Source organism: Xanthomonas campestris pv. badrii (assembly GCF_012848175.1).
Lineage (GTDB): Bacteria > Pseudomonadota > Gammaproteobacteria > Xanthomonadales > Xanthomonadaceae > Xanthomonas > Xanthomonas campestris_C.
The window spans coordinates 3794358-3909700 of record NZ_CP051651.1; the positions used below are offsets into that span (position 1 = coordinate 3794358).

The 115343-nt window shown below is 66.8% G+C and carries 97 protein-coding genes and 1 CRISPR repeat array (2 of these 98 cut by a window edge); of the genes, 45 read left to right on the forward strand and 52 right to left on the reverse strand.

From position 1 onward, the window contains the following. On the forward strand, window positions 1–1005 hold the 3' portion of the coding sequence (locus HG421_RS16100) for a PH domain-containing protein (protein ID WP_169707237.1). The gene continues 504 nt to the left of window position 1, outside the view; only the last 1005 of its 1509 coding nucleotides appear in the window; its start codon lies off the left edge, out of view; the stop codon is at window positions 1003–1005. A gap of 122 nt (window positions 1006–1127) precedes the next feature. Here HG421_RS16100 and HG421_RS16105 read toward each other — a convergent pair whose 3' ends face one another. Beyond that, entirely contained in the window at window positions 1128–2186 is a 1059-nt protein-coding gene (locus HG421_RS16105) for a CDP-glycerol glycerophosphotransferase family protein (protein ID WP_211161740.1), read from the reverse strand. Between HG421_RS16105 and HG421_RS16110 the strand changes: the two genes are divergently transcribed. Next, window positions 2187–2996 (forward strand): glycosyltransferase family 2 protein, encoded by an 810-nt coding sequence (locus HG421_RS16110; protein WP_169707239.1) that lies wholly within the window; start codon window positions 2187–2189, stop codon window positions 2994–2996. 29 nt (window positions 2997–3025) lie between these two features. Here the strand turns inward: HG421_RS16110 and HG421_RS16115 are convergent, their stop codons facing one another. The 5 genes from HG421_RS16115 to def form a co-directional block, all read right to left on the reverse strand. Further along, window positions 3026–4303 (reverse strand): O-antigen ligase family protein, encoded by a 1278-nt coding sequence (locus HG421_RS16115; protein ID WP_169707240.1) that lies wholly within the window; start codon window positions 4301–4303, stop codon window positions 3026–3028. Window positions 4304–4450: 147 nt separating this feature from the next. Next, the gene (locus HG421_RS16120) at window positions 4451–6172 is read right to left on the reverse strand and encodes an ArnT family glycosyltransferase (protein WP_169707241.1); all 1722 of its coding nucleotides are present in this window, start codon (window positions 6170–6172) and stop codon (window positions 4451–4453) included. A gap of 47 nt (window positions 6173–6219) precedes the next feature. Continuing rightward, window positions 6220–7530, reverse strand: coding sequence for a 16S rRNA (cytosine(967)-C(5))-methyltransferase RsmB (gene rsmB, locus HG421_RS16125; protein ID WP_169707242.1), 1311 nt, complete (start codon window positions 7528–7530; stop codon window positions 6220–6222). Next, on the reverse strand, window positions 7530–8453 hold the full coding sequence (gene fmt / locus HG421_RS16130; RefSeq protein WP_169707243.1) for a methionyl-tRNA formyltransferase: 924 nt from the start codon (window positions 8451–8453) through the stop codon (window positions 7530–7532). The genes rsmB and fmt overlap by 1 nt, the downstream gene beginning before the upstream one ends. Before the next feature lie 382 nt (window positions 8454–8835). Continuing rightward, window positions 8836–9348, reverse strand: coding sequence for a peptide deformylase (gene def / locus HG421_RS16135; RefSeq protein WP_064508131.1), 513 nt, complete (start codon window positions 9346–9348; stop codon window positions 8836–8838). A 131-nt stretch (window positions 9349–9479) separates the two neighbouring features. Here def and HG421_RS16140 point away from each other — a divergent pair, with 131 nt between their 5' ends. From HG421_RS16140 to HG421_RS16180, 9 genes are all read left to right on the forward strand, one after another. After that, on the forward strand, window positions 9480–10616 hold the full coding sequence (locus HG421_RS16140; RefSeq protein ID WP_169707244.1) for a LysM peptidoglycan-binding domain-containing protein: 1137 nt from the start codon (window positions 9480–9482) through the stop codon (window positions 10614–10616). 71 nt (window positions 10617–10687) lie between these two features. Beyond that, window positions 10688–11824, forward strand: a complete 1137-nt coding sequence (gene dprA, locus HG421_RS16145; protein ID WP_169707245.1) for a DNA-processing protein DprA — start codon at window positions 10688–10690, stop codon at window positions 11822–11824. A 42-nt stretch (window positions 11825–11866) separates the two neighbouring features. After that, entirely contained in the window at window positions 11867–12340 is a 474-nt protein-coding gene (locus HG421_RS16150; RefSeq protein WP_169707246.1) for a DUF494 family protein, read from the forward strand. Window positions 12341–12380: 40 nt separating this feature from the next. After that, entirely contained in the window at window positions 12381–13100 is a 720-nt protein-coding gene (locus HG421_RS16155) for a pilin (protein WP_169707247.1), read from the forward strand. Window positions 13101–13148: 48 nt separating this feature from the next. Next, window positions 13149–14426 (forward strand): RDD family protein, encoded by a 1278-nt coding sequence (locus tag HG421_RS16160; RefSeq protein WP_169707248.1) that lies wholly within the window; start codon window positions 13149–13151, stop codon window positions 14424–14426. Window positions 14427–14609: 183 nt separating this feature from the next. Further along, entirely contained in the window at window positions 14610–17102 is a 2493-nt protein-coding gene (locus HG421_RS16165; protein WP_169707249.1) for a DNA topoisomerase I, read from the forward strand. Window positions 17103–17110: 8 nt separating this feature from the next. Then, window positions 17111–17674 (forward strand): Sua5/YciO/YrdC/YwlC family protein, encoded by a 564-nt coding sequence (locus HG421_RS16170; RefSeq protein WP_169707250.1) that lies wholly within the window; start codon window positions 17111–17113, stop codon window positions 17672–17674. A gap of 231 nt (window positions 17675–17905) precedes the next feature. Then, window positions 17906–18682 carry a DUF4124 domain-containing protein gene (locus HG421_RS16175; RefSeq protein ID WP_169707251.1) on the forward strand — a complete coding sequence of 259 codons (777 nt, stop codon included), beginning with the start codon at window positions 17906–17908 and terminating at the stop codon, window positions 18680–18682. Between the two features lie 14 nt (window positions 18683–18696). Further along, window positions 18697–19314, forward strand: a complete 618-nt coding sequence (locus HG421_RS16180) for a DUF4124 domain-containing protein (RefSeq protein ID WP_425533312.1) — start codon at window positions 18697–18699, stop codon at window positions 19312–19314. Between the two features lie 242 nt (window positions 19315–19556). Here HG421_RS16180 and HG421_RS16185 read toward each other — a convergent pair whose 3' ends face one another. Then, window positions 19557–20333 (reverse strand): SDR family oxidoreductase, encoded by a 777-nt coding sequence (locus HG421_RS16185; RefSeq protein ID WP_169707252.1) that lies wholly within the window; start codon window positions 20331–20333, stop codon window positions 19557–19559. A 106-nt stretch (window positions 20334–20439) separates the two neighbouring features. On the opposite strand from HG421_RS16185, the gene HG421_RS16190 reads away from it, so the two are divergent. Continuing rightward, complete coding sequence (locus tag HG421_RS16190) at window positions 20440–20655, forward strand: hypothetical protein (RefSeq protein ID WP_169707253.1); 216 nt, start codon at window positions 20440–20442, stop codon at window positions 20653–20655. Between the two features lie 149 nt (window positions 20656–20804). Here the strand turns inward: HG421_RS16190 and sppA are convergent, their stop codons facing one another. Then, window positions 20805–22706, reverse strand: coding sequence for a signal peptide peptidase SppA (sppA, locus tag HG421_RS16195; RefSeq protein ID WP_169707254.1), 1902 nt, complete (start codon window positions 22704–22706; stop codon window positions 20805–20807). A gap of 83 nt (window positions 22707–22789) precedes the next feature. Further along, window positions 22790–24166 (reverse strand): MATE family efflux transporter, encoded by a 1377-nt coding sequence (locus HG421_RS16200; RefSeq protein WP_169707255.1) that lies wholly within the window; start codon window positions 24164–24166, stop codon window positions 22790–22792. Window positions 24167–24451: 285 nt separating this feature from the next. Between HG421_RS16200 and HG421_RS16205 the strand changes: the two genes are divergently transcribed. Next, a complete protein-coding gene (locus HG421_RS16205) occupies window positions 24452–25615 on the forward strand; it encodes a DUF3667 domain-containing protein (RefSeq protein ID WP_169707256.1) in 1164 nt (387 codons plus the stop codon). Between the two features lie 272 nt (window positions 25616–25887). Here the strand turns inward: HG421_RS16205 and HG421_RS16210 are convergent, their stop codons facing one another. Together HG421_RS16210 and HG421_RS16215 are read right to left on the reverse strand one after the other, a co-directional pair. Continuing rightward, on the reverse strand, window positions 25888–26478 hold the full coding sequence (locus HG421_RS16210) for a DUF3106 domain-containing protein (RefSeq protein ID WP_169707257.1): 591 nt from the start codon (window positions 26476–26478) through the stop codon (window positions 25888–25890). After that, window positions 26465–27490 (reverse strand): hypothetical protein, encoded by a 1026-nt coding sequence (locus HG421_RS16215; protein ID WP_169707258.1) that lies wholly within the window; start codon window positions 27488–27490, stop codon window positions 26465–26467. The genes HG421_RS16210 and HG421_RS16215 overlap by 14 nt, the downstream gene beginning before the upstream one ends. A gap of 460 nt (window positions 27491–27950) precedes the next feature. Between HG421_RS16215 and HG421_RS16220 the strand changes: the two genes are divergently transcribed. Then, window positions 27951–30173, forward strand: a complete 2223-nt coding sequence (locus HG421_RS16220; protein WP_169707259.1) for a primosomal protein N' — start codon at window positions 27951–27953, stop codon at window positions 30171–30173. Window positions 30174–30320: 147 nt separating this feature from the next. Here the strand turns inward: HG421_RS16220 and HG421_RS16225 are convergent, their stop codons facing one another. The 3 genes from HG421_RS16225 to HG421_RS16235 are packed head-to-tail and all read right to left on the reverse strand — an operon-like array spanning window position 30321 to window position 32364. After that, window positions 30321–30977, reverse strand: coding sequence for a glutathione S-transferase family protein (locus tag HG421_RS16225; RefSeq protein ID WP_169707260.1), 657 nt, complete (start codon window positions 30975–30977; stop codon window positions 30321–30323). Then, entirely contained in the window at window positions 30974–31810 is an 837-nt protein-coding gene (locus tag HG421_RS16230) for an NYN domain-containing protein (RefSeq protein WP_169707261.1), read from the reverse strand. Before HG421_RS16230 ends, HG421_RS16225 begins: the two co-directional genes overlap by 4 nt. Then, entirely contained in the window at window positions 31807–32364 is a 558-nt protein-coding gene (locus tag HG421_RS16235) for a hypothetical protein (RefSeq protein ID WP_169707262.1), read from the reverse strand. The genes HG421_RS16230 and HG421_RS16235 overlap by 4 nt, the downstream gene beginning before the upstream one ends. 119 nt (window positions 32365–32483) lie before the next feature. On the opposite strand from HG421_RS16235, the gene HG421_RS16240 reads away from it, so the two are divergent. Both HG421_RS16240 and HG421_RS16245 read left to right on the forward strand, forming a co-directional pair. Next, window positions 32484–33776 carry an NAD(P)/FAD-dependent oxidoreductase gene (locus HG421_RS16240; RefSeq protein ID WP_169707263.1) on the forward strand — a complete coding sequence of 431 codons (1293 nt, stop codon included), beginning with the start codon at window positions 32484–32486 and terminating at the stop codon, window positions 33774–33776. Window positions 33777–33828: 52 nt separating this feature from the next. Beyond that, entirely contained in the window at window positions 33829–34443 is a 615-nt protein-coding gene (locus tag HG421_RS16245; protein WP_169707264.1) for a trimeric intracellular cation channel family protein, read from the forward strand. A gap of 105 nt (window positions 34444–34548) precedes the next feature. Here the strand turns inward: HG421_RS16245 and rpoH are convergent, their stop codons facing one another. From rpoH to rhlB, 6 genes are all read right to left on the reverse strand, one after another. Continuing rightward, on the reverse strand, window positions 34549–35424 hold the full coding sequence (gene rpoH, locus HG421_RS16250; RefSeq protein ID WP_169707265.1) for an RNA polymerase sigma factor RpoH: 876 nt from the start codon (window positions 35422–35424) through the stop codon (window positions 34549–34551). Window positions 35425–35622: 198 nt separating this feature from the next. Then, window positions 35623–36348 (reverse strand): uracil-DNA glycosylase, encoded by a 726-nt coding sequence (gene ung, locus HG421_RS16255; RefSeq protein WP_169707266.1) that lies wholly within the window; start codon window positions 36346–36348, stop codon window positions 35623–35625. Then, the gene (locus HG421_RS16260) at window positions 36345–37187 is read right to left on the reverse strand and encodes a response regulator (protein WP_169707267.1); all 843 of its coding nucleotides are present in this window, start codon (window positions 37185–37187) and stop codon (window positions 36345–36347) included. Before HG421_RS16260 ends, ung begins: the two co-directional genes overlap by 4 nt. Window positions 37188–37195: 8 nt before the next feature. After that, on the reverse strand, window positions 37196–38146 hold the full coding sequence (gene ftsX / locus HG421_RS16265) for a permease-like cell division protein FtsX (RefSeq protein WP_169707268.1): 951 nt from the start codon (window positions 38144–38146) through the stop codon (window positions 37196–37198). Beyond that, window positions 38143–38829 (reverse strand): cell division ATP-binding protein FtsE, encoded by a 687-nt coding sequence (ftsE, locus tag HG421_RS16270; protein ID WP_003484499.1) that lies wholly within the window; start codon window positions 38827–38829, stop codon window positions 38143–38145. Before ftsE ends, ftsX begins: the two co-directional genes overlap by 4 nt. Window positions 38830–38904: 75 nt before the next feature. Beyond that, window positions 38905–40623 carry an ATP-dependent RNA helicase RhlB gene (gene rhlB / locus HG421_RS16275; protein WP_169707269.1) on the reverse strand — a complete coding sequence of 573 codons (1719 nt, stop codon included), beginning with the start codon at window positions 40621–40623 and terminating at the stop codon, window positions 38905–38907. A gap of 197 nt (window positions 40624–40820) precedes the next feature. Here rhlB and trxA point away from each other — a divergent pair, with 197 nt between their 5' ends. Further along, window positions 40821–41162 carry a thioredoxin TrxA gene (gene trxA / locus HG421_RS16280; protein ID WP_039405310.1) on the forward strand — a complete coding sequence of 114 codons (342 nt, stop codon included), beginning with the start codon at window positions 40821–40823 and terminating at the stop codon, window positions 41160–41162. A 216-nt stretch (window positions 41163–41378) separates the two neighbouring features. Next, the gene (rho, locus tag HG421_RS16285) at window positions 41379–43229 is read left to right on the forward strand and encodes a transcription termination factor Rho (RefSeq protein ID WP_169707270.1); all 1851 of its coding nucleotides are present in this window, start codon (window positions 41379–41381) and stop codon (window positions 43227–43229) included. A 217-nt stretch (window positions 43230–43446) separates the two neighbouring features. On the opposite strand, the gene aceK is transcribed toward rho, so the two are convergent. Then, complete coding sequence (gene aceK, locus HG421_RS16290) at window positions 43447–45186, reverse strand: bifunctional isocitrate dehydrogenase kinase/phosphatase (RefSeq protein ID WP_169707271.1); 1740 nt, start codon at window positions 45184–45186, stop codon at window positions 43447–43449. After that, window positions 45183–46142, reverse strand: coding sequence for a LysR substrate-binding domain-containing protein (locus HG421_RS16295; RefSeq protein WP_169707272.1), 960 nt, complete (start codon window positions 46140–46142; stop codon window positions 45183–45185). Before HG421_RS16295 ends, aceK begins: the two co-directional genes overlap by 4 nt. A gap of 104 nt (window positions 46143–46246) precedes the next feature. Here HG421_RS16295 and HG421_RS16300 point away from each other — a divergent pair, with 104 nt between their 5' ends. Continuing rightward, entirely contained in the window at window positions 46247–46486 is a 240-nt protein-coding gene (locus HG421_RS16300) for a hypothetical protein (protein WP_169707273.1), read from the forward strand. Between the two features lie 78 nt (window positions 46487–46564). On the opposite strand, the gene HG421_RS16305 is transcribed toward HG421_RS16300, so the two are convergent. Beyond that, the gene (locus tag HG421_RS16305; protein WP_169707274.1) at window positions 46565–48796 is read right to left on the reverse strand and encodes an NADP-dependent isocitrate dehydrogenase; all 2232 of its coding nucleotides are present in this window, start codon (window positions 48794–48796) and stop codon (window positions 46565–46567) included. A 201-nt stretch (window positions 48797–48997) separates the two neighbouring features. Between HG421_RS16305 and HG421_RS16310 the strand changes: the two genes are divergently transcribed. The 8 genes from HG421_RS16310 to cas2 all read left to right on the forward strand — a co-directional run bounded on the left by HG421_RS16310 (window position 48998) and on the right by cas2 (window position 58620). After that, window positions 48998–50707 (forward strand): SWIM zinc finger family protein, encoded by a 1710-nt coding sequence (locus HG421_RS16310; RefSeq protein ID WP_169707275.1) that lies wholly within the window; start codon window positions 48998–49000, stop codon window positions 50705–50707. Window positions 50708–50870: 163 nt separating this feature from the next. Next, window positions 50871–53162, forward strand: coding sequence for a CRISPR-associated helicase Cas3' (gene cas3 / locus HG421_RS16315; protein WP_169707276.1), 2292 nt, complete (start codon window positions 50871–50873; stop codon window positions 53160–53162). Between the two features lie 84 nt (window positions 53163–53246). After that, complete coding sequence (cas5c, locus tag HG421_RS16320; protein WP_169707277.1) at window positions 53247–53921, forward strand: type I-C CRISPR-associated protein Cas5c; 675 nt, start codon at window positions 53247–53249, stop codon at window positions 53919–53921. Further along, a complete protein-coding gene (cas8c, locus tag HG421_RS16325) occupies window positions 53918–55762 on the forward strand; it encodes a type I-C CRISPR-associated protein Cas8c/Csd1 (RefSeq protein ID WP_169707278.1) in 1845 nt (614 codons plus the stop codon). The genes cas5c and cas8c overlap by 4 nt, the downstream gene beginning before the upstream one ends. Next, window positions 55759–56625: a type I-C CRISPR-associated protein Cas7/Csd2 gene (gene cas7c / locus HG421_RS16330; protein WP_169707279.1), complete on the forward strand. Its 867-nt coding sequence runs from the start codon at window positions 55759–55761 to the stop codon at window positions 56623–56625. The genes cas8c and cas7c overlap by 4 nt, the downstream gene beginning before the upstream one ends. A gap of 19 nt (window positions 56626–56644) precedes the next feature. Continuing rightward, the gene (gene cas4, locus HG421_RS16335; RefSeq protein WP_169707280.1) at window positions 56645–57277 is read left to right on the forward strand and encodes a CRISPR-associated protein Cas4; all 633 of its coding nucleotides are present in this window, start codon (window positions 56645–56647) and stop codon (window positions 57275–57277) included. A 2-nt stretch (window positions 57278–57279) separates the two neighbouring features. Then, window positions 57280–58314 (forward strand): type I-C CRISPR-associated endonuclease Cas1c, encoded by a 1035-nt coding sequence (cas1c, locus tag HG421_RS16340; RefSeq protein ID WP_169707281.1) that lies wholly within the window; start codon window positions 57280–57282, stop codon window positions 58312–58314. Between the two features lie 15 nt (window positions 58315–58329). Then, a complete protein-coding gene (gene cas2, locus HG421_RS16345) occupies window positions 58330–58620 on the forward strand; it encodes a CRISPR-associated endonuclease Cas2 (RefSeq protein WP_065468751.1) in 291 nt (96 codons plus the stop codon). 187 nt (window positions 58621–58807) lie between these two features. After that, window positions 58808–62239: direct repeats of the CRISPR family, unit length 31 nt; unit sequence GTCGCGCCCTCACGGGCGCGTGGATTGAAAC. A gap of 408 nt (window positions 62240–62647) precedes the next feature. On the opposite strand, the gene HG421_RS16350 is transcribed toward cas2, so the two are convergent. The 4 genes from HG421_RS16350 to HG421_RS16365 all read right to left on the reverse strand — a co-directional run bounded on the left by HG421_RS16350 (window position 62648) and on the right by HG421_RS16365 (window position 65983). After that, window positions 62648–63208, reverse strand: a complete 561-nt coding sequence (locus HG421_RS16350) for a hypothetical protein (RefSeq protein ID WP_169707282.1) — start codon at window positions 63206–63208, stop codon at window positions 62648–62650. Between the two features lie 95 nt (window positions 63209–63303). Further along, window positions 63304–63597, reverse strand: coding sequence for a LysM peptidoglycan-binding domain-containing protein (locus tag HG421_RS16355; protein ID WP_169707283.1), 294 nt, complete (start codon window positions 63595–63597; stop codon window positions 63304–63306). Between the two features lie 98 nt (window positions 63598–63695). Next, entirely contained in the window at window positions 63696–64511 is an 816-nt protein-coding gene (queF, locus tag HG421_RS16360; protein ID WP_169707284.1) for an NADPH-dependent 7-cyano-7-deazaguanine reductase QueF, read from the reverse strand. 164 nt (window positions 64512–64675) lie between these two features. Continuing rightward, window positions 64676–65983 (reverse strand): M20 family metallopeptidase, encoded by a 1308-nt coding sequence (locus tag HG421_RS16365; protein ID WP_169707285.1) that lies wholly within the window; start codon window positions 65981–65983, stop codon window positions 64676–64678. Window positions 65984–66456: 473 nt separating this feature from the next. On the opposite strand from HG421_RS16365, the gene HG421_RS16370 reads away from it, so the two are divergent. The 3 genes from HG421_RS16370 to HG421_RS16380 all read left to right on the forward strand — a co-directional run bounded on the left by HG421_RS16370 (window position 66457) and on the right by HG421_RS16380 (window position 74348). Further along, a complete protein-coding gene (locus tag HG421_RS16370; protein WP_169707286.1) occupies window positions 66457–67695 on the forward strand; it encodes an efflux RND transporter periplasmic adaptor subunit in 1239 nt (412 codons plus the stop codon). A gap of 94 nt (window positions 67696–67789) precedes the next feature. Further along, window positions 67790–71023, forward strand: coding sequence for an efflux RND transporter permease subunit (locus tag HG421_RS16375; RefSeq protein ID WP_169707287.1), 3234 nt, complete (start codon window positions 67790–67792; stop codon window positions 71021–71023). 184 nt (window positions 71024–71207) lie between these two features. After that, complete coding sequence (locus HG421_RS16380; RefSeq protein ID WP_169707288.1) at window positions 71208–74348, forward strand: efflux RND transporter permease subunit; 3141 nt, start codon at window positions 71208–71210, stop codon at window positions 74346–74348. A 369-nt stretch (window positions 74349–74717) separates the two neighbouring features. On the opposite strand, the gene hglS is transcribed toward HG421_RS16380, so the two are convergent. The 10 genes from hglS to HG421_RS21340 form a co-directional block, all read right to left on the reverse strand. Next, window positions 74718–76085: a 2-oxoadipate dioxygenase/decarboxylase HglS gene (gene hglS / locus HG421_RS16385; protein ID WP_169707289.1), complete on the reverse strand. Its 1368-nt coding sequence runs from the start codon at window positions 76083–76085 to the stop codon at window positions 74718–74720. A gap of 146 nt (window positions 76086–76231) precedes the next feature. After that, window positions 76232–76831 (reverse strand): hypothetical protein, encoded by a 600-nt coding sequence (locus HG421_RS16390; protein ID WP_169707290.1) that lies wholly within the window; start codon window positions 76829–76831, stop codon window positions 76232–76234. Window positions 76832–76879: 48 nt separating this feature from the next. Further along, the gene (locus HG421_RS16395; RefSeq protein ID WP_169707291.1) at window positions 76880–77464 is read right to left on the reverse strand and encodes a hypothetical protein; all 585 of its coding nucleotides are present in this window, start codon (window positions 77462–77464) and stop codon (window positions 76880–76882) included. Between the two features lie 250 nt (window positions 77465–77714). Next, window positions 77715–78473 carry an HAD family hydrolase gene (locus tag HG421_RS16400; RefSeq protein WP_169707292.1) on the reverse strand — a complete coding sequence of 253 codons (759 nt, stop codon included), beginning with the start codon at window positions 78471–78473 and terminating at the stop codon, window positions 77715–77717. Between the two features lie 26 nt (window positions 78474–78499). Next, window positions 78500–78937, reverse strand: a complete 438-nt coding sequence (locus HG421_RS16405) for an EF-hand domain-containing protein (RefSeq protein WP_169707293.1) — start codon at window positions 78935–78937, stop codon at window positions 78500–78502. A 194-nt stretch (window positions 78938–79131) separates the two neighbouring features. Continuing rightward, window positions 79132–79500, reverse strand: coding sequence for an EF-hand domain-containing protein (locus HG421_RS16410; RefSeq protein WP_169707294.1), 369 nt, complete (start codon window positions 79498–79500; stop codon window positions 79132–79134). 224 nt (window positions 79501–79724) lie between these two features. Then, a complete protein-coding gene (locus tag HG421_RS16415) occupies window positions 79725–80102 on the reverse strand; it encodes a hypothetical protein (protein WP_169707295.1) in 378 nt (125 codons plus the stop codon). A gap of 158 nt (window positions 80103–80260) precedes the next feature. Beyond that, complete coding sequence (locus HG421_RS16420; RefSeq protein ID WP_064508178.1) at window positions 80261–80455, reverse strand: CPXCG motif-containing cysteine-rich protein; 195 nt, start codon at window positions 80453–80455, stop codon at window positions 80261–80263. Between the two features lie 114 nt (window positions 80456–80569). Next, complete coding sequence (locus tag HG421_RS21335) at window positions 80570–81304, reverse strand: M15 family metallopeptidase (protein WP_169707296.1); 735 nt, start codon at window positions 81302–81304, stop codon at window positions 80570–80572. A 105-nt stretch (window positions 81305–81409) separates the two neighbouring features. Continuing rightward, window positions 81410–82228, reverse strand: coding sequence for an N-acetylmuramoyl-L-alanine amidase (locus HG421_RS21340; RefSeq protein ID WP_169707297.1), 819 nt, complete (start codon window positions 82226–82228; stop codon window positions 81410–81412). Window positions 82229–82609: 381 nt separating this feature from the next. On the opposite strand from HG421_RS21340, the gene HG421_RS16435 reads away from it, so the two are divergent. The 6 genes from HG421_RS16435 to HG421_RS16460 all read left to right on the forward strand — a co-directional run bounded on the left by HG421_RS16435 (window position 82610) and on the right by HG421_RS16460 (window position 88489). Beyond that, on the forward strand, window positions 82610–84022 hold the full coding sequence (locus tag HG421_RS16435; RefSeq protein ID WP_169707298.1) for an SH3 domain-containing protein: 1413 nt from the start codon (window positions 82610–82612) through the stop codon (window positions 84020–84022). Then, window positions 84019–85116, forward strand: a complete 1098-nt coding sequence (locus tag HG421_RS16440; protein WP_169707299.1) for a dipeptide epimerase — start codon at window positions 84019–84021, stop codon at window positions 85114–85116. The genes HG421_RS16435 and HG421_RS16440 overlap by 4 nt, the downstream gene beginning before the upstream one ends. Before the next feature lie 241 nt (window positions 85117–85357). Then, window positions 85358–86134 carry a L,D-transpeptidase family protein gene (locus tag HG421_RS16445; RefSeq protein WP_169707300.1) on the forward strand — a complete coding sequence of 259 codons (777 nt, stop codon included), beginning with the start codon at window positions 85358–85360 and terminating at the stop codon, window positions 86132–86134. Then, entirely contained in the window at window positions 86131–87438 is a 1308-nt protein-coding gene (locus HG421_RS16450; RefSeq protein WP_169707301.1) for an APC family permease, read from the forward strand. Before HG421_RS16445 ends, HG421_RS16450 begins: the two co-directional genes overlap by 4 nt. Window positions 87439–87523: 85 nt before the next feature. Then, complete coding sequence (locus HG421_RS16455; RefSeq protein ID WP_169707302.1) at window positions 87524–88021, forward strand: hypothetical protein; 498 nt, start codon at window positions 87524–87526, stop codon at window positions 88019–88021. 135 nt (window positions 88022–88156) lie between these two features. Next, window positions 88157–88489, forward strand: a complete 333-nt coding sequence (locus tag HG421_RS16460) for a hypothetical protein (RefSeq protein ID WP_169707303.1) — start codon at window positions 88157–88159, stop codon at window positions 88487–88489. A gap of 55 nt (window positions 88490–88544) precedes the next feature. On the opposite strand, the gene yiaA is transcribed toward HG421_RS16460, so the two are convergent. Then, window positions 88545–88979, reverse strand: a complete 435-nt coding sequence (yiaA, locus tag HG421_RS16465; protein ID WP_169707304.1) for an inner membrane protein YiaA — start codon at window positions 88977–88979, stop codon at window positions 88545–88547. Between the two features lie 182 nt (window positions 88980–89161). On the opposite strand from yiaA, the gene HG421_RS16470 reads away from it, so the two are divergent. After that, window positions 89162–90370: a PQQ-dependent sugar dehydrogenase gene (locus HG421_RS16470; RefSeq protein ID WP_169707305.1), complete on the forward strand. Its 1209-nt coding sequence runs from the start codon at window positions 89162–89164 to the stop codon at window positions 90368–90370. A gap of 170 nt (window positions 90371–90540) precedes the next feature. Here the strand turns inward: HG421_RS16470 and HG421_RS16475 are convergent, their stop codons facing one another. The 3 genes from HG421_RS16475 to tsaD all read right to left on the reverse strand — a co-directional run bounded on the left by HG421_RS16475 (window position 90541) and on the right by tsaD (window position 94420). Continuing rightward, window positions 90541–92712 (reverse strand): glycoside hydrolase family 3 N-terminal domain-containing protein, encoded by a 2172-nt coding sequence (locus HG421_RS16475; protein WP_169707306.1) that lies wholly within the window; start codon window positions 92710–92712, stop codon window positions 90541–90543. A gap of 218 nt (window positions 92713–92930) precedes the next feature. Further along, on the reverse strand, window positions 92931–93287 hold the full coding sequence (gene folB, locus HG421_RS16480; RefSeq protein ID WP_169707307.1) for a dihydroneopterin aldolase: 357 nt from the start codon (window positions 93285–93287) through the stop codon (window positions 92931–92933). Beyond that, the gene (gene tsaD / locus HG421_RS16485) at window positions 93245–94420 is read right to left on the reverse strand and encodes a tRNA (adenosine(37)-N6)-threonylcarbamoyltransferase complex transferase subunit TsaD (RefSeq protein WP_169707308.1); all 1176 of its coding nucleotides are present in this window, start codon (window positions 94418–94420) and stop codon (window positions 93245–93247) included. Before tsaD ends, folB begins: the two co-directional genes overlap by 43 nt. A 280-nt stretch (window positions 94421–94700) precedes the next feature. On the opposite strand from tsaD, the gene rpsU reads away from it, so the two are divergent. From rpsU to dnaG, 4 genes are all read left to right on the forward strand, one after another. Next, window positions 94701–94916 (forward strand): 30S ribosomal protein S21, encoded by a 216-nt coding sequence (gene rpsU / locus HG421_RS16490; protein ID WP_002808376.1) that lies wholly within the window; start codon window positions 94701–94703, stop codon window positions 94914–94916. A 237-nt stretch (window positions 94917–95153) separates the two neighbouring features. After that, window positions 95154–95600 carry a GatB/YqeY domain-containing protein gene (locus HG421_RS16495; RefSeq protein ID WP_169707309.1) on the forward strand — a complete coding sequence of 149 codons (447 nt, stop codon included), beginning with the start codon at window positions 95154–95156 and terminating at the stop codon, window positions 95598–95600. Between the two features lie 649 nt (window positions 95601–96249). Continuing rightward, window positions 96250–97206, forward strand: coding sequence for a YihY/virulence factor BrkB family protein (locus HG421_RS16500; protein WP_169707310.1), 957 nt, complete (start codon window positions 96250–96252; stop codon window positions 97204–97206). Between the two features lie 76 nt (window positions 97207–97282). Continuing rightward, a complete protein-coding gene (gene dnaG, locus HG421_RS16505) occupies window positions 97283–99040 on the forward strand; it encodes a DNA primase (RefSeq protein WP_169707311.1) in 1758 nt (585 codons plus the stop codon). A 44-nt stretch (window positions 99041–99084) separates the two neighbouring features. Here the strand turns inward: dnaG and HG421_RS16510 are convergent, their stop codons facing one another. After that, window positions 99085–100365: a lipase family protein gene (locus tag HG421_RS16510; protein ID WP_248279403.1), complete on the reverse strand. Its 1281-nt coding sequence runs from the start codon at window positions 100363–100365 to the stop codon at window positions 99085–99087. A gap of 237 nt (window positions 100366–100602) precedes the next feature. On the opposite strand from HG421_RS16510, the gene HG421_RS16515 reads away from it, so the two are divergent. Together HG421_RS16515 and HG421_RS16520 are read left to right on the forward strand one after the other, a co-directional pair. Beyond that, a complete protein-coding gene (locus HG421_RS16515; protein WP_169707312.1) occupies window positions 100603–101607 on the forward strand; it encodes a bile acid:sodium symporter family protein in 1005 nt (334 codons plus the stop codon). Window positions 101608–101840: 233 nt separating this feature from the next. Then, a complete protein-coding gene (locus tag HG421_RS16520; RefSeq protein WP_169707313.1) occupies window positions 101841–103412 on the forward strand; it encodes a thioredoxin family protein in 1572 nt (523 codons plus the stop codon). A 55-nt stretch (window positions 103413–103467) separates the two neighbouring features. On the opposite strand, the gene cyoE is transcribed toward HG421_RS16520, so the two are convergent. From cyoE to HG421_RS16540, 4 genes are read right to left on the reverse strand one after another with little or no spacing between them, the layout of a single operon-like run. Further along, window positions 103468–104364, reverse strand: coding sequence for a heme o synthase (cyoE, locus tag HG421_RS16525; RefSeq protein WP_169707314.1), 897 nt, complete (start codon window positions 104362–104364; stop codon window positions 103468–103470). 2 nt (window positions 104365–104366) lie between these two features. After that, complete coding sequence (locus HG421_RS16530) at window positions 104367–105530, reverse strand: COX15/CtaA family protein (protein ID WP_169707315.1); 1164 nt, start codon at window positions 105528–105530, stop codon at window positions 104367–104369. Window positions 105531–105540: 10 nt separating this feature from the next. Next, window positions 105541–106116 (reverse strand): hypothetical protein, encoded by a 576-nt coding sequence (locus HG421_RS16535; protein ID WP_169707316.1) that lies wholly within the window; start codon window positions 106114–106116, stop codon window positions 105541–105543. 27 nt (window positions 106117–106143) lie between these two features. Further along, window positions 106144–106866, reverse strand: coding sequence for an SURF1 family protein (locus HG421_RS16540; protein ID WP_169707317.1), 723 nt, complete (start codon window positions 106864–106866; stop codon window positions 106144–106146). Window positions 106867–106926: 60 nt separating this feature from the next. Between HG421_RS16540 and HG421_RS16545 the strand changes: the two genes are divergently transcribed. Then, the gene (locus tag HG421_RS16545) at window positions 106927–107145 is read left to right on the forward strand and encodes a twin transmembrane helix small protein (RefSeq protein WP_104543860.1); all 219 of its coding nucleotides are present in this window, start codon (window positions 106927–106929) and stop codon (window positions 107143–107145) included. Between the two features lie 93 nt (window positions 107146–107238). On the opposite strand, the gene HG421_RS16550 is transcribed toward HG421_RS16545, so the two are convergent. Genes HG421_RS16550 through HG421_RS16570 form a run of 6 tightly spaced genes read right to left on the reverse strand, consistent with a single transcriptional unit; the run spans window position 107239 to window position 111997 of the window. After that, window positions 107239–108114: a cytochrome c oxidase subunit 3 gene (locus HG421_RS16550; RefSeq protein WP_029221429.1), complete on the reverse strand. Its 876-nt coding sequence runs from the start codon at window positions 108112–108114 to the stop codon at window positions 107239–107241. Window positions 108115–108150: 36 nt separating this feature from the next. Further along, a complete protein-coding gene (locus tag HG421_RS16555; protein ID WP_169707318.1) occupies window positions 108151–108747 on the reverse strand; it encodes a cytochrome c oxidase assembly protein in 597 nt (198 codons plus the stop codon). Beyond that, window positions 108744–108878, reverse strand: coding sequence for a hypothetical protein (locus HG421_RS21445; protein WP_008577456.1), 135 nt, complete (start codon window positions 108876–108878; stop codon window positions 108744–108746). The genes HG421_RS16555 and HG421_RS21445 overlap by 4 nt, the downstream gene beginning before the upstream one ends. Window positions 108879–108897: 19 nt before the next feature. Next, window positions 108898–110502, reverse strand: coding sequence for a cytochrome c oxidase subunit I (ctaD, locus tag HG421_RS16560; protein ID WP_029221431.1), 1605 nt, complete (start codon window positions 110500–110502; stop codon window positions 108898–108900). Window positions 110503–110541: 39 nt separating this feature from the next. Beyond that, the gene (gene coxB, locus HG421_RS16565; RefSeq protein ID WP_169707319.1) at window positions 110542–111504 is read right to left on the reverse strand and encodes a cytochrome c oxidase subunit II; all 963 of its coding nucleotides are present in this window, start codon (window positions 111502–111504) and stop codon (window positions 110542–110544) included. 16 nt (window positions 111505–111520) lie between these two features. Further along, window positions 111521–111997: a DUF2244 domain-containing protein gene (locus HG421_RS16570; RefSeq protein ID WP_169707320.1), complete on the reverse strand. Its 477-nt coding sequence runs from the start codon at window positions 111995–111997 to the stop codon at window positions 111521–111523. 278 nt (window positions 111998–112275) lie between these two features. Here HG421_RS16570 and putA point away from each other — a divergent pair, with 278 nt between their 5' ends. Further along, a protein-coding gene (gene putA, locus HG421_RS16575; protein WP_169707321.1) for a bifunctional proline dehydrogenase/L-glutamate gamma-semialdehyde dehydrogenase PutA crosses the window boundary here: on the forward strand, window positions 112276–115343 show its 5' portion. Its footprint extends 133 nt past the window's final position; 3068 of the gene's 3201 nt are visible here — the first part of the coding sequence; its start codon is at window positions 112276–112278; its stop codon lies off the right edge, out of view.

Sequence of the window (115343 nt, forward strand, 5' to 3'; positions counted from 1 at the left end):
AATACCTTGCTGCGCCTGCCGGTGGGCGAAGTGATCCGGCTCGGTCTGATCTCCAACCGCGGCATGGTGGTGGTGGCCGCCAGCTTTGGCGTGATCTACCAGATGATTCCGCGCCGCGTGGCCTCCGACTTCATCGAGACCAACGGTGAAATCGCGTACCGCTACGTCAGCCAGGTCCATCCCGGTGCCGCAGTGGCCGCCACGCTGGCGGTGCTCGCCACCTTGGCGGTGCTGCTGGCGATGCGCGCGCTCTCGGTGGCGCTGGCGCTGGCGCAATACCACCGCTTCCATCTCAGCGAATCGGAACGCCGCCTCACCGTGGAGCGCGGCCTGCTGACGCGTATCCGCAGCAGCGTCGCACGACGGCGCATCCAGTCGTGGACGCTGTACGAAGGCCGCCTGCACCGCCTGTTCGGCCGTCGCCAGTTGCGCGTGGACACCGCCGTGGCCGGCACCGGCGACACCCACGGCAGCGCACTGAAGGAGCTGGCGCCGATCGCCGCGCCGCAGCGCTGCGATGCCCTGTTGCAACGCCTGCTGCCCGGTATCGCCTGGCCGCCGCCACACTGGCAGGGCATTGCCACGCACTGCTGGTGGCGCCTGAGCCTGCCGACGGTCCTGCTGGTGCTGCCGCTGGTGGCCGGGCTGGCATGGCAGATCGGAAGTCAGGCCGCATGGCTGCTGCTCTGGCTGCCGTGGAGCGCGTTCAAGGCGCATCGGCAGGTACGGCGCATGGGTTACGCGGTGGATGCGCGCTACGTGGCGGTGCGCGGCGGCTGGTGGACGCGCTGGTGGCGGCTGGCCGAACTGGACAAGCTGCAGGCACTGCAGTTGCAACGCTCGCCACTGGATCGCCTGACCGGCACCGCCACGCTGTGGCTGGATACCGCCGGTGCCAGCGCCACCGGCCCCGCGTTGCGGCTGCGCTTCGTGCCGCTGGCACAGGCGCAGCTACTGCAGGCGCAACTCGGCGCGGCGCTGGCACGTCGCACGCTGCGTTGGTGATTGGGAATCGGGGAATCGGGGAATCGGGGAATCGGGGAATCGGGGAATCGGGATTCGGGATTCGGGATTGGGTGGACGTTGCTGTTGGCAGCGCTATCTGGTCAGCGATCGACCAGCGGCCATCAATGCTGCGCCGGGCCCCAGTAGCCAAGTTCGCGCCGGATCTGAAGGCCCCGCCACAATGCGCCCAGCGGTTTGCGCCGTAGCGTGCCGAGCCTGCCGGCGATGAAGTCCTCGGTGGCGGCAATCGCCCGCTCCGACGAATGCCCGTCGCGATACGGGTGGATCGCATCGGCATAGGCGGCCAATGCGCTGCGCAACTCGGCATCCGGCGCCAGCGCGCGCGCCAGCTGTTGCGGCAGCTGCCCGGGCTGCTCGAAGTTGAGCATATGCGGCTGCGGCACGCGGTTGCGAAAGGTCACCACCGGTTTGTGCTGCACCACGAACTCGGACACGATCGACGAGGTGTCCGACACCAGCACATCGGCCGCACGCTGCGCGGCCATCACCTCTTCCGGTTCGACGAAGCGTGCATTGGCGCCGGCCAGCGCGCGATAACGATCGAACAATTCCGGCGCGCACTTGGGGTGCAGCGTGAGCAGCCAGTAATGCGCTCCGCGCGCGATGTCGGCGGCAATCTCATCAAAGAGCACCGGTGCCGCGCTCAGCCGCTCGGTGAAGGTGGAACCGAACAGGATCACCGGGCGTCCGTTGGCCGGCGCGCGCAGTGCGGCACTGTGCCCGCCATCGTCGCGGAACACCGGATCGAGCTTGGGCCAGCCGGTTTCGGCCACCGCAAAATGTCCTTCGCGCGCGGCCAGCGCACGGAACGGTGCGGTGGTGGCCGGGCCCTGCGTGCAGTACAGATCGAACAGCCCACGCACGCGGAAATGGCCGCGGTTGTCTTCGCGCTTTTGCACGTTGAATCCGTGGAACAGCTGCACCTTGGCGCCGGACACGAACGGCGCCACCCAGTTGGCCGCGCTGAACACCGCACGCGGGCGCAAGGCCAGCGCCTCGCGCAGGCCGACTTCGCGCACGCCCGGCAGCACCAGGCCGCGCGCGCCGCCTTCGTACCAGGCGGCCACCGCATCGCCGCGGGCCTGTAATGCCTGCGCCAATGGCGCCAGAATAGGCAAGGCGTAACGTTCCGTTGCGAACAGCAGGTAATCGGCCATCACATGTCCTCTTCGACCGCACCCGACCAACGGCCGCGCATCAGCGCCTGCATTATCGCGTTCAACGAGGCCGATCGCCTACGCGACTGCCTGACCTCGCTGGCATTCTGCGACGAGATCGTGGTGGTGGACTCCGGCTCCACCGACGCCACCGCAGCGATCGCCGGCGCGCATGGCGCGCGCGTGCTGCAACGCGCCTTCGACGGTTACCGCAGCCAGAAGGCGTACTGCGTCGCACAGGCCAGCCACGACTGGGTGCTGTGCCTGGATGCGGACGAACGCATCAGCGACCCCTTGCGCGATGCCATCCTCGCTGCGCGCGATGCCGGTTTTGCCGGTGCGGCCGGCTACCGGTTCGCGCGGCTGTCGGACTATTTCGGTCGCTTCCTGCGTCACGGCAATGCCTATCCCGACCGCGTGCTACGCCTGTTCGACCGACGCCGTGGCGGCTGGCGCGGCAAGCGCGAGATCCACGAGGCGGCCAGTGTCGATGGCACTGTGATCACCCTGTCCGGCGACCTGATCCACTATCCCTACCGCTCGCTGGCACAACAACTGGCCAAGACCCAGCGCTATGCGCAGATGATGGCCGAACACGATCACGCACGCGGCAAGCGCGCCACCTGGAGCAAGCTGGTGCTGGCGCCGGCCTGGCGCTTCTGGCGCGGCTATCTGCTGCGTGGCGGGTTTCGCGATGGCTGGCACGGGCTGATCTACGCCTACGTGCGCGCCAATTACGTACGCCAGAAGACCATCATGCTGTGGCTGTTGCAGCACGACCAGCCCGTGCAGGACCCACCGCGCGGCGACTGAGTGCGCAGACGCAACCGGATCACGCCCCGTTACGGGTGATCTGCACTCCCAGGCGTTGCCTGCGGCGCCTGCCGCGCCGCCAGCCCCACCAGCACGCCCACCATCGCGGTATAGAAACTCGCCGCCACCTGGTGCGCGAACATGGACTGGGTCAGCCCGCACAAGGCGTAGCTGATGACGAACATCACTCCGGCTGCGGCCGGGCCGCGAAACTGCGCATGCCCGCTGCGCCGGTGCAGGCGCACGAAGATCCATAGCGGCACACCGTACACCGCGATCAGCAGGAGCAAGCCGGGAACGCCCTGGGTGGCACCCCACTCGGCCAGGTCGTTGTGCGCATGGCCCAGGTGACAACGAAACAAGGCGTTGTCGGCCGCGCACGCCGGCAACTCGTGCATCGCATCGTCGAAACGGCCGACGCCGACACCGGTCAGCGGATACGTCCGCAGGGTGTCCCAGGCCACGTGCAGCCGTTCGATACGCGCACCAGCCGACGAATCGCTATCGCCGACCTCATAGCGTTGCAGATCGCTCTGCAATTCGCCCAGGCGCATCTGGTCGGTCAGCGCGGGCACGCTGGCAATCACCCCCACGGCCACCACCGCGCCACCAACGAAGGTCAGCAGGCGCATGCGCGCGCTGCGCCAGGGCGCGCCCCAGATCAGCACACCCACGGTTGCCAGCAAGGCCAGCCAGACCCCACGGCTACCGCTGAGCACGATCACCACCACCGTGGCGATGGCCGCGCCCACCAGCCAGCGCACGGCACCGGCGGGGCGGCAGAACGCCACCACCACCAGCAGCATCATCGCGATATCGGCAAAGACAATGGCATTGGTAAAGCCTTCGGCGCGGTCGGCGCCACGCACCACCTGCACGATCGCGATCACCATCGCCGCCGCCACGCCCACCAGCGCGCCGCGCCACAACCAGATCTGGCGCGGGTGCAATGTGTAGGCCCACAACGCCGCCCAGGGCAGCACCAGAAAGCGCGAGCGATTGCCGACATCGCGCAGGCCGTGCTCGAACAGGGCGATCGACAGCAAGGACATGGCGATCACCGCCGCCGTCAACCAGCCCAGCGTCCGCAGCGACCAGCTGCGCCGCGCAATGCCCGCGCGCAGGCTGCGCCAGCCGACCAGCGAACCAAGCAGCAGGCACAGGCCAAACGGCAGCAGCCCGCTGGGCATGCTCACCACCAGCGCCGTCAGCGCGAACACCCCCAGTTCGGCAATGCCCACGCCTGCCCGCGATGCCACGGGGGCGGAGTGAGGAAGCGAAGCGGGCTGGGTGCGCAGGGAATTCATCGAGACATCGGTCAAGGGGTGAAGAAACGAACGGGTCGGGTTCAAACGCCGGCCAAGCTAACGATGCCGGGCATGAATCCTTGTTAGACGAGGGGCTGGGGGCACCGAGGGTGGCCGGCGCACACCAGCAGTGGATGGTCGACTGGCTCATTCGACATCCAGGTTGCCCTGCTCCTTTTCCTCCACCGCCTTCTCGGTGGAACTGGCCACACAGTTGCCCTGGACGGCATCGGCCGGCACCAGCCACCAGCGCCGCCGGTTGGCCACGCCCACCAACTGGCTGCGGCTGCGGTCCACGCAGCCCAGCAGTGCCGTCTCCTGCACCATCAGCCAACGCTGCCATGGCTGCGCGGCCTGCCAGGCCACGCCACGACGCAGCTGTTCTTCCCACGGCACCTTGAAGCCGAAGGTCTGCGCAGGCCGGTCGGCCATCAGCAGGTTCTGCTCCTTCCAGGCCACCAGGCCGAGCTGGGCATCCGGGCCGATGCGGCGCCCGGCTTCGCGCATCACCGCACCGGCCGAGCTGGAATCGTTGAAGACCGGGTAGCAGATCAGGCCGAACGCCACCCACCACGCGCCCAGTAGCGAGACCACAGCCAGCGGCGAGCGCCGGACCCGCAGCCACAACAGGCTGGCCACCCCCCAGCTGCCCACCGCCAGCAGCACCCAGCCCAGCGGGTCGGTTGCCTCGCTGCCAACCCCGCGGCTGTCCATGATCTTCTGCTCGAAGCCCGGATGTCCGGCCAGCATCGCCGCCCCGCCGGCCACGAAGGCCACGGTCAGCAGCAGCACGAAGCCGAACAGCAGCCGCTGCACCCCGGCCCGGCGCAGCAGACCCGCGGCCAGCGGCGCCAACGCCAGGCAAAACATCGGCAACGCCGGCAGGATGTAGACATCGCGCTTGCCGCTGGGAATGGTGAAGAACACCAGCACCAGCAGCCACCAAGCCAGCGGCAGCAGGTAGCGTGCATCGCGCCGTCGCAGCCGCCGACGCCACGCCGGAATCGCCCACGGCAGCAGCAGGATGGTCGGCAACCACATCGTCGCCATGCTCTGCAGGTGGTACCACACCGGCTGCGCGTGATCCCACGAGCTGGCATAGCGCTTGGCGGTCTGCCGCAGCAGGATGTCGTTGAGGTAGACGCGGTATTCGGGCTGGCCGGCCGTCAGCGCCGTCGCCACCATCGGCACGAACCACAACGCGATCGCCACGAAGAACACCAGCGGCCCCAGCCAGAAGCGCCGGTCGCGCACATGCACGCGCACGCCCGGCCAGCCGCGCGCCGCGGCAATGCCGGCCGGGATCAGCATCAACAACGCGATGATGCCCACGCCCTTGGTGATCACGCCCAGCCCGGCAGCGAACCAGCCCAGCGTCCACCAGCGCCAGGCCGGCCCCAGTAACAGGTGACGCAGTAGCCCGTAATTGGCCAGGGTGATCCAGAACACCACCAGCGGGTCGATCTGCGCCTTCTTGGCCTGGAAGGTGAAGTGCAGCGTGAACAGCAGCATCCACGCCGCATAGGCACCAACGCGCCGGGTCCACAGCCGCCGTCCCAGGTCGTAGACGCAGGCCAGCGTCCCCAGCGCTGCCAGCAGCGACGGCAGCAGGAACGCCACCCGCCAGTTGCCCAAGACCGTGTAGAACAGCGCCTGCAGCCACATCAGCATCGGCGGCTTGTCCGAATACAGCTCGTTGCCGCGATGCGGGAACAGCCAATCCCCGCTCAGCACCATCTGCTTGGCCACCAGCGCAAAGCGCGGCTCGTCAGACGGCCACGGGTCGCGCAAGCCCAGCCCGGCACCGATCACCAGTACCGCGGTGATGGCCAGCAACCAGACATCGGTGGAAGCGCGGGGCTTGGGCATGGTGGGCGGCACGGGACGCAGAGGTTGGAGCGCTGGGCTGAGCGCGGTCAGGAGGCTTTTAGCAAACGCGCGTAGAAGAACCCGTCGCAGTGCTGCTCACCGGGGAAGCGCTGCCGCCCCGACCCCGCCACATGGCCGAACTGCGCACCCAGCGGTTGCGCCCGGGCATCGGGCGTGCGCTGCAGGAATGCGGCGATCTGCGCCTGGTTTTCGCGCGCCAGCAGCGAGCAGGTGGTGTAGAGCAACTGCCCGCCGGGCCGCAGGGTACGCCAGGTCGCGTCCAGCAGGCGCGCCTGCAGCGCACACAGCGCATCGATGTCGTCGGCCCGGCGATGCAGCAGCACGTCCGGTTGCCGCCGCACCACGCCGGTGGCCGAGCACGGTGCATCCAGCAGCACTGCGTCGAAGGGCGCACCGTCCCACCACGCCGCCGGGTCGGCGGCATCGGCCGCATGCAGGCTGACCTGCGCCGTCGGCACGGTGCGCTGCAGGGTCTGCTGCACGCGCTCCAGGCGGCGCGCATCCACATCCAGCGCGGTGAGCTGCACGGCGGGGTGACGTTCCAGCAGATGCGCCGCCTTGCCGCCGGGCGCGGCGCAGGCATCGAGCACGCGGGCCGAGGGGTCCAGCACCAGTGCATCGGCCACCTGCTGCGCAGCGCCGTCCTGCACCGACACCATGCCGTTGGCGAAGCCAGGCAGCTGGCTCACCGGCACGGCGCCCGCCAGCCGCAGCGCATCCGGCAACACCGGGTCGGTGTGCGCAGCGATACCGGCCTCGGCCAGCCGCGCCGCATAGGCCGCCGGATCGGTCTGCCCGCGATGCACGCGCAACCACATCGGCGCCATCTGCGCGCTCGCCACGAAGATGGCCTCGGCACGCTCGCCCCAGTCCGCGCGCAGCTGCTTGCGCAACCACGACGGCCAGCCGGCATCGTCGGCCACCGCAGGGAACCCTTCGCGCTGCGCACGTCGCAGGAGTGCGTTGACCATGCCGGCCTGGCGCGGCCGGCCCAGCGCACGGCAGGCGTCCACGGTGGCCGACAACGCCGCGTGCGCGGGCAGTTGCACTACATCGAGCTGGGCGAAGCCGGCCATCAGCAAGGCCTTGAGTTCGGCGTCGCGCGGCGGCAGCGGGCGCTCCAGCCATTGCCGCAGCGCCACGTCGTAGGCAGGCCGGCGCCGCAGCACGGCGAAACAGATCGCCTCCACCAACGCGCGGTCGCGCGGATCGGCCAGGCCGGGCAGCGCCGTGGCCAGCTCGGCCTTCAGCGAACGCCCCTGATCGAACACGGCCGTCAGCACCCGCGCCGCCACCAGGCGCGAGGCGACGCCGGCCGCCACGGTGTCGGTCGCCATCAGCGCAGCGCCGGCAGGTCGCGGCGCGCGTTGAGGTAGTCGGCAGCGGTGATCGCCTTGCCGCCCTCACGCTGCAACACGCGCACCCGCAATGCGCCCTGGCCGCAGGCGATGTCGATGCCCTGCTTGCTGGCGGCCAGCAGCGTGCCCGGCGGCTGTTGATGCGCCAGCTCCAGCGCCACGGCACCATGCAGGCGCACGCGCTCGCCGGCCAGGATCGCTTCGGCCACCGGCCACGGATTGAACGCCCGCACGCGCCGCGCCAGCTCCTGCGCCGGCTGCGCCCAGTCCAGCCGTGCCTGCGCCTTGTCCAGCTTGTGCGCGTAGGTCACCCCTTCGGCCGGCTGCGGTTGCGCCACCGGGCGAATGCCGGCGCGCAGCAGGCCCAGGCCGTCGGACAGCACCTGCGCGCCCAGCGCGGCCAGGCGGTCGTGCAGCTGGCCGCCGGTTTCCTGCTCGCCGATCTCGATACGCTGCGACAGCAGCACCGGGCCGGTATCCAGGCCCGCTTCCATCTGCATCAGGCACACGCCGGTTTCGCGGTCGCCGGCCTCGATCGCGCGCTGGATCGGCGCGGCGCCACGCCAGCGCGGCAGCAGCGAGGCATGCACATTCCAGCAGCCGTGGGTGGGCGCGGCCAGCACCGCCTTGGGCAGGATCAGCCCGTAGGCCACCACCACCATCAGGTCGGCATCGAGACCGCGCAGCGTGGCCAGCGCCTCGGGCGAACGCAGGGTCTGCGGCTGGTAGACCGGAATGCCGCGTGCGATCGCTTCCAGCTTGACCGGCGACGGCGTCAGCCCGCGCCCGCGCCCGGCCGGGCGATCGGGCTGGGTGTAGACCGCCACCACTTCATGCCGCTGCGCGGCGGCGCGCAACGAGGCGACGGCGAACTCCGGCGTACCGGCGAAGACGATTCTCATAAGGGCATTCGGGAGTCGGGAGTGGGGATTGGCAACGGCGTTGGTCGCGGACGGAGGCCGGGCCGGGGTGCCGGTGCGGATTGGATACGGACGTCGGGATCACGGGCGGAAAACGGGTGCGGCCATGGGCGGACGCGCGGCCTGGATACCGGTGCGGCGGGAAACCGCCCTGGCGCACGCGGGGAGGCCAGTGCCGCGTCTGAGTGCCTGCCGGCGAACGCCGCTGCACGCGGGCACGTGACCAGGAAAGCATTGCGGCACCACTGCGCGCGCATCCGCCGCTGCCGCACCGCAGACAAGCTCGGAGCCAGGTTCAGGCATTCAACAGCGCAAGCGGAGCCGCTTCTGCCAATCCCCAATCCCGACTCCCCAATCCCCGCCCTCAAGCCACATGCTTGCGCATCTTGGCCAGCTTCTTGCGCACCATCTCGCGCTTGAGCGGCGACAGGTAATCCACGAACAGCTTGCCGTCCAGGTGATCCATCTCGTGCTGGATGCAGACCGCCAGCAGGCCGTCGGTGTTCAGCTCCTGGGCCTGCCCCTGGCGGTCGAGATAGCGCACGGTGATCGCGTCGGCGCGGCTGACGTCTGCAAAGATGCCCGGCACCGACAGGCAGCCTTCCTGGTAGACCTGCTCGCCCTGCCTGGCGACGATTTCGGGGTTGACGAACACCTGCGGGGCGTTCTTTTCCTCGCTGACGTCGATCACCATGAAGCGCTTGTGCACGTCCACCTGACTGGCGGCCAGGCCGATGCCGGGCGCCTCGTACATGGTCTGGAACATGTCATCGAGCAGCGTCTGGAACGCCGGGCTGACCACGTCGGCGGCGTCGACCGGCACGGCCTTGGTGCGCAGCCGCGGGTCGGGAAATTCGAGAATAGGGAGCAAAGCCATGCGATTACCCGTCTGGGAATACCGGCGCTGCGCCGGCAAGACGGTGTCATTCTAGCGCAATGCTTGCGTGGCGCCCCGGTTTCTGGACTATAGTGCGCGGACCTGTTGGGGAATCAGGCAAGAAGGCACTCATGTTGAACCGACTTCGTACGGTCGTCGCTGCGGCGATGCTGACCGTCGCGACCTACGCTGCCGCGCAAGCGGTGGGCGAGCATCCAGACACCTATGTGGTCCGCAAGGGGGATACCTTGTGGGACATCGCTGGGCGTTTCCTGCAAAAACCGTGGCTGTGGCCGGAAATCTGGCAAGCCAATCCACAGATCCAGAATCCGCACCTGATCTACCCGGGTGACGTGATCAGCCTGGCCTACCTGGACCGCGTCGGCAAAGGCACGATCCAGCCCGGCCCGCGCCAGGAAGCGCCGATCAACGCCATTCCGCTGGCCGACGTCGAGCCGTTCCTGAAGAACCTGCGCGTGGTCGAGGACTTCGACCAGCTGCCTTACGTGGTTGGGCTGGAAGGCGGTCGCTCGCGCGCCACCACCGGTCAGGTGGCCTACGTGGTGGGCCTGGAAGACGCACAGCCGGGCCAGCGCTTTGCGGTGGTCCGCCCGACCGTGAAGTTCAGCCTGCCCAAGCACAACGAAGACCTGGACATGGCGGGCAACATCACCGCCGGTGCCGGCAACATCTGGAAGAACTTCATCGCGCCGAGCACGCGCCGTGAATCGCTGGGCTACGAACTGGCGCAGGTCAACGTCGGCACCATCACCCGAAGCGCGGCGGGCGGCAACTCCAAGGCGGCGACCCTGCTGTTGCAGGACAGCGGCCGCGAGGTACGCGCCGGCGACCGGATCGTGGCGGTGGAAGCGCAGCCCTACGACCTGCAGTTCATTCCGCACCCGCCATCCGAACAGGCGCTGCAGACCGAACTGCGCGTGCTGGCCATCTCCGACGCCTTCATCGTTGGCGGTACCCGCGATGTGATCGCCATTTCCGGCGGCGCCCGCGAAGGCATCAACAACGGCACGGTGTTCTCGATCTGGCGCAAGGGCCGCACGGTCAGCGACCGCGTCAAGCACTCGCGCTTCTCGCGCACCGATGACGATTTCAGCGGCCCGGCCGGCTCCACCGTCGGCCTGCCGGACGAGTACGCCTCGCACGCGATGGTGTTCCGCACCTATGACAAGGTCAGCTATGCGCTGGTGATGGAAAGCGTCAAGCCGACCGGCCTGGGGTATTTCGTCAAGCATCCCGACGCGCAGTAGGCGTCAATTCCGATGCGGTGACGCGACGGCGCCTGAGGGCGCCGTCGTCGTTTGCGGCCCAGGCTGTGCGCATGACCTCTACCGATTCCGACCTGCGCGCATTGCTGATCCTGCTGCTGGCGGGCGGCCGCAGCCCACCCCGTCGCGCATTGATGAGCACCCACGCCAGCCCGTCCGATATCCTGGCTGCCGGGCCCGGCGCCTGGCGCGCGGCCGGCTGCGACGCGCTGCAATCGGAACGGCTGCAGTCGCCTGACCTGCATGCGCTGGATGCCGCGCTGCGCTGGTGCGAACACGCAGATCACCATCTGATCGGCTGGCACGAACCGGACTACCCGGCGCTGCTGCGCCACATCGTCAACCCGCCGCTGGCGCTGTTCGTGGACGGCGATCCCAATGCGCTGTGGCATCCAGGCGTGGCCGTGGTCGGCAGCCGCTCGGCCACCGCCGGCGGGCGCGATCACACCCGCGCCTTCGCATCGCACCTGGCGGCTGCAGGGCTGGGCATCGTCAGCGGCATGGCCGCCGGCGTCGATGCGATCGCCCATGAAGCCGCACTTGCGCAGCCGGACGGCATCACGGTGGCGGTGGTGGGCACCGGGGCCGACGTGGCCTACCCCGCGCATCACCGGGCATTGCGCGAGCGCATCGCTGCACGCGGCGCAGTGGTCAGCGAATACCTGCCGGGCACCGGCGCGGTGGCGGCGCACTTCCCGGCCCGCAACCGCATCATTGCCGGGCTGGCGCTGGGTACCCTGGTGGTCGAGGCAGCGATGCGCTCGGGCGCGCTGATCACCGCGCGGCTGGCCGCCGAGGCCGGGCGCGAGGTGTTCGCCCTGCCCGGCTCGCTGCACAATCCGCTCGCGCGCGGCTGCCATCATCTGATCCGCCAGGGCGCCACGCTGGCGCAGGACCCGGCCCAGGTCATCGAGGGCCTGCAACTGCTGTCGGGCGAATTGGCCACCGCCTTGCGCGAGCGCCTGGCCGCCCCCACTCAATGGTCCAGCACGACATGTCGCGCCACGCCCACCCGTCCGGATCCCGACTACCAGCGCTTGTGGCAGGCGCTGGGCCACGACCCAACCCCTATGGATTGCCTGGTTGAACGCACCGGATTGACGGCCGCCGCGCTGTCCTCCATGCTGCTCATCATGGAACTGGAGGGAAATGTGGTCACCGAGCACGGTCGCTATACCCGCAATCCCTAGTTTCTTCACCTCCACAGCGTCGCGCGACGCAGGCCGAGGGCAATGAAAGAGAGCATTCTCGATGTACTGCTGTACCTGTTCGAACATTATTTCAGCGAAGACGCGGACCTGGTCCGTGACCGTGACTCGCTTCAGAATGGCCTGATCCAGGCCGGTTTCAGCCCCGCAGAAATCAGCAAGGCCTTCGACTGGCTGGACGCGCTCTCCGAGCAGCGGCCGAGCGTCGCGCGCCCGCATGTCGATGGGCCGGTGCGGATCTACCATGGCCCGGAGCTGGACAAGCTCGATCTGGATTGCCGGGGATTCCTGTTGTTCCTCGAACAACACCGCATCCTCGACGCCGACCAGCGCGAACTGGTGCTGGACCGTGCCATGGCGCTGGACCAGGACGAGCTGGACCTGGACGACCTCAAGTGGGTGGTGCTGATGGTGTTGTTCAACCAGCCGGGCGCAGAAGCGGCCTATGCCTGGATGGAAACCCAGATGTTCCTGGACGAGCCTGAACCCGTACACTGAAGGCTGAAGCCGCCACGGACGTGCGCGCGAGGGGACGGGGATGAGCAGTTGGTATTACGCCGAGGGCAACCGCCAGCGGCGTGGCCCGGTGACCGATGAGGTCCTGCGCGGCCTGTATCGCGATCGCCAGATCGCCCTGGATACGCTGGCCTGGCGCGAAGGGCTGGACCAATGGCGGCCGCTCTCCGCCTGCGCCGACGAACTCGGCCCACCGGTGTCCACCGATCTGCACGCTGCACCAATGCCACCGCCACTACCGGTGGCGACACCTGATGCCTGGCATGCCCGCCCTGCTGCTCCGACACCCCAACAGTCGAGAGCCTCAGGCTGGCCGCTGGTGTTGACGCTGATCGCAATCATTGGCGGCTTTGTTGTCGTGGCCGTGGCCGGCATGCTGGCCGCGATCGCCGTGCCCGCCTACAAGGACTACCTGAGCCGCGCCAAGGTCACCGAGGCGGTGACCGCACTGGCACCGCTGAAGCCGCAGATTGCCGAATTTCTCGCCCGCGAAGGCCGCTGCCCGGTCAATGGCGACACCGGCTTCCAGGCCCCGGAGCATTACGCGACCGATGTGCTGGCCAGCGTGCAGATCGGCCGCTTCGATACCAGCGATTGCGGTGTCGAAGCGCTGCTGCGCTCGCCGGATTCGCCCAGGATCGACGGCAAGGCGCTGTGGCTGGACTTCGATGCCGATGCCGGCCGCTGGCACTGCAGTTCCGAGATCGACGACCAGCAACTTCCGCAGCAGTGCCGCGGCTGAGCGGCCGCTGCACGCAAACGCGCTTCGCACTACCCAAGGGGAACATCAATGACGCAGTGGTATTACGCCGACGCACAGCGGCAACGCCAGGGGCCGGTGGACACGGACACGCTGGTCGCGCGCCTGTCGCAGGGGCTGATCGACCGTAGCAGCCTGGTCTGGCGCGAGGGTCTGCCGCAGTGGGTGGCGCTGGGCGAGGTCACGGCCGAACTGGGCCTGGATACGCCGCTACCGGCGCCAGTAGCGCCAGCCGCCGATGCGCCGGCGGTCGCGGCGACGAAGGAAGTCTCGCCGGCGGCGGGCGCATCGGCTGCCGATGCCCCAGCGCAGGAGTGGTCGCGGCCGCCCGCCCCTGCCGTCGCCGATCCGGAGGCGCCGGTCGAGCCCGCTCAAGCTGCCGCCAGCACGCCGCCGACGCCGGCAACCGCGTCGGCGCTATCCGGCGCGTCGGCGCAAGGCCCAATGCAGTCGGGTCCGCACCCGGCAGCGGCGCAGCCTTACCCGTCCGCCAGCGAGCCGGTCGCGCCAGACGGCGACGCGTCGCGGTCCACTTCACCGGGCGCAGCGGACGCCGCCGTGCAGCCACCTGCCGCAGCAGGAGCGGCAGCGGCACTTCATCCGCCACCGCCCGCCACGCCATTACCGACCGCCTGGGACACCCCGGCCGGGCCCGCACCGGCCGCCGGCATCGCAGCGCCCGACGCGCCGGTCGTCTACGCCGGTCTGTGGCGCCGCGTGGCGGCCAGCATCCTGGACAGCCTGGTCACCACCTTCGCGGTCTACCTGATCGTGATCCCGCTGGTGTTCGTGCTTGCCTTCGGCGCCGGGCTGAGCGATGCCGGCTCCGCGCTGGACGATGGCAGCGCGCTCGGCATTGCGCTGCTGGTGCTGTCCTACGGCATCGGGCTGGCCATCCCCACCCTGTATTTCGCCTGGATGCAGTCCAGCCGGCTCCAGGCCAGCCTGGGCAAGCTCGCCTGCGGGATCAAGGTGGTCCGCGCCGACAGCCAGGGCGCACGCGTCGGCTTCTGGCGCAACCTGCTGCGCTACCTGGCTTACATGCTGATCAGCGTGCTCACCCTGGGCATCGGTGTGATCGTGGCCGCCTTCATGGCCGGCATGAGCGCGCGCAAGCAGGCCCCGCACGACAAGGTCTGCGACACCCTGGTGGTGGACCGCTGGGCCTTCACCGACCACCCGGAGCTGCAGTCCAAGGGTCTGGATACGGTTTCGATCGTGGTCCTGGCCATCTACGGGCTGCTGCTGGTGGTCTCGATCGTGGTGGTGGGCTTCATGCTGGCGGCGATCGGGATGAGCCAGCGCTAGCACTTCGCGGCGCTGGCCGCTTGACACGGCGGCGTCCGCCGTGATCTTTCTAATAAGAGAACTGAACGCCCGGGCTACTTCCCGGGCGTTAACGTGTGGGAAACGGCCGATCTGCTTCCCTCGACCGGCCAATTAGGCCACGCTACCCGCCCCCCGGGCCCTGCGCCCCAAGAAGTCGCCACCATGCCCAAGCACCTGCTCATCGTCGAATCGCCCGCCAAGGCCAAGACGATCAATAAATACCTCGGCAAGGACTTCACCGTCCTGGCCTCGTATGGGCACGTGCGCGACCTCGTCCCCAAGGAGGGCGCGGTCGATCCGGACAACGGCTTTGCGATGCGCTACGACCTGATCGAGAAGAACGAGAAGCATGTCGAAGCCATCGCGCGCGCCGCCAAGGGCGCCGACGACATCTTTCTGGCGACCGACCCGGACCGCGAGGGCGAGGCGATCAGCTGGCACATCGCCGAGATCCTGAAAGAGCGCGGCCTGCTCAAGGACAAGCCGATGCAGCGGGTGGTGTTCACCGAGATCACCCCGCGCGCGATCAAGGAGGCGATGGCCAAGCCACGCATGATCGCCGGCGACCTGGTGGACGCGCAGCAGGCGCGCCGCGCGCTCGATTACCTGGTCGGCTTCAACCTGTCGCCAGTGCTGTGGCGCAAGGTGCAGCGCGGGCTCTCTGCCGGCCGCGTGCAGTCGCCGGCATTGCGCATGATCGTCGAGCGCGAGGAAGAGATCGAAGCCTTCATCGCGCGCGAATACTGGTCCATCGATGCGCATTGCCGGCATCCCTCGCAAGCCTTCACTGCACGGCTGATCAAGCTGGACGGGCAGAAGTTCGAGCAGTTCACCGTCACCGACGGCGATACCGCCGAAGCGGCGCGGTTGCGTATCCAGCAGGCCGCGCAAGGCGTGCTGCACGTCACCGACGTGGCCAGCAAGGAGCGCAAGCGCCGCCCGGCCCCGCCGTTCACCACCTCCACGCTGCAGCAGGAAGCCTCGCGCAAACTCGGCTTCACCACCCGCAAGACCATGCAGGTGGCGCAGAAGTTGTACGAAGGCGTGGCGCTGGGCGACGAAGGCTCGGTCGGCCTGATCAGCTATATGCGTACCGACTCGGTGAACCTGTCGCAGGACGCGCTGGCGGAAATCCGCGACGTGATCGCGCGCGACTTCGGCACCGCCTCGCTGCCGGACCAGCCCAACGCCTACACCACCAAGTCCAAGAACGCGCAGGAAGCCCACGAAGCGGTGCGCCCGACCTCGGCGCTGCGCACCCCGGCGCAGGTGGCGCGCTTCCTGTCCGAAGACGAGCGCCGCCTGTACGAGCTGATCTGGCGCCGCGCGGTGGCCTGCCAGATGATCCCGGCCACGCTCAATACCGTCAGCGTGGATCTGTCGGCCGGCAGCGAACATGTGTTCCGCGCCAGCGGCACCACCGTGGTGGTCCCGGGCTTTTTGGCCGTCTACGAAGAAGGCAAGGACACCAAGAGCAGCGAGGACGAGGACGAAGGCCGCAAGCTGCCGCTGATGAAGGCCGGCGACAACGTCCCGCTGGACCGCATCGTCACCGACCAGCACTTCACCCAGCCGCCGCCGCGCTTCACCGAAGCGGCGCTGGTCAAGGCGCTGGAGGAGTACGGCATCGGCCGTCCGTCCACCTATGCCTCGATCATCCAGACCCTGCAGTTCCGCAAATACGTGGAAATGGAAGGCCGCAGCTTCCGTCCCACCGATGTGGGCCGTGCGGTGTCCAAGTTCCTGTCCGGGCATTTCACCCGCTACGTGGATTACGACTTCACCGCCAAGCTCGAAGACGACCTGGATGCGGTCTCGCGTGGCGAGGAAGAGTGGATCCCGTTGATGGAGAAGTTCTGGGGCCCGTTCAAGGAACTGGTCGAGGACAAGAAGGATTCGCTGGACAAGACCGACGCCGGCAGCGTGCGCGTGCTTGGCACCGACCCGGTCAGCGGCAAGGAAGTGAGCGCGCGCATCGGCCGCTTCGGCCCGATGGTGCAGATCGGCACCGTGGAAGACGAAGAAAAGCCGACCTTCGCCTCGCTGCGTCCGGGCCAGAGCATCTATTCGATCTCGATCGAAGACGCGCTCGAGCTGTTCAAGATGCCGCGCGCCCTCGGCCAGGACAAGGGCCAGGACGTCAGCGTCGGCATCGGCCGCTTCGGGCCGTTTGCGCGCCGCGGCAGCGTGTATGCATCGCTGAAGAAAGAGGACGATCCGTACACCATCGACCTGGCGCGCGCGGTGTTCCTGATCGAGGAGAAGGAAGAGATCGCACGCAACCGCGTCATCAAGGAATTCGACGGCAGCGACATCCAGGTGCTCAACGGACGCTTCGGCCCGTACATCAGCGATGGCAAGCTCAATGGCAAGATCCCCAAGGAGCGCGAGCCAGCGTCGTTGAGCCTTGAGGAGGTGCAGCAACTGCTGGCCGATACCGGCAAGCCGGTGCGCAAGGGCTTCGGTGCCAAAAAAGCCACGCTCAAGAAGACTGCGGTGAAGGATTCGGCGCCGAAGAAGACGGCCGTCAAGAAGACCGCGACCAAGACCGCTGCCACCAAGACGGCGGCGAAGAAGGCACCGGCCAAGAAGGCCGCCGCCAAGAAGGCGACCAAGCGCGTGGTCAAGAAGACCGCGAGCAAGGCCGCAGGCTGAGCCACGCCATGGATCACGCACTCAGCCTGGATGGCGCTGTCGCCGCCCTGCGCCAGGGTGGCGTGATCGCCTACCCCACCGAGGCAGTGTGGGGCTTGGGCTGCGACCCGGCCCGGGAAGCGGCCGTGTTGCGGCTGCTGGAGATCAAGCGGCGGCCGGTCGACAAGGGCGTGATCGTGGTGGCGTCCGGCGTGGACGTGTTGCGCGACTGGGTCGATCTGGACGCGCTGGAGCCGGCCCGCCGCCAGGACGTGCTGGCCAGCTGGCCGGGCCCGCATACCTGGATCCTGCCGGTCACCGCACAGGCGCCGCGCTGGGTCACCGGCACGCATGACGGGCTGGCGGTGCGCATCAGCGCGCACCCGGTGGTGGCAGCGCTGTGCGCGGCCTGGGGTGCGCCGCTGGTGTCCACCAGCGCCAACCTGGCCGGGCAGCCGCCGGCACGCAGCCGCGAGACGCTGGACCCGGCGCTGCTGGCGACGATCGACGGCGTGGTGGACGGCGAGGTGGGCGCGCTGGCGCAGCCAACCCAGATCCGCGACGCGCGCAGCGGCCAGATCCTGCGCGACTGACAGCGGCCTGATAAACCGTCGGCGCCCGCACGCGGCGAGCGCGACCGGCGCTCGGAGTCAGGGGGTGTCACCTCGTAGGCTCCGGCATCTGCGCATCGTCCTCGCTCGGCTGACCACTGCTCGCCCACTGGCAGCGGCTCCAAGCCAGGCGACGTGTTGCCGCCTACGCACCCGCAACGCCGTTCAGCCGCACCCCTTTGCGGCAGCCGGGCAGACGCGCACACTGCGGCCATGCGCACCGTCCTCACTGTTTTGCTGCTCGCCACGGCGCTGCCTGCGTCGGCCGCCACTCCTGCGAACACACCGGACCCGAACGTGCGGGTCTACCGCTGCGTGAGCAGCAGCGGCACCGTCGCCCTGCAGGACGCGCCGTGCAGCAGCGGCCGCCAGCAGGTCTTGGACATGCAGCGCCCGCAGGACCCACCGCCGCGCCCAGCGCGGGTGGAAGCGCCAGCACCGGTCGCCGCACCGGCCACGCGCGAGGTCCGCATCGTCACTGTGCAACCGCCACAGCCGATGTACGAATGCACCACCGCAGACGGCGAGCGTTATACCAGCGACAGCCCGGAAGGCAATCCGCGCTGGGTGCCGACCTGGGGCCCGGCCTATGTGGGCAATGGCATCGCTCCGCCTCCGCCGCCTGCCGGCACCCTGCGCCCGCCGCTGCCGGTCAGCCCGCGCCCCGCGATCGCGGTGCAGGGTGGCTCCTCCGGACGCGGCGGCAGCATCCGCGGCAGCGCCAGCGTCGGCACCGACGCCTACCAGGGGCGCTATCGAGGCAACTATCAGGGCGGTCATGGCGGCACGGTGATCGTGCCCTACGGCAATGTGCAGATCCGCGACGAATGCCATGCGCTGCCCGAGCAGGAAGTGTGCGCGCGCCTGGCCGACCGGCGCTGGGAGCTGATCCGTCGCTACAACAGCGCCCTGCAGAGCGAGCGGGTGGAGCTCAGCCGCGAACAGCGCGGCATCGAAGCGCGCCAGCAACGCGATTGCGGCGGCGTATGAGCCGCATGCGCCTGATCGCCTTGGTGATGATGGGCTGGGTGTCGGGCAGCAATGCCCAGGACGTGGCCATCTATCGCTGCACCGATCCCAGCGGCGCGCTCACCGTGCAGAACATGCCGTGCCCGAAGGGCATGCAGCAACAGAAGAAGCTGATGACCGCACCGGCCGCGGTGCCGTTTGCGCCCGGCACGCCCCCGGCGCCAGCGCCCGTGCGCACGGCACCGGTTGCGCCGGCCCCGGTGCCTGCCGCTGCGCCCGTGGCAGCGCCGGCCCCACTGACATCGACCTCCACCCTGCCCCCACCACCGCTGTTCGAGTGCACCGCGCACGACAACGGCCGCTACTTCACCGAAGACCGCGAACCGGCCAGGCGCTGCCTGCCGATGCAGACCACCAACCTGGGCGGCGGCCCGGCCACCGGTGGCGGCAGCGCCTGCGAAGTGGTCACCGACCGGTGCGCACCGGTGCCGGACCAGAGCCTGTGCGAGGCCTGGCGTAAACGCGCCGAGCAGGCCGAATCGACCTGGCGCTTCTCCGATGAAGCGCAATCGGCCGAACGCAAACAGCGCTACGACCAGATGCGGCGCGTGCTGGAGGAAAGCCGCTGCGCCAATCCCGCTGCCACACCGTAAACGCGTGGCCTGATCGCCGGCTGCAAGGCCTTACGCAAACAGCGCTACGACGAGATGCGGCGTGCGCCTGGATGAAAGGCGCTGCGCCAATCCTGCCGCTACGCCGTAACCACGCGGCCTGACTCATCGACCCTCGCCTGCAATGGCGTCGGGCGGAACCAAAGAACGCCGTCGCGCAACGACGCTGCGCCCTTGCCCGGCAGTCCGATGACCGGCAACGTCGTCCTGCCGTGGCGTCGTGCTCAGAACCCGTAACGCAGGAAGCCGCCATCGACCGCGATGCATCCGCCGGTGATGTAGCTGGCGGCCGGCAAGCACAGGAAACCGACCGCGGCAGCGACTTCTTCCGGTTCGCCAATGCGGCGCATCGGCGTGCGCTCGATCACCTGCTCGTAGTAGTCCGGATCCGACAACGGTCCGGAGGTACGGCGCGTGCGGATGTACCACGGCGCCACCGCATTGACGCGAATGCCGTCCTGCGCCCACTCCACCGCCAGGTTGCGCGTCATCTGCTGCAGCGCGGCCTTGGTCATGCCGTAGGGCGCGCCGCTGCGCACATGCGTGATGCCCGAGACGCTGCCGACATTGACGATGGCCGAGGCCGCGTGCCGGGTCAGCAGCGGATGCGCATAGCGCGATAGTTCGAACGCGGAGAACACGTTGGTTTCGAAGATGCCGCGCCACTCGTCCTCGGTGTAGTCGATCGCGGCGCGGGTGATGTTGCCGCCGGCATTGTTGATCAACAGGTGCAGGCCGTCGGCGTGGTCTTCCACCCAGTCCAGGATCGCGCGGCGCTCCTCGTCGTCGGAGACATCGGCGGCCAGGCCGTGCAGTTCGCGCTCCGGGAACTCGTCGGCCAGGTCGTCGCGCGCCTGCGCCAGTGCATCGGCATCGCGCGCCACCAGCAGCAGATCCGCACCGAAGCCGAGCAGTTCGCGGGCAATGGCCAGACCAATACCGGCGCTGGCGCCGGTGATGAGCGCGGTCTGTCCGTCCAGCCGCCAGCGGTGCGTTGTCACGTGCGTGATCCTCTTTCAAAACGCGGGAAACCGCCGCTGCAGCGCAGTTGACGCGGCGCCACGGCAGCGGCGTTAGGATACCGCCACACCGAGCGAGGTCACGACGATGAAACTGCACTGGATGCTTGCCGCCGTTCTGGCGTTGACGCTCGCGGCCTGCCAGCGCCCGCAACCGGCGCCCACCGATCAAAAGCCCGATCCGCAGGCGACCGCCTTGCGCGACCACATCCAGGCGCCGCTGAACCAGGCGCACGCCGTGCAGGCCGCCAGCGACCAGGCGGCCGAAGATCAGCGAAAGGCGATCGACGCCGCCACGCAGTAAGCGGTGCGTCGTCAACTGGACGCACCCGACACGGCGGCGCCGCTGTCAGCTCGCACCCGGCAGGGATGCTCCGTCGTCTCATGCCGCAAAACGACAACGCCGGCGCATGGCCGGCGTTGTCGCTGCAGTCCATCGACGCACCTGCCGGGTCAGAACCCGCAGAAGCAGTACGCCAGTGCCTTGACCGGTGTGCCGCCGGCCTTGCCGTCATGCACGGCGTCTTCGACGAAGCGCAGCTGGGTGTCCACTTCCGGCAGCGAGCGCGCCAGCACTGCGCGGGCCACGCCCGAATCGCCCAGCATCCAGGCGCCCATGCGGCTGCCGGCAAAGCCGCTCATGAACTGCGAGAACGGGGTGGCCGGCTTTTCCACATAGCGGACGCGGAACTTGCCACGGCCCAGCTTGGCGCGGTCGGCCGCATCGGCCACCGCTTCGGACATGCCGCCGAAGGCATCCACCAGGCCGTGCTGCTTGGCCTGCGCACCGCTCCACACCCGGCCACGCGCCACCTTGTCGATCGCCTCCACCGACTGGTGCCGCGCCTGCGCCACCTTGCCGGTGAAATCGGCATAGCCCTTGTTGATCACCGACTGGATCACCTGGCCGGCGGCCGGGTCCAGCGGGCGCGTGATATCGAAGGCGCCGGCAAAGCGCGTGGTGCCCACGCCGTCGGTATGCACGCCGATCTTGTCCAGCGCGCGGGTCAGGTTTGGCACCATGCCGAAGATGCCGATCGAACCGCTGATCGTGGACGGGTCGGCGTAGATGCGATCGGCATTCATGCTGATCCAGTACCCGCCCGAGGCGGCCAGGTCGCCCATCGAGACCACCACCGGCTTGCCGGCCTGCTTGAGCGCGACCACTTCACGCCGGATCAACTCCGAGGCGAACACTTCGCCGCCGGGCGAATCCACCCGCAGCACCACCGCCTTGACCTCGTCGTCGTCGCGCGCCTGGCGCAGCAGCGCGGCAGTGGACTCGCCACCGATGCGGCCGGCCGGCTGCTCGCCACCGCTGATCTCGCCGGCTGCCACGACCACGGCCACCTGCGGGCGGCTGTCCATCGGCGAGCGCTGCGCCTGCAACTGGCTCAAGTAATCGTTGAAGCCGATATTGCGGAAGCCGCTGTCGGCATCGCTGTCGGCGACGCCGCGCTTGGTCAGCAGCGCATCGACTTCTTCGCGGGTCTTGAGCCCGTCCACCAGCTTCTGCTGCAGCGCGAACTTGGCCAGATCGCCGCCGGCGGCCACCACACCTTCGGGCAAGGTATCGATGCCGGCGGTCAGCTGCGCAGGGGTGAGCTTGCGCGCGGTGCCCACGTCGGCCAGGTAGCGCTGCCACACGTCGTTCATCCAGAACAGGTCCGCTTCCTTGGCGTCGGCCGAGGCCGCGTCGAGGATGTAGGGCTCGGCGGCGGACTTGTACTCGCCCACGCGGAACAGGTGCACGTCCACGCCGAGCTTGTCCTGCAGGCCTTCGCGGAAGTACTGGCGATAACGGCCAAGCCCTTCCAGCAGTACGCTGCCCATCGGGTCCAGGTACACCTCGTTGGCCTGCGCGGCGAGCAGGTACTGGCCCTGGCTCATGCTCTCGCTGAAGGCCACGATCTGCTTGCCGGACGCGCGCAGCGTCTGCAGCGCGGCGGCCACTTCGCGCTGCGAGGCGAAGCCGGACGGCTGCAGCTTGTCCAGGTCCAACACCACCCGCTCGATCTTGCGGTCCTTGCCGGCCGCTTCGATCACCCGCACCAGGTCGCGCAGCTGCACTTCTTCGGCGCTCTTGTCGCCCACCGCCTTGGCCAGCGACCGGCTCACCGGGTCGGCGCTGAATTGCTCCACCAGCGTGCCTTCCGGGTTGATCACCAGCGTGGTGCGCTCGGCCAGCGGCTTGGTGCCATCGCCGCGCGCCAGCGCCACCACCAACACCAGCAGCAACAGGAACAGAAAACCGAAGAACACCAGGTTGAAGATCAGGCGCCGGGTGAAATTCATCACATCCCACAGGCCGACGAAGAAGCTGGCGATGGGATTGCGACGCACGGGGTGATTCATGGAAAGCTCCGTCGAAAGACGCTGCATACAGACGATGGCGCCCAGCATACCGGCTGCGCAGCGTGCGCGGCATGCGCTGGAAGTCAGGGTGTCACGGTGGCGGTCAGCCGCCGGCTGGTCTGGCGGAAGCGCAATCCCATCAGGACCGCCGCCACGGTCAGGCCCAGGATCAGGCCGACCCACATGCCTTGCGGTCCCCAACCAAGACCCAGCCCGAGCCCGGCGCCTATCGGCATGCCCACGCCCCAATACGAGACCATGGCCAGAAACATCGGCACACGCGTGTCCTTGAGCCCGCGCAGCGCGCCGGCCGACAACACCTGGATGCCATCGGGAAACTGGAAGGTGGCGGCAAACAGCAGCAGCAGCGAGGCCAGCGCGGCCACCGCCACATCGTCGGTATACACGCTCACGATGGCGTCGTGCCCCAGCAACAGCGCGCTGGCCGACAGCGCCTGGGTGCCCAGCACGATGGCGTAACCGGCCCAGGTGGCGCGACGCATCGCCAGCGGGTCGCCGCGGCCGACCGCGTGGCCCACGCGCACCGTGGTGGCCTCGGCCACGCCCATCGGGATCATGAAGCACAGCTGCGCGACGTTGATGGCGATCTGGTGCGCGGCCGCCTCGGTCGCGCCCAGCCGGCCGATCAGCAGCGCGGTGACGATGAACAACCCACCTTCCATCAACACGGTGATGCCGATCGGAAGGCCCGTGCGCAGCAACTCGCCGATCGCCCGCCAGCGCGGCCCTTCCAGGTGGGTGAACAACGCCAGATGCGCAAACCGCCGCGCCCGCCACAGGTACAGCGCAAACGCGCTGGCCTGCACCCACATGGTGATCGCCGACGCCATGCCCAGGCCCTGCGCGCCATGTTCGGCAAACCCGAATCGGCCATAGGTCAGCGCATAGCCCAGCGGCGCCAGCACCAGCAGCCCGCCGAAGCCCAGCAGCATGGTCGGCAGCGTCCAGTGCATGCCTTCGCTAAGATAGCGCATGCAGAAGTAGAACGTCAGCGCCGGCACGCCCCAGCGCACCGCATGCAGGAAGTCGGTGGCGCCGGGCACGATGTCCGGCGCAATGCCGAAGGTTGGCAGCAGTGGCGGCACCACGCTCAGGAACGCGAACATCAGCGCGCTCAGCCCCAGCGACAACCACAGGGCCTGACGGAACAGCGGCCCGATCTCGCGCTCGCGCCCGGCGCCGAGCAGTTGCGACACCCAGGCGGTCAACGAAATCAGGGTGCCGATCGGCACCAGCATCGGCAGCCACAGCAGCGAGGTGCCGATGGTCACCGCCGCCAGCGTGGCGGTGCCGTGGTGGCCGGCGATGACGTTGTCGACGAAGCCGATCAGGCCGGTGGAGACGTGGCCGAGCACCAGCGGCAACGCAAGCAGGCCGGTGGTGCGCACTTCCGAGGCGAAGCCTGGCGTCGCGGACGCGGGTGTAGCGGAGACAGACATGACACACCGATCGCCGCGCGGACTGCGGCCGTGCCGGGAGGCGCTGGCACCGGGTCGCGCGGGGCCGCCATCTTACGCGCACTTCCCCACAGGGATCTGACGCGCCCGCAGCGGCCGGCAGCGGCCGGCAGCGCCCGGCAGCGCCCGGCGATGGCGGTGGCAACATGCCGTCATCGCCAATGGTGCGGGCCTGCGCCGCGCGATACGCTGCATGGCCTGCCAGGTGTGGCCGTGGGGCGGCCCGGCCTGGTACTCAGCGTCCCTCACCGCCAACCGGATCCGGCCATGTCCCTGCACCCGCCCACCGCGCATCCTTCGGACTGCGAGAACTGCGCCACTGCCCTGCGCGGCGCGTTCTGCCACGTCTGCGGCCAGAGCGCGCACAACCCGGTGCGCAGCGTCGCGCACGCGGTGGAGAAGGTCTTCGAATCCTTCTGGCACCTGGATGGACGGATCTTCCGCACCGTGCGCGACCTGCTGGTGCCCGGCCGCGTGGCGCAGCGGTTCCTGGGCGGCCATCGCGTGCGCTACGTCGCACCGATGCGGCTGTTCCTGGTGCTGAGCCTGCTGACATTCTTCATCGCCCGGCTGGCGGTGCATGCGTCAGACGACGCGCACCCGGTCACCGGAGACGACGTCATCCAGACGTCGGTACCCAAGGACTTTGCGCATGCACGCACACCGGCGCAGGTGGAAGCGGTCCGCGCGCAGATGGTCGGCGCGCTGCTGCAGACCCGCAAGGTGGTGCCGGCAGGCATTGCCCGCGACGGCGTGGATGCCGGCATCGCCCGCGCCGAAAACGAAGCGCGTAAACGACTGGCGCAACTGCATCAGGGTGCGCGCCTGGAAAGTGCCGCGCCAGCGGTGGATGCACCCGACGACACCACGTTCTTTTCGGTGGCTGGCAAGCCCTGGGATCCGGTCAGCAATCCGCTGACATGGGCGCAGCTGCCGGCGTTCGCCAACCGCTGGCTCAACGAGCAGCTCCGCCATATCCGCGACAACCTGCCGCGCCTGCGCAGCAACCCGCAGCTGCTCTACAACGCCTTCTTCGCCGCGGTGCCGTCCACCTTGCTGGTGCTGGTCCCGCTGTTTGCGTTGCTGTTGCGCGTGTTCTACCTGCGCAGCGGCCGGGTGTATCTGGAACATCTGGTGGTCGCGCTCTACAGCCACGCGTTCCTGTGCCTGAACCTGCTGGCCATGCTGCTGTTGTCGCTGCTGGCCGATGCGCTGGCGCAGATCGCCAGCCCGATCGCCTGGAGCATCGGGCTGGTCCAGTTCGGGCTGGCGCTGTGGATGCCGCTGTACCTGCTGTGGATGCAGCGGCGTGTCTATGGGCAGGGCTGGCCGCTGACGGTGCTGAAGTACGTTGGCCTGGGCGGCATCTATCTGGTCGTCGTCAGCGTGGCCGCTGCGCTGCTGATGGTGGCCAGCCTGGCGCGTCTTTGAGCAGGCCTTGCAGAGCGCTGCGTCAGCGCTGGCTGTGATCAGGCTTGCGATGCGGCGGGGTTCGCATCCATCTGCGCACAGCGGTACGGCTGCCCCCGGTCCAGTGCCGCCGTCAGTTCCTGCGCCAGCGCACTGTGGCGGTCACGCCGGCCGGGCATTGGCCTGCCGGTCGGATCACGGCATGACCCGGAATCGGCGCGTGCGGGCACCGTGCGCAGTTGCCTTCGACGGTGCGGCGTGTGCGCGGCTGTCCACCGCCGCGGCGTGGGCGATCAACGCGCCAGCTGACGGCTCAACCAGCTGCCGCGCGTGGCCGGCGGCTGCGCCAGCAGCGCCTCGCGCAGACCATCGCGCTCCTGTGGCGGCGTGCGTTGCGCCAGGACCGCCAGCTGCGCCAGCTGGCCGGCATCCAGGCTACGCAGCACGGCCAACACCTGCTCGCGCTGCGCCACCGGCACGTAGCCGACCAGCGGCTGCAGCTGCGGATAGAAGTTGCCCAGCTGCGAGCCCAGCCGCCAACCGTCCCGGTGCAGGCGATCCAGTGCGGTGAACTGGGTGCGCAGGGCGCGCTGCTGGTCTTCGGGCAACCCCTGCAGGCGCTCGCGTGCCTGGCGCAGCACCACCCGGTCGGTGGCGGTCAGGTCCTTCCAGGCGGCGTAGCGGGCGCGCAGGTCGGCCTGCTGCGCGGGCGTCAGTGCGGCCCAGCGCGCGCGTTGCTGGGCGGCGCTGGGTGCGCCCGGCCACGTCGCAGCGGCCGCGGGGGCGGTGGCGCCACCTTCATCCAGCGCGGCCGGCAGGGCCTGCGCACCAGCGCTGCCGATGACGGCGCACAGCCACAGTGCTGCCCAGTCAGTTTTCGTCATCGACAGTCTCCAGTGGCGCCGACGGCTGTTCGGTCGCCGTGGCGTGTGCGCCGGATTCGTCGGCCGGGATCGGATGCCCGGCCGCATACCAGGCGTAGAAATCGGCCGAACGCGCCAGTTCCAGGTCCGGGTCGGCCAGCATCGCCTGGTCGCGTGCATCCAGCGCGGGGGCAGCGGGCTGATCCGGCAGGTCGCTCGCCGGCAGTTCTTCCACCAGGACCGGGGCGGCATCGGTCACATGCAGCACGCCCGCCGGGGCCTGCGACACCGGCTCCGGCGGCAATGCCGGCCGGCGATGCGTCCACCACCAGGCCAGCACCGCCACCAGCATCGCCAGTGCCAGCACGCCCAGCGCGATGGCGGCCTGGCGGCGATCGACCCGGGGCCATTGCCATTGCCGCCTGCTGCGCGCGCGGGCAGGATGCTGCCGCGCCGGCGACGGCTCTGCCGGGGTGGCCGGCTGCAGCGGCATGCCGGCCAGCGCCGCATCGCGCAGCTGGCTCAACCGGCTGAGCTGGGATGGGCTGAGGTCGCGCGATTCCTGCTGCGCCGCCTCGGCCAGCACCCGCCACGCCTGGGCGTCGGGGTTGCCCGCCGCATCGCGTGGGCAGGCGCGTGCCAGCGCCTGGCGATAATCCGCCACGGCCACGCCCTGGATCTCGCTGGCGGCATCCTCCTCCAGCCCGGCCACGATCCGCAGCAGCAGCGCCAGCCGATCGGAGGTCTGCATCCGGCCCAGTGCCGTGAAGGGCGGCAACCAGGTGCCCGGCATGGGGTCGTGCCGCAATGGCGGCGCCGCCGCCAGCAGGCTCCAGAAGCGCATCGGCCAGCCAGCCATCGGTCGCCCGGCCGCCTGGCTACTGAAGGCACGCAGCGCCGCCGCCAGGGCCCGCTCGGCCGCTGCCCCATCCCCGCACTGCAGCTGTGCGAGCACCAGCCCCCGGCGTTCGACGCCCCGCAGGAAGGCTGACAGCGCGGCGGGGGTAACGGGGGCGTCGGGGACTACGGTCATGTGAACTCCAGCATCGGCCGGCATGATACCGACGCAGATCGGCCGCGCCGACCGCTTGACAGATCGCCCCGTCGCTGCTCCGCTCCCGACCGCTGTCCGCGCACGTTGTGCACAGCGGCAGACATACCGATACGCCCCCGTCTGTCAACTGTTGTTTTTTCCTTGTTGCATTCGTGTTTCACGCCTAACCAATTGATGCATATAGATTTTCACCAGATGGCGAAAAAATGTCCAAGAGGTTGCCAAGGCAAGTGAATCCGCCTTCACGGCGTGGAGCACGCATGTAATTCACAGGTTTATCCACAGGCAGTGTGGATAAACCTGTTTCCTCAGTCCTCACATAGGTTTACGTGGTATTTATCACTTTCGTCACAGAAAGGCGCTGCAACTGATCACACCGCTTTCACGCGCCACAACCGGCCTGCCCGGGCCTGCTGGACAGTGTCGGTAGACTGGGCCGATGCCTCCGACTGTCACCACCTTGCGCGTCGCCCTGCCGGTGCCGCTGCCGCACGTGTTCGATTACCTGCCCCCCGCCGGTGCCGCGCAGCCCGATCACGGGCGGGTGGGCTGCCGGGTGCGGGTGCCGTTCGGACCGCGCGAGCTGGTCGGGGTGGTGGTGGAGATCGGCCAGCTGCCGTCGGCCGACGGGCTGCGCCCGGCGCTGGAGTGGTGCGATGCGGCGCCGCTGCTGGTGGATGAACTGGCCCGCTCGCTGCAATGGCTGGCCCGCTACACGCATGCCCCGCTGGGCGAGGCCCAGGCCAGCGCCCTGCCCGGCCCGCTGCGCCGCGGCGAGCCGTTGGCCGACACCCACGCCTGGGCCTGGCAGCTCACCGAGGCCGGGCATACCGGGGCGAGCAGCCTGCGCGCCGGCAGCCGACCCGCCTTGCTGGCTGGCCTGCTGCAGGCCGGCGCGCTGAGCGAAGACCAGTTGGACCCGCTGCTGCCGCAGTGGCGGCAGGCCGCGCGCAGCCTGGCCAAGCGTGGCCACGCCGAACGCGTGGCGGTGGCTGCCGATGCCCTTCCGCCCCGTCCCGGCAGCGGCCCGGCGCTCAACGACGAGCAACAGGCCGCAGCCGCGGCGATTCGCGCGCGCAGCGGCTTTGCCACCTATCTGCTCGATGGCGTCACCGGCAGCGGCAAGACCGAGGTCTATCTGCAGGCGATCGCCGACTGCCTGGCCGCCGGCCGCCAGGCGCTGGTGCTGGTCCCGGAGATCGGCCTGACCCCGCAGACGCTGGGCCGCTTCCGCGCGCGCCTGGGGGTGCCGGTGCATGCACTGCACTCGGGCCTGTCCGATGGCGAGCGCGCCCGCGTCTGGGCCGCGGCCTGGCGCGGCGAAGCCCAGCTGATCGTCGGCACCCGCTCGGCGGTGTTCACCCCGCTGCCCAGGGCCGGGCTGATCGTGATCGACGAGGAGCACGACGGCAGCTACAAGCAACAGGACGGCATCCGCTATCACGCCCGCGACTTCGCCCTGGTGCGCGGCAAGGCGCTGGACGTGCCGGTGATCCTGGGCAGCGCCACGCCCTCGCTGGAGAGCCTGCACAACGCCTACGCCGGCCGCTACCAGCACCTGCGCCTGTCGCGTCGTGCCGGCGAAGCGCGCCCGCCGCGCGTGCGAGTGCTGGATGTGCGCAAGCGCCCGCTCAAGGACGGGCTCTCGCCGGAGGTGCTGGCCGGCATCGGCGCCACCCTGGCGCGCGGCGAGCAGGTACTGGTGTTCAAGAACCGCCGCGGCTACGCGCCGGTGCTGCTGTGCCACGACTGCGGCTGGACCGCCGCCTGCCAACGCTGCAGCACGCCGCTGCACCAGACCCCGATGACCGTGCATGCCGGCGGCCGCCGCCTGCAATGCCATCACTGCGGCGCGCGCCAGCCTGCACCGCTGGCCTGTCCGGCCTGCGCCAGCCTGGCGCTGCAGCCGCAGGGCATCGGCACCGAACGCCTGGAAGAACGCCTCAGCGAAGCCTTCCCGGACGTGCCGGTGGTGCGCATCGACCGCAGTACCACCCAGCGCCGCGACGCCCTGGAAACCCAGCTCGCCCGGCTCGGCAACGCGGCCGGCATCCTGGTCGGCACCCAGATCCTGGCCAAGGGCCACGACCTGCCACGGCTGACCATGGTGGTGGTGGTGGGCATCGACGAGGGCCTGTTCTCTGCAGACTTCCGCGCGGCCGAAAAACTCTCCCAGCAGCTGATCCAGGTGGCAGGACGCGCCGGGCGCGCCGACCGCCCTGGCGAGGTGTGGCTGCAGACGCACCATCCCGACCATCCCCTGCTGCAGACCCTGGTCAACGGCGGCTATCACGCCTTTGCCGATGCCGAGTTGCAGCAACGCCAGGCCGCCGGCTTTCCGCCGTTCGCCCACCTGGCACTGTTCCGCGCCGAGGCCAAGGACGTGGCCGCGGCCAACCAGTTCCTGCAGGCGGTGCGCGGCCTGACCAGCGCAGACGACGGCGTGCCTGCGCCCTCCGTGGCGGCAGTCGAATGCTATGGCCCGATGCCGGCGCCGATGCCGCGCCGCGCCGGCTTCCAGCGCACCCAGCTGCTGCTGTCGGCCCAGCAGCGCCCGGCCTTGCATCGCCTGCTCGATACGCAACTGCCGGCCATCTACGCGCTGCCGCAGGCGCGGCGCGTGCGCTGGTCGCTGGATGTGGATCCGATCGATCTGTATTAAGGCCGGTGCGTCTCGCGCATGGGCAGCACACGCGAGCCATCAGGCCGCGCGGTGTGCTGGCCCATTGATTTGCAGTCGCGGCGATGTGCGGTCGCGGCGCGCATGTGCCTGCACTGCATCACGCAGGCCTCAGCGCAGGCATCACACTCAGGTCAGCGCGGTCATCACGCCACGCTGGTACGCCGGGCGCGCGCACAAGCGCCGATACCACTGATGCAGATGCGGCAGCTCGGGCCGGTCGATCGGCATTTCGAACCAGGCGTAGATGAAACTTCCGAGCGGAATATCGCCCATCGCGAACCGCTCGCCGGATAGATACGGTTGTTGTGCCAGCGCCGCATCCACGCGTGCCAGCAGCTCGCCCGACTGCGCCAGCGCGCCGGCAATGCGCGCGTTATCGCGCTCGGGCTCGGGAGTGCGCAACACGCCCCAGAACAGATCGCGAAAGACGCCGGCAAACGTGGAGGTGGTCCAGTCCATCCAGCGGTCGCCCAGCGCGCGTTCGGCCGGCGATGCCGGATACAGCGCCGGTGCGTATTGCGCAACCAGATACCGCACGATCGCATTGGATTCCCACAGCACCAGCGCGCCATCCTGCAGCGTCGGCACCAGCCCGTTCGGGTTCAGTGCGCGATATTCGGGCGTAGTGTTGCCACCGAACGCACCCCCCACCTCGATCGAGGTGTAGGCCACACCGGCTTCTTCGGCGCACCACAGCACCTTGCGTACATTGCTGGAATTGCGCCGCCCCCACAGCGTGATCGTCGGCGGTGTGGAGGCGCTAGCTGCATGCGTCATCGTCATTTCCCCGGAGCAGGCTTGGCGGGTGCGCGCGCCGCGCGCTTATTACCCGGCGCCGGTGACGGTGCCGTTGCGGCAGGCGCTGCGGTCTTCGCGCGGCTGCCGCTGCCCTTGGGCGTATCGCGTACCCACAGTGCCTGCTCGTCCTGCTTGATCTCGAACAAGCCGATCGCGCGCACCAGATCGCTGAGCTTGCGATAGCCGTAGTTGCGCGGATCGAACGAGGCCTGGTTGGCCACCTGCTTGCCCACCGCGCTCAGCAACGCCCAGCCATCGTCTTCGCAGGCGCTGACGATGGCATTGCGCAGCATCTGCACCAGCCGCGTGTCGCTGCGCAATGCGCTCGCGTCCTTGCGCCCGGCAGCAGTGTCGCTGGCCGCGGCGGCCTGCTCGCCCAGCGCTTCGACGTAGGTGAATTTGGAGCAGGCATTGACGAACGGTGCCGGCGTCTTTTTCTCGCCAAAGCCATACACCTTCATGCCATCGGTCAGCAGGCGCATCACCAACGGAGTGAAGTCCGCATCGCTGGAGACGATGGCGAACCCGTCGAGGTTGCGCGCATACAACAGGTCCATCGCGTCGATCACCATGGCCATGTCCGAGGCGTTCTTGCCCGAACTATAGGCAAACTGCTGGATCGGCCGGATTGCATAATCGTGCAGCGCCGCTTCCCAGCCCTTCAGGTGCGGGCTCTTCCAGTTGCCATAGGCGCGGCGCACATTGGCCACGCCGTAGCGCGCCACTTCCGCCAGCACCACGTCGATCTTGCCGGCTGGCGCGTTGTCTGCGTCGATCAGCAAGGCGATCCGCTTGTCGGGATTGTCGGTCATGCTCAATGCTCCACTGCAGCGTCGGTTTCGGTTGCGGTCTCGGTGTCCATTTGCGGATCCGGTTCTGTCTCGGCATCGGCATCGAGCGTGGCCTCTTCTGCCGTCTCTGCACCCGGCAAGGTGTACTGCGTGCCATCGCGCAGGGTCAGCACCCCACCGCCCAGGATCTCCTGATCGGCGCCGGCACTGACCCAGGTTGCCTCAACGCGCCCGGCGCCGCGGTCGCCTTCCACATCGAACACGAACTCTTCGCCGCCCGGTGCCATTCCCGTGCGCAGCAGATCCACCCGCATGCTGCGGATCTGGCCGATATGTTCCTGCACCACTGCATCGTCCTGCAGCGCGCTGCGCGCCTGGTCGGTAAACACCGACCAGCCGGTAGTGACCAGCCACATGGCCGCGGCCAGCACCACCACCCCGAACAGACTCGCGCAGGCCAGGATGCCGATCAGGCCGATGGCCACGCCGCTGAGCGGCTTCCGGGCCGCAGGGGCGATCGGTGCAGCAGCAGGCGCTGGCGCAGCCGGCAGCGGCGGCAGGGGCGGTGGCAACGAAGACATGCGAAGACCGTCGAGGATGGATGCGACATGATGCCGCAGGCGCGCTGCGCCCACGCGTCATGTTCATTGGCACTTTGGCATGCTGTCGAGCCCGCGTCGCATTCCATCGGACTTCTACGATGACCTCTTCCCCCTCCCCCGCTCCGTTGCATCTGGTCGTGGTGGGTGGCGGTTTTGCCGGTTTGTGGGCAACCCGCGCGCTCGACGATCCCGGCATCCGCATCACCCTGATCGACCGCCAGAACCACCATCTGTTCCAGCCGCTGCTGTACCAGGTGGCCACCGCCGGCCTGTCGGCGCCGGACATCGCCGCGCCGTTGCGGCACATCCTGCGCGAGCAGCGCAATGTCGAAGTGCTGCTCGGCGATGTGGTCGAAATCGCGCCCGGCCGCCGCGAGGTGGGACTGGCCGACGGAAAGACGGTCGGTTACGACCTGCTGCTGCTTGCCACCGGGGCCACGCATGCCTACTTCGGCAACGATCAGTGGGCCGAGCATGCGCCCGGGTTGAAGACGCTCTACGACGCGCTGGCGCTGCGCCGCAAGCTGCTGCTGGCCTTCGAGCGCGCCGAAGCCGAAACCGATCCCGCCGCACGCGCCGCATGGCTCAGTTTTGCGGTGGTCGGCGGCGGCCCCACCGGCGTGGAACTGGCCGGCACCCTGGCCGAAATCGCCCGCCACACGCTCAAGAACGAGTTCCGGCACATCGACCCGCGCCAGGCGCGGGTGCGCCTGGTCGAAGCCGGGCCGCGGGTGCTGCCCTCGTTCCCGGACGACCTCACCGCCAAGGCGCGCGAGCAGCTGCAGCGCCTGGGCGTGGAAGTGCACACCGGCACCCCGGTGACGCATATCGATGCGCTGGGCTACCAGCTCGGCGAGACCTTCGTGCCCGCGCGCACCGTGGTGTGGGCCGCGGGCGTGGCGGCCTCGCCGCTGGCGCGCACGCTGGGCGTGCCGCTGGACCGCGCCGGCCGGGTGCTGGTGGAGCCGGACCTGAGCGTGCCCGGCCATCCGGAGATCTTCGTCGGCGGCGATCTGGCCTCGGTGCAGCAGGACGGCCGCCCGGTGCCGGGCGTGGCGCCGGCCGCCAAGCAGATGGGCAAGCACATCGCCAAGGCGATCCGGGCGCGGCAGCGCGGCCAGGCGGCAGCCGCGTTTCGCTACCGGGACTTCGGCAACCTGGCCACCATCGGTCGCATGGCGGCCATCGTGCACGTAGGCAAGCTCAAGCTGTCCGGCATCGTGGCGTGGTGGTTCTGGCTGGCCGCGCACGTCTACTTCCTGATCGGCTTCCGCAACCGCTTCGTGGTGCTGGTGAACTGGGCGATGGCGTACTGGAGCTACCAGCGCGCCGCGCGGATCATCTTCGGCGGCGCCACCGACGACCCGCCGCCCAGCAGCAAGGACGGGTGACAGCGGCCCGCGCGGTACGCGATGCTGTGCGGCCTGATTCGACGGCCTGACCGTGGCGACTGTGCTGTTCCTGCTGGATCTGCTCGGCACCTTCGTGTTCGCCCTGAGCGGCGCGACGGTGGCGGTGCGCAATCGCCTGGACCTGTTCGGCGTGCTGGTGCTGTCGTGTGCGGCGGCGGTCTCCGGTGGCATCGTGCGCGATGTGCTGATCGGCGCCACCCCGCCGGCCGCGCTGGTACAGCCGCAGTACCTGCTCACCGCCTGCCTGGCCGGCGTTGCCGGCTTCTACTGGCATGCGGCGGTGGAGCGCCTGCGCAACCCGGTGCAGATCTTCGATGCGGCGGGGCTGGCGTTGTTTGCGGTCTACGGCACCAGCAAGGCGCTGGATTACCACCTCAGCCCGCTCGGCGCGACCTTGCTGGGCATGCTCAGCGGGATCGGCGGCGGCATCGCGCGCGACCTGCTGGTCGCGCGCACGCCGGTCGTGTTGCAGGCCGAACTGTATGCAGTGGCCGCACTCGCCGGTGGCGGGCTGGTGGCGATCGGGCATGTGCTCGGCGTACCGCAGGCCTGGTCGCTGGCCAGCGGCGCCGGGGTGTGTTTCGGCCTGCGTTTCATGGCGATTCGCTATGGCTGGCATTTGCCGGTGGCGCGCCTGCCGGAGTAGCGATGCGACCGACACGCCTGTCGTGCACGTCGCGCACGGTGCCCCACATGCAAACGGCCCGGAAAACCGGGCCGTTTGTGCAGAAGGTATCGCGTGATCGAAAAATCAGGCGACGAACAGCGCCTTCATCTTCTTCAGCGCATTCGCCTCGATCTGGCGGATACGCTCGGCCGACACGCCGTACTCATCGGCCAGTTCCTGCAGCGTCACCTTGGACTCCGAATCCAGCCAGCGACGCTTGACGATGTCGCGCGAACGCGTGTCCAGGCCGGCCATGCCTTCGCGCAGCAATTGCAGCTGGTTGTCTTCGCTGTCATGCCGCTCGTACGCCTGCGAGGGATCTTCCTCGTTGGCCACCAGGTAGCTCACCGGCGACGGCGGGCCATGGTCGTCGTCCTCGTCCGAGGAGGCATCGAACCCGATATCGCGGCCGGACAGACGCGATTCCATTTCCATCACTTCACGCTCGGAGACGTTCAGGTCCTTGGCAACCGCGGTCACTTCCGACGCGTTGAGCCAGCCCAGGCGGGTCTTGGACTTGCGCAGGTTGAAGAACAGCTTGCGCTGCGCCTTGGTCGTGGCGACCTTGACGATGCGCCAGTTCTTCAGGATGAACTCGTGCATTTCCGCACGGATCCAATGCACCGCGAAGCTGACCAGGCGCACGCCCATGTCCGGGTCGAAGCGCTTGACCGCCTTCATCAGGCCGATATTGCCTTCCTGGATCAAATCGCCCAGCGGCAGGCCGTAGCCGTTGTAGCCGCGGGCCACATGCACCACGAAGCGCAGGTGGGAATGGACCAATTCACGCGCCGCGTCCAGGTCCGCCTCGTCGCGGAAACGGCGGGCCAGATTCTGCTCCTCATCGACCGACAGCACCGGGATCTGGTGCACGGCACCGATGTAGGCGTCCAGCGAACCGAGCGCACTGGGAATCGGGAGATTGTTTGCCACAAGGGCAGTCGAAGTAGTCTGGTTCATAGGCACCATCTTAGCAGTCGAACTATTGGACTGCCGGGTATAGAAAGAGTTCCCAGCGTTCCATTCATAGGACATTCGGGCTAGAGATCCTGACGGCGTCCTACCGTAGAGCTCCCCGATTTCCATCGCTACGCTACCACCGACACCTTGCGCAGACCGTGACAGAACTGCCGCCAATGGGCCTGGCGTCGGGGCTGTTCAGCCGGTGGCCGAGGTTGTGTCCAGGGCGTTGCGGGGCGGCAGTGACCAGTCGATCGGGCCCAGACCACGGCGCTGCAGATGCTCGTTGGTCCTGGAGAAATGCCTGCATCCCAGGAAACCGCGGTGCGCCGACAACGGCGAAGGGTGTGGGGCCTTGAACACGCGGTGCCGGGCCTGGTCGATGACCTTGCCCTTGGACTGTGCGTAACTGCCCCACAGCAGGAACACCAGTCCTTCGCGCTCGCGGTTGAGCGTTTCCACCACGTGGTCGGTGAAGCCTTCCCAGCCCTTGTTCTGGTGCGCGCCGGCCCGGCCCTGCTCCACCGTCAGCACCGCGTTGAGCAACAGCACGCCCTGGCGCGCCCACGGCATCAGATAGCCATGATCGGGACGCGCGATGCCCAGATCGTCCTGGATTTCCTTGTAAATATTGAGCAGCGACGGCGGCACCTGCACGCCCGGCAACACCGAAAAGCACAGCCCATGCGCCTGGCCCTCGCCGTGATACGGGTCCTGCCCGAGGATCACCACCTTGACCTGCTCGAACGGCGTGGCATCGAAGGCGGCAAAGATCTGCGGACCGGGCGGAAACACCCGCGCGCCGGCGGCCTTGCGCTGGCGCAGGAACGCAGACAACTCCTGCATCTGCGGGCGCAGCAACCAGTCACCCACCTTTGCCTTCCACGACGGTTCCAGCTGGATGCGTCCCTCCCCTTCGGTCATAGCATCACGGCCTGGTCTTCCAGGCGGGCCAGGCGCAGCTGGAACAGCACCTTGGTCACCAGCAGGCGCTCTTCGATGGGCTTTTGCACCAGATCGTTGGCACCGGCGCGCAGCAGCTCGGACTGGTTGCGCGGGTTCGTGTCGCCGGTCATCACCAGCACCGGCAGGCGGCGCTTGCCGTAGGCGAAGTCGATACGGATGCGTTCGACCACATCGCGCCCATTGAGCTCGCCTTTCAGGGTCACGTCGGTCAGCACCACGTCGATGCGGCGCTCGGTGCGGCCCAGCGATTCGGCGGTGAGCAGCGCGAATGCGTCCTCGGCGGTGAGCACGTGCACCACCTTCAGGCTCTGGCGCTCCAGCATGCGCTTGGTCGCCTCGGCCACCACGCGGCTGTCTTCGATGTACAGCACGGTGGCACCCACCACCGGCTCGGGCTGCACGTAGCCGCGGATGAAGGTGGCCAGGGCTTCGTGGCCCAGCGCCTTGTCGAAATAGTCGGTGACGTATTCGGTGAAGCGACGTTCGACCAGATGCTGTTGCGCATCGCCGGACACCACGATCACCGGCACATAGGCCTGGCCGGCGGCCTCGCGCACGCTGCGCGCCAGCGCCAGGCCGTCGCCGTCGGGCAGCGACAGCGAGGTGGTGACCAGATCCATGGCGCCGGCTTCCAGCGCGTCGCGCGCTTCGGCAATGCTGGCGCAGCCGACCACCTGCACATTGGGCAGGTCGCGCTTGAGCACGTCGGCAATGAGCTTGCGCACCAGCTTGGAACCATCGACCACCATCACGCGCGGCGCGTCGCTGATCAGGTGCTTGAGATCTGGTGGATGCATGGCAGGCCTCAGGTCTCGGTAGGACGGGTCTGGCGAAGGAAATGGCCGGTCACCAGCCAGGCACCCAACCAACCCAGGACCAGGGTACCGACCAGCACCATCGCAGAATGCAACAGATCCAGCCCGTGCAGGGTAAAGGAACTGCCGTAACTGTCGGCCAATGTCGCCAACGGCGCACGCAAGGCCAGGCCCGAGGCGGCGATCAGAGCGAGCGCGACAGCGCCGGCGCCCAGGCCGTACCACGCGCCCAGATACAAAAACGGGCGACGGATGAAGCCGTCGCTGGCGCCGAGCAACTGCAGCACACCGATTTCTTCGCGTCGCGACTGGATGTCCAGCCGCACGGTGTTGCCGACCACCAGCACCGCACCCATCCCGAGCAGGGCGGACAACACCTGGACCAGGCGCTCACCGAAGTGCAGCCAGCCATCCAGGCGCTTGCGCCACAGCGCATCGTGCTGCACCTGATCGGTTTGCGGCAGCGCCTGCAGCGCACTGGCCAGCTGCGCGTCGTCGGTCGCGTCGCCGGGAGTGACGATCAACAGGGTCGGTAGCGGGTTGTCGCCCAGCGCATCGGCAGCTTCATCGAGCTTGGCGCTCTCACGCAGCTCGGCCAAGCCCTGCTCCGGCGTGCGCAGGGTGACCTTGGCCACATCCGGGCGTGCACGCAGCTCGCCGGCCAGCGCCTGCGCCGCATCGGCGGCCACGTCGACCTTCAGGAACAGATTGATCTGGCGCGACTGCTGCACACTGCCGGCCAGCAGCTTGACGTTGTCCAGCGCGATCGACAGCCCCAGCGGCAGCGCCAGCGCCAAGGCCATCACCACGATGGTCAGCAACGTGGCCCACGGCTTGCGCATCGCGCGGCCCAGGCTGAAGGCGATGCTGTGCAGGTGGTGGTCGATCCACACCCCAACGCGCGAGGGCGCCACGGTTTCGGTATTGGCGAGCTTGCTCATTCGGCCAGATCCTGCGGCGAGATGTCGTCGACCAGGCGGCCGTGATCCAGGATCAGCACGCGCTTGCGCATCTGCTTGAGCAGCGCCAGATCGTGGCTGACCACCAGCACGCTGGTGCCGCGCGCCGGCAGTTCGGCGAACAGCTGCATGATCTCCGCGGCCAGGGCCGGGTCGAGGTTGCCGGTGGGTTCGTCGGCCACCAGCAAGCGCGGCTCGCCGACGATGGCGCGGGCGATGCCCACGCGCTGCTGTTCGCCAGCGGAGAGCTGCGACGGCAGCGCCTTTTCGCGATGGGCCAGGCCGATACGTTCCAGCGCCGAGCGCACGCGCTTGCCGATCTCGGCGCGGCGGGTGCCGCGCAGGATCAACGGCAATGCCACGTTCTCGGCAATGCTGCGGTCGTTTAGCAGACGGTGGTCCTGGTACACCGCACCCACCTGCCGGCGATGCAGCGGAATCTGCCGGCCGCGCACCTTGAGCAGGTTGCGTTCGCCCAGCAGCACCGCGCCCTGGCTGGGCCGCTCGCTGAGGTGGATCAATTTGAGCAACGTACTTTTGCCGGCGCCGGAATGGCCGGTCACGAACAGCATCTCGCCATCGGCCACTTCGAAGCTGACATCGGTCAGCGCCTGGTGGCCACCGGCGTAGTGCTTGCTGACGTTGTCGAAACGCAGAACGGTCATCCAGCGATTATGCCGGAGCGCCAGCGCTTGCGTCGCATCGCCGAACACCGGCGATGCGATTGCTTGGCCCGGACGTCAGTTGCCCGACACCAGCGAACGCAGGCGGCGCCCGATCCGGCTCAGCAACGACGGGCTGCCGGCCGGCTTGGCCGCGGCACGCACCGGCTTGGCGACCACCTGGGTGGGCTTGCGCGGCGCGGCGGGCGCCGGCACCGGCGTGGATGCCACCACCGGCTCGCCACCTTCGACCGGCCGGCCCTTGCGGCGACGCCGCCGCTTGCGCGGTGCACGCTCGCCATCGGCGTCGATGGACGGCGCAACGGTTACCGCGTCGGCAACCACTGGCGGAACCGATGCAGCCGCTGCAACCGGCGCCTCGCCCTCCACACGCGGCTTGCGGCGCGGACGCGGCTTGCCATCGGCGCTGCCGCCGTCGCGACGGCCGCCACCGCTACCACTGCGCGAACCGCCACCGCCCGGACCGTTGCGGCCGCCACCACGGCGGGCCTCGTCGGCGGCACGCTGCTCGCGCGCCTCGCGGAAGATCGTGCCCACGCTGTCGCCCGCGTCGTCGTCGACCTCCTCGCCTTCCACCGGCACGCGTGGTGCGCGCGGCAGCGGGGTCAGCAGTTCGGAGGTCACCGGCTCGACCGGGATCTTCTGCTCGATGTAGGCCTCGATGTCCGGCAGGCTCATCGCATAGCGTTCGCAGGCGAAACTGATTGCATCGCCCTCTTCGCCCAGCCGCGCGGTGCGGCCGATGCGGTGCACGTAATCTTCGGCGTCGAACGGCAGGTCGTAGTTATAGACGTACTTGACCCCGTCGATATGCAGACCGCGCGCGGCCACGTCGGTGGCCACCAGGATTTCGAGCTGGCCCTTCTGGAAGCGGTTGAGCAGCGATTCGCGCTTTTTCTGCGGCACATCGCCCGACAGCACGCCGACCCGGTAGCCATGGCGCTCCAGGGTGCGCGCCACGCGCTCCACGAACGCCTTGGTGTTGACGAACACCATGGTGCGCGCGCCTTCGCTGCGCGACAGCAAGCCCAACAGGAGCGTCTGCTTCTCTTCGTCGGACGGGAAATAGATGCGCTGGCGCACCCGCGCGGCGGTGATGCTTTCGGTTTCGACGACCAGCTTTTCCGGCTCGTTCATGTGCTCGTAGGCCAGCTCCAGCACCCGGTGGCTGAGCGTGGCCGAGAACAACAGCGTCTGCCGGGTACCGCGCTCGGGCATGCGCCGCAGCAGGAAGCGGATGTCCTTGATGAAGCCCAGGTCGAACATGCGGTCGGCTTCGTCCAGCACGCAGATCTCGCAGGCGTGCAGCGAGACTACCTTGTGCTGCTTGACGTAGTCGATCAGCCGGCCCGGGGTGGCGATGATCACGTCCACGCCCTGCTGCAGCAGTTCGCGCTGCTTGTCGTAATCCACCCCGCCATAGACCAGCGCAAAGCGCAGGCCCAGGTCGGCGCCGAACTTCACCGCATCCTTGTGGATCTGGATGGCCAGTTCGCGGGTGGGCGCCAGGATCAGCGCGCGCGGGTCTTCCGGCTTGCGGTCGGCCAGCGCCGGGCGGATCAGCAGGCGGTTCATCACCGCCACCAGGAACGCCAGGGTCTTGCCGGTGCCGGTCTGGGCCTGGCCGGCGACATCGCCGCCCGGCAGCGCGACCGGCAGGGTCAGCGCCTGGATCGGGGTACAACGGGTAAACCCGGCGCTCTCCAGCCCGGCGATCAGCGCCGGATGCAGGTCGAACGAGGAAAAAGTCAAATCGGTCAGCGGTTTGTCGCTCATTATTCCGTCTTCGTGAGGCGCCCTGGGCAGCCCGGGCGCGGCTTGCATCGATGCCGACAGCGTCGCAAACTGCGGCTCTTGTGGCGGACAGCGCGGCTTCAGGACTGACACTTGATTCAGTCGCGCAATGCCCCAGTTTAACGCAATGTGGCGGCCTGCCCGATCGGGTGGGCCGTTTGGTTTCCAGGAGACCCAACGTGAGCGACAAGGTTCAACATGTCGGCGATGCCGATTTCGAGACAGCCGTACTGCAATCGGGCGAACCGGTTCTGGTGGATTTCTGGGCCGAGTGGTGCGGCCCGTGCAAGATGATCGCCCCGGTGCTGGACGATCTGGCCGATACATACCAGGGCAGGCTCAAGGTTGCCAAGGTCAATGTGGACCAGAACCGCGCCCTGGCCATCAAGTATCACGTCCGTTCCATCCCGATGCTGCTGTTGTTCAAGGATGGTGAGGTCCAGGCCAGCCAGATCGGGGCGGTTGGCAAGGGTCAGCTGACCCAGATGATCGACAAGACCCTGGGCGGCGCGGCCGCCTGAGTTGGGCAGGCGTCCAGCAATGGGCGCCTGCGGTTCGCCAGCAGTTAAATCCTGCCATGGCAGACGCTTGCGCGGTCACGCACCGCGGTGATAGTGTCAGTTGGTCCGGCGCACGTTCGTGCGCCGCCGTACCCCTCTAGAAACTCTTCTAGACTCCCATCTACCAATAGTTCGCCCCCTAGCTGGGCGCTCGCACCTTAGCGAGGAATCACGCACTTGTCCGATCAACCTTCCTCCGATACCGGGAGCAGCGTCGACGCTCCCGTCGAGAAGCGCGTGCGCAAGCCGCGCGTGAGCAAGACCGCCGTCGCCCATGACGATGCCGGCACGCAGCAACCCAACCTGCCCTTGCCCGCCAGCCCCGCACCCGACGCGCCCCGCGCTCCCCAGGCACCGTCGCACGCTGCCGAATCGGCACCGGCGCAGACCTCCGGCGATGGCGCCGCTGCCAGCAGCAGCGCTCCGAGCGCCCATCAGGGCGGCGACAGCCAGGGCGAGTCCCGCGAGGGCGGCCAGTCGCAGCAGCAGCGCTTCCATCAGGCGCAGCAACAGCAGAACCAGAATCAGGCGCAGAGCCAAGGCCAGCAGAACCAGGGCCAGCAGCAGGGGCATGGCCAGAACGGTGGCCAGAACCAGCAGGGCCAGGGGCAGAACCAGCAGGGCAATCGCCGCGACCGCTTTCGCAACCGCCGCGACCGCGGGCCGCGCGACCGGTTTGGCAACGACGGCGGCATGGCCTCTTCCGATGGCAGCAACGAGCCGTTCGTGCCGCGTCCGCACCCGGCCGTGCCGGAGGGCTTCCCGGTCTATTCGCTGAGCGACCTCAAACGCATGCCGGCGCAGAAGCTGCTGGATATTGCCGACCAGCTCAACATCCAGGAAGGCGTGGCGCGTGCCCGCAAGCAGGACGTGATCTTCGCCCTGCTCAAGGTGCTGACCCGTCATGGCGAAGGCGTTGCCGCCGACGGCGTGCTGGAAATCCTGCCCGATGGCTTCGGTTTCCTGCGCGCGGCCGAAGCCAGCTACCTGGCCGGCCCGGACGATACCTATATCTCGCCCAGCCAGATCCGCCGTTTCAACCTGCGTACCGGCGATCACCTGTCCGGCCGCATCCGCTTCCCCAAGGACGGCGAGCGCTATTTCGCGCTGTCGATCGTGGACACCATCAATGGTGAGCCGCTGGAAGCCAGCAAGAACAAGGTGCTGTTCGAGAACCTGACCCCGCTGTTCCCGCGTCGCCGCTTCCGTCTGGAACGTGGCGACGGGTCCACCGAGGACATCACCGGCCGCATCCTGGATCTGATGGCCCCGCAGGGTAAGGGTCAGCGTGCGCTGATCGTCTCCCCGCCCAAGGCCGGCAAGACGATGATGATGCAGCAGGTGGCCACGGCCATCACCACCAATCATCCCGAAGTGCACATGATCGTGCTGCTGATCGACGAGCGCCCTGAAGAAGTGACCGAAATGCAGCGCACCGTGCGCGGCGAGGTCATCTCCTCCACGTTCGACGAGCCGGCTGCGCGCCATGTGCAGGTTGCCGAGATGGTGATCGAGCGGGCCAAGCGCCTGGTCGAGCACAAGAAGGATGTGGTGATCCTGCTCGACTCGATCACGCGCCTGGCGCGCGCCTACAACAACGTGGTGCCCAGCTCCGGCAAGGTGCTCACCGGTGGTGTGGACGCCAACGCCCTGCACCGCCCGAAGCGTTTCTTCGGTGCGGCGCGTAACGTGGAAGAAGGCGGCTCGCTGACCATCATCGCCACGGCGCTGGTGGAAACCGGCAGCAAGATGGACGAGGTGATCTACGAAGAGTTCAAGGGCACCGGCAACAGCGAAGTGCATCTGAACCGTCGCATCACCGAAAAGCGCGTGTATCCGGCGATCGACATCAACCGCTCGGGCACGCGTCGCGAAGACCTGCTGATCGAGCCGGAGCTGCTGCAGAAGATCTGGATCCTGCGCAAGCTGCTGCACCCGATGGACGAAATCGCGGCAATGGAATTCCTGCTGGACAAGATGAAGACCACCAAGTCCAACGACGAGTTCTTCAGTTCGATGAAGCGCTGATCGCGGTCTGCGTCATCGAAACGAAAACCCCCGCGCTGCGGGGGTTTTTTGTATCGATCGTACGAGGCGGGCAATCATGGTCATTTCATTGATCGCGTCGCTGATAGGCGAGCCATATCGCCGCGTGGATGCAGGTTGCAAATCGAGCCTCACAACGAGCTGCCCCGGCCGCCGCTGCATCGCATGGCAATTGCGCTGTGCGCTGTTTCTCTTCCCACTACGCCAGCCGCCGCGATTCCGCATACGGCGGTGTGTCCGGGTAATCGTCTTCGCGCAGGCGCGCCTGTAGATCGCGCCACCATTGTGGGTCGAACAGTTCCGGGTGGATGTGCTTGACCGCTTGCAGCTGCGAGGCGGGCAGGCCCATGAACAGGGCGAAGCGCTCGGGAAACACATCGCGCGGGCCGACATGGAACCACGGTTCGGCCGCCATCTGCTCTTCGTAGGTGGTGGGCGTGGGCCAGTCGCGGAAGCTGCATTCGGTGATCAGGCACAGCTCGTCGTAGTCGTAGAACACCGCGCGCTGGTGGCGGGTGATGCCGAAGTTCTTCAGCAGCATGTCGCCGGGAAAGATGTTGTTGCGCGCCATGTCCTTGATCGCCTGGCCGTAGTCCAGCGCTGCGGCATGCGCGGCCTCGGGCAGTTGTTCGCGCAGGTAGAGATTGAGCGGGCGCAGGCGCCGTTGCACGTAGCACAGCGCGATCAGTACATCGTCGCCATCTTCGCTCAGGCTCGTTGCACAGCTGGTCTGCAGCTCTTGCAGCAGTGCCGGCGAGAAGCGCGATTTGGGAAAGCGCAGGTAGCGGTACGGCTGCGCGTCGAGCAGGCGGCCGATGCGATCGAGTTGGAAGACCAACTCGTATTTGCCCTCTACCTGCGCCCGACTCATGGTCTTGGGATAGGCGAAGCGGTCGCGGATGAGCTTGAACACCAGCGGATAACTGGGCAGCGTGAATACCACCATGACCATGCCCGGCGTGCCATCGGCATGCACCAGCTGCTCGGACGCCTGCGCCTGGAAATGGCTGAAAAACGTGCGATAGCGTTCGGTCTTGCCCTGCTTGGCGCGGCCCAGCATGGTGTACAACTCGTCCACCGGCTTGTGGGTCAACAGGCTGCGCAGGAACACCACCGCATCGCCGACCGTCGACAGGTCGGCCTGAAAATAACTGCGCGAATTACTGAACAGTTGGGCGACATCGCTGCGCTTGGTCAATACCGCTTCGGCACGCAAGCCAGCGTCGTCGTTGACCAATGCGATCACGCACGGCGAGAAGCGATGCTCGCCGAACACGCGGCCAACCAGATAGGCGCGGCGCTCGCGGTAGAACACCGTCTCCAGCAACTCCACGCTGCGCACCGGGTGCTCGCCCCAGTGCGCCAGATCGTCGAGCAGGCGCACGGCAATGGCCGCCGCGCACCGCGTTCGGTGCGCGTACGGCACGGCGAACGCGTAGTCGCCCAGCACCCGCACCAGCATGTCGGTCAGCCGGCCGGGCGAGACCGCATAGGTGTGACGCGCCACCGGCACGGTGATGGCATCGGTGGGCTCGATATCCAGCGCAATGAATTCGATATCGGCATCCACGCCGTGGGTGCCGAAATAGCGCCGGGTCAGGGTGTTGTAGAACGTCTTGTACAGTTCCTGATCGATCAACCCGTCCAGCAGCGCAGCGTAGTGATTGCGCGCACGCATCCACAGCGCGCGATCGTGCGCCTGCCCCAGCAGCACTGCACGCAGGCGCAGCATGCACTCGGTGATGTACTGGTCGTAGAGCGCAATGCGCGCCACCGCGTCCTCGCGCGCACCGCTCCAGTCGCGCGTTTCGAAACGCTGACGGGCACGCGCGGTGATCTCGGAAAAGCAGGCGTGATAATCCTCGAAGGCTTCATAGACGGCGTGGGCGATTGCCAGCGCGCGGCGTTCGGACTGCGGCGGTAACGGTGGCTGGCTCATGGCGGCAGTGTCCTGGAGCGCTTGCGAGGGGGCGTGACGGGCGGCGTAGCCAGCGACGCGGTGGCGGCCTGCTGTGCGTGAGCGACATGTTCGCGTGCCTGCACCTGCAGCCACGCGCGGAACGCGAGAAAGCCGGCATGCGCAGCCGAGCGTGGCGGATACACCAGATAGTGCGACCAGCCGGTCTTGAGCCGTTGCGTGGACAACGCCACCAGCTGGCCGGACGCCAGCAGCAGGCGTGCGCGCGTGACCCGCCCCAATGCGACACCGACACCATCCAGCGCGGCGCGGTGATGCGCCTCGGATTCGTCGAGCACCGCGACATACCGCCGTGGCGCCTGCCCGCCGAACGCCGCAAACCAGCGCAGCCAGGCGTCGTCCGGGTCGCCCAGCAATGGCCAGTGCTGCAGCGGCGGTGCGTCTGCGCCACCCATGCGCGCGATCAGGGCCGGGCTTGCCATCGGGACCAGCCATTCGTCGAACAGCGGCTCGGCGATGACGCCCGGCCATTGCCCGGCGCCAATGCGCATGGCGCCATCGACCTGCTGCTGGCGCTCGAAATCCACCAGCCGCTCGCTGGAGAACAGATTGATCTCGATGGTGGGGTGGTCGGCCAGAAAACCGCCCAGGCGCGGCACCAGCCAGGTGGATGCCATCGATGGGGTGATGCTCAGGGTCAGCGTATCCTCGCGGCGCGGACCAAACGGCTGAAAGGCCTCGGCGATCGCGTCCAGATGCGGTGCGATGCGCTCCAGCAATTGCTGACCTTGCGGCGTGGCGGTCACGCCACGCGCATGCCGCTGCAACAGTGGATAGCCCAGGCGTTGTTCGAGCGCACGCATCTGGTGGCTGAGCGCACTGACGGTGAGATGCATCGCGGCAGCGGCGCGCGACAGGTTGCCCAGGCGCACTGCGCTGACGAAACCTTGCAAGGCGTGAAGCGGCGGACGCGACATGGGCAGACCCTTGAATTGAATTCAAAACGACCTTGCAAAAGCCTCGCTTTTGCGGCCCCTAGCCTGCGCCTACTGTGGATTCCACTCAAGTGAAGGCAGGATCCATGCGCATCTTTACCGACTTGCTGTTCCAGCACGGATGCATTACCGACGTGGACCTCGCGCAGCGGCTGGCCGAGCCAGACGCTGTGGCGGACCCGGAAGCGCCGCAGGCCCCGGAGGCATCTCCCGCGCCCGACGCGGAACACATCGACGCGGCGCAACGCGCCCGGCGCGAGCAACGCATGGCGCGCCGCACGCGCCGCCTGCTGCGCGCCATCACGGCGCTGTCGCCCTTTCGTTGAAACGACAAGGCCCGCCTCTGGAGGAGGCGGGCCCCTGGGTGTCGCTACAGTTCACGCACCGACAGGCGGTGCCGCCGATCAGGCCTTCAACGTTGCCAGGATGTCGTTGAAGGTCTTGCTCGGGCGCATCGCCTCGCTGACCTTGGCCAGGTCAGGGTGGTAGTAGCCACCGATCTCCACCGGCTTGCCTTGCGCACCATTGAGCTCGGCCACGATGGTGGCTTCGTTCCCGGTCAGCGCCTTGGCCAGCGGTGCGAACTTGGCCTGCAACGCGGTGTCTTCGGTCTGCGCGGCCAGGGCCTGCGCCCAGTACATCGCCAGATAGAAATGGCTACCGCGGTTGTCGAGCTCGCCGACCTTGCGCGCCGGCGACTTGTTGTTGTCCAGGAACTGGCCATTGGCCACGTCCAGCGCCTTGGCCAGCACCGTGGCCGACGGGTTGTCGTAGCGGTTGCCCAGGTGTTCGAGCGAAGCGGCCAGCGCCAGGAATTCACCCAGCGAGTCCCAGCGCAGGCAGTTTTCTTCGACGAACTGCTGCACGTGCTTGGGCGCCGAGCCACCGGCACCGGTCTCGAACAGGCCGCCACCGGCCATCAGCGGCACGATGGAGAGCATCTTGGCGCTGGTGCCCAGTTCCATGATCGGGAACAGGTCGGTGAGGTAGTCGCGCAGCACGTTGCCGGTGACCGAGATGGTGTCCTGGCCCTTGCGGATTCGCTCCAGCGAGAACGTGGTCGCTTCCACCGGCGGCAGGATACGGATGTCCAGGCCACTGGTGTCGTGATCCTTCAGGTATTTCTCGACCTTGGCGATGACCTGCGCATCGTGTGCGCGGGCCTTGTCCAGCCAGAACACGGCCGGGGTTTCGCTCAGGCGTGCACGCTCGACGGCAAGCTTGACCCAGTCCTGGATCGGCGCGTCCTTGACCTGGCACATGCGCCACAGATCGCCGGCTTCCACAGCGTGTTCGAACACCGTCTTGCCGTTGCCGTCGGTGACCTTGACGGTGCCGGCGCCAGGCATCTGGAAGGTCTTGTCGTGCGAGCCGTATTCTTCGGCCTTCTGCGCCATCAGGCCCACATTCGGCACCGAACCCATGGTGGCCGGGTCGAACGCACCATGCGCCTTGCAGTCGTCGATCACCGCCTGGTACACGCCGGCATAGCAGCGGTCCGGAATCACCGCCTTGGTGTCCTGCAGCTTGCCTTGCGCATTCCACATCTGACCGGAGTCGCGAATCATCGCCGGCATCGACGCATCGACGATCACGTCGCTGGGCACATGCAGGCTGGTGATGCCCTTGTCGGAGTTGACCATCGCCAGGCCCGGGCGCTGCGCGTATTCGGCCTGGATATCGGCCTTGATTTCGGCTTGCTTGGCTTCCGGGAGCGATGTGATACGTGCGTACAGATCGCCGATGCCGTTGTTGGGATCGAAACCGACCGACTTGAGCGCATCGGCATGCTTGCTCAGCGTGTCCTTGTAGAACTCACCGACCACCACGCCGAACAGCACCGGGTCGGACACCTTCATCATGGTGGCCTTGAGGTGCACCGAAAACAGCACGCCCTTCGATTTCGCATCGGCGATCTGCGCGTCGATGAAGCTGGCCAGCGCGCGCTTGCTCAGCACGGCAGCATCCACGATCTCGCCCGCCTTCACCGCCACCTTGTCTTTCAACACGGTGCTGTTGCCATCGGCAGCGACGAACTCGATCTTCAGCGTGCCGGCGTCGGCCAACGTGGCCGACTGCTCGCTACCGAAGAAATCACCGGCCTCCATGTGCGCGACATGCGACTTGGACTCGCTGCTCCACTTGCCCATGCGGTGCGGATGCTTGCGTGCGTAGTTCTTGACCGACAGCGGCGCACGGCGGTCGGAATTGCCTTCGCGCAGCACCGGGTTCACCGCACTGCCCTTGACCTTGTCGTAGCGCGCCTTGATGTCCTTTTCGGCGGCGTCCTTGGGCTCGTCCGGATAGGCAGGAAGCGCATAACCCTGCCCCTGCAATTCCTTGATGGCCGCCTTGAGCTGCGGCACCGAGGCGCTGATGTTGGGCAGCTTGATGATGTTGGCTTCCGGCGTGGTGGCCAGCTCGCCCAGTTCGGCCAGGTCGTCGGCGATCTTCTGCGTATCGTTCAGCTGCTCGGGAAACAACGCCAGGATGCGCCCTGCCAGCGAGATGTCGCGCGTTTCGACCACGATGCCGGCGGTATCGGTATAGGCATCGATGATCGGCAGCAGCGACTGCGTGGCCAGGAACGGAGCTTCGTCGGTGAGCGTGTAGAGGATCTTGGGTGTCTTGGACATGGGCGCGAATGACCTTGGGGAAAGGAAGCAGCCAGCCGCAGTCCTACAGGACACGTGGCAGGCAGAATCGGGGGCCGCACCGGGATCGCCCCGATGCGTCGGGTCGCAGATTGTCGCGTGTCTGCCGTGTTCTGGCAAAAGTCCGTCGTACCCATCGCCTACGGGTTCTCGGCATGCGTCGATTTTCGGCACACTAATGGTATGACGACCCCATTTTCTGCCGCCGCCCTCGACCAGACCTTTCTGCTGGGCATCACCACGCCCGCCTATTACGCACGCGGCCTGGCCTACGCCGATCGGGAGCGGGTGACGCTGGAAACGGTGGAATCCAGTCGCGTCAGCGCGCAGGTCATCGGCAGCGAGGAGTACGCCGTGGAGCTGGCCTGGCGCGATGGTGCGTTGCATGGACAATGCGACTGCCCCATCGGTCAGTGCGGGGATTTCTGCAAGCACCAGGTTGCAGTTGCAATCATCTGGGCTCGCACCACCGCCCCCGCTCCTGCTCCTGCTTCCAAACGTGGCAAGCGCGGTGCGGCCGCTGCCCCGGCCAGCGACTCGCCGGAGCAGGTGCTACGGCAATGGTTGTCGACACAGCCACAACAGGCCTTGCAGGCGCTACTGCTGGAGCTTGCCGACAACGACACCCAGCTACGCAAGCGTCTATCGAGCCAGGCGCAACTGGCGATGGCACCACTGCAGGACTGGCGCAAAGCGATCTCCACCCTGCTCGGCCGTAAGCGGTTCATGGACTGGAGTGCCACCATCGCCTACAGCAAGCAACTCGCGGCATTGCCATCGCTGCTGGAACAAGCCCGGCAGCGCGATCCGGTGGCGGCGCTGGACCTGCACGAATATGCGTTCACGCGCCTGCTGGCGATCTACGAAGACGTCGACGACTCACGCGGCGATCTGGGTGTACGCCTGCGTGCCCTTGGCCACGCGCATCTGCAGGCTGCACAGGCCGCTGGCACGGACACGCTGTGCGAGCGCCTGCTCGCATTGCGGATGCTCGATCAATGGGACCTGCTGCGGCCGTTGTCGGACTACGCTCCGCTCCTGAGTCCTGCCGACATTGGCCGGTTGCAACATGCGGCGCTGAAGGTCCTGCAGCAGGAGGGCAGCAGCCACACCCAGCGTCTGTTGGCCGAGGCACTGCTCGAAGACACCGCGCGCTGCGGCGGCAGCGTGGATGCCATGCTGGAGGCGTTCGCGCGCACCTGCAGCAGCGGCTGGGACCATCTGGAGATGGCGCGACGCTGCAGCGAACACGGGCGCGAGCGCCAGGCCCTGGATTGGCTGGAGCGCGGCGTCAAGGTCGATCCGGAGGAAACGCGTCTGCTGGCTGCGCTGGCACACGCCTATCTGCGCGACGGTTTCCCCGAAGATGCCCTGCAGTTGCGCTGGAAGATCTACCTGCTCAGCCCTTCAGAAAAAAGCTATCTGGCCTTGCGCGAGGTCGCACTGCTGCTGGGTCCATGGGAGCCCTGGCGCGATCGCGCTTTGCAGGCGCTGGACACAAAATCAGTGCCGCGCTACGTCCACGTCAATGACACCCGCGTCTGCCTGCTGCTGGCCGAAGGCCAGAACCAGCGCGCGCTGGAACTGGCAGCTGACCAGACACGCAAGCTCTCATTGGGTACCTGGGAGCGCTTGCTGCCAGTTGCCGAGACGTGCGACCCGGCCATCGCGCTGCGGATTTGCCACACCTTGATCGACACGTACATTGCGCGCACCGATCGCCAGGGCTACACGGCGGCGATGGCGCTGCTACCCACGCTGCAGCGCCTTTACCAGCGGCAGGGCAAGCAGGGCCACGCCGCCTTCGACGCCGAGCTCGTCCGCCTGCGCCAGCAATACCGCGCCAAACGCACCTTCATCGAATTACTGCACAAGCGGTTTCCGGCATCCTAGGCGGTGCACGGCAGCGAGATTGGACAGCCGCACTCTGCGACTAGATGCGGCGCGGATCGGCAGAAGCCACGCTGATGCACAGCGGCTGCGCGATGCAGACGCTCCGCCGCAGGGGCAGACAGCATCGGCCTGCTCTCACCAAGGCCCCAAACGGAGCAACGCCATGGAATTCTTTGCGCATTCGACCAAGCGGCAGGATCGCAGCGATTGGCAGCGGCTGGCCGATCACTTGCTCGCCGTCGGCGAGCGCGCCGCCAGGAATGCCGCGCCGTTTGGAGGCCAACGTCTGGCCAGTCTGGCCGGGCAGCTGCACGACCTTGGCAAGTACACGCAGCAGTTTCAGCATCGGCTGGACGGTGACCCAGCCCGCGTGGATCACGCGACCTGGGGCGCAAAAATCGCCTGCGAGCGCTATGGCACCGCCGGCACCCTGCTCGCTTACGGCATCGCGGGCCATCACGCCGGCCTGGCCGATGGACGACCAGGACACGTAACGCAGTCGCGCCCTTCGCTGCACGAGCGCCTGTCGCAGGACTACCAAGAACGGGAACTGCCACCACTGCTGTCGGACTGGGAACGGGAGTTGTCACCGCCGGCCAAGCTGGCGTTGCCGGAAGGATTTACTGGACATCCGCGTCAGGAGCGTCGCCCGTTCCAGCTCACGGTCCTGACGCGGATGATTTTCTCCTGCCTGGTCGATGCCGACTTCACCGATACCGACGATTTCTATCGCCGCCTGGAAGGGCGGCAGTCGCGTGCAGAGGAAACCGGCACACGTCCGGCCCTGCCAGAGCTGCGGCAACGCCTGAATGCGCACTTGGCCTCGTTGCCCATCGAGGGCGGCATCAATCCCTTGCGCGCGCAGATCCTGCGCGAAGTCCGTGCTAAGGCCGGTATGCGTCCTGGTCTGTTCTCGCTCACCGTACCCACCGGCGGCGGCAAGACGCTGGCCTCACTGGCATTCGCCCTGGACCACGCCATCGCACATGGGCTGCGCCGGGTGATCTACGTGATTCCGTTCACCAGCATCGTCGAACAGACCGTGCAGGTGTTCCGGCAGGCATTGGGCGTACAGGAGCGCGACGACGTCGTACTGGAGCACCACAGCGCCTTCTTTGACTATCCGACCAAGGCGCTGCAGTCCATCGACAAGCGCAAGTTGGCCATGGAGAACTGGGACGCACCGATCGTTGTCACCACCGCAGTGCAGTTCTTCGAGAGCCTGTTCGCCGATCGTCCTTCCCGCTGCCGCAAGCTGCACAACATCGCCGGCAGCGTGGTGGTTCTGGACGAAGCACAGACCCTGCCGCACGCATTGCTGCGCCCGTGCGTGGTGCTGCTGGACGAACTGGCGCGTAACTACCGGGTCAGCCCGGTGTTGTGCACTGCCACGCAACCCACGCTGCGCCTAGACCAGGGCTTCGCCGGGGGCCTGGAACATGTGCAAGAACTGGTGGACGACCCACCGGCACTGTATGCACAGCTACGACGCGTCCAGGCGCGCCACGTCGGCACGCTTGACGACGCTGCGCTGACCGACCAACTCCGGCAACGCAAGCAGGTGCTGTGCATCGTCAACAACCGCCGTCACGCCCGGCACCTGTTCGATGCGATCGCCGACCGACCAGGTGCGCGGCACTTGACCACGCTGATGCACGCGCGCCACCGCAGCGCGGTGCTGGCCGAACTGCGCGAAGACCTGAAAGCAGGCCGGCCATGCCGGCTGGTCGCCACGAGCTTGATTGAAGCGGGGGTGGACGTGGACTTCCCCGCGGTGCTGCGCGCCGAAGCCGGCCTGGACTCCATCGCTCAGGCCGCCGGCCGCTGCAACCGCGAAGGCCGGCGGCCGACAGATGCCAGCGAGGTGTTGGTGTTCGCGCCGGCCAATCCCGACTGGGCACCGCCGAAGGAACTGGAGCTGTTCGCACAAGTCTTCCGCAGCGTCGAACGCAGCCACCGCGACGATCTGCTGGCGATGGACGCGATTGCCAGCTACTTCGCGGAACTGTATCGCCGCCTGGGCGATGGTCGGCTCGACCGCGAGGACGTGCTCGGCCTGCTGCGCGAGGCGGGCATCGACAGTCTGCCGCTGGACACGCTGGCGCGGAAATTCAAAATGATCCAGACCACCATGCGGCCGCTGATCGTACCGTATGCCCCCTATGCCGCAGGCAGCGACAAAGAAGTGCCCGAGGTGGCCGACACCCTGCGCCAGCTCGAACACGCAGAACAAGTGGGCGTAGCCGGTGCGGCCCGTCGTCTGCAACCGTGGCTGGTACAGGTCCCCGAGCAGGCCTACAAGGCGCTGTGGCAGGCCCATGCCATCGCCCCGGTCGCACCGGAGCGCTATGGCGAACAATTCGTGCGGCTGGTCAATCCACGGCTGTACGACCCGCGGTTCGGGCTGCACTGGGACAACCCGCAGTTCATAGCAGCCGAGGCGCTGATCCATTGAGCCAGGTGGCTCTCACTCAAATCTCAGCATTTGAGATATCAATTGGGTAAGTTGAATGGCGTAACGCCAGCGAGGGGAACAAGGATGAGTTACGGAGTCAGGCTCCACGTCTGGGGCGAACGAGCGCTATTCACGCGCCCGGAAATGAAGGTAGAGCGGGTCTCATACGACATCATCACGCCATCGGCGGCGCGCGGCATCCTGGAAGCAATCCATTGGAAGCCGGCGATCCGCTGGGTGGTGGACAGCATCCAGGTGCTCAAGCCGATTCGCTTTGAGTCGATCCGCCGCAACGAAGTGGGCGGCAAGCTTTCTGCAGCCAGCGTGAGCAAGGCGATCAAGGCCGGACGCACCGATACGCTGGTGAGTTATGTCCAAGAGGACCGCCAACAACGCGCCGCCACGCTCCTGCGCGAAGTGGGTTACGTGATCGCTGCACATTTCGAGTTGACCGACAAGGCCGGCGCTGACGACAGCGTTGGCAAGCATCTTGACATCTTCAACCGCCGTGCGCGGCGCGGACAGTGCTTCCAGGCGCCGTGCCTGGGCACGCGTGAATTCCCGGCCAGCTTCGCGCTGATCGAGAACGACGCGGCGGTGCCGGCTACCGATGCAATGCTGGCTGGCGAGCGCGACCTGGGCTGGATGCTGCACGACATCGACTTCGCCGACGGCATGACCCCGCGCTTCTTTCGCGCGCGGATGGTCGATGGCCGGGTCGAGGTGCCTGCGCTGCAAAACGGTAAGGTGCGCGCATGATCCTGACCGCGCTCGCCGACTACTACCAACGGCTGCTGGACGATCCGGCATCGGGCATCGCCGCACCCGGCTACAGCCAGGAGAAGATCGGCTACACCATCGTGCTGGACGGCGATGGCCGCGTCGTGGCTGTGGAGGACGAACATGACTACGACGGCAAGAAGCGGACTCCCAAGGCGCTTTCGGTGCCAACCTCATCCAAGCGTCCCGGGATCGGAACCAAATCGTTCTTCCTCTGGGACAAGACAAGCTACACGCTCGGCGTCAGCGCCAGCAGCAAACGCAGCGAGCAGGAACATGCGGCGTTCCAGGTCCTGCACCAGCAAGCGCTGGCCGGCAGCGACGATCCCGGCCTGCGCGCACTGCTGGCCTTTCTCGAGAGCTGGTCGCCCGCGCAATTTGCCGAGCACCCGCACTTCGCCCGGCACGGCGAGGCACTGTTGGATGCCAATGTCGTGTTCCGCCTGGATGGCGACACCAGCTATCTGCACCAGCGCGCCGCTGCGCGTGCGGCATGGGAGCGACTGCAAGGCCAGGGTACGGAAGGCGCATTCGGCATCTGCCTGGTCAGTGGCGAACGTGCGCCACTGGCGCGGCTGCACCCCGCCATCAAGGGTGTCAATGGAGCACAGAGTTCCGGCGCATCGATTGCGTCGTTCAATCTCGAGGCCTTCACCTCCTATGGTAAACGCCAGGGCGAGAACGCGCCAATCTCCGAACAGGCCACCTTCGCCTACACCACTGCACTCAACCACCTGCTGCGGCGTGACCCGCGCAATCGGCAGCGGCTGCAGATCGGCGACAGCACGGTGGTGTTCTGGGCGCAGGCCAGGACTATCGCGCAGGCCGCCGGCGCCGAGGACCTGATCGCCGATTTCCTGCGTGGCGGCGACGCCGACGGCCCCGGGATCGCCGACGGCCAGGCCACCCAGCGCCTGCAACTGGCACTGGAGCAGGTGCGGCAGGCGCGGCCACTGCGTGAGATGGATGCCACGCTGGACGACGACGCCCGCATCTTCGTGCTGGGCCTGGCGCCCAACGCCGCGCGCCTGTCGATCCGCTTCTGGGAAACGCAGACACTGGCCGGCTTTGCCGCACGTCTGGCTGCCCACTACCACGACCTCAAGCTCGAACCACCCGCCTGGAAGCGTCCGCCCACACCGGCATTCCTCGCCCTGCAGACCGCGCCGGTCTACGGCGAGCACGGCAAGCCCAAGGTCGAGGACGTCTCGCCGCTGCTGGCCGGCGAACTCACCCGCGCCATCCTCGCCGGCACCCGCTACCCGCGCAGCCTGCTCGGCGGCATCGTCATGCGCTTCCGCGCCGACGGGCAGATCAATCCGCTGCGCGTGGCCTTGTGCCGGGCCGTCCTGGCACGCGAGGCGCGTCTGGATACGCAACAAGGACTGTCACCCACCAAGGGAGAACCACCCGTGAGTCTCGATACCGCCAATACCGACCCCGGCTACCTGCTGGGCAGGCTGTTCTCGTCGCTGGAAAACCTGCAACGCGCCGCATTGGGCGGCCAGGTCAACGCCACCATCCGCGACCGCTACTACGGTGCCGCCTCTGCAACACCGGCCAGCATCTTCCCGGTGCTGCTGCGTAGTGCCCAGAACCACTTCGGCAAGCTGCGCAAGGACAAGGCCGGCCTGGCGGTGAATCTGGAAAAGGAGATCGGCCAGATCATCGACGCGCTTCCCGCCAGCTTCCCGCGCAGCCTGCCGATTCAGGAACAAGGCTGCTTCGCTATCGGCTATTACCACCAGACCAACGCGCGCTTCGCCCGCGGCAACGGCCAGGACGCCCCCGACATCACTTCCGAAGGAGAATCCACATGAGCGCCATTACCCACCGCTATGAGTTCGTCTATCTGTTCGACGTGACCAACGGCAACCCCAACGGCGACCCCGACGCCGGCAACCTGCCGCGACTGGACCCGGAAACCAACCGCGGCCTTGTCACCGATGTGGCGCTCAAGCGCAAGATCCGCAACTACGTGGCGCTGGAGAAAGAGAACGCGCCGGGTTACACGATCTACATGCAAGAGAAGTCGGTGCTGAACAACCAGCACAAGCAGGCCTACACCGCGCTCGGCATCGAACATGAAGCCAAGAAGCTGCCCAAGGACGGCGACAAAGCGCGCGAATTGACCGCCTGGATGTGCCAGAACTTCTTCGACGTGCGCACCTTCGGCGCGGTGATGACCACCGAGGTCAATACCGGCCAGGTCCGTGGCCCGGTGCAACTGGCCTTCGCCACCTCGATCGAACCGGTGTTGCCGCTGGAAGTGTCAATCACCCGCGTGGCGGTGACCAACGAGAAAGACCTGGAGAAGGAGCGCACCATGGGCCGCAAGCACATCCTGCCCTACGGCCTGTATCGCGCGCATGGCTTTGTGTCGGCCAAGCTGGCAGAGCGCACCGGTTTCTCGGAGGAGGATCTGCAACTGCTGTGGCGCGCGTTGACCAATCTGTTCGAGCACGACCGCTCCGCCGCACGCGGCGAGATGGCGGCACGCAAACTGATCGTCTTCGAGCACGAACACCCGATGGGCAACGCACCGGCACATATGCTCTTCGACAAGGTCAAGGTCGAGCGTATTGGCCATGTGAATCAGGGACCGGCACGCAGCTTTTCCGATTACCGGGTGGTGATCGACCGCGCACTTCCTGCAGGCGTCAGCGTGACCGAACTGTTCTGACGATCAGGAGAGCGAGACCATGGACGACGACGCCCTGATCCCGCTCTCTGCCCTGCAGCACTACCTTTACTGCCCACGCCAATGCGCGCTGATCCATGTGGAACGGCAATGGGCAGAGAACCGGCAAACCGCCGAAGGCCGGCTGCTGCACGAGCGCGCCGATGTGGCACACACGCAGCGCAGGCGTGGCGTGCGCACCGTCACCGCGATGCCGCTGCTGGCGCTGGAACTGGGCATCACCGGCAAGGCCGATGTGGTCGAATTCCATCACGATCCCGCAGGGGAATTCGCGTTCCCCGTGGAGTACAAACGGGGCCGGCCCAAGTCGCACCGGGCCGACGAGGTACAGCTGTGTGCCCAGGCCCTGTGCCTGGAAAGCATGCTCAAACGCCCAGTAGACGCCGGCGCGCTGTTCTACGGGCAGACCCGCCGGCGCAAGGATGTCGTCTTCGATCAAACGCTGCGCGAGCTCACGCAGCGCACCATCGCCGAAACCCGTGCATTGCTGTCTCACGGCATGACGCCCAGTGCGTGCTACGACAGCAAACGCTGCGATGCCTGCTCATTGATCGACCTGTGTCAGCCGCGCCTGCTCGGTCGCGGCAGCGTGGACACCTGGCTGCGTCGACAACTCGATACTGAAGAGGACTGACGATGCGCCGCCAACTCAATACCCTGTATGTCACCACCGACGGCGCGTGGTTGCGCAAGGACGGCGCCAATGTCGTCATGGAGGTGGAGCGGCAAGAACGCACTCGATTACCGGTTCACATGCTGGAGAGCATCATCTGCATCGGACGTGTCGCGGTCTCGCCTCAGTTGCTCGGCTTCTGCGCCGAGCAAGGCATCAGCATCTGTTATCTGACCCCGCAGGGGCGCTTTCTCGCGCGTGTGGAAGGCCCGGTGTCCGGCAATGTGCTGCTGCGCCGTGAACAGTACCGATGCAGCGACGATCCCGTGCGTTGCGCCGCGATTGTGCGTCACCTGCTAGCAGGAAAAATCCACAACCAGCGCGCTGTGCTGGCGCGCGGCTGGCGCGACCACGGCGACCGCCTCACCGGTGTCCCCGCCTTTCAACATGCACTCAAGCGGCTCAAGCGCATTCCACAACGCCTGCTCATCGAAACCAGTGTTGACGTGCTGCGCGGCCTGGAAGGCGAGGCAGCGCAGTCGTATTTCGGCGTCTTCGGTCAACTGGTACGCACCGAGGCCCCGCTGCTGCGCTTTGGCGGACGCAATCGCCGCCCGCCGCGCGACGCCTTCAATGCCTTGCTGTCGTTTCTCTACACCTTGCTGACCCACGATTGCCGCTCGGCCCTGGAAACGGTTGGTCTGGACCCGGCAGTCGGCTTCCTGCATCGCGACCGACCGGGACGGCCAAGCCTGGCCCTGGACCTGGCAGAGGAATTCAGGCCGTTGCTTGGCGAGCGCCTGGCACTGTCGCTGATCAACCGCCGACAATTGAACGAGCGCGACTTCCAGGTCTTCGACAACGGCGCGGTTCTTCTCAAGGACGATGCGCGCAAGACAGTGCTGATCGCCTACCAGGAGCGCAAACGCGAACAGCTCCAACATGCCTTCCTGGGCGAAAAGGTCGACATCGGCCTACTGCCCTTCGTGCAGGCGCAGCTGATGGCACGGCACCTGCGTGGCGATCTGGATGGCTACCCCTCCTTCTTCTGGAAATGACACGGCTCAAGTCCCATGATGATTCTGGTCAGCTACGACGTCAGCACCAGCTCTCCCGGGGGCGAGAAACGCCTGCGCAAAGTCGCCAAAGCCTGCCGTGACCGTGGCCAGCGCGTGCAGTTCTCGGTCTTCGAAATTGAAGTCGAACCTGCCCAATGGACTGAATTACGGCAGCAACTCTGCGACCTGATCGACCCGGCCCTAGACAGCCTGCGGTTCTATCACCTTGGCGCGAAATGGGAGGCCCGCGTGGAGCACGTCGGCGCCAAGCCCAGCCTGGACCTCAAAGGTCCACTGATTTTTTGACGCGAACCCCAAGCGTCCCATAAAAACCGGGCAGGTTCGCAGCTTCGTCAAGCAACTGATTTTCAAGACAAAAATAAAAACATAGCAGATTCAAAGGTCCACATGACCACTTCTCGACCGCTTTATCGGCGAGTCCGCGCAACTGCCCGTGTTTTAGCAACGATGGCAAGCCCTTATCCTAAGGGGGGTCGCGCCCTCACGGGCGCGTGGATTGAAACTTCTTCGCGTCCGTGATGTCCTTGGGGTTCGGCTGGTCGCGCCCTCACGGGCGCGTGGATTGAAACAATGCCGTAGCCCTGGACGACTAGAGCGGTCAGGTCGCGCCCTCACGGGCGCGTGGATTGAAACAATTCCAACCTGGTCAACTCGCCAATGACCAGGGGTCGCGCCCTCACGGGCGCGTGGATTGAAACCTTATAGCGATGTCAATAGGAGTTCCTAACTTTTGTCGCGCCCTCACGGGCGCGTGGATTGAAACCAGGCCTGGCGAGTCCAGCGATTTGATGAACCCGTGTCGCGCCCTCACGGGCGCGTGGATTGAAACTCTCCACTCGTACCACGCCCGGTTGTATTGGCCGGTCGCGCCCTCACGGGCGCGTGGATTGAAACGTGATCTCGAAGTCGTATTTCATCGCATACGACAGTCGCGCCCTCACGGGCGCGTGGATTGAAACCCCGCTTCGTTGTTGCCGTTCTGGGCTGATGTACGTCGCGCCCTCACGGGCGCGTGGATTGAAACAGCACCGACCGAACGCCGGCCATGAACCGCTCCAGTCGCGCCCTCACGGGCGCGTGGATTGAAACTTCGTCCTCACGCCGCCACCGCCTTGACCTTGTGTCGCGCCCTCACGGGCGCGTGGATTGAAACGCGGTCCAGTTGCCCGTAGCTCGCATAGCTGCTGGTCGCGCCCTCACGGGCGCGTGGATTGAAACAGCTTGAGTGCCTATGAACAGATGCTGCGGGTTGGTCGCGCCCTCACGGGCGCGTGGATTGAAACAGGCGCACCAGGCCAGCCTCCCGGTCGATCTGGAAGTCGCGCCCTCACGGGCGCGTGGATTGAAACCTGTTGAGATTTGCCCGTAAGGCGCGGATCCCTTGTCGCGCCCTCACGGGCGCGTGGATTGAAACGCTTCAACGATCCCGACTACGCGCTGATCGTTGCGTCGCGCCCTCACGGGCGCGTGGATTGAAACTTCATCTCGGCCATGTTGACCACGCCCGAGAGCGGGTCGCGCCCTCACGGGCGCGTGGATTGAAACGGTCACTGGATGCCGTATCAGTATCGACACGACGTCGCGCCCTCACGGGCGCGTGGATTGAAACTACGTTTGGCAAACCAAAACGCTCAAGAATCAGGTCGCGCCCTCACGGGCGCGTGGATTGAAACCTGTTGCCGGCACGACGGGCACTACAATCACGCGCGTCGCGCCCTCACGGGCGCGTGGATTGAAACGCGGCTTTACCGATTGGGCGATCGGTGCTGCAGTGTCGCGCCCTCACGGGCGCGTGGATTGAAACATGCAAAAAGCCTAACCCTCTACAGTGTCATAGGTCGCGCCCTCACGGGCGCGTGGATTGAAACACTAGTACCAGCGTCTGCTTGGCGACGTAACGCGTCGCGCCCTCACGGGCGCGTGGATTGAAACTTACAATTGAACCGTAGAGTTTAGAAATTCATGGCGTCGCGCCCTCACGGGCGCGTGGATTGAAACGCGATTGAAGATTGATGCGTGCATGTTTCCCCCTGGTCGCGCCCTCACGGGCGCGTGGATTGAAACCGCTGGCCGCCTTCGTTCCAGTCGAGATATGCGAGTCGCGCCCTCACGGGCGCGTGGATTGAAACCGGTACTGGCGCCCGGAGTACAGGTGCACTTCCGTCGCGCCCTCACGGGCGCGTGGATTGAAACTGCTCCGCCGTTGGGAGCAAGACCTCCAGCGTCCGTCGCGCCCTCACGGGCGCGTGGATTGAAACAAATGTGGCGCTGATAGAGATCATTTCCCCACCTGTCGCGCCCTCACGGGCGCGTGGATTGAAACTTGTTCGTGGCCCTCCTGACGCAATGTGTAAATGCGTCGCGCCCTCACGGGCGCGTGGATTGAAACGAGTACGGCGCGATCGCGCAGAAGGCCAAGGACCGTCGCGCCCTCACGGGCGCGTGGATTGAAACTGGTACTCCGGTGTGCCGGGCTGCAGCCCGGCCGCAGGTCGCGCCCTCACGAGCGCGTGGATTGAAACATGTTCGAAATGACCGCCAGCCTGTTGATGCACGTCGCGCCCTCACGGGCGCGTGGATTGAAACGTGAGCGTATGTCTGTCGGAGACCTTCGAGCTTAAGTCGCGCCCTCACGGGCGCGTGGATTGAAACCGCAATGCCCAGGTGCTTGGCGATGCGATCAAAGCGCAGTCGCGCCCTCACGGGCGCGTGGATTGAAACGCTGCAGGTGGGCATGGCCCAAACCTTCGCGATGCGTCGCGCCCTCACGGGCGCGTGGATTGAAACCTTCGATCAGCTCGCGGTGTGCACAACCATTGCGTCGCGCCCTCACGGGCGCGTGGATTGAAACATGCGCTTGAAGAAGTTGACCGCCTTGTCGGTGGTCGCGCCCTCACGGGCGCGTGGATTGAAACATTTCGGCCGAACCGAACAGCATCCGAACGGCCGGTCGCGCCCTCACGGGCGCGTGGATTGAAACAGGCCGCAGGTGATTTCGGTTCGAAGCGAGTTTATCGTCGCGCCCTCACGGGCGCGTGGATTGAACCGCGCCATGCAGTTGCAGTGTGTGAATTCCGCCGGTCGCGCCCTCACGGGCGCGTGGATTGAAACGCCGAAGTCCGCACGAACCTGCGGGCCATGCCTGTCGCGCCCTCACGGGCGCGTGGATTGAAACTTGTAAAGCTATGACATGGGCGCACCCTCGCCGCCGTCGCGCCCTCACGGGCGCGTGGATTGAAACGCGCACCGGCCGATGACCAACGACCACCCGCCGGTGTCGCGCCCTCACGGGCGCGTGGATTGAAACCCGTTGAATGTCCAGCTGTCGCTGAAGCACCTGTGTCGCGCCCTCACGGGCGCGTGGATTGAAACGCGCCGCAACCACAAGTAACGAACTTCGTTGGCCTGTCGCGCCCTCACGGGCGCGTGGATTGAAACGATAGCTCAGGGTGTCGGCGCGAAGCGTCAAGCCAGTCGCGCCCACGGGCGCGTGGATTGAAACTGGGATTTCGACTTTACCCCGGTTTACCCGGCCGAGTCGCGCCCTCACGGGCGCGTGGATTGAAACCCGCGCACAGCTGCGGATCTGCTGCATCTCGTTCGTCGCGCCCTCACGGGCGCGTGGATTGAAACCCGGTCGACGGGTCGACTTCGGTCTTCGCCGGCGCGTCGCGCTCTCACGGGCGCGTGGATTGAAACACGCTCTGACAACTTAAATTTGGTATGCCGGGACCGTCGCGCCCTCATCGGCGCGTGGATTGAAACACTACAACGCAGAAATCTGCCAGTCCTGGCGATCGGTGACCGGTCGCGCCCTTACGGGCGCGTGGATTGAAACTGGCAATTCTCACCCTGCCCATCTTGCAAAGAGAGGTCACGCCCTCATGGGTTCGTGGATTGACACAGCATTCATCGGGACACAAATGGCGAAGGCTACTGCGGTCCTGCCCTCAGGGGCGCGTGGTTGAACCAACATGAACATGCTGCCTTAGTAGGCTGCTGAAATACTCTGGATGGACCTTGGCGAATGCACGAGATAACCCAACACGGAACTCCTGCGTGAAATCTGAGGCTACCAATGTTCGTCGGACCCTCAGAATTGGCGGAGAAGCTACTCATCTATGCAAGTCGGCAGGCCGAAATTAGTGTTTCAGCAGCCTGTTAAGTTTTCCCGATACGATCGTATCCTCAGGCACGCGAGTTGATTCTCAGCCAAGAGAAGTGATGCGCATGAATTTGGCTAGTTGTGCCAGTGTGGGCGCGCGGATAGAGATGGCACGCCTGGTTGCGACGCATGCAATCCTGGATACCTCTATTTGACGATGATGCTTTGCGGCGTACCTGCAGGCTTGCCGTCGACCATGACCTGCGCAGTGTAGGTGCCAGCCGGCCAGCCATCTGGCTTGCTGAAGCTGATGTTGGTGGTCTCTGCGCCCGTGGTGGTCAGCGTGGCGCTCTGCTCGCCGGCCACCTGCCCATCCTGATAGGTGAGCTTGGCCGAAACCGGCACATTGCTCGCACTGCCCTCGGTCTTGACCGACACGATGATGGTGTCCTTGCTGCCGACGCTGGCGGACGGCGTCACCGTCTTGTCCGCAGCGGCAACCGTGCCAACCGCAACGCTGGACACCGTGACGCCGGCGCCAGCCATTGCCGCATTGTCGGTGCTGGCAGCGCCAGTGGCGGTGCCTTGCGCGGCCTGATCGCTGGCCGGCGGTGTGGCCGCCGGGCCTGGCATGGCGTCGGTTGCCGCGCCGGAGGTCGGGTCCTTGGCGACATTGGAATCGTCGTTGGCTTCCTTGCGGCAACCCGACACGGCCAGGACGCCGGCCAAGGCGAGAACCAGGGTGCTGGAAACGGCTTTGGTACGCATGGATCGATCTCCGGATGTCCAATGGATCAAACGATTGAGTGAGATGCCGTGCATCGCCCTACGGTGTCGATGCACGTAGCGACGGTGAAGGGTGCCTAGGCCTTTGGCGGCAAGTGCAGCACCTGGCCCGGAAAAATCTTGTCCGGATCCTGCAGGGTGTCGCGGTTGGCTTCGAAGATGCGCGGCCACAGCGCGCCGTCGCCCAGATGACGCTTGGCAATCCTGGACAGGCTATCGCCTGCCTGTACGGTGACGGTTTCGCCCACCAGCTGCGCCGTGCTTTGCACGCTGGAGCGCACGTTGGAAAAATCCGCAGCGGGCGCCACATCGGCGGTGCTGTCGACCGAGGAAGTGACGTTGGAGAAATCGGCTTTCTTGTCGGCACTCATTGCTGCAGCCCTGTGCAGATGGTGCAGGCAGGGTGCGCGGGGCGCTGTTAAGCATGGATCGCGCCATCGTGAAGCCGGCGCGATCATGCGACTGCCGATTACTGGCGCAGATCGCGGAAGATCGACAGCGGCGCGGGCACGCCGGGCGAGCTGCGCAGCGGGTTGATGTCCAGCCCGCCACGGCGGGTGTAGCGCGCCTCGACCACCAGCCATTCGGGCGCACATCGCTGCATGACGTCGTTGAAGATGCGCTCCACGCACTGCTCGTGGAATTCGGCATGGTCGCGGAAACTCACCAGATACCGCAGCAGGCCTTCGCGGTCGATGGGCGCACCGCGATAACGCACGCTCACGCTGGCCCAATCCGGCTGGCCGGTGACCGGGCAGTTGGATTTGAGCAGTGCCGAGGTCAGCACTTCTTCCACCGCCGGCTGGGCGAGTGCATGCAGATACGCGGCGTTGGGCGGGCCGTAATCGTCGATGCTGACATCCAGCGCGTCTATGGACTCGCCCTCGCCCACCGCATCGATCGGCGGCAGACCGAATTCCACCACCACATCGGCGCCGGCCCGCGTGGACAGGTCGGTGGCGATGCGTGTGCGCACGGCTTCGGCGCTATTGAAGCGGGTGGCGTTGAGCGAATTCAGATACAGCTTGAGCGACTTGGATTCGATCAACGCAGGCGAGTCGCAGGGCACATGCAAGGTGGCGGTGGCCACGCAGGGTTTGCCCTGCGCATCGAGCCAGCTCAGCTCGTAGGCATGCCAGCGGTCACGCCCGATGAAGGGCAGCGCACCGGTCAGCCCGATCGCCTCGCGCCCGGCCGCACGCGGAATCGGAAACAGCAGCGACGGGTCGTAGCCACTGGGATAGGCGACCTCACGACCGAGGGTGGAATCTTCTGGGGTATTCATCCGGCCATTCTAGGCCGACCGGGCTGGCCGTGAGGTGTCTAGCGATGCGCCCACACGGAAGAAGGTTTTATCGGAACGTCAGACCTGCCCACCTGCCATTGAAGAGGAGATCCGCCCAGCCGCAGCGAATCCCCAATCCCGATTCCCGACTCCCGATTCCCGATTCACCCCCGCTGCAGATAATCCAGCGATACCTGCAACAACGCACGCAAGCCGACATCCAGCGAGGACTCGTCCAGCAGGAACTGTGGCGAGTGATTGCTGGGCGCGGCGGCCGGGTCGATGCCCTTGGCGGTGGAGCCGACGAAGAAGAACATCGACGGCACCTGCTGGGCGTAGAACGAGAAGTCTTCGGCGCCCATCTGCAACGGCGGCTCGTAGACGTTGTCCGCCCCCACCACCGCCTGCAGGCTGGGCAGCATCCTGGCCGTCAGGGCCGGGTCGTTGACCGTGGCCGGGTTGCCGTCCTGGTCGGGCACCTTCGCATCCACCTTGGCACCATGCGCGGCAGCGGTGTGCTCGGCCACGTTCTTCAGGTCGGCAAAGATCTGCTGGCGCATGCCTTCGTCGAAGGTGCGGATGGTGCCGACCATGTCCACATCGTCGGGGATGATGTTGTAGCGGATGCCGCCCTTGATCGCGCCGAAGCTCAGCACCGCCGGCTGCTTGGACAGGTTGGCGCGGCGGCTGATCACCGTCTGCGCAGTGGAGATCATGTCGGCGCTGGCCGCGATCGGGTCGATGCCGTTCCACGGCGCCGAGCCATGGGTCTGGCGGCCGATCATCTTGATCGCGAAGCGATCCGACGCGGCCATCAGCGGGCCGCTGCGCACCGCGATCTTGCCGGCCTGCACGCTGGAGAACACATGCAGGCCGAACACCGCCTGCGGGGTGAAGTCGGCGAACAGGCCTTCCTTCAACATCAGCGAGGCGCCGCCTTCCTCGTTGCCCGGCGCGCCCTCTTCGGAGGGTTGGAAGATCAGCATCACCTCGCCCGGCAGCTGCTCGCGCATGCCCACCAGCGCGTCGGCCACGCCGAGCAGGATGGCGGTGTGGGCGTCGTGGCCGCAGGCATGCATCACCCCGACCTGCTCGCCGCGGTACTCGGCCCTGGCCTTGGAGGCGAATGGCAAGCCGGTCTGCTCGGTCACCGGCAGCGCGTCCATGTCGGCGCGCAGGGCGATCTTCGGACCGGGCTTGCCACCCTTGATGATGGCCACCACGCCGTGATGGGCGATCCCGGTGCGCGGCGTGAGGCCGAGCTTGCGCAGCTGCGCGGCCACCGTGGCGGCGGTGCGCTCCTCGCGGTTGGACAGCTCCGGATGCTGGTGGAAGTCGCGGCGCCATTGCACCACCTTGGGCTGCAGCGTGGTGGCGACCGCGGCGACCTCGGGGCGCGGCGCGGTCTGCGCGGCGGCAAGCAGGGGCAGGGCGAGCAACAGCGCGCTGGACAGCAGGCAGGAGTGGCGCATCAACGATCCTCTGATAATGAACTATCTGCACTGTAGTCCACCTGCGCGATCAGATCGCGTCCATCGCGGTGTCTTCGTGCAGCGCGGACGTGAGTGCGTCGAGGCAGCGGCGGCATGGAAACAGCCGCCAGCCGCCTGGCTGGATGGGCGGTGTCGCTGCAGTGGCTGGCGCAGGCACCGCCTTCCCTCCGAACGCGACGGCTGGCCGGGGGAGCAGCGGTCATGATGCATGGCTGGCGTCGGCGGGCTTGTCCGCAGCATCCACTGCGACGGCGGTGGGGCCCGATTCAGCCCGGCAGTCAACCGTCCCGCCGCTGAGGCGTTGCCGCTGCACGCATCCGTGAACGGTGCGGTCGTTTCGCCCGGGGAGCCGTTACTTCAGTAACGCTCAATTGCCTGGTCGCAACGATATGCTTCGCACAGCCGCCCCACGGTCGCCCCCCAGCGCCCGGCCCGTCCTCAGGAGTTGTCGCATGTCGCGTTTTTGGAAGATCACACTGCTGGTCGTAGCGGTGCTCGTCGTGGTGTTCGTCGCAATGCGGATGATGGGTGGGGGCAGCCAGGGCAAGCGGGCCGGCGCGCCGGACCGCAACGGCACCGAACACAGAGGCCCGGTGCCGGTCACGGTCGTGGCCGCCACCACCCAGGATGTGCCGGTGTATGCCAGCGCGCTGGGCACGGTGACCGCGCTCAACACGGTGACGGTCAGCCCGCAGGTCGGCGGCCAGTTGATGAGCCTGAACTTCGAGGAAGGCCAGGAAGTGAAGAAGGGCGAGCTGCTGGCGCAGATCGACCCGCGCACGCTGCAGGCCAGCTACGACCAGGCGCTGGCCGCAAAGCGCCAGAACCAGGCGCTGCTGGCGACGGCGCGGGTGAACTACCAGCGCTCCAACGACCCGGCCTACAAGCAGTACGTCTCGCGCACCGATCTGGATACCCAGCGCAACCAGGTGGCGCAGTACGAGGCCGCGGTGGCCGCCAACGATGCGCAGATGCGCTCGGCGCAGGTGCAACTGCAGTTCACCCGGGTGACCGCGCCGATCGACGGCATTGCCGGCATCCGCGGTGTGGACGTGGGCAATATCGTCAGCACCACCTCCACCATCGTGACCCTGACCCAGATCCGCCCGATCTACGTGTCCTTCAACCTGCCCGAACGCGAGCTGCAGGCGGTGCGCAGCGGCCAGGCAGCAGCGCCGCTGGGCGTGGCCGCGCTGGACCGCGGCGATGCGCACGTGATCAGCGGCGACGGCAAGCTGGATGTCATCGACAACCGGATCGCCGCCGACAGCGGCACCTTCGGCGCACGTGCGATCTTCGACAATACCGACAACGCCTTGTGGCCGGGGCAGTTCGTCAACGTGCGGTTGCAACTGCGCACCATCGCCGGCGGCACCGTGGTGCCGACCCAGGCCGTGCAGCGCGGCCCGGACGGCGATTACGTCTACGTGGTGGGCAACGACAACACCGCACAGATGCGCACCGTGGTGCAGGGCGTGGAAGTGGACGACAGCCACGTGCAGGTGACCAAGGGCCTCAAGCCGGGCGAGCGCGTGGTTACCGAAGGCCAGTTCCGGCTCAAGCCGGGCAGCAAGGTCAGCGCACTCAAGCCGGGCGAGACCCCGCCCGAGCCCACCGAAGCCGAACTCAAGGCGGCGCAAGACAAGCAGAAGGGCGGCGGCGGTGGCCGTCGCGGCGGCGGCCCGCGCTAATGCCTGACCACTGGCGACGGAGTAACCCGTTGCCAGTGCGCGTCGGCGCCCAGCGCGCCGGCACCGATTGACGTCTTCAGCAAGGATTCCCCCCGTGGGCTTTTCGACCATCTTCATCCGCCGCCCCATCGCCACCTCGCTGTTGATGGCGGGCGTCCTGCTGCTGGGCATCCTGGGTTACCGGCAATTGCCGGTGTCGGCGCTGCCGGAAATCGATGCGCCCAGCCTGGTCGTGACCACCCAGTACCCTGGCGCCAACGCGACCACCATGGCCTCGCTGGTGACCACGCCGCTGGAGCGCCAGTTCGGGCAGATCTCCGGCTTGCAGATGATGACCTCCGACTCGTCGGCGGGCCTGTCCACGATCATCCTGCAGTTCTCGATGGACCGCGATATCGATATCGCCTCGCAGGACGTGCAGGCGGCCATCCGCCAGGCCACCCTGCCCTCGTCGCTGCCGTACCAGCCGGTCTACAACCGGGTCAATCCGGCCGATGCGGCCATCCTCACCCTCAAGCTCACCTCCGATTCGCTGCCGCTGCGCGAGGTCAACCGCTACGCCGATGCGATCCTGGCCCAGCGCCTGTCGCAGGTGCCGGGCGTGGGCCTGGTGTCGATCGCCGGCAACGTGCGCCCCGCGGTGCGCATCCAGGTCAACCCGGCGCAGCTGTCGAACATGGGCCTGACCATGGAATCGCTGCGCAGCGCGTTGACCCAGACCAACGTCAGCGCGCCCAAGGGGTCGCTCAACGGCAAGACCCAGTCCTACAGCATCGGCACCAACGACCAGCTCACCGATGCGGCGCAATACCGCGAGACCATCATCAGCTTCGCCAACGGCCGCCCGGTGCGGCTGGCCGATGTCGCCAAGGTGGTCGACGGGGTGGAAAACGACCAGCTCGCCGCCTGGGCCGACGGCAAGCCGGCGGTGCTGCTGGAAATCCGCCGCCAGCCCGGCGCCAACATCGTGCAGACGGTGGAGCAGATCCGCAGCATCCTGCCGCAGCTGCAGGCGGTGCTGCCGGCCGACGTGCATCTGGAGGTGTTCTCCGACCGCACCGAAACCATCCGCGCCTCGGTGCACGAGGTGAAGTTCACCCTGGTGCTGACCATCGGCCTGGTCGTGGCGGTGATCTTCGTGTTCCTGCGCCGGCTGTGGGCCACGATCATTCCTTCGGTGGCGGTGCCGTTGTCGCTGGCCGGCACCTTCGGGGTGATGGCGTTCGCGGGCATGTCGCTGGATAACCTCTCCTTGATGGCGCTGGTGGTGGCGACCGGATTCGTGGTCGACGATGCGATCGTGATGATCGAAAACATCGTGCGCTACATCGAACAGGGCAAGAGTGGGCCGGAAGCGGCCGAGATCGGCGCCAAGCAGATCGGCTTCACCGTGCTGTCGCTGACCGTGTCGCTGGTGGCGGTGTTCCTGCCGCTGCTGCTGATGCCGGGCGTCACCGGGCGGCTATTCCACGAGTTTGCGTGGGTGCTGTCGATTGCGGTGGTGATCTCGATGCTGGTGTCGCTGACGCTGACACCGATGATGTGCGCCTACCTGCTCAAGCCCGATGCCTTGCCCGAAGGCGAGGACGCGCACGAGCGCGCAGCGGCCGCCGGCAAGACCAACCTGTGGACGCGGACCGTGGGCGCGTACGAGCGCAGCCTGGACTGGGTGCTTGCCCACCAACCGCTGACCCTGGCGGTGGCCATCGGTGCGGTGGCGTTGACGGTGCTGCTGTATGTGGCGATCCCCAAGGGCCTGCTGCCCGAACAGGACACCGGCCTGATCACCGGCGTGGTACAGGCCGACCAGAACGTGGCCTTCCCGCAGATGGAGCAGCGCACCCAGGCGGTGGCCGCAGCGCTGCGGAAAGACCCCGCAGTGACCGGCGTGGCCGCCTTCATCGGTGCCGGCACCATGAATCCGACCATCAACCAGGGCCAGCTGTCGATCGTGCTGAAGACGCGCGGCGACCGCGATGGTCTGGACCAGGTGCTGCCGCGCCTGCAAAACGCAGTGGCCGGCATCCCGGGCGTGGCGCTGTTCCTCAAGCCGGTGCAGGACGTCACCCTGGATACCCGCGTGGCCGCCACCGAATACCAGTATTCGATCTCGGATGTGGACAGCACCGAGCTGGCCACCTGGGCCGGGCGCATGACCGAGGCGATGCGCAAGCTGCCCGAGCTGGCCGATGTGGACAACAACCTGGCCAACCAGGGACGTGCGCTGGAACTGAGCATCGACCGCGACAAGGCCAGCATGCTGGGCGTGCCGATGCAGACCATCGACGACACGCTGTACGACGCCTTCGGCCAGCGCCAGATCTCCACCATCTTCACCGAGCTCAATCAGTATCGGGTGGTGCTGGAAGTGGCGCCGGAATTCCGCAGCAGCACCGCGCTGATGAATCAGCTGGCGGTGGCCAGCAACGGCAGCGGCGCGCTGACCGGCACCAATGCCACCAGCTTTGGCCAGGTGACCTCGTCCAACTCGTCCACCGCCACCGGCGTGGGCGCGCAGAACACCGGCATCGTGGTCGGCGCCGGCAGCATCATTCCGCTGGCCTCGCTAGCCGAGGCCAAGGTCACCAACACGCCACTGGTGGTGAGCCACCAGCAGCAGCTGCCGGCGGTGACCATCTCGTTCAACCTGGCGCCGGGGCACTCGTTGTCGCAGGCGGTGGCGGCGATCGAAAAAGCGCGCGAAGATCTCAAGATGCCGACCCAGGTGCATGCGCAATTCGTCGGCAAGGCCGCCGAATTCACCGGCAGCCAGACCGATATCGTGTGGTTGCTGCTGGCCTCGATCGTGGTGATCTACATCGTGCTGGGCGTGCTGTACGAAAGCTACATCCACCCGCTGACGATCATCTCCACACTGCCGCCGGCCGGCGTTGGCGCGTTGCTGGCGCTGATGCTATGCGGGCTGAGCCTGTCGGTGGACGGCATCGTCGGCATCGTGCTGCTGATCGGCATCGTCAAGAAGAACGCGATCATGATGATCGACTTCGCCATCGACGCCCGCCGCGAAGGCGCCAATGCGCACGATGCGATCCGCCGCGCCTGCCTGCTGCGCTTCCGCCCGATCATGATGACCACCGCCGCCGCCATGCTGGGCGCGCTGCCGCTGGCATTGGGCACCGGCATCGGCTCGGAATTGCGGCGCCCGCTCGGCATCGCGATCGTGGGTGGCCTGCTGCTGTCGCAGCTGGTCACGCTGTACACCACCCCGGTGATCTACCTGTACATGGAACGCGCCGGCGAGCGCCTGCGCGCCTGGCGCGCGCAGCGTGCGGCGGCGGCGCATCGGCACCTGGAGGGGCGGGTATGAATCTGTGCGCCGCTGTCGGGACCCGGGACCGGGGACCGGGGACCCGGGGTGAAGCCAGGAGCGCACGCAATGCCTGCGGCGCAGCGATCGGCCCTGACATGTGGCGCGCGTTCCGTTCGCCATGGCAGCCGCTCCCGCTTTCCCGGGTCCCCGGTCCCCGGTCCCCGGTCCCGGAATTTCCCCGATGAACATCTCCGCGCCCTTCATCAAGCGCCCGATCGGCACCTCGCTGCTGGCGATCGGTTTGTTCGTGATCGGAGTGATGTGCTACCTGCGGCTGGGCGTGGCGGCGTTGCCGAACATCCAGATCCCGGTGATCTTCGTGCACGCCACGCAGTCCGGTGCCGATGCCAGCACCATGGCCTCCACCGTCACCGCACCGCTGGAACGCCACCTGGGCCAGTTGCCCGGGATCGACCGCATGCGCTCGTCCAGTTCGGAGAGCAGCAGCATGGTGTTCATGGTGTTCCAGAGCAACCGCGACATCGATTCGGCCGCACAGGACGTGCAGACCGCCATCAATGCATCGCAGTCGGACCTGCCCTCGGGCCTGGGCACGCCGATGTACCAGAAGGCCAATCCGAACGACGACCCGGTCATCGCCATCGCGTTGACCTCGGACACCCAATCGGCCGACGAGTTGTACAACGTGGCCGACTCGCTGCTGGCGCAGCGGCTGCGCCAGATCACCGGCATCAGCTCGGTGGACATCGCCGGTGCCTCCACGCCGGCAGTGCGCGTGGACGTGGACCTGCGCGCGCTCAACGCGCTGGGCCTGACCCCGGACGATCTGCGCAATGCAGTGCGCGCGGCCAACGTCACCTCGCCGACCGGCTTCCTGTCCGACGGCAACACCACCATGGCCATCATCGCCAACGACTCGGTGGCCAAGGCCGCCGATTTCGCGCAACTGGCGATCTCCACCCAGTCCAACGGGCGCATCGTGCGGCTGGGCGATGTGGCCACCGTCTACGACGGCCAGCAGGACGCCTATCAAGCTGCCTGGTTCAACGGCAAACCGGCGGTGGTGATGTATGCCTTCACCCGCGCCGGCGCCAACATCGTGGAAACCGTCGACCAGGTGAAGGCGCAGATTCCCGAACTGCGCAGCTATCTGCAGCCCGGCACCACGCTCACGCCCTACTTCGACCGCACGCCCACCATCCGCGCCTCGCTGCACGAGGTGCAGGCCACGCTGATGATCAGCCTGGCGATGGTGGTGCTGACCATGGCGCTGTTCTTGCGCCGGCTGGCGCCCACGCTCATTGCCGCCGTCACCGTGCCGCTGTCGCTGGCCGGCTCGGCGCTGGTGATGTACGTGCTGGGCTTCACCTTGAACAACCTCAGCCTGCTGGCGTTGGTCATTGCGATCGGGTTCGTGGTCGACGACGCGATCGTGGTGATCGAAAACGTCATGCGGCACCTGGACGAAGGCATGCCGCGCCTGGAGGCCGCACTGACCGGTGCGCGCGAGATCGGCTTCACCATCGTCTCGATCACTGCCTCGCTGGTGGCAGTGTTCATTCCGATGCTGTTTGCCAGCGGCATGATCGGCGCGTTCTTCCGCGAGTTCACCGTGACCCTGGTAGCGGCGATCGTGGTATCGATGCTGGTGTCGCTGACCTTGACCCCGGCGCTATGCAGCCGCTTCCTGTCTGCGCATACCGAGCCGGAAAAACCCGGCCGCTTCGGTGCCTGGCTGGACCGGATGCACGAGCGCATGCTGCGCGTGTACACGGTAGCGCTGGATTTTTCGCTGCGTCACGCGCTGCTGCTGTCGCTGACGCCGCTGATGCTGATCGCCGCCACCATCTTCCTGGGCGGTGCGGTCAAGAAGGGCTCGTTCCCGCCACAGGACACCGGCCTGATCTGGGGCCGCGCCAACTCCAGCGCCACGGTGTCGTTCGCCGACATGGTCAGCCGCCAGCGCCGCATCACCGACATGCTGATGGCCGACCCGGCGGTGAAGACCGTGGGTGCGCGGTTGGGCTCCGGCCGCCAGGGGTCGAGCGCCTCGTTCAATATCGAGCTGAAAAAACGCAGTGAGGGCCGCCGCGATACCACCGCGCAGGTGGTCGCACGCCTGAGCGCCAAGGCCGACCGCTACCCGGATCTGGACCTGCGCCTGCGCGCCATCCAGGACCTGCCCAGCGATGGCGGTGGCGGCACCAGCCAGGGCGCGCAGTACCGCGTGTCGCTGCAGGGCAACGACCTGGCGCAGCTGCAGGAATGGCTGCCCAAGCTGCAGGCCGCGCTGAAGAAGAATCCGCGCCTGCGTGATGTGGGCACCGATGTGGATACCGCCGGCCTGCGCCAGAACATCGTGATCGACCGTGCCAAGGCCGCACGCCTGGGCATCTCGGTCGGCGCGATCGACGGCGCGCTGTATGGCGCGTTCGGTCAGCGCTCCATCTCCACCATCTATTCCGACCTCAACCAGTACAGCGTGGTGGTCAATGCGCTGCCGTCGCAGACCGCCACCCCCAAGGCACTGGACCAGATCTTCGTGCCCAACCGGGCCGGCCAGATGGTGCCGATCACCGCAGTGGCCACCCAGGCCCCCGGCCTGGCGCCGCCGCAGATCATCCACGAGAACCAGTACACCACGATGGACCTGAGCTACAACCTCGCCCCGGGCGTGAGCACGGGCGAGGCGGACCTGATCATCAAGTCCACCGTGGACGGCTTGCGCATGCCAGACGGCATCCGCCTCAGCGGCGACGACAGCTTCAACGTGCAGCTCAGCCCCAACTCGATGGGCATCCTGTTGCTGGCGGCGGTGCTCACCGTCTATATCGTGCTGGGCATGCTCTACGAGAGCCTGATCCACCCGGTGACCATCCTGTCCACCTTGCCAGCCGCCGGTGTCGGCGCGCTGCTGGCGTTGTTCATCACCAATACCGAGCTGTCGGTGATCTCGATGATCGCGCTGGTGCTGCTGATCGGCATCGTCAAGAAGAACGCCATCATGATGATCGACTTCGCGCTGGTGGCGCAGCGCGTGCACGGCATGGATGCGCGCGCGGCCGCACGCGAGGCCTCGATCGTGCGCTTCCGCCCGATCATGATGACCACCATGGTGGCGATCCTGGCAGCGGTGCCGCTGGCGGTAGGCCTGGGCGAAGGCTCGGAACTGCGTCGCCCGCTGGGCATCGCCATGATCGGCGGCCTGGTGTTCTCGCAGAGCCTGACCCTGCTCAGCACCCCGGCGCTGTATGTGATCTTCTCGTGCCTGAGCGAACGCTGGAAGGCGCGTCGCGCCCGCAAGCGTGCGCAGCGGGCCGAACGTGCTGCAGCGCGGCGTCCGGCGGCGCAGGCGCACTGAGCCGCGGCAACGGCCCAGTCGCACAGCCTGGCCGGTGCGGCCTTCGGTGTGCCTCACTCCGTGCAGGCCGCACGCGCGTGCCGTTTTGATGACCAGCCCCCCGCGATGCATCATCGGCAAGCGAGCGCACGCGTGGTGCAGGCCCCACGTCCGACGTAGCCGGTCGCCGTCAGATCACGGCGGTTGTCCCTGGCCATTGAAGCGATCGCGACGACTGCAGGTGGCTGCGCCCGGAGGTCGGCTGCGATGGGTGAGATGCATGTCCGTCCGACACTCCCCGCAGCGCCGCCGACCTGCGCCCGGATCCGGTGGCAGAAGCAGCGGCGCACCCGGCTGAACCGGGTGGCGACTGCGCTGCGACGGTGCGCGTTACGTCAGCAAGCCCTGCAGGGAGTCGCGCTCCAGCTGCGCATACAGCGCGAATTCGTCATGCACCTGCGCACCCAGCGCCTGCTCGAAGCTGCGCTGGCTCGACTGCGCGGCGTAAGCACGTTGTTCTGCGCCACCGAGATTCGACTGGAAGATGCCGGCCGCGCTGACCGGCAAAAAATCTTCGTAGACGATCGGGTCGGCACTGACCAGGCCGAGCGCGATGGCGGTTTCGGCCGGCATGGCAGCCACCTGCGCCGGATCGGCGCGGCCGGCCTCGGTGAGCGCATAGCGGAAATAGCCCAGGCCTTCCTGACGCAGCAATGCCTCGTCATCGGGGAAGGCCACGAAGGCAGTCTGCAGGCGCGTGGCGTAATCGGTCCCCGTGCTGCCGGCGCCGTCGGCATCGCGTGCCTGCGCCAGCAACGCGTCGTACAGCGCGCGGCCCTTGGGGGTCAGCGCAAGCCCGCGCTGTTCGATCTCGCCAAAGCGCGCGGTATGCGTGCCGTGCTCCGGCTGCCCGCCATCGCCGACGAACCGCACCGGTTCTTCCAGTGCCTTGAAACTGGTCTGGCGCAGCAGGATCGGCACCCGCCGCCGCGGCGGCCCTTCGATCACCGCCTTGGCATCGATGCCGGCCTGCTGCATCTGCGCCTGCGCCGCATCGATATCCAGCGTACGCGGGGTCAGGTGGTTGATGTGCGGGCCGTGGAAACTCACCACATCGGCGATCAACTTGTGCGCATCGCTCAATGCGCGGTAGGTCGGCAACGACACCGTCGCATCGCCGTGCCAGCGGAAGGTTTCCAGCGCCTCGGCCACGAACTGCTGCGCCTGGGCCACATCCAGCCCGCCTGCGCGTTCGCACTGCTCGATCAACTGCAATGCGCCGGCGGTGAAGATCTGCCGCTGCTGCAGGATCTGCGCAGCCTGTTGGCGCAGCGCGGCATCTTCGATCAGCTCCAGCCGCAGCAGCGAGGTGAACACGCGGAACGGATTGGCCGCCAGCGCAGCCTCGTCGATCGGCCGGAATGCCGTGGAGTGCACCGGCACGCCGGCCACCGACAGGTCGTAATAGCCCACCGGATGCATGCCCATCACCGCAAACAACCGCCGCAAGGTCGCCAGTTCGTCCGCGGTGCCGACCCGGATCGCGCCATGCCGCTCCAGATCCAGCCGCGCGCGCTCGTCGTTGCGCTGCAGCCGCTGCGCCAGCGCCGGATCGGCCTGCAGCGCCTGCGCATTGACCTGCGCCACCAGCGCCATCAGGTTGCCGTACAACGGCACCTCGGCGCGGTACATGTCCGACATCGCCTGCGCGAACAGGCTGCGGATGTGATCGGGAGAGACAAACACGGGATCGCGCATGGACGGGTCTTGGCAGGAGCCGGCTGGTGCCGGCGTGACCTGCATTCTCGCCGACCGCGCCCTGCGGCGACCAGCTGCACGGCAGCATCGGCGCTGCGTGTTGGCGCGCAGACAGCCGGCGCGCGCACGCTGCACACTCTGCGGTGCTACAGCCCTGCCTGCACCGCCGCCTCGGCCGCCTCGCTGGCATCGCGCGCGGCTTCCAGCCGCTGCGCGTGGTCGCCGAGTTGGCGACGCAGCAGCGCGTCCAGGGTGATCGGGCGCTCCCAGCGGTCGTAGCTGGCGACGATCGCGTGCCGCAGCGCGTGCATGTGCGCATTGTCCGGCGTCACCGACAGCCGCGTGACCACGCCCTCCCAACCGTCATGGTGATCGCGGCTGTAGGCGCGCACGCTCTCGCGGCACGACAGCTGCACGGTCTGCGCCCAGAAACAGGCGAAATAGATATCGCCGGCGTGCCAGCCATGCACCTGCAGCAGCGCACGCACGTAGCCGCGCGGGGTATCGGTATAGCGCGCCACCTCGTCGATGAAGCTGTCCGGATAGCGCTGCGCGTAGCTGCCCATGTCGGCCAGATGCTGGTCCACCCACGCATCGCCGGTACCGGGCATCGCCGCCGGCGCGCTGTCCTGCGTGCCGGCCGCAGCGGCGGATGCCGGCGCGTTCTGGGCGGCCGCCAGCACCGGGACCAGCAAGGCCATCAGCACGGGCAGCAAGCGCAATCGGGAGGGGCACGGAACAGACATGCAGCCGATGATGCCGCATGCCCGCGCCGGTGTCAGGCGATGTGCGTCTCAGCGCAGATCGTAGAGGCCAAAGGTATGCACTTCGCGGCAGCCGCTCAGGTCGCAGGCACCGACGTAGCCGGGGCCGACATAGCGTTGGCGCGCATCGCGGTTGTGCGGGCTGCTGTACGGGTCCGGCCCGTACAGGCCGTTGCCGTAGTAGATCTGCCCGTAGGGCCGGTTGCGCGATGCGCCCAGTGACAGGCGCGGACCATAGCCATAGCCGGTGTAGCCACCGCCATGGCGGCCGTAGCGATCGTCGAAGGAGCGATCGAAGCCGACTGCACCGCCGCGATCGCCTGCAGCGGGCCGCGACTGCAGCACCGCGATGCTCTGGCCCTGCGCATCCACATAGCCCTGCTCCCGGTCGAAGCGCACCATGCGGAAATACACGGTTTCTCCGCCTACCTGCCGCGTGCGCAGGCGAACCTGATCGCCGGCATCGTCGTAGTAGGGCTGCCCATTGCGAAAGATCACCTCGCTCGGGTTGACGATTTCCTCTTCCAGTTCGGCCGCTGCCAGCGGCGCCGCGCCAACCAGCAATCCCAGTACCACGGGCAACCCCGCGCGACGAATGACGGACAACATGTTCATGGCACTCCTCCTAGATCGGCCGCGCATGCGCGTTCGGCCGGAACGTCCTGTTAACGGGCACCCCCAACAGGCGCCCACCTGTCGACTCACCTCATGCGCACTCCGGCGTTCCGCCATGCCCGCAACAGGCCGCGCTGCAACGCCGTGAGGGCGTACCGGCGGCAGATACTGGCTACCACCTGATGCGCCTGACCGCCCTGGCTGGCAACGCCGGTCGCGTCCGCCAGCCGGCACACGCCGGCCGCGGGATCTAGCTTAGCGCGTGCTGCCCGGCCAGTGCATCCAGCGCCTGCACGGCGGCCGGCCAGCTTGCGGCGTCAGGCACTTCGCGCATGCGCGGCTCGTCGGCGGCCACGCCGTGTTCCTGCTCATGCGCCCAGGTCACCGCGTAGGGCGTGTAGATGCCCCAGCCACCGATCGCCAGCACCGGCTCCACGTCCGAGCGCAGCGAGTTGCCGATCATGACGAAGCGCTGCGCCGGCAGGTCGAATTCAGCGAGCACGCGCGCATAGGTCTTGGGATCCTTCTCGGACACCACTTCGACGCGCGCAAACAGGTCCGACAGGCCGGACTGTTCGATCTTCTGCTCCTGGTGGAACAGGTCGCCCTTGGTGATCAGCACCACCTCGTAGTCGGCAGCGATGGCGCTGACCGCCTCACGCACGCCTGCAATCACCTCGACCGGGTGCTGCAAGGTGGCGCGGCCGATCTCGACGATGCGCTGGATATCGCGCGCGCCGATGCGCGTGTCGGTCAGTTCGATCGCCGTCTCGATCATCGACAGCGTCATGCCCTTGGCGCCATAGCCGAACACCTTGAGATTGCGCCGCTCCACCGCCAGCAGGTGCTGCTGCATGCGGCTATCGCCCAGGTCGAGATAGCGTGCCAGGATCGCTTCGAAATCCGCTTCGGCCTGGCGGTAGTAGTCCTCGCTTTTCCAGAGGGTGTCGTCGCCGTCGAAGCCGACCAGTTGGATCGCCTGGCCGTCGCGCTGTGCAAGAGAGGTCATCGCACAAGTCTAGCAGCGCACCACACTCAGTCGCCTGCCGCGTCGCCTGGCCCGGGCTGATAGCTGGCGAACTCGTCGCGCGACAGCCGTCCATCGCCGTTGGCATCGAAACTGGCGAAGTTCTCGCGCAGGATCGGGTCCGCATTGGCCTCGGCCGGGGTCAGCGAGCTGTCGGCGTCGGTGTCCAGCGTGCGAAAGCTGCGCGGTGCCAGGGTGCCCGCCGTCGGCGCCACCGCAGCCTCGGCGCCGCCCTTGGCACGCGAGGGGCCAGCCGGTTCGACGGGCAACAGCGGCGTGGTCGCCGGAGGCGGTGGCTCCACCGGCAAGGGCGACATCGCCGGGTTGACGGCGCCGGGCGGCGCCGCTGGTGCGGACGGCTGCGTGGCCGGCGGCAACTCCGGCGGCGCAGCGCAGGCGATCGACGCAATCCACAGAGCGGCGAACACGGGAATGCATAGCGACATGGACACAGGCCGGAGGTGGAGTGCCCCACCGTAGCGCGGCAGGCGTAAAGAAAACGGGAGCGGCCCTGGCAGGCCGCTCCCGTGCATCCATCCTGAGCTACGCGATGTATCGCGCTGTCGTGCCACCGATGGCATCCAAGTCGCGTGCAGCACTGTCGTCGTGCTGACGATGCGACTACCGATCGACGCTGGGCTCAGTTGCCCTGCGAACCCGTTGCGCTGCCGCCACCCTGCTGCTTGGCCACGAAGGCCTTGTATTCGTCGGGGGTCAGCTTGCCGTCGGTGTCGCCGTCGGCCTGGTCGAAGATCTGCGCCAATCCGGCATTGACCTGCGCTTCCTGCTTGCTGATCGCGCCGTCGCTGTCGGTGTCCACGCTGGCCCAGGTCTGGCCGCCGCCGGAACTGGGTCCGCTGGCCTGCGCGCTATTGGCCGAACTGCCGGTCTGCGCTGCAGACTGCGCCGCGGCATCCTGGGAGGTACTCTGCGCCATGGCCGGCAGCGCCAGGGCGGCAGCCAGAGCGGCGGTGGCGGCGATCAGCGAAGTGCGGTTGCGATTGTTCATTGGGTGGTCTCCGTGTGCTTGGGAATGCGCGGTGTCGCCGCACATGGCACCACCCTACCCACTGCAAATGAATGCCCAACCCGCCGCAATTTCCCGCAAAACATCGTTTTAACCACGGCGCATCGGGATGCGTCTAGCCAGGTGTTAGGCCCTGGTGAGCCAAACCGAAGCAGAGCATTCAACGGGCAAATTTATGCGAACCGTGCCGCTCTTTCGGCGATTTTTCAGGCAGCGGGTGCGTCGTCGTCCCAGCTTCCGGAACTGAACAGTTTCCAACCCAGCACCACCCCCGCCAGCGCTCCGGCCACTTCCAGGACCACGCGCGATCCCAATTCGTTCGGATCGTGGATCCTGGACAGCGCCAGACGGGCGTACAGCGGCGACTCCAGCCGGACGATGCTGGTGTAGACGAGATGCCAGATGTCGTACCCGGCACCCAGCGCCACTGCCAGCAGGCAGGCGATGCCCAGGGTGTGCCCATGGGTGAACTGCAGGCGCCGTCCGAGATGTTCGACCCCGGCGAAGATCGCGATGCCGAGCACCAGTGCGATCAAGCCGGCCTCCAGCGAACCGAGCAGGCCGAAGTGCAGGGGCAGATTCATCGTGACATTCCAGGCAGCAGGCGTGCCAGTCTAGCGGCTCAGGGCGGCCAGGCCCGGGCCAAGCCGCATCGCTGACCGAGTGCGCGAATGGGCTGCTCCCCACCGCGCCGCGGTCTCGGCATGCAGGATGCTGCAGCTGCGCATGCAGGTGAACAACCTCAGTCGTCCTGCCCGCGTGCCGTCACCTGCGCATCGCCGTCTTCATCCCACTGCACGGTGACCGAGATCGGCTTGCAGCAGACCTGGCAGTCTTCGATGTATTGCTGGTCGCCGCCGCTCAGGTCCAGCGTCAGCGTGATCCACTCCCCGCAGTACGGGCAGGCGACATCCATAAAGCGTTCCGGGTCGGACATGACACTTCCTCAGGCAGCGGGCGAAAGGGGCGGGCAGCCGGCGGCTGGACATCACGCGCGTGCACCGACGCAGTGTACGGACGATCTGACCGATGCGAGCCCTGCCCGTCGCGCTCAATCAACCGGTACATCGTAGGCAGTGTCCGGCGTCGGCTCGGGGCGATAGGTGAAATGCCACCACTCCATCGGATAGTTGGCAAACCCCTCCGCCGCCATGGCGCGCACCAGGCGTTGGCGATGCAGGCGCTGGGTGTCGGTGATATCGGGCGCGTCGGTATGCGCACGCGGATCGAAGTAATCGAAATCGGTCCCCATCTCCACCGGCTGGCATGCGCCACTGCGGCAATCGAGCAAGCCCAGGTCGAGCGTCGCCCCGCGGCTATGCCCGGAGGTTTCGGCGATGTAGTCGCCCAGCAGCGCGCGCTTGTCCACGCGCGGGTAGTACTGCGCCTTGGTCGATTGATCCTGCAGGTCTGCCGCCCAGGTCACGAATGCCCGCACTGCCCGCACCGGCCGGTAGCAGTCGAACACCTGCAAGCGATAGCCATCGGCCTCGAGTGCGCGCGCCACCCGCGCCAGGGCCTGCGCGGCAGGACGCAGCAGGTAACAGGTTGGCGCCAGATACCCCGGCACCACCCGCCCGGTGAAGTTGTGGGTCCCGGCGTAGCGCATGTCCACAGCAATGTTCGGCGCGAGCTGCCGCACATCGACCAGGCCAGCCTGTGCCGCGGTCCTGGCCGGGGACTGTTGCAGATGTCCCGCCAGCACGCCACCGGCCAGCACGGCGGTCAGAGCTCCCGCGCACCAGGCGAAACCTCGCTTGCGGTCGTGCGCGCTCGTCGTTTGCATGGGTGCATGCATTGCCTGTCCTTCGTCTGAGCCCAGCTTGTCCACGTTGCACATCAGAGCCCCCCTTCGCTCAGGCCAGGCCACACGCTGCCTGGCCATTGCTGACTACAAACCGGCCGCATCGGTCCAATCCACGGCAGCATCTGCGGCCGGCGACGGACGCAGCGATGCGGGTGGCCTGGTCAACGCGTAAAGGATGCGCAGATCTTCTGCGTCCACGCTGGTGGCGCCGGTGCCGCGATAGTGATGATGAAAGGCCTGCAGCGTGGCCGCAGGATCGTCGACGCTGTAGCCCAGCAGCGCCAGTGCCTGCCAGGGGTCGAAGCCTGGCGGCGCGGGCGGGGCATCTGCGGCGGGCCAGCGGCCGAAGCCGGCATCGGCCAGCCGTTTCCATGGAAACAGCGGGCCGGGGTCGTTCTTGCGCGTCGGGGCGACATCTTCGTGACCGACGATCTGGGTGCGCGGGATGCGCAGGCGCGTGCATAGGTCCTCCAGAAGGACCAGCAGGCTGTCGATCTGCGCGGGCGCGAACGGCTCGCTGCCGTCGTTGTCCAGTTCGATGCCGATCGAGGCCGAATTGATGTCGGTGATGGTGCCCCAGCGGCCGGCGCCACCGTGCCAGGCGCGCTGCTCGTCGGCAACCAGCTGATAGCGCCGCCCGTCCTCGCCGATCAGGTAGTGCGCACTGACCCGCCCGCCGGCGTTGCGCCCGCGCAGTGTGCTCAGGCTCTGCTGCACCGAGTGCTGGTCGGTGAAGTGCAGCACGATCAGGATCGGCCGCCGCGTGTCGTAGTTGGGCGAGGGCACCCATTGCGCCAACGGATTGCGCTGCGGCGCGTGCGCGCAGGCACCCAGCGACAACGCGAGCACACACACCGCCGCACGCAACCAGGCGGATGACGACGGATGGAAGCTTGGCGACACGGATCTCTCCTTCAGTGGGTACCCAGGCCTGCGCTGCCTCTGTTTCAGCGGCACTGCCATGGCCGGGCCATTATCCGCCGAGTTGTCGCCGGCGCGGTGGGCCCGGCGACGCGCGGCATTGGCATAGCGAGGCGTGCGCACACCTCCAGCGACGCATCGATGGCTCGCTCCACATCGATGTACAAGACGCAGCGGCTTGGCCAACGACCCACTGCTGCCTGCATGCGGCCGCTGGCGCCCTGCGCACGCGCTGCGCCCCGCGTACACTGCCGGTCGTGGTCGAAACGACGGCGGTGCTGGTCGGTGCTGCATCGCACAGGCATCTGCCATGTGTTTCGGTCGCAGCTGCCCGCAGCTGTCATTCCTTCTCCAGAGCTCTCGATGCCATCGCCGCGCCGCCTGCTGACATTGCTGTGGATCGCACTCGCCCTGCCTTGCGGCACGGCGCCTTCGGCTGCCAGCGAGCCAGCCACCCAGGGCGCACCCTTCGCCGTTGACGCGGCGCAGCTGACCCCGGAGTACTGGATACAGCGCAGTGGGCAGGCGCAGCGGCCGCTGCTGGACGCGGCGCAGATCGCAGCCTTCAATGCGCAGCTGCTGCGTGAGGATGCCTCGATGCAGGATCTGGCGCAGCTGCCCGCAGCCATGTCGGGCGATAGGGTGCGCGCACGGATCCAGGCGTTGTCTGCGACGCCCACGCGTGTGCTGTACGACGCGCAGGGGCGCCCCATTGCGGCCAGCCGCCTGGCCGAGCTGCAGCAGGCATTGGCGCTGGATGCACTTCCTCGGCAGGTCGCCCCGCGCTTTGCGCTGGTGGTCCGGCGCGCGGCATTACGCACCTTTCCCACCACGCAACGCGTGTTCACCGATCCGGACGATCACGATATCGACCGCTTCCAGGAATCGGCGCTCTACCCCGGCACGCCGGTGGCCGTGCTGCACACCAGCGCCGATGGCGCATGGCGGTTCGTGCTCGCGTCCAACTACGCCGCCTGGATTGCGGCCGACCGCATTGCCGAGGGCAGCCGCAGCCAGGTGCTGGACTACGCACAGGCAGGCGCGCGACTGGTGGTCACCGGCGCCCGCGCGCAGACTGCGTACACGCCGCAGCTCCCCGCCGTTTCGGCGTTGCCGCTGGACATGGGCAGCAGCCTGCCGTTGCGCAGCGACTGGGCACCGCAGCAGCCGGTCAACGGGCAGTTGCCGATCGCGGCGCATGTGGTGCAGCTTCCGATACGCGGCGACGATGGCCGCCTGCAACTGGTACCGGCGCTGGTGCCGCGTGGCGCCGATGTCCGCCTTGGTGCGTTGCCGGCCACCCCTGCGGCACTGCTCCGGCAGGCCTTCAAGTTCCTGGGCGAACGCTATGGCTGGGGCAACGATTACGATGCGCGCGATTGCAGCGGCTTCGTGCTGGATGTCTACCGCAGCCTCGGCATTGCGCTGCCGCGCAATACCGGCGATCAGGCGCGCAGCCCGGCGCTGCACGCCGTGGCGTTCGACGCGCGCGCACCGCAGGCGCAGCGTCTGCAGCAGCTGGCACGGCTGCGCATTGGCGACCTGATCTATATCCCCGGTCACGTGATGCTGGTGATCGGGCATGCGCACGGCAGCCCGTGGGTGATCCACGATGTGGCCGGTGCCAGCTACCGCGGCAGCGATGGCCGCGTGCAGCGCGCAGCGCTGAACGGTGTCTCGGCCACACCCTTGCTGCCCTTGCTGGCCACCGATGGCAGCCCCTTCATCGACCACATCACGCGCATCCAGCGCATCGCACCGATCGGTTCCCCATGAAGATCACCGGCTTTCGTCTCGGCATGCTGCGCGTGCCACTGAACACCCCGTTCAAGACTGCGCTGCGCACCGTGCAGGCAATCGAGGATGTAGTGGTGGTACTGCAAACCGATACCGGACATCTCGGTTATGGCGCGGCGCCGGCCACCGCACTGATCACCGGCGATACGCACGGCAGCATCATCGCCGCGATCACGCACTGCATCGGCCCACGCCTGATCGGCCAGGAGGTGGCCGACCTCAATCGCCTCTGCGGGCTGGTCCAGCATGCGCTGGAGCGCAACACCAACGCCAAGGCCGCCGTGGAGATTGCGCTGTACGACCTGTGGGCCCAGTCCCTCGGCGCGCCGCTCTACCGGGCGCTCGGCGGCGGTACGCCGCGCATCAGCACCGACATCACCATCAGTGCCGACAGCATCGAGGTCATGGTGGCGCACGCACAGTCGGCACTGGCGCGCGGCTATGCCGCCTTGAAGATCAAGGTCGGCAAGGACAGCGCGTCGGATGTGGAACGCGTCATGGCCATCCATGCGGCAGTGGAAGGTCGCGCAACGCTGCGCCTTGACGCCAACCAGGGCTGGACACCGAAACAGGCGGTACGCAGCATGCGCCGGCTGGAAGATGCCGGCCTGGTGCTGGAGTTGCTCGAACAGCCGGTCAAGGCCGCAGATATCGACGGTCTGGCGTTTGTCACCGCGCACATCGATACCCCGGTGATGGCCGATGAAAGCGTGTTCTCCCCGCCGCAGGTGATCGACCTGCTCCAGCGCCGCGCTGCCGACATCGTCAACATCAAACTGATGAAGACCGGCGGGCTGTCCAACGCGATCCGCATCGCCGATATCGCCGCGCTGTACGGCGTGCCCTGCATGATCGGCTGCATGATCGAATCCAGCGTCAGCGTGGCCGCTGCCGTGCATCTGGCGGTGGCCAAGGCCGACAGCATCACCCTGGCCGATCTGGATGCGCCGGCACTGGGGCAGTTCGATCCCACCGAAGGCGGCGTGCAGTTCGACCAGGCGCAGATCCATATCGACGATGCGCCCGGCCTGGGCATCGGCCGCATCCACGGGTTGGAGCTGTTGCCGCAGTAGCGGCGGCGATCGGCTTGTTGCGCAGCGAACGGGGCACGCGCCACTGGAACCTTGCGCAGGCAGAACTCCCGCAACACCGCACGCACCGGCGCAGCAGACATGCGCCACAGGCGCGCATTGCTGGGTACAGTAGCCATCGGCGAGCGATCCATGGCGCCACCGATGGCGTCGGGGCCTTGCTACGAATCACAGCAAGGTGCCAGGCGTCCTCTCAGCTCACCCACCGTCTTGCGGAGACTGCATGCGCCTGCCCCCCCTGTTGCGATCCACCCTGCTGATGACGCTGGCCCTGTGCAGCGGCGCCGTCGTCGCAGGCGTGCCGATTCAGGCGCTGCAGCAGGCGCGCGCGCTCATCGTGGTGACCACCCCGGACTGGAACAGCACGCAGGCCCGGCTGCAGACCTTCACCCGGGTGGATGGCCGGTGGCAGCCGGCCGCAGCGGGATTTGCGGTCGCACTCGGCCGCCATGGCAGTGCCTGGGGCGACGGCCTGCACCCGGCGCAGCCGCAAGGCCCGCAGAAGCGCGAAGGCGACGGTCGTAGCCCGGCCGGGGTGTTCGCCATCGGCCCGGCGTTCGGCTACGCCACGCGCATCGACAGTGCCATGCCGTACCAGGCGATGACCGCCACCCATTACTGCATGGATGTGCCCGCCTCGCCGCTGTACAACCGCATCGTCGATGCGGCGCAGGTTGGCCAGGCGGCAGTGGCCGGCTCCACCGAGCCGATGCGGCTGGACCTGCGTACCCAGGGCGATGGGCGTTACCGCGAAGGCTTTGTCATCGCACACAACCCCGATGGCGTCGCCGGGCGCGGCAGCTGCATCTTCGCGCATCTGTGGCGCAGCCCGGGCCAGGTCACGGCCGGCTGCACGGCGATGGATCCTGCAGACATGCAACGCCTGCTCGCGTGGTTGAAACCGGCCGACCATCCGTTGTTCGTGCTGTTGCCGCGCGCCGAATACGCGCGCCTGCAATCGCAATGGCAGCTGCCGGCCCTGGACGAGGCCGCGCCATGAGCACGCCCGCCCCCGCAGCCGATGCCACCGGCCTGGTCCGCGTCGTCAGCCGCTGGCAGATCGTCGGCCTGTCGATCAACGACGTGATCGGCAGCGGCATCTATCTGTTGCCCGCCGCCACTGCCGCACTGCTCGGTCCGATGAGCCTGTGGGCAGTGATGCTGGCCGGCCTGGCCGTGGCCTTGCTGGTGCTGTGCTACGCGCAGGCGGCCAGTTATTTCGATACGCCGGGCGGCAGTTACCTGTACACGCGCGAAGCATTCGGCCCGTTCGTCGGGTTCCAGATCGGCTGGATGATCTGGCTCACCCGCATCAGCTCGGCCGCTGCGCTGAGCAACGGCCTGGCCGACGCGGTTGCACGCTTCTGGCCAACGGCATCCACCCACACCTGGGCACGCGTGCTGGTGGTGGTCGGCGCGTTGGGTGTGCTCACCGCCATCAACGTGATCGGCGTGAAGTCGGCCGCGCGCACCGGCATCGCCCTGGTGATCGGCAAGCTGGTGCCGTTGCTGTTGTTCGTGGCGATCGGCCTGTTCTACGTGGATTGGTCGTGGGCCTTCGCCGGCACGTCGCCGGACCTGCGCGACCTCGGCAATCTCGGGGAGGCGGCCTTGCTGCTGCTGTTCGCCTACGCGGGTTTCGAAAACATTCCCGCCGCTGCTGGCGAATACCGCAACCCGCGTCGCGATGTGCCATTCGCGCTGATCACCATGATCGTCACCGTGACCTTGATCTATGCCGCGGTGCAGGTGGTGGCACAGGGCACGCTGCCCAACCTGGCGGCATCGCCCACACCATTGGCCGATGCCGCCAGCGGCTTCGGGGGCGAAGCACTGGCGCTGATCCTGACCGTGGGCGCCACCATTTCCATCCTGGGCACCACCAGCAACACCGTGATGCTGGGGCCGCGCTTCCTGTTCGCACTGGCCAGGGACGGCTATGGCCCTGCGTTTCTGGCGCGCGTGCATCCACGCTTCCATACCCCCGCTGCGGCGGTGCTCACCCAGGGCGTACTGTCGCTGGCGCTGGCGTTGTCGGGCTCGTTTACCCAGCTGGCATTGCTGTCGATGGTCACGCGCCTGTTTGCCTATATCGGCACTGCGGCGGCCGTCATTGTGCTGGCGCGCCGTTACCGGCAACGCACCGACACCTTGCGCCTGCCGGGCGGCCCGCTGATCCCGGTTGCCGCCGTGTCGTTGTCGCTGGGCCTGCTCGCCAGCGCCAGCTGGCAGAACCTGGCTGCCGCCGGTGTGGCGCTGCTGGTGGGCTGCGTGTTCTATCTGTTCCCACGCAAGCCGTCCTAAGTTTCGCGACACGCTCGCACAGCGCTCACGCACGCCTAACCGCGCACGCCCAAGGCTGCGGCCATCACCTGCATGGGAGCTTGCGATGAAACTGCGCCGCGTTTATAGCACCGCCGATCTCGAGAGCGCGCAGCGTGTGCTGCAGTCCGCACGCAGTGCCGGTATCGACAACGAGGCGTTGTCGCTGATCGCGCGCTCGGATATCGAATTGCACGACATCCCCGACGAACGCAAGGACGCCAAGACCGATTTCGTACCCGCCGCGGCGCGCGGCGCGGCAACCGGTGGAGCGGCGGGGCTGGTCGCAGGGCTGGTTGCGGTGGCGGTGCCGCCGATCGGCCTGACCCTGGCCGGTGTCGGCGTGATGGCGCTAGCCGGTGCACTGGTTGGCAGCTGGTCCTCGGCATTGGTTGGCGCCACCGTTGCCGACCCGGTGCGCAGACAGTTCGAAGACGAAATCGAGGCCGGTCGTGTGCTGGTGGTGATCGATGCTGAGGAACAGGCCCTGCAATCGGCCGAGCCGGCGCTGCTGGCTGCCGGCGCCAAGCCGTTACCTTACGAGGCCGCGTCCTCGGCGGTGTAAGTCCGTCGGCGTGACGCCGCATCGCCATTCGTGCGCGGGCGCACGCTGGCCTTGATCACATCCTCACCTGGCATGCCACGCCGTTAACACCAGGGCACCTAAGTTGATCCGCACATTCGAACGACGGAGACGCGCATGAACGTGCCGTACCAGATTCCGGGCCGCGCACCGGACGAAGACCGCAGCCAGAACGTATCCACTTACTGGCGCGAGCGCTTTACCGAAGAACCGTATTACACCGAAGGCGACCGCTACGAGGATTACGAAGGCGCCTACCTGGCCGGCCATGAAGCGCGCATTCGCGACAATGCACGCGCCTATGACCAAGTAGAGGCTGAGTTGCATCGCGATTGGGAAGCCAAGCGCGGCACATCGTCATTGAGCTGGAGCAAGGCGCGCCACGCAGTCAAGCGTGCCTGGGAAAACGCAGCCGATTTCGTCAGTGGCGACCACCCGCCCAAGCGCTGATATGACAACGCCACCGTCGAGGTGGCGTTGTTGTTGGTGCAATGCGTATGGTTGTTCAGTCCAGCGCCGGCGGCACTGCATGGGATGCTCGCGCGCCGGCAGAGATTTCCATTGCATCACGCGTGTTCTTCTGCACCGCAACCGCACCGAACAGACTCAGCGCGTAGGCCATCGCATAAAAGCCTTTTTCGCTCAGCAACAAGGTGGCGTTGAACAAGCCGACGGTCAGCAGGACCAGCGCAATGATCAGCGAAAACCAGCAGATGGCGTAATACAGACCAGTGACCGGAATGCCGTCGACGCGGTCACGCACGCTCTTCTGCAACGACACCGATGCGAACAGGCCGAACAACAGCAAGGTGAAGTAGTAACCCTTTTCGTTGAGCAGCATCTGCGCATTCCACAGGCCGATCAGATACGTCGATCCGCCGAGCAGCAAGGCAGCCCAGGATGCGGCGGTGAACGCGGACGAGGTTTTTTGCGTTGCCATGGAAACTCCTTTTCATGGTGATAGTTCATGATGAAACAGCGATGTGAGACGCGTCCGCCCTGCGGAGAGTGATCTGCGACAAAGGCGGCCTCGGCAGCGTCGTGTAAGGTACTTGAAAACCCGACGCGGGACACGTTGCGGGAGGGCTGCAGCGTGACCGTGACCCACCCCTGGAGGACCTCATGTCTGCCCGACGTCTGCTCGCTCTGGCCTGCTCGGCCACCCTGTTCACCACCGGCGCCGTTCTGGCCGCTCCCGCCGCCGCACCCGCACCCACGTCCACGTCCACTGCTGCCCCCGCAGCCGCCATTCCCAAGGCGCAGTGGCCGTTCCAGGCCGCCGCCGTCGCCGATTTCGACGAACCCTGGGCGATGACCTTCCTGCCCGATGGCACGCTATTGGTGAGCGAAAAGCGGGGCGCCCTGATGCGGCTGGATCCCAAGACCAAGCGCAAGAGCGCGGTGTCCGGCGTGCCGACAGTCGCCTACGGCGGCCAGGGCGGCTTTGGTGATGTGCTGGCGCATCCGCGATTCGCAAAAAATGGCCTGGTCTATGTGAGCTATGCCGAACCCGGCCAGGGCGACACGCGCGGGGCAGCCGTCGCCCGTGCCAAGCTCACGTTGGACGCCACGGGCGGCGGCACCTTGTCCGACCTCAAGGTGATCTGGCGACAGGAGCCCAAAGTCTCCGGCAACGGCCACTTCGGCCATCGGCTTGCGTTCGACCCGAGCGGCAAGCTCTGGATCACCTCCAGCGAACGGCAGAAGTTCGATCCCGCGCAGGACATGAAGGCCAACCTCGGCAAGTTGATCCGTCTCAACGACGACGGCAGCGTGCCGGCCGACAATCCGTTCGTTGCGCAGGGCGGTGTGGCTGCGCAGGTGTGGTCGCTGGGCCACCGCAACATCCTGGGCATTGCCTTCGACGGCAGGGGCCGGCTGTGGGAACATGAAATGGGCCCGGCCGGTGGCGATGAGCTCAACCTGATCCAGCGCGGCGCCAATTACGGCTATCCGATCGTGTCCAAAGGCGATCACTACGATGGCCGACCGATTCCCGACCACGACACCCGGCCGGAATTCGCTGCCCCCAAGATCAGCTGGACGCCGGTGATTTCGCCGGCCGGCTTTGTGATCTACAGCGGCAAGCAGTTCCCGGCGTGGCGCGGCAATGGCTTTATCGGCGGACTATCGTCGATGGCGCTGGTACAGGTCTCGCTCGGCGATCAGCCACGCGAAGTCGCTCGCTACGACATGGGAGCGCGCATCCGCGAAGTGGAGCAAGGCCCCGATGGCGCGCTGTGGTTGCTTGAAGACGAGGCCAGTGGCAGCACCGGGCGTCTGCTGAAGCTGACGCCCAAGAACAAGGCCTCGATCGAGAACGACGCTTGATCGATGCCGCAGCATCAGCCGGTGTATCTGCGCATTGCACCGGCAAGCGCGATGGCGACATCGAACGTCGTCATCGCCTCTAAACCCGATGTCAGCAGGCGCTTCGTGCGATAGCAGTGGTCACCTGTCCGCGCGCTGGTGACTCGCGGTGGGTGCCAAGCGTGCCGCCATCAGCGCTCCAGTAGCTCGAATGCCACCGCCTCGCCACCCTTGGCCGACGCGCAGACCCACACATCGAAGACGCCCGGCTCGGCGCCGAAGACGCCCTTGGGATTGGTGAAGGACAGCGCGTCGCGCGCGAGGGTGAACACCACCTCCGTGCTCTCGCCCGGCTGCAGCAACACCTTGCGGAACCCCTTCAGTTCGCGCACCGGGCGCACCCGGCTGGCCACGCGATCGTGCACATACAGCTGCACCACTTCTTCGCCGGCCACGCGGCCCGTATTGGTCACGCGCGTGGTGATGCTGAGGGTATCGTCCCAGCCCAGCTGCGCGGTGCTCAACTGCGGCTGCGCATAGGCGAAGGTGGTGTAGCTCAACCCATGGCCGAACGGATACAACGGCTCGTTGGGCATTTCGCGCCAGCGCGCCTTGTACTCGGACAGGGTCGGCAATTCGGGACGACCGGTGCGCAGATGATTGTAGAAATACGGCTGCTGCCCGGTGACCTGCGGGAAGCTGATCGGCAGGCGTGCGGATGGGTTGTAGTCGCCGAACAGCACATCGGCCACGCCGGTCCCGGTCTGGGTGCCCAGATACCAGGTCACCGCAATCGCCTGGGCATCGCGTACCGCACCGCTCAAGGCCAGCGCGCGCCCGTTGCGCAACAGCACCACCACCGGCGTGCCGGTGGCGGCCACCGCTTCGGCCAGCGCCTGTTGCGCCGGCGGCAAGGTGATCTCGGTGCGCGACTGCGCCTCGCCACTGAACCGCTGCGGCTCGCCCAGCGCCAGCACCACCACATCGGCCGCTTGCGCGGCATCGATGGCCGCGGAAATCCCACCGGGCAAAGCCTCTTCCAGGCCGCAACCCTGCACAACGCTCAGATAGTCGGTGCTGACCACGGCGCGCACGCCCTGCTCCAGGGTCACGTAGCGCGCCTTATCGCCGAATAGCGTCCAGCAGCCTTCGATGTTCTCGCGGTCCTGCACGAACGGCCCGATCAAGGCGATGCGCTGCCCGCTCTTCTTCAGCGGCAGCACGGCGTCGTCGTTCTTCAGCAACACGATCGAGCGCCGCGCCGCATCGCGCGACAAGGCATCGTGCGCAGGCAGATGCGCGGTATCGGCTTCACGCGCCGGGTCCAGCGAACGGTACGGGTTGTCGAATAGACCAATCGCCTCCTTCAGCTGCAGGATGCGGCGCACGCTGGCATCCAGCGCGGCCATCGGTACTTCGCCGCTTTCCACCAGCGACGGCAGATGCGCGGCATAGAAGCCGCTCTGCATGCTCAGGTCCAGCCCGGCCAGGAACGCCTTCTTGGTCGCGTCGCGCTCATCGGCCGCGTAGCCATGCGCAATCAATTCCATGTCGGCGGTGTAGTCGGAAATCACCACGCCCGGGAACTGCCATTGCCCGCGCAGTATCTCGGTGAGCAACTCATGGTTGGCGCTGGCCGGCACACCGTTGATGTCGTTGAAGGAGGACATCACCGTCAGCGCACCGGCATCGAAGGCGGCCTTGAACGGCGGCAGGTGCACATCGCGCAGGGTCTGCGGCGCGATGTCCACGGTGTTGTATTCCATGCCGGCAGCCACCGCGCCATAGGCGGCGAAGTGCTTGGGCGTGGCCAGCAGGCAATCGTCGGCAGTCAGGTCGCCGCCCTGGAAGCCGCGCACGCGCGCGGCGGCAAAGGCGGCGCCCAGCACCACGTCTTCGCCAGCGCCCTCGGCGCCACGGCCCCAGCGCTGGTCGCGGGCGATATCCACCGCCGGTGCGTAGGTCCAGTGCAGCCCGGCCGCGGTGGCCTCGATCGCGGTGGCGCGTGCGGTGCGCTCGGCCAGTTCCGGCTCGAAGCTGGCCGCCTCGCCCAGCGGAATCGGGAATACCGTGCGCATGCCGTGGATCACGTCGGCGGCCAGGATCACCGGGATGCCCAAGCGACTCTCTTCCACCGCCACTTTCTGGATCTGCACGCCCAGCGCGGCGCCCACGCCATTGAACAGCGAGCCGACCCGGCCCTCGCGCACCTGCTGCAATACTTCATCGGCGTTGCGAACATTGGCCTCGGGATTCACGTCCGGCGCGAACGGCCGCACCATGTCGGCGAACACCCCCAACTGGCCGACCTTCTCTTCGACGGTCATCCGGGCAATCAGGGTTTCGATGCGATCAGCAGCCATGAGATCCTTGAGAAAACGTTTACATGGCCGGCAATTCTAGCCTGCTGCGGCCGCGGGGGGGCAAGTCTTTGAGGCCGGGATTCGGGATTGGGGAGTTGTAGAGGCCGGTTCACGGCATGTTGCGCGCCAGCGTGGCGGCGCTCGGTTCCCGGCGACCCTCGATACTCCCGGTTCCCTGCGTGCAGCGAGAAGCCGGCAGGGCGGGTGGTCGGCGACACTCAGGCCGCCCGCGCCCGTTCGATGATGACGCCCACCGCCTGCGCACCGCGCACGGCACCAGGCTTGCTGAGCTTCAGCCGCAGCCAGCGCACGTCGAATTCGTCCAGCACGATCGCCGCGCAACGCTCGGCCAGGGTCTCGACCAGCCCGAAATCCGAGCCCTGCACGAACTCGATCAACCGCTTGCTCACCGCCTTGTAGTTCAGCGTATCGGCAATGTCGTCGCTGGCCGCAGGAATGCGGTTGTCGAAGCCCATCTCCAGATCGAACCGCAGCGTCTGGCGAATGCGCCGCTCCCAGTCGTAGATGCCGATCAGCGCATCGATTTCCAGGCCTTCAATAAACACTTTATCCATGGGGAATAGGGAGTCGGGAATGGGGAATGGGGAAAAGCAAGGGCAATAACGCGCAGCACTGACAGGATCGGGGTACCGCTCTTCCGATTCCCGATTCCTGATTCCGCCGCCAGCGGCGGCAGCCTCGCCATATCCCAGCGCGGCGTCACATGCACCGCGGCATCGGCGTGTTCGCCGGCCTGCAGCCGCAGCGCGCCGGCGAAGGCGATCATCGCGCCGTTGTCGGTGCACAGCGCCGGGCGCGGGAAACAGACCCGGCCGCCACGGCGCTGCGCGGCCTCCTGCAGCTGCGCGCGCAGGCGCTTGTTGGCGCCCACTCCGCCGGCCACCACCAGGGTGTTGCAGCCGGCCGCGTCCAGCGCGCGCAGGCATTTGATCGCCAGCGTTTCCACCACGGCATCCTCGAACCCGCGCGCGATGTCCGCCCGCGTGGTGTCGGACTGGTCGCTGCCGCGCCAGGCCAGCAGCACCTGGGTCTTGAGCCCGCTGAAGCTGAAATCCAGCCCGGGCCGGTCGGTCATCGGCCGCGCGAATGTATAGCGCCCCGGCGTGCCGGTCTCGGCCAGTGCCGCCAGCTGCGGGCCGCCCGGGTATGGCAGGCCCATCATCTTGGCGGTCTTGTCGAAGGCCTCGCCGGCCGCATCGTCCAGGGTCTCGCCCAGCACCTCGTAGCTGCCCAGTGCCTTGACCGACACCAATTGGGTATGCCCGCCGGAGACCAGCAGCGCCACGAACGGCGGCTGCGGCGGGTCGTCTTCCATCAGCGGTGCCAGCAGATGGCCTTCCATGTGGTGCACCCCGATTGCCGGCACCTCCAGCGCCCAGGCCAGCGAGCGCGCCACCCCGGCACCGACCAGCAGCGCGCCCACCAGGCCAGGCCCGGCGGTGTAGGCCACTCCGTCCAGCTCGTCGATGCGCAGCCCGGCCTCGCCCAGGGTCTGGCGGATCAACGGCAGCAGCTTGCGCACGTGGTCGCGGCTGGCCAGCTCCGGCACCACCCCGCCGTATTCGGCATGCAGCGCGATCTGGCTGTACACCGCATGGGCGCGCAACGCCGGCACGCCGGTCAGGGCGGTGTCGTAGACCGCCACGCCGGTCTCATCGCATGATGATTCGATCCCAAGGACTTTCACGGCAACTCGGCAGATAAACGTGTGCGGCCATTTTCGCAGCTTTTGCGTTGCGCAGATCGGCCCGCCCGCAGATGCTGCCCTGCCGTTCCCGCCGCCCGCAAAACGCGCGCCGGCGCACGCTCTGCCTGGCCGTTCCCGGCAATTTTCGCCAAGGGCTTGCAGGCCGCCTGCAAGTCGTTATAATGCGCGGCTCGCCGGGGCAACCCGGAAATTCCGTCACGCGAGTCCGCTCGCACCCGCCCGGGGCTCCCGGACGGAAATCCCATTTTCTGGAGAACACATGCCCAGCGTTAAAGTCCGCGAGAACGAGCCCTTCGAATTTGCGCTCCGCCGTTTCAAGCGCACCTGCGAAAAGGCCGGCGTGCTGGCCGAGACCCGCAAGCGCGAGTTCTATGAAAAGCCGACCCAGGAGCGTAAGCGTAAGGCTGCCGCTGCCGTGAAGCGTCAGCTGCGTCGTTCCTCGCGCGACGTCACCAAGCGCCAGCGCTTGTACTGATCGAACACGGTTCCTTGCCGCCGGGTCTGCGCTGTAGGCGCGACCCGACCGGATCGAACCCAAGAGCCGGCACGCGCAAGCGTCGCCGGCTTTTTGTATTGGTCCGCAGCCCTCCTGGCAGCGCGATCCATGCCACGCCACACCGTCGCCGGATCCGGTGTTGCCTCACATCCCTGCCGCCGCCCTCGCTTGCCGAGGCGCGTCGCACCCGTTCACCTGCAACCCAGGAGTTACCCCATGCCCCTCAAGCAGCAGCTTACCGATGACATGAAGGCCGCGATGAAGTCCGGCGACAAGCACAGCCTGGGCGTGATCCGGCTGATCAACGCCGCAATCAAGCAGAAGGAAGTGGACGAGCGCATCGAGATGGACGATGCCGCCGTCATCGCCGTGCTCGACAAGATGGTCAAGCAGCGCAAGGACTCGGTCACCCAGTACGAAGGCGCCGCACGCGAGGACCTGGCGCAGATCGAGCGCGAGGAAATCGTGGTGATCGAGCGTTACCTGCCAGCCAAGATGGGCGAAGCCGAGATCGTGGCCGCCATCCAGGCCGCCATTGCGCAGACCGGCGCAAGCAGCCCCGCCGACATCGGCAAGCTGATGGGCGCACTCAAGCCCAAGCTCGCCGGCCAGGCCGACATGGGCCTGGTGTCCACGCTGGTGAAGAAGCACCTGGCGGGCTGACGCCACGCCCGCGTTCGCGCCTGCCCTGCGCAAGCAGCCGGGGCAGGCGTGTTGCGTTGGAAGTCACAGTGACAGTGACAGTGGCAGCGCTGCTGGCTGGCATCGCTGACCAGGCAGCACCAGGCTGGCGCTGGCGTCGCATCGAAACCGGAATGCGTCGGAACGCTATCCGGTGAGCCAGCAGTAGCGGCATCAGCACGCTAGGATCACTGGCGTGCTGATGCGCCTGCCGGCGCCTGCTTCGCTTCAAAGCCAGCATTCTCAAGCGACATACCGTAGAGCCGAGCGTTCCGGTAGCCGCGCTCATATGGCTGCAACGCCACGCCGTCCTGTCAGGCTCGCCGCCTCTGCGCATTCGAGAGGACGTTCGCATGTCCCTATCCAAGCGCAGCCACTGCCAGCCCGCTTGCAGCACGACCGATCGCAGTGCTGGGACTGCCTGCGCAACAACGCCACATCGGGCACACCCATCACGCGTTGCGCTCGATGTCTCGACTCGCGCGCGAACGCAGCTGCCACTTTTCACCGCACCTTCGATCCGGCCCTGTTAGAACGGTGACGCCAGCGCAGGCGCGGGCCAGGCACTCCGCATACCGGTCTGGCTCCATGCCACCTGCGTCAGCGACGGTATGCGCCAAGGATCTCGCCGGTGACGACGCTTTCCACCGAATACTTGCAAAAGCATCTGGGCCGCCTGCAGCGCAGTCTGCCGATGGCGCTGTTCAACCGGTTTCTCGAAATCGACGTGATGACGCAGGCCGCTTCGTTGTCGTTCTATGCGCTGCTGTCGCTGGCGCCGTTGCTGGTCTTGCTGCTGTGGCTGACCGCCTCGCTGTATCCACCGGCACAGGAAGCGCTGGTGCAACAGATCGCGCAACTGGCAGGTGGTAGCGCCGCCGAGGTGGCCGACACGGTGATCCGCAATGCCACCGACCAGCCCGGCGTCGGCTCGCTGGCCGGGCTGTGGAGCACGCTGCTGCTGTTCATCGGTGCCACCGCGGTGTTTGCGCAATTGCAGAACGCGCTGAACCTGATCTTCCGCACCGATAAGCAGCGCCTGGACGGCATCATGGCGTGGCTGAAGAAACGCGTCTTTTCCTTTGGGGTGATCCTGGCACTGGGCTTTCTGCTGATCGTGTCGATGATCGCCACCACCGCCCTGCAGGTAGTGTTCGCGCGGCTGCCGTCGGTACTGCCGGCGGTGGGCTATGTGACCACGCTGGCGCTGTACTCGGTGGCGTTCGCGTTTCTGTACCGCTACCTGCCCGATCGCACCGTCAACTGGCGGCAGGCCTTCGTCGGCGGCGTCATCACCGCCCTGCTGTTCGCGCTGGGCCGCTATGCCATCGGCGTGTACATCGCCAAGGCCGCGCCGGGCAGCGCCTACGGCTCGATGGGCACCCTGGTCATCCTGCTGGTGTGGATGTACTACGCCTCGGTGGTGTTCTTCGTCGGCGCCTTGCTGACTGCGGTCATCGACGAGCGCGTGCGCTCGCACCGCAAGCTGCGCGAGGCCGGCGTGGACCCGGATCACCCGCCCGAGGCCATCGCCACGCCAGTGGCGGCAGGCGTCCCCACGCTGCCGGACACACCTGCGCGCAGCTGACCCGGCGAAGGTGCGCTGATGCCTCTGGCGGCCGGCCGGCGCAGGCTGGCGCTGGCGGCTGGGATATCCTAGCGGGATGGCCCGCATCCCCGACGCATTCATCGACGAACTGCTTGCACGTACCGACATCGTCGAGATCGTGGGCGGCCGCGTGCCGCTCAAGCGCCAGGGCAAGGAGTATTCGGCGCGCTGCCCGTTCCACGACGAACGCTCGGCCTCGTTCACGGTCTCGCCGACCAAGCAGTTCTATCACTGCTTCGGCTGCGGCGCGCATGGCACGGCGATCAGCTTCCTGATGAATTACGACCGCCTCGAGTTTCTCGATGCGGTCGACGAGCTGGCCAAGCGCGCCGGCATGGAGATTCCGCGCGAGACCCAGCAACGCACCCCGCAACAGCAGGACGACAGCCGCGAGCTGTACTCGGCGCTGGAGGCGGCGACCAAGTTCTTCCAGCGCCAACTCGAAGGCAACGCACGCGCCGCCGAGTACCTGGACGGACGCGGCGTGGATGCGGAGAACCGCGCGCGGTTCCAGATCGGCTATGCACCCGATGGCTACAGCGCATTGAAGGACACCCTGGGCACCGATGCGCGTCGCATGAGCGTACTGGAACGTGCCGGGCTGTTTTCCAAGAACGACCGCGGCCATGTCTACGACAAGTTCCGCGACCGGGTGATGTTCCCGATCTTCGACCGCCGTGGCCGCGTCATTGCCTTCGGCGGCCGCATCCTGGGCGCGCCGGCCGATGGCCGCGACCCGGGCCCGAAGTACCTCAATTCGCCGGAAACCGCGCTGTTCCATAAGGGCCGCGAGTTGTACGGCCTGTGGCAGGTGCGCCAGGCCAACCAGAAGATCGAACGGCTGATCGTGGTGGAGGGCTACATGGACGTGGTCTCGCTGTTCCAGTTCGGCGTCACCCAGGCGGTGGCCACGCTGGGCACGGCCACCACGCCCGAACATGCCGAGCTGCTGTTCCGCAATGCGCCGGATGTTTACTTCTGTTTCGACGGCGACAACGCCGGGCGCAAGGCCGGCTGGCGCGCGCTCGAGTCGGTGCTGCCGCGCATGAAGGACGGCCGCCAGGCGTTCTTCCTGTTCCTGCCCGACGGCGAAGACCCGGACACCATCGTGCGCAAGGAAGGCGCGCAGGCCTTCGATACGCGCCTGAAACAGGCCACGCCGCTGTCGCAGTTCTTCTTCGACGAGATCTCGCGGCAGATCAACCTGCACACACTCGACGGCAAGGCGCGCCTGGCCGAACGCGCCAAACCGATGCTGGCGCAGATACCCGAAGGCGCGTTCGGCGATCTGATGCGGCAGGAACTGGCGCGCATGACCGGCGTGGGTGCCTCGCCCAGTTCGCCCGGCCACGGCGCCACGCCGCAGGCCCGCGTGCCCGCGCGGGTCGGCGCACCGGTGCAGCGGCGCAGCCTGGTGCGCGCGGCCATCGCGATCCTGCTGCAGCAGCCCTCGCTGGCGATGAGCCTGGAGGGCCAACACAACTTCGCTGGCCTGCGCCTGCCTGGAATCGAGTTGTTGATGGAACTGCTGGCTTTGGTGCGGCAGCGCCCCGAAATCAGCACCGGCGCGCTGTTGGAGCACTTTGCCGAACGCGAGGAACAAGCCGCCCTGCAGAAGCTGGCCGCGCAGGTGCTGCCAGGCGACGAGCAGAGCTGGGCGATCGAGTTGCACGACGCCATGGCCCAGCTCGACCGGCAACTGCTGCAGCAACGCCTGGAAGAATTGCAGGCCAAGCAACGTGCGCAGGGCCTGGACGACACGGATAAATACGAACTGCGCGAACTGCTGCGCCTGCGTCCCGGCGCGCGCTGATCACCCAGCGCTCCGCCCTCACGTTACCGATGGCTGCCGCATGCTCATAGATCCTTGAACAAGGTCTTGGCCATCGATTCGACCGACATGCCGACGGCCTCGATCTTGTCGACATCAACCAGCGCCGCCTGGCCGGCATGCGCAACCAACCGGTCGATCAGGTCATCGCGCGCCTGGGTGGCATCCACACTCTGCGTCTGTGGCGTCACCGGCACCGGTGTCAGCCATTCGGCGATCAATGCCTGATAGGCGGTGGTGTGCTGATGTGCCATCTGCTCGAGAAATTGCACGATGGTGGTGGGGATGCCGGTCAGGGTGCCGCTTAGCGGCTGATTGTTGATCTGCTGGTAGCTCACCGTGGACGCCACCGCGTTGGCGATGGCCACATCGACCAAGACGTCGATTTCCTCGATCGGCATGTTGCGATAAAGCGTCTTGATCTGGCCGAGCATCGGCACGGCCCAGGCATGGGGCACGCAATCGAGCGTATTCCACAGATCCACGTTCCATCGCTGATACGGCGCGGCCCCCGCCGGTGGCGGGGGCAATGCCTGCGCGCACAACGCTGCAAATGCACCGTTGCCGGGAGTAGCGCCGGCCGTGGGGTAACAATGCACCGCGTTGAAATTGTCCAGCTTGCCATTGGTTTTCAGCCAGGTCGCCAAGGTGGGCGATAGCGCGCCCCCCAGGCTATGCCCGGCGAAGATCACCGTGGCCTTGCTGCCATCCAGCGATTGCAGGAATTCCAGCAATCCGGTGTCCGGTGCCAGCGCGGAGGGTGGGCTCACCATGTTGAGCAGATGCCACACGCCCGTCGCCGCTCCCATCGAGATGACGGCGCTTCCCGGCTTGATTGGCTTTTTTGCGGCGACCGGAGCGGTGCCAAGCAGCGGCGAATAGCTCGTAAAGTCCACCACCGAGGAAACGTCGAAGTCTTCGCTGAACCAGTCGTAGAGCGACTCTGGATTGGTGGCGCTCAGTGCCACGACATACGCTTCGCCGATGCCGGGCATGGCGTCGGTATGGGCGACATACATCGCATTGCCCGACAGCGACGAATTGGGCGCTTGCCAGACCTGAGGCCCCCAGACCAGCTGCCAATCGCCGATTCTGTCCTGGCAGTCGGCCGATGCCAGTGTCTGCAACAACGTGGTCTGGTAATCCGCTTGCAACGCTGGCTGGCTGCCCTTGCGATCCCCCACCCAATTGGCAAGCGTGGAGAGCGCGAACGTCTGCTGATATTGGTCGTAACGCATGCAATGACTCCTTTCCCTGGCGTTGCGTGGACACGCGAGCACACACGAGCGCAGCGGCTGCCTGCGCACTCGGAATCTAGCAAGGATTCGCGCGCGTGGATGTCGGCTACAGCGCACTTTCAAGCCGTGGCACAGAGCGAACCTGGCGCTGCCACCGTCGTGCCCGCTGGCCGCTTGCGGACTGACGCAGCAGCACGCCCATGCGGGAACCGGGCGCACTACCGTGCCGGGCCACACGCAGTCACAGCAGTGAACTGACCTCTACAATGGCAGTCCGTTGGGTCGCTTCCCCCTCAAGTACACACGATGATCAAACACTGGCTGGCGCGGTTGCGCATCGATCCCTTCACCCTCGCGCTGCTGTGCACGGTCACGCTCGCCTCGCTGCTGCCGGTGTCCGGTACCGCTGCTGCGGTCATGGACGATGTCACCGACGTGGCGATCGCCGCACTGTTCTTCCTGCATGGCGCGCGGCTGTCGCGCGAGGCGGTCAAGGCCGGCGCGCTGCACTGGCGGCTGCATCTGGTGATCCTGGCCTGCACCTTCGTGCTGTTTCCGCTGCTCGGGCTGCTGCTCAAGCCGCTGGCGCATGTGGCACTGACACCGGAGCTGTACATCGGCGTGCTGTTCCTGTGCGCGCTGCCATCCACCGTGCAGTCCTCGATTGCGTTCACCTCGATGGCGCGCGGCAATGTCCCGGCCGCGGTCTGCGCGGCCTCGCTTTCCAGCCTGCTGGGGGTGTTCTTCACTCCGCTGCTGATGGGCGCGATGGTCGGCAGCCAGGGCGCAATGGCGCATCCGGCCGAAGCGATCGGCAAGATCCTGCTGCAATTGCTGGTGCCGTTCCTGGCCGGCCATTTCCTGCGCCCTTGGATCGGCGGCTGGGTGGAACGGCATCGGGCGGTGCTGCGTTACACCGACCAGGCCACCATCCTGCTGGTGGTCTATACCGCCTTCAGCGCGTCGGTGAACGAAGGGCTGTGGCAGAAGACCCCGTTGCCGGCCCTGCTTGCGGTGATCGGCGTGGCAGCCCTGTTGCTGGCGATGGCGATGGTCTCGATCACCTTCCTTGCGCGGCGCCTGCACTTCAACCGCGAAGACGAGATCGCCATCGTGTTCTGCGGCTCGAAAAAAAGCCTGGCCACCGGCGTACCGATGGCCAAGGTGATGTTCGCCGGTGGCGGGCTGGGCGCGATCGTGCTGCCGATCATGCTGTATCACCAGGTGCAGCTGATCGTCTGCGCGTTCGTGGCAGCGCGGTATGCGCGCAACGCTCCAGGCGATGCACCGCCGCAGCCCGGCAAGCGCTAGCCGGCGCATCGCGCTCGCCTGCTGGCGAGCGCCGGGACCAGGCAGCCGCAAGGTACAGCTGCGCATCCTCGTTCCCTCCTGAGACTAATACCCCGCCGACATACGCTCGGCGTGACAGCAGTTCGCATCGCCCGCGTTGGCCGACATCCCGACAGCTCACACTTTCGGACCTGCAGTGACGCGCCGCAACCCGGTTCGACGCTGCGTTCGACGTTTGTCACACAGAGGTGTCCATGGCTGTCTCGTTGCGTTCGCCGTCTCCTGCGCTCTGTGCGCTCTTTCTGTCGCTGGCGACACTGAGCGCCTGCGAGAAAACCACGCCAGCCGCGCCGCCGCGTCAGGCCGCCACGCCTTCAGCCGCGCCGGCCGGCATCGACTGGAACGAAGGTCACGTCGAAAAGGCTTTCGAAGAAGCCCGAAAGACCGGCAAACCGGTGCTGCTGTACTGGGGCGCGATCTGGTGCCCGCCCTGCAATCGCCTCAAGGCCACCACCTTCAAGGATCCGGCCTTCGTTGCGCAGACCCGGCGCTTCATCGCCGTGCATCTGGACGGCGACCAGGAGGAGGCGCAGCGCTGGGGCGAGCGTTTCGCAGTCAAGGGGTACCCCACCATCCTCATGCTGCGCCCGGATCGCAGCGAGATCACCCGGCTGATCGGCGACACCACGACGGCCCAGCTCATCGACAGCCTGCGCGCAGCGGCCCAGCGCACCACCAGCACCAGGCAACTGCTGGATGTGGCGCTCAAGACCCCTGCATCGCTCACGCAGGACGATTGGGCACTGCTCGCCGGCTACAGCTGGCTCTACGACAATCAACTGGTCGATGCCAAGCAGGCCCCCGGCGTGCTGGCACGCTTGGCAAAGACAGCGCCGCAGCCGGCGTTGCAACGGCAATTCGGCCTGCTGGCGGTGCTCGCCAACAGGCAGAAGCCGGTCGCCACGCCTGCCACGCATGCCTTGCTGCAGGCGGTGATCGCCGATCCGGCCGAGGTCCGGGCCAATCTGCATGTGCTGGTCCCCGGTGCAGCCACCCTGGTGGCCTCGGCCAGCGATGATGCGCACGCGCGGGCCAAGCTGTCGGAGGCATTCAATCGGGCATTGGCGCAAGCCTATGCCGACCCCACGCTGCCGATCGTGGACCGGCTACGCACCGCGTCTGCAGTGATCGCGCTCGCACGTCTGTCTCAGGGGCAGCCCGAAGCCGCCGAGCAGCAAGAAGGGCCGCAGCCGCCGCTGCCTGCCGCCGTGGTGGAGACCGTGCATCAACGTGTGCACTGGGCCGTTGCAGCGGCCAAGACCGCCGAGGAGCGCCAATCCGCCATCGAAAGCGCGGTCGATCTACTGGTGGAGGTAGGCGACAACAGCGCGGCCGAACAGTTGCTGCTGGCCGAGTTGGGCCGCAGCAAGACGCCGTCCTATTACATGCCCTACCTGGGCCACCTGGCCGAAGAGCGCGGCGACAGCAAGACGGCGCTGTCCTGGTTCAAGAGGGCATACGCCACCCCTGGCAGCGAAGGAACGCTGGTACAGCGCGGCATGCCGTATCTGGATGCCATGATCCGCCTCAACCCAAACGATGCCGCCGCCATCGAAGCGCTTGCAGGCCAGGTGATCGGCGATCTGGCCAAGCAACCCGATGGCTATCTGCGCAAGAACCGCAGGCACTTCGACCCGGTGGGCGCATCGTTGCAGGCCTGGAGCAAACAGCACCCCGCGCAAGGCAGCGCAGTGCTGGCGCGCCTGCGGCAGAAGGCGCAGACCACCTGTGGCGGCAAGACCGATTGCGCCGCCTGGTTGGGCTAGAGCGGCAGGCGCCCAGCGCGCCTGCGCCGCGCACTGGCGGCGGCCGTAGCCGGAACTAACGCACCCACGGCAACAGCAGGTGATCGACCATCAGGAAGGCGAACAACGCCATCAGATAGACGATGGAATAGCCGAACATCTTCATCGAAAACAGTTCGTCCGGCGGGTCGAGCATGCGCCAGGCGTACCAGAGGAACACCACGTTGAGCACCAGCGCACCGCCCAGGTAGAACATGCCGCTCATGCCCACCACCACCGGCAGCACCGTCACCAGCGCCAGCAGCACCGTGTACACCAGAATCTGCTTGCGCGTATGCGGCACACCGTGGGTCACCGGCAGCATCGGGATCGCGGCCTTGGCGTAATCGGCGCGGCGGAAGATCGCCAGCGCCCAGAAATGCGGCGGGGTCCAGATGAAGATGATCAGCACCAGCAACGAGGCATTGATCCAGTCCGCGGTGGTCGGCAAGCCGGTCACCGCGGCCCATCCCAGCATCGGCGGCGTGGCGCCGGCCAGGCCGCCGATCACGATGTTCTGCGAGGTCGCGCGCTTCAGGTAGACGGTGTAGATCACCGCATACCCGATCAGCGAGGCGAAGGTCAGCACCGCGGTGATCACATTCACCCACACCACCAGAATGGTCATGGAGATCACGATCAGCGCGCCGGCGAACACCAATACCTGCCACGGCCGCACCTTGCCCACCACCAGCGGACGCCACGAGGTGCGCGCCATCTGCGCGTCGATCTTGGCATCGAGCAATTGGTTGATCGCCGCCGCTGCCGAGGCGGCCAGCCAGATGCCCAGAAAGCCCAGCGCGCCGGTGCGCACCTGCACCCAGGACGGCATGCCGGGAATGGCCAGGAACATGCCCACCAGCGCGGTGAACACGATCAGTGCCACCACCTTGGGTTTGGTCAGATCCCAGTAATCGCGTGCGCTGACGGCCATGCTCACTCCGGCGCGCGCAACCGCGCCAACAGGGAGACCAGCACGAACAACAGTGCCACCGCGCCACCGTTATGCAGCACCGAGACTTCCAGCGGCAGCGCCAGCTTCACGTTGAGCATGCCCAGCGTCACCTGCACCGCCACCAGCAGCGCCAATGCGCCTGCCCACACCCGCATGCCCGGCGAGCGCGACAAGCGCCACGCCAGCCACCACAGGTACAGCGCAGTGGCAATCGCCCACAGCCGGTGCGCCATCTGGATGGCGATCCGCGCCGCGCCATCGAGCACGCCGCCTTCGTAATCCACGCCAATGCCGCGCCACAGTGTGAAGCCCTCGCGGAAGTCGTGCGGCGGCCACCACTGGCTGACGCAACGCGGGAAGTTGTCCGCAGACCAACTGCCGCCGCCGCACGCCAGCGCGGCGTAGTTGGCGCTGACCCAGCCACCGAGCGCGATCTGCAGGCCCAGCACCGCCACGCCCAGCCGCAGCAGCCATTTCAACCGCGAGGCGTCGGCCAGCGTGATCGGCAGGTGCGTGGCACGCCAGGCCATCCACACCAGCAGCGAGAACATCAGCATGCCGCCGAGCAGATGGCCCATCACCACGATGGGCTTGAGCAACAGCGTCACCGTCCACATGCCCAGCAGCGCCTGGAAGATCACCACCGCCAGCGTCAGCACCGCCGCGCGCGCCAGGTCGATGTTGCTCCAGCGCAACGCCGCCAACAGCAGGATGGCCTCGCCGGCCAGCGCCACGCCCATCGCCACCCCATGCCAGCCGGACATGTACAGCGGGATCGACAACGCCACCAGCACTGCGGCCGAAACAACCTGGGCAATGCCCATGCGACGGCGGCGCGCGGCCAGCAGCGTCAGCACCAGCACCTCCACACCCAGCGCCCCGGCCAGGAAGCGGTGCACCTGCTCGCGCCAGGCCTTGTGCGACTCCAGCGGCCGGATCTTGCTGGCCACATGCGTGTTGGCTTCGTCGGTGGTCTGCGGCCAGGTCACGCGGCCGTAGCAGGTCGGCCAGTCCGGGCAGCTCATGCCGGCATCGGACAGGCGCACGAACGAACCAAACAGGATCGTGCTCGCAGTGAACAGCGCCGCCAGCCAGGCCATGCGGTGGAAGTGACGGAACAATACCGGTGGCGCAAACAGATTCATCGAAACGGGCTCACATCAGTTTCAGCAGCTTGACCAGATCCGCACGCAGGCCGGCCGGGTCGAAGCCCGGGGCATAGCGCAGGATCACGAAGCCGTTGGGGTCGATCACATACACCGGCACGCCGGCCGCATCGTCTGCATGCGGCAGCGCGTCGCGCAGCTGTGCGTCGTCGCGCAGCACGCGCAAGGCCGGCATCGGCGGCAGCCCGGCCGGCGGCGTACCGATCCACAGCACCTCCACCTTGTCGGCGCGATGGCCCAGCAATTGCCACACCTTGTCCAGTTCCGCGGCCAATGCCACGCACCGCTGCGCACACCCTTCCGGCGGAGCCAACGCGATCCGCCATACGCGCTGCCCAGGTGCCCATGCATAGCGCTGCCCGTTTGCGCGCACGGGCGTCAGCGCACGCAGGTCGGCAGGCGGATTGAGCAATTGGCCGTTGTTGCGCATCGATGCCGGCTGCCAGCCGGAAAAGCGCAGCACGCCGGCCAGCAACATCGAGCCGAAGAACAGCACCGCCAGGGCAATCAGCATTCTGCGGCCGCGTTTGACCGCGTGCGGTGTGGCCGATGGAGAGGTGGTCATACCGGCGATTTTCTCATGCCGCAGGCGTCAGTGCCCGCGCCTGCCTCGCCGCGCACGCCAGCTCAGCAGCGCGGCGGTGCACAGCACCGCCAGCGCCAGCCCGAACCATTGCACCGCGTAACCCAAGTGCCGCGCGGGCGGCAGCGTGTTGGGCAACATGTCCAGATCGCGCACGTAGCCCACCGGCAGTGCAGGGTCCAGGCGCAGCACCTGCGACGAAATGTCGCGCCTGCCAAGCGTGGTTCTTAGCGCCTCCGCATCCAGGCGCGTGGCCAACCAGGTCTGCCCCGCGCGCCCCGGCGTCAATGCCGGCCCGATTGGCAACCCCGCCGATGGCGGTGCGCTCACCAACCCCTGCACGGTCTGGGTACCCTCAAGGGCAGCGATAGTGGGCAACTGCCGATCGGCTGGCAATGGCAGCCAGCCCAGATCGACCAATATGCTTTCTGACATGCCTTCCGGCGCCGCCAGCTGATACACGCGCACACCGGCACGCCCGTCGTGCAGCTGATTGTCCAGCAACACTTGTTGCGGCAAAAACCGCACGCGCCCGCGCACCCATGCCAGCTCGTGCGGCGAGTTCAGCGCCTGGGCCAGGGGCAGTGTGGTGTCGCGCACATGCGCGGCGAGGTCCAGCAAGGCCTGCTTGCTGTGCATACGCTGCAACTGCCAGTGCCCAAGCGACGCAAAACCCGCGCTCACCAGCACCGCCAACGCCCAGCCGACCACCGCCGTGTGCTTGCGCGTCATGACAAGCGGCGCAAAAAGGCGTGCAATGTCATCACCACGCCGACTGCAACCGGGGCTGTTGTGAACGATTCGCTCAAGACGCTGCTGATTGTCGCCTTCCTGATCGTGATCCTGTGGAACCTGGGCGCCGGTCTCTACTACCTGCTCACCGACCGTGGCCAGACCAAACGCACCGTCAACGCACTCACCTGGCGCATCGGCTTATCGGTCGCCCTGATCGCGATCGTGATCATCGGCATCTACACCGGCTGGATCAAGCCGCATGGCGTCGGCCGCTGAGGGGCCGGGATTGGGGATTCGGCATTGGGGATTCGTAAACGCGCAGGCGCCTGCTCTTGCGAATCCCGAATCACCACTGCCGAATCCCCGCCCTCAAAGGACATACACGAACAGGAACAGCGCCAGCCACACCACGTCGACGAAGTGCCAGTACCACGCGGCCGCTTCGAAGGCGAAGTGGTTGTCGCGGGTGAAGTGGCCCTTGGCCGCGCGTAGCCACATCACCGCCAGCATGATCGTGCCCAGCAGCACGTGCATGCCATGGAAACCGGTGAGCATGAAGAACGTGGAGCCGTAAATGCCCGAGCCCAGGGTGAGATTGAGCTCGGTATAGGCGTGGATATATTCCTCGGCTTGCAGGAACAGGAACACGCAGCCCAGCAGCACCGTCAGCCCCAGCCACAGCAGCAACGCACCACGGCGCCCGCCCTTCAGCGCGTGATGGGCAATGGTCAGTGTCACGCCGGAGCTGAGCAGGATCAAGGTATTGATCAGCGGCAGGCCCCAGGCCGGAATGGTCTGGAACTGCCCCCCGATCGTGCCCGGGCCATTGGTCGGCCAGGCTGCCGAATAGCCATTCCACAACAATTCGTTGGTCATCACGCCGTCGCCTTCGCCACCCAGCCAGGGCAGCGTCAGCACGCGCGTATAAAACAGCGCACCGAAGAAGGCGCCGAAGAACATCACTTCGGAAAAAATGAACCACACCATTCCCATGCGGAACGAACCGTCCACCTGGCGGTTGTAGTTGCCGGCGTTGGACTCGCGAATGACGTCGCCAAACCACATGAACAAGGTCGCCAGCAGCATCGCCATGCCGGCGAAGAAGGTCCAGCGCCCCCACGCCGCGTCGTTGAGCCAGCTGGCCACGCCGATCATCATCACGAACATCGCAATCGAGCCGACGAACGGCCATTTGCTCTGGCTCGGGACGAAATACGCATCGGCGTTGGGACTGTGATCGGCCATGGCGTTGCTTCCGTGTCGTGGTAAGGGTGGATGGACTTACGGTGCGGCGCGTGGCGCACCAGAGGCGCCTGCGCCCTGCAGTTCAGAGGTCAGCGCGTCATTGCGGTAGAACGTGTAGGACAAGGTGATGGTGGTGACTTCCGGCGGCAGCGCTGGATCGACGATGAAACGCAGCGGCATGTCGCGCGTCTCGCCGGCCTGCAAGGTCTGCGCGGTGAAACAGAAACATTCGGTCTTGTTGAAATACCCCGATGCACGCGTCGGCGCGACCGACGGCACCGCGCTGCCAACCACTGCGCGTGCACTGTCGTTGCGCGCGAAGTACAGCGCTTCATTGAGCTCGCCAGGCACCACATCCATCGTCATCTGCTCGGGATGGAAGGTCCATGGCAATTTGGAATTGACCCCGGCGTCGAACTCTACCCGCACCGTGCGCTTGCCTGGCACGGCGAGCGTGCCCGCGCCTGCCCGCGCGTTGCCGGGCGCGCGCTCCATGCGAATCCCGAAGACCTTCTCGCAGGCGATGCGATACAGCGGCACCAAGGAAAACGTCAGCACGAACACGCCCAGGACCACAGCAACCAGCTTGAACAAGCCAGCTGTGGGTGCAGGCGCGGGCGCGCGTGCATTCACCGCCCGATGACTCCGGATGCGATGAACCCCGCGTAGATCAACAACGCGATGATGCCGACCGTGATCGCCGTGCGTCGCACCGCGCGGCGCTGCTGCGCCTGCCGCTCGGCCGCAGAAAGCAGACGCGTCACTGCCGGCGCCGAGGCAGACTCAGTGACCGATGTCTTCATGCGCAAGATCTCCAGGCTTGATCACCGGCGGCACGGTGAAGGTATGCGCAGGCGCCGGTGACGGCACCGTCCACTCCAACCCCTTGGCACCTTCCCACGCACGCGCATCGGCACGGGCGCCGCTGCGCAGCGAAGCGAACAGGATCGCCGCCATCAGGAACGGGGTGGCGAACATGCCGAAGGCACCGATCGAGCTGACCAGGTTCCAGTCGGCGAATACCACGTTGTAATCGGGGATGCGCCGCGGCATGCCGGCCAGGCCGAGGAAATGCTGCGGGAAGAACAGCAGGTTGACGAAGATCATCGTCCACCAGAAATGGAACTTGGCCCAGGCCTCGTTGTACATGCGCCCGGTCCACTTCGGCCACCAGTAGTACACCGCCGCAATCAGCGCGAACACCGCGCCGGTGACCAGCACGTAATGGAAATGCGCCACCACAAAATAGGTGTCGTGATACTGGAAGTCGGCCGGCACGATCGCCAGCATCAGCCCCGAAAATCCACCGATGCTGAAGAGAATCACGAACGCCACCGCCCACAACATCGGCGATTCGAAGGTCAGCGAGCCCTTCCACATCGTGCTGACCCAGTTGAACACCTTCACCCCGGTCGGGATGGAGATCAGCATGGTGGCGAACATGAAGTAGATCTCGCCCCCCAGCGGCATGCCTACGGTGAACATGTGGTGCGCCCACACGATGAAGCTCAGAAACGCGATCGCCGCAATCGCGTACACCATCGCCTGGTACCCGAACAGCGGCTTGCGGCTGAAGGTGGGGATGATTTCACTGACCACGCCAAACGCCGGCAGGATCATGATGTACACCTCCGGGTGCCCGAAGAACCAGAAGATGTGCTGGTACATCACCGGGTCGCCGCCGCCGGCCGCGTTGAAGAAGCTGGTGCCGAAGAACTTGTCGGTCAGCAGCATGGTCACCGCACCGGCCAGCACCGGCATCACCGCAATCAGCAAAAACGCGGTGATCAGCCAGGCCCAGCAGAAGATCGGCATCTTGAGCAGGTCGATGCCGGGCGCACGCATGTTCAGCACGGTGGCGATGATGTTGATCGCGCCCATGATCGAGCTGACGCCGGCCACGTGGATGGCGAACACGCTGAAGGCCACGTTGTAGCCGCCCTGCAGCGACAACGGCGGGTACAGCGTCCAGCCACCGGCCGGCGCGCCGCCGGGAAGAAACAAGGTCAGCAACAGCAAGGTGAACGCCACCGGCAGCAGCCAGAACGACCAGTTGTTCATGCGTGGCAACGCCATGTCCGGCGCGCCGATCTGCAACGGAATCATCCAGTTGGCCAGGCCCACGAAGGCCGGCATCACGCCACCGAAGATCATCACCAGCGCATGCACGGTGGTCATCTGGTTGAAGAATTCGGGTTTGACGAACTGCAGGCCCGGCTGCATGAGTTCGGCGCGGATCACCACGCTCATCGCCGCGCCGATGATGAACATCACGAAGGAGAACAGCAGGTACAGCGTGCCGATGTCCTTGTGATTGGTCGAAAAGAACCAGCGCTCGACGAAACCGGGCTGGTGGTGTCCGTGGTGATCGACTGCGGTATGCGCCATGACGGAACGACCTCTGCGAAGCGGTGCGGTTGCGTGCGGTTAAAGAGCGGCGGTCGGTGCGGCAGCCGGCGTCGCGGGTGCGGTGGCAGGCGCTGCATCGCCAGCGGGCGCCGGCGCCGGTGGTGCAGGAGCGGGCACCGCGGGAGCCGGTGCCGCGCCTGCGGGCGCCGCTTGCGCAGCACCGCGACGCGAGGCCAGCCAGCGCTGGAAGTCGGCCTTGGGCAGGGCCTCGACCACGATCGGCATGAACCCATGGTCCTTGCCGCATAGCTCGGCGCATTGCCCGCGATACACGCCCGGCTGCTCGATATTGGTCCAGGCTTCGTTGACGATGCCCGGGATCGCATCCTGCTTCCAGCCCAGTGCCGGCACCCACCACGCATGGATGACGTCGTCGGCGGTGATGACGAAGCGGATCTTGGTGTTGACCGGCAACACCAGCCGGTTGTCGACATCCAGCAGGTAGTACGGCTGCGAGGCCACGGTGGGACGCTCGCCGCTCTGGCGGATCCGGTCCGATTCGCGCGCCAGGCGGCTGGTGAATTCCACGCCCTGGCCCAGGTATTCGTATTTCCACATCCACTGGTAGCCGGTCACCTTGACCGTCATTTCCGATTCGCGCGTGTCGTACATCGCAATCAGCTTGGCCGTCGCTGGCCAGGCCATGGCGATCAGCACCAGCACCGGAATCACCGTCCACAGCACTTCGGCCCGCGTGTTGTGGCTGAACTGTGCAGCCACCGCGCCCTTGGACTTGCGGAACTTGAAGATGGCATAGCCCATCGCGCCGAACACCAGCGCGCCGATCACCACGCAGACCCACAGCGCCACCATGTGCGCCTCGTAGGCCATGCGCGCGGTCTGGGTCACCCCGCGGCCCATGTTGAGCTGCCATTCCTTGGGATCGGCCGATTGCGCCAAGGCGGCCGGTGCGCCTGCCAGCATCGCCAAGGCCAGGCCCCATCCCGTGTACATCCACTTCCAGCTGCTGCGTTGCGTCATTGCCTAGACCCTTACGTCATCGGTGACGGCCATTGGCGGCCGCGAGCAAGCGTTTCAGCGTATCTGCCAGTTCCACACGTTCGGCCGGCCCGAGAAAACTTCCGATCTCGATCTGCCTGCCGCTGCTCACCAACAGCACCCTGTCATCGCGTTCCATGCACAGCCGCACCCAATGCGGATGTGCCTGAAACGCTGGTGGCGCATGCCCGGACGGAAACACCTCGACAGCGGTCTCCCCTACCCGGATCGCTTCTTCGCGCTCGCCGCTTCGCCACACCTGCCGCAGCGCCAGCGCCACCACACTACTGTGCAACAGGGCGAATACCGGCGCGAATGCATTGCCGGTCCACCACCCCAGGCCCGCAAACAACCACATCGTTCCAGCTAGGACCGCAAACAACAACACGAACTGCCGGGACGACAGTGCCCGTGGAGGCCGCAACCGCACTTGCGTCCCGACCCCTTCGGACATCAACGGCAGCACTTCGATCATTGGCGACACGCAGCGGACTGCGGGAACAGCCCGATGGTAGACCCGCGCCGACGCATGCGGCAAGCGTTTCCGGCGATCGGCGATTTGCTGCAGTGCAGCTAAAAGTGCGAGTAAATCAATCACTTCGCGAAAGCCGCTGCGTGCCCGCCTGTTGCGTAGGGGCACCGTCACAGCCTCGGGCCACCTGCACAAAACGGCGGGAAAGCTGCCGCATCCACACAAGTGTGCAACCGCCGTGGCTCACTAGAATGAGCGCGGATATCCAGGCCCCCTTTCGCATGAACGCCCAGCTCGATCCCACTGCCTCTTCCAGTACCGCCCATTCGCTGCTGGCGCCCGAATTACCGGCAGCGCCCGGTGCATTGCGCGCCGCCATCACCGCCGCCTGGCTCAAGGACGAAGCCGAACACGTGCACGAGCTGCTCGACCAGGCACGTCTGCCCGCCGCCGATCAGGCCAAGGTGCAGGCGCTAGCCGCCGACCTGGTCAGCCGCGTGCGCGCCCGCGCGCAGGATCAGGGCGCAATCGAAGCCTTCATGCGCCAGTACGACCTCGGCAGCGAGGAAGGCGTATTGCTGATGTGCGTGGCCGAAGCGCTGCTGCGCATTCCCGACCAGGACACCGCAGACAAGCTGATCCGCGACAAGCTCGGCGATGCGGACTGGAAGAAGCACATGGGCGGCAGCGACTCGGTGCTGGTCAACGCCTCCACCTGGGGCCTGATGCTCACCGGCAGGTTGGTGCAGCTCAACGACCTCACCCGCGCCGATGTGCCTGGTGCGTTCAAGCGCCTGATCGGCCGCGTCGGCGAGCCGGTGATTCGCCTGGCCGTGCGCCAGGCCATGAAGATCATGGGTCACCAATTCGTCATGGGCCGCACCATTGGCGAGGCACTGTCGCGTTCGCGCAAGGGCGACAATGCCCACTACCGCTACTCGTTCGACATGCTCGGCGAAGGCGCGCTCACCATGAAGGATGCGCAGCGCTATCTGCAGGCGTATCGCGATGCGATTCATGCGATCGGCCGTAGCGGCAGCTTCGTCGGTACCGACGTGTTCGCAGCGCCCAGCATCTCGATCAAGCTGTCGGCACTGTATCCGCGCTACGAACATGCCAAGCGTGCGCGGGTGATGGCCGAGCTGGTTCCAGGCGTGCTGGAGTTGGCGCAGCTGGCCAAGTCCTATGGCATCGGCTACACCGTCGACGCCGAGGAAGCCGATCGTCTGGAACTGTCGCTGGACATCATCGAAGCCACCTTCTCCGATCCATCGCTGGATGGATGGGAAGGCTACGGCCTGGCCGTGCAGGCGTATCAAAAACGCACGCCGTACACGATCGATTTTCTCGCCGATCTTGCGCGCCGTGTCGGGCGACGCATTCCAGTTCGCCTGGTCAAAGGCGCGTACTGGGACGCAGAAATCAAGCGCGCGCAGATCGAAGGTCACCCCGGCTACCCGGTGTTTACGCGCAAGCAGAATACCGACGTCTCGTATCTGGCCTGTGCGCGTCGCATGTTCGCGCACAATGACGCGCTCTATCCCATGTTCGCCACCCACAACGCGCAGACCATCGCTGCCGTGCGGGCGATCTCCGGTGGCAAGGTCTACGAGCACCAGAAGCTGCACGGCATGGGCGATGACCTGTACGCCGAAGTGATTCCGGCCGATCGCCTGGGTTTGCCGTGCCGCGTGTATGCGCCGGTCGGTTCGCATGAGGATCTGCTGCCCTATCTTGTGCGTCGCCTGCTCGAGAACGGCGCCAATTCCAGCTTCGTCAATCGCATCACCGATGAGGACGTCGCCATCGAAGACCTGATCCGCGATCCGGTCGAAGCGGTGTCGTCGTTCGCTTCGATCCCGCATCCCAAGATCCCGCTGCCGACCGACCTGTTGCGCAGCCAGAACCAGAACAGGAAAAACTCCATGGGCGCCAATCTCGCCAACGACAACGATCTGCGGCAGCTGGCCGACCAACTCAACGCCGCGATCAAACTGTGGACGGCAACACCATTGGTGCCCGGCGCAGTCGTCAGCACGCCGCGCGCGCCTGTGCTCAATCCTGCAGATCGCCGCGAGACGGTCGGGCATTGGCAACCAGCCGACCCGGCCACCGTGCAGAAGGCGCTTGCAACCGCAGCGGCTGCGCAGCCGGCCTGGAATCGGACGCCGGCGGCAAGCCGCGCCACCATCCTGGAGCACGCTGCCGACCTGCTTGAAACGCGCATGCCCGAATTCATGGCGATCTGCGTCAAGGAAGCCGGCAAGACCCTCCCCGACGCCGTCGCCGAGGTGCGCGAAGCGGTCGATTTCCTGCGCTACTACGCCGGCCAGGCGCGCGTGCAATTCGGTGCCCCCGAACGCCTGCCAGGGCCCACCGGCGAATCCAACGAACTGCAGCTGCATGGCCGCGGTGTGTTTGTCTGTATCAGCCCATGGAATTTCCCGCTGGCGATCTTTCTCGGTCAGGTGGCCGCAGCGCTGGCGGCGGGCAACACCGTCATCGCCAAGCCGGCCGAGCAGACCAATCTGATCGGCTTTGCGGCAGTCAAACTGCTGCATGAGGCTGGCGTGCCGGAAGCGGCTGTTCAATTCCTGCCCGGCGATGGCGCCACGGTCGGTTCCGCACTGACCAACGACCCGCGGGTGGCCGGTGTGGCCTTTACCGGCTCCACCGACACCGCGCGCATCATCAATCGCACCCTTGCTGCCCGCGATGCGGCGATCGGCGTCTTGATCGCCGAGACCGGCGGCCAGAACGCGTTCATCGCCGACTCGTCCTCACTGCCAGAGGCAGTGGTCAAGGATGCGATCTCCAGCGCCTTCATGTCCGCTGGGCAGCGCTGTTCCGCGGCACGCGTGCTGTTCGTCCAGGACGACATCGCCGACAAGGTCATGACCATGCTGGCCGGCGCCATGGGCGAACTGAAGATCGGCGACCCGGGCGTGCTTTCCACCGACGTTGGCCCTGTGATCGACGCTGATGCCCTCAAGATCCTCGACGATCACACAGCACGCATGGACCGCGAAGCCCGCCTGATCGCAACCACCAGGCTGGACGAGGGCACCACCCACGGAAGCTTCTTTGCCCCGCGCGCCTACGAATTGACCTCACTCGCCCAGCTGCAGCGCGAAGTTTTCGGCCCGGTGCTGCACGTCATCCGTTGGAAGGCCGACCAGCTTGATGCGGTGATCGAGCAGATCAATGCGACTGGCTACGGCCTGACGCTGGGCGTGCATTCGCGTATCGGCGAAACCATCGAGCGCATCACGTCCCGCATTGCGGTGGGCAATGTCTACGTCAATCGCAACCAGATCGGCGCCGTTGTCGGGGTTCAGCCGTTCGGTGG

Coding starts and splice junctions, on each gene's coding strand:
- HG421_RS16365 (WP_169707285.1), bottom strand. CDS start 65,983: ATGCGCCACTCCTGCCTGCTGTCCAGCGCGCTGTTGCTCGCCCTGCCC.
- HG421_RS16530 (WP_169707315.1), bottom strand. CDS start 105,530: ATGAATCTGTTTGCGCCACCGGTATTGTTCCGTCACTTCCACCGCATG.
- folB (WP_169707307.1), bottom strand. CDS start 93,287: ATGGATAAAGTGTTTATTGAAGGCCTGGAAATCGATGCGCTGATCGGC.
- HG421_RS16155 (WP_169707247.1), top strand. CDS start 12,381: ATGAGCAGTTGGTATTACGCCGAGGGCAACCGCCAGCGGCGTGGCCCG.
- HG421_RS16150 (WP_169707246.1), top strand. CDS start 11,867: ATGAAAGAGAGCATTCTCGATGTACTGCTGTACCTGTTCGAACATTAT.
- HG421_RS16160 (WP_169707248.1), top strand. CDS start 13,149: ATGACGCAGTGGTATTACGCCGACGCACAGCGGCAACGCCAGGGGCCG.
- ung (WP_169707266.1), bottom strand. CDS start 36,348: ATGACCGAAGGGGAGGGACGCATCCAGCTGGAACCGTCGTGGAAGGCA.
- HG421_RS16300 (WP_169707273.1), top strand. CDS start 46,247: ATGCGCATCTTTACCGACTTGCTGTTCCAGCACGGATGCATTACCGAC.
- HG421_RS16550 (WP_029221429.1), bottom strand. CDS start 108,114: ATGGCCGATCACAGTCCCAACGCCGATGCGTATTTCGTCCCGAGCCAG.
- cas3 (WP_169707276.1), top strand. CDS start 50,871: ATGGAATTCTTTGCGCATTCGACCAAGCGGCAGGATCGCAGCGATTGG.
- HG421_RS16200 (WP_169707255.1), bottom strand. CDS start 24,166: ATGTCTGTCTCCGCTACACCCGCGTCCGCGACGCCAGGCTTCGCCTCG.
- HG421_RS16115 (WP_169707240.1), bottom strand. CDS start 4,303: ATGAATTCCCTGCGCACCCAGCCCGCTTCGCTTCCTCACTCCGCCCCC.
- hglS (WP_169707289.1), bottom strand. CDS start 76,085: ATGCGCGATCCCGTGTTTGTCTCTCCCGATCACATCCGCAGCCTGTTC.
- HG421_RS16455 (WP_169707302.1), top strand. CDS start 87,524: ATGAAACTGCGCCGCGTTTATAGCACCGCCGATCTCGAGAGCGCGCAG.
- sppA (WP_169707254.1), bottom strand. CDS start 22,706: ATGAATCACCCCGTGCGTCGCAATCCCATCGCCAGCTTCTTCGTCGGC.
- cas7c (WP_169707279.1), top strand. CDS start 55,759: ATGAGCGCCATTACCCACCGCTATGAGTTCGTCTATCTGTTCGACGTG.
- HG421_RS16140 (WP_169707244.1), top strand. CDS start 9,480: ATGTTGAACCGACTTCGTACGGTCGTCGCTGCGGCGATGCTGACCGTC.
- HG421_RS16435 (WP_169707298.1), top strand. CDS start 82,610: ATGCCATCGCCGCGCCGCCTGCTGACATTGCTGTGGATCGCACTCGCC.
- def (WP_064508131.1), bottom strand. CDS start 9,348: ATGGCTTTGCTCCCTATTCTCGAATTTCCCGACCCGCGGCTGCGCACC.
- HG421_RS16400 (WP_169707292.1), bottom strand. CDS start 78,473: ATGACCTCTCTTGCACAGCGCGACGGCCAGGCGATCCAACTGGTCGGC.
- HG421_RS16350 (WP_169707282.1), bottom strand. CDS start 63,208: ATGCGTACCAAAGCCGTTTCCAGCACCCTGGTTCTCGCCTTGGCCGGC.
- cas4 (WP_169707280.1), top strand. CDS start 56,645: ATGGACGACGACGCCCTGATCCCGCTCTCTGCCCTGCAGCACTACCTT.
- rhlB (WP_169707269.1), bottom strand. CDS start 40,623: ATGAGCGACAAACCGCTGACCGATTTGACTTTTTCCTCGTTCGACCTG.
- ftsX (WP_169707268.1), bottom strand. CDS start 38,146: ATGAGCAAGCTCGCCAATACCGAAACCGTGGCGCCCTCGCGCGTTGGG.
- rsmB (WP_169707242.1), bottom strand. CDS start 7,530: ATGGCGACCGACACCGTGGCGGCCGGCGTCGCCTCGCGCCTGGTGGCG.
- HG421_RS16110 (WP_169707239.1), top strand. CDS start 2,187: ATGTCCTCTTCGACCGCACCCGACCAACGGCCGCGCATCAGCGCCTGC.
- HG421_RS16470 (WP_169707305.1), top strand. CDS start 89,162: ATGTCTGCCCGACGTCTGCTCGCTCTGGCCTGCTCGGCCACCCTGTTC.
- HG421_RS16395 (WP_169707291.1), bottom strand. CDS start 77,464: ATGAACATGTTGTCCGTCATTCGTCGCGCGGGGTTGCCCGTGGTACTG.
- HG421_RS16440 (WP_169707299.1), top strand. CDS start 84,019: ATGAAGATCACCGGCTTTCGTCTCGGCATGCTGCGCGTGCCACTGAAC.
- HG421_RS16210 (WP_169707257.1), bottom strand. CDS start 26,478: ATGACGAAAACTGACTGGGCAGCACTGTGGCTGTGCGCCGTCATCGGC.
- HG421_RS16495 (WP_169707309.1), top strand. CDS start 95,154: ATGCCCCTCAAGCAGCAGCTTACCGATGACATGAAGGCCGCGATGAAG.
- coxB (WP_169707319.1), bottom strand. CDS start 111,504: ATGACGCAACGCAGCAGCTGGAAGTGGATGTACACGGGATGGGGCCTG.
- HG421_RS16450 (WP_169707301.1), top strand. CDS start 86,131: ATGAGCACGCCCGCCCCCGCAGCCGATGCCACCGGCCTGGTCCGCGTC.
- cyoE (WP_169707314.1), bottom strand. CDS start 104,364: ATGGCCGTCAGCGCACGCGATTACTGGGATCTGACCAAACCCAAGGTG.
- HG421_RS16205 (WP_169707256.1), top strand. CDS start 24,452: ATGTCCCTGCACCCGCCCACCGCGCATCCTTCGGACTGCGAGAACTGC.
- HG421_RS16380 (WP_169707288.1), top strand. CDS start 71,208: ATGAACATCTCCGCGCCCTTCATCAAGCGCCCGATCGGCACCTCGCTG.
- yiaA (WP_169707304.1), bottom strand. CDS start 88,979: ATGGCAACGCAAAAAACCTCGTCCGCGTTCACCGCCGCATCCTGGGCT.
- HG421_RS16445 (WP_169707300.1), top strand. CDS start 85,358: ATGCGCCTGCCCCCCCTGTTGCGATCCACCCTGCTGATGACGCTGGCC.
- HG421_RS16520 (WP_169707313.1), top strand. CDS start 101,841: ATGGCTGTCTCGTTGCGTTCGCCGTCTCCTGCGCTCTGTGCGCTCTTT.
- HG421_RS16175 (WP_169707251.1), top strand. CDS start 17,906: ATGCGCACCGTCCTCACTGTTTTGCTGCTCGCCACGGCGCTGCCTGCG.
- cas1c (WP_169707281.1), top strand. CDS start 57,280: ATGCGCCGCCAACTCAATACCCTGTATGTCACCACCGACGGCGCGTGG.
- rpoH (WP_169707265.1), bottom strand. CDS start 35,424: ATGAACCAGACTACTTCGACTGCCCTTGTGGCAAACAATCTCCCGATT.
- HG421_RS16305 (WP_169707274.1), bottom strand. CDS start 48,796: ATGTCCAAGACACCCAAGATCCTCTACACGCTCACCGACGAAGCTCCG.
- HG421_RS16540 (WP_169707317.1), bottom strand. CDS start 106,866: ATGACGCGCAAGCACACGGCGGTGGTCGGCTGGGCGTTGGCGGTGCTG.
- HG421_RS16220 (WP_169707259.1), top strand. CDS start 27,951: ATGCCTCCGACTGTCACCACCTTGCGCGTCGCCCTGCCGGTGCCGCTG.
- HG421_RS16235 (WP_169707262.1), bottom strand. CDS start 32,364: ATGTCTTCGTTGCCACCGCCCCTGCCGCCGCTGCCGGCTGCGCCAGCG.
- HG421_RS16390 (WP_169707290.1), bottom strand. CDS start 76,831: ATGTCTGTTCCGTGCCCCTCCCGATTGCGCTTGCTGCCCGTGCTGATG.
- HG421_RS16370 (WP_169707286.1), top strand. CDS start 66,457: ATGTCGCGTTTTTGGAAGATCACACTGCTGGTCGTAGCGGTGCTCGTC.
- HG421_RS16190 (WP_169707253.1), top strand. CDS start 20,440: ATGAAACTGCACTGGATGCTTGCCGCCGTTCTGGCGTTGACGCTCGCG.
- HG421_RS16260 (WP_169707267.1), bottom strand. CDS start 37,187: ATGCATCCACCAGATCTCAAGCACCTGATCAGCGACGCGCCGCGCGTG.
- ctaD (WP_029221431.1), bottom strand. CDS start 110,502: ATGGCGCATACCGCAGTCGATCACCACGGACACCACCAGCCCGGTTTC.
- cas5c (WP_169707277.1), top strand. CDS start 53,247: ATGAGTTACGGAGTCAGGCTCCACGTCTGGGGCGAACGAGCGCTATTC.
- HG421_RS16225 (WP_169707260.1), bottom strand. CDS start 30,977: ATGACGATGACGCATGCAGCTAGCGCCTCCACACCGCCGACGATCACG.
- HG421_RS16165 (WP_169707249.1), top strand. CDS start 14,610: ATGCCCAAGCACCTGCTCATCGTCGAATCGCCCGCCAAGGCCAAGACG.
- HG421_RS16355 (WP_169707283.1), bottom strand. CDS start 63,597: ATGAGTGCCGACAAGAAAGCCGATTTCTCCAACGTCACTTCCTCGGTC.
- HG421_RS16420 (WP_064508178.1), bottom strand. CDS start 80,455: ATGTCCGACCCGGAACGCTTTATGGATGTCGCCTGCCCGTACTGCGGG.
- HG421_RS16295 (WP_169707272.1), bottom strand. CDS start 46,142: ATGTCGCGTCCGCCGCTTCACGCCTTGCAAGGTTTCGTCAGCGCAGTG.
- HG421_RS16120 (WP_169707241.1), bottom strand. CDS start 6,172: ATGCCCAAGCCCCGCGCTTCCACCGATGTCTGGTTGCTGGCCATCACC.
- HG421_RS16170 (WP_169707250.1), top strand. CDS start 17,111: ATGGATCACGCACTCAGCCTGGATGGCGCTGTCGCCGCCCTGCGCCAG.
- HG421_RS21335 (WP_169707296.1), bottom strand. CDS start 81,304: ATGCAAACGACGAGCGCGCACGACCGCAAGCGAGGTTTCGCCTGGTGC.
- dprA (WP_169707245.1), top strand. CDS start 10,688: ATGACCTCTACCGATTCCGACCTGCGCGCATTGCTGATCCTGCTGCTG.
- HG421_RS16415 (WP_169707295.1), bottom strand. CDS start 80,102: ATGAATCTGCCCCTGCACTTCGGCCTGCTCGGTTCGCTGGAGGCCGGC.
- dnaG (WP_169707311.1), top strand. CDS start 97,283: ATGGCCCGCATCCCCGACGCATTCATCGACGAACTGCTTGCACGTACC.
- HG421_RS16240 (WP_169707263.1), top strand. CDS start 32,484: ATGACCTCTTCCCCCTCCCCCGCTCCGTTGCATCTGGTCGTGGTGGGT.
- cas8c (WP_169707278.1), top strand. CDS start 53,918: ATGATCCTGACCGCGCTCGCCGACTACTACCAACGGCTGCTGGACGAT.
- queF (WP_169707284.1), bottom strand. CDS start 64,511: ATGAATACCCCAGAAGATTCCACCCTCGGTCGTGAGGTCGCCTATCCC.
- aceK (WP_169707271.1), bottom strand. CDS start 45,186: ATGAGCCAGCCACCGTTACCGCCGCAGTCCGAACGCCGCGCGCTGGCA.
- fmt (WP_169707243.1), bottom strand. CDS start 8,453: ATGAGAATCGTCTTCGCCGGTACGCCGGAGTTCGCCGTCGCCTCGTTG.
- HG421_RS16405 (WP_169707293.1), bottom strand. CDS start 78,937: ATGTCGCTATGCATTCCCGTGTTCGCCGCTCTGTGGATTGCGTCGATC.
- HG421_RS16460 (WP_169707303.1), top strand. CDS start 88,157: ATGAACGTGCCGTACCAGATTCCGGGCCGCGCACCGGACGAAGACCGC.
- HG421_RS16535 (WP_169707316.1), bottom strand. CDS start 106,116: ATGACCACCTCTCCATCGGCCACACCGCACGCGGTCAAACGCGGCCGC.
- rpsU (WP_002808376.1), top strand. CDS start 94,701: ATGCCCAGCGTTAAAGTCCGCGAGAACGAGCCCTTCGAATTTGCGCTC.
- HG421_RS16570 (WP_169707320.1), bottom strand. CDS start 111,997: ATGATCGAAGTGCTGCCGTTGATGTCCGAAGGGGTCGGGACGCAAGTG.
- HG421_RS16310 (WP_169707275.1), top strand. CDS start 48,998: ATGACGACCCCATTTTCTGCCGCCGCCCTCGACCAGACCTTTCTGCTG.
- HG421_RS16215 (WP_169707258.1), bottom strand. CDS start 27,490: ATGACCGTAGTCCCCGACGCCCCCGTTACCCCCGCCGCGCTGTCAGCC.
- HG421_RS16475 (WP_169707306.1), bottom strand. CDS start 92,712: ATGGCTGCTGATCGCATCGAAACCCTGATTGCCCGGATGACCGTCGAA.
- HG421_RS16515 (WP_169707312.1), top strand. CDS start 100,603: ATGATCAAACACTGGCTGGCGCGGTTGCGCATCGATCCCTTCACCCTC.
- HG421_RS16410 (WP_169707294.1), bottom strand. CDS start 79,500: ATGAACAATCGCAACCGCACTTCGCTGATCGCCGCCACCGCCGCTCTG.
- ftsE (WP_003484499.1), bottom strand. CDS start 38,829: ATGACCGTTCTGCGTTTCGACAACGTCAGCAAGCACTACGCCGGTGGC.
- cas2 (WP_065468751.1), top strand. CDS start 58,330: ATGATGATTCTGGTCAGCTACGACGTCAGCACCAGCTCTCCCGGGGGC.